Source organism: Paenibacillus sp. GM2 (genome assembly GCF_900069005.2).
Taxonomy (GTDB): Bacteria; Bacillota; Bacilli; order Paenibacillales; family Paenibacillaceae; genus Fontibacillus.
The window spans coordinates 2,846,043-2,961,385 of the sequence record NZ_LN831279.1; the positions used below are offsets into that span (position 1 = coordinate 2,846,043).

Sequence of the window (115,343 nt, forward strand, 5' to 3'; positions counted from 1 at the left end):
TGGGGGTTGTCCGAATCTATCGAGCATGCCAGCATCGACGAGGAATTCATCATTGATGAGCGCTGCTACCATACGATTAAAGAGGTCAAGAACGGCCAAGGCCCTGCCCCGATCAAGACAGACAAAGGCTGGTTGCATATCGCGCACGGCGTCCGCGGCACCGCAGCCGGCCTAAGATATGTTCTCTATGCGTTCCTTACAGATCTGCAAGCGCCTTACAAAGTTACGCATCGCCCGGGTGGGCACTTTATCGCCCCGCAAGGCGAGGAGCGGGTTGGCGACGTCTCCAACGTCGTATTCTGCAACGGCGTCATCGCCCGGGAGAGTGGAGAAGTGTTCATTTACTACGCCTCCTCCGATACACGAATTCATGTAGCAACAACGACAATAGACCAACTGCTTGATTACTGCATGAACACTCCTGAGGATCCGTTTCGCTCTTACGCTTGTGTACAGCAAAGAGTGAATTTAGTCGACCGGAATCTGGAATATACGAGAGTACACTCTTAGAGGCTGTTAAAGGGTCCGCTTTTATAGGAAAACCGTTCGAAGTCATCCAATAGATGAGCGACCGTGCCCAAAAGCAGGCTTTCTTGCAACATAGAATTTCATCGGAACTACTCTGACAACGAATAAATTCGAAGGGAATCAGGGAGCAAATTCGCAACGAGCTTGGATGCTGAAAGCCAGCCTTTTTGAGCGCCCACTTGTAATAAAAACAAGAAGAAGTGCCTGGGCTAGAGTCTCCCGGGTACTTCTTCTGTATATGAGGAGCTAACGAGCGGCAGGAGCTTTAAACTCCAACTCCGCTTCAAATAATATTCGATCATCCGTCGTCCTGCTGCTGATCCAGCAACGCTGTTCGTTATCCTCTCCGGTCAATATCGTGATCGTCTCGCCCAGCATCGCTTCCTGATGATAAGTAATCCGGAAGTGAGTCATGTCTCTAGCAAATTGTTCTGCCGACAATGCATCCATACCCAGGCTCGCAAATTGTGCATTATTGACATGTCCGTTCATATCAATGCTGCTCTGCCGGACTGTATAGTCATATGCCGGACGCAAGTCTATGCCTTCCGGGATCTGTACCTTCTGAGGCGCATCCCCTACCGAATCCTCATGGTCAGCCGGTATTTCCCGAGGCAAAGCGGAAGGCCGCAAAATCCGCCGCTTCTCAAGATCAACCAATACCCATATCGACCTCGCTTGGCCCATCCTCTCGCCCTGCTCACCATAAATCCGGAAATCACGCAGCCATTGGACCCCTTTGTGTCCCTTATGCCAAGATTCCAGCGTTATTTTGTCGCCGTAACAAGGCATATTCGCAGGCAGCTCGACATCAATTGTTGTGAGCATCCATGCCATTCCCTGCTGCATCATTTCCTCGATCGGCAGCCCAAGTCGGGCTACTTCCTCATCGGCAATCCGTTGTAACCAGCTCAGCAAAGTTGAGACCCTGCAACGCTTCATACTGTCGCAATGATCCGATAAAATATCGTGAGACTCTCTCTTATGTTGTGCCAATGCCACTCGCTCCTTCACTCCTTCGGTCATACAATTGTTATGTAGAAAGTGATCGGTTCTAATGATTAATCGTGCCAATTGCAGTATCATAGAAGCTAACTGAACAAATCTATGCGAATTCTCAATGGAATAATACCACCATTGGTCACTCTATTGAGCAATCGTCAACAGGAGTGATAACCGTGGAAACTTGGAAGAAAAACTTATGGGTATTATGGGTCGGTTCTTTTATTGTATCATCCAGCTTCTCAATGGTCATTCCGTTCTTGCCGCTCTTTCTGATTGATCTTGGAGTGAGCAAACATATCGAGCTATGGTCAGGTGTGCTGTTCAGCAGCGCTTTTCTGGCCGGGGCCATCTCCTCCCCATTCTGGGGAGCCGTTGGCGACAAATATGGCCGCAAGCCAATGATTATCCGGGCCGGCTTCGTCCTGTGCGTCATCTATCTACTTACCGCCTTCGTTACGAACGAGTACCAATTGCTTGGCCTGCGGATCCTGCAAGGCCTTTTATCGGGATTTATCCCCGGGTCTATTGCCCTCGTAGGAACGAATACGCCTGAGAAAAAAGTAGGCTACGCCCTTTCGATGATGTCTACCGCGACCGCAACCGGCAATATTATGGGACCGATGCTTGGCGGCATTCTCTCCAAAATCTTCGATAACCGCATCGCCTTTGGCAGTGCCGGTGTCCTCTGCTTCCTCGCTACGATTCTGATTATTTTCATGGTCAGGGAAGATTCATTCGTTCCAAGCAAAGACTCCGGATCGATTGTACATACTTTTAAGCTGGCGGCCGATAATCGTCCCCTGATCCTCGTTCTGATCCTGACAATGCTTACGCAATTCTCAGTGATGACAATTGAGCCTGTATTGTCCTTGTATATCGTCGATCTGGGGCATAACGCCAAGGATGCCTCACTCGTCTCAGGGATTGTCTTCTCGCTGGTCGGTATAGCCAGTATTCTCTTCGCACCACGCTGGGGGAAATATGCCGACAAAGTCGGATTTCACAAAATATTGCTGATCGGCCTGTTTGCTGGCGGAATCGGCACGCTCCTGCAGCTTCCGTTCCATAATATCTACTGGTTCTCTTCGATTCGCTTCCTGTACGGATGCTTCTTCTGCGCTGTATTCCCTGCGCTGAACGGTCTGGTCGTCCGCACGACTAAACCGGACTTCCGCGGACGCGCCTTCAGTCTGAATCAGACGGCCAACCAGATAGGCGGAATGCTCGGGCCGCTTGTTGGCGGAGCAATCAGCGGCGTCTGGAGCATTCATTCCGTATTTTGGATCACAGGCGTTCTACTGATCGGCACGATGGGACTTGGTTATTGGTCACAGCGGTTCGGCAAACATGGGCAGCCTTCATCTCCCAATTAATTGCCGACTTAATTGCTTACAGCTCCCGTCGATTCACGGAGAACCAGCTCCGTCGACATCAATATTTTCTCGATAGCCAAATCCGGCTGTTCGATCCGTTCCATCAGCTTCTTTACCGCGCGGCGCCCGATGGCCTCTTTGGGAACATTTACAGTGGTCATCGGAACTTCGCTTCGGGCGGCATCATCAATATTGTCAAAGCCGGCTACCGAGACTTGTTCGGGAACAGATACACCCAGGTCCTGCAGAATGTAGACCACTCTCAGCGCAATCGAATCATTGGCACAGACAAGCGCCGTCGGCAGAGTATTCTCTTGTTGCTTGGTCTGCAATAGAGCAGTTAATTCATCAGCGTATGCTTCTGTCTCCACCCCTTGGAGCCACAGCAGCGGATCATCCCCCTGCTGAACCTCCAGACCACTCCGTTCCAGCGCGTCACGAAAGCCTAACCAGCGGTCACGGAAGCTGCGCGAGAAGGATAGATTGCCGAGAAAGCAGAGCTTCTTATGACCCAATCCAATCAGATGATTGCAGAGCCTGGAGAGGCTGTCCATATTGTTGGCAAACACCGTATCGGTGGGAATCAGCGCATCCTCATGATCCACTAATACGGTAGGGATGCCAAGACGGTGTACCTCCAGCAGAAGCGATGAATCAATCTGCCCCACGCCAACCATCCCGAGAATTCCTCCCGGGTTCAGAACATGAATGATGTTGTCTACACGGGACTCGGATATAATGACCATTCCCAGCCCGCGACGTTCCAGCTCCGCAGATATCCCCTCCATAATTCTGCCCCAATAGAGCGACTCCCTCGTCTGAAAACGAATGTTAGGCATCAGCACGATGACAGACTGCTTACCGCTTGCCTCAGAGTAAAAATGCAAGTCTACCTGATTTTTGATATAAGCATTCTTCTGTGCAAAATAACCAAGCTGCGAGGCCGCTTCAATGACCCGGCTTTTCGTGGTTTCGTTTACCCCGCCTTTGCCGGACAATGCCTTGGAGACAACAAATTTGGACACGCCCAAATGATCGGCAATCTGCTGCATCGTAATCTTCTTCAACTTTATAATACCCCCGCAATAAAATAACAGTTTTGTGTTCAATAAAAATAATGCAAGTTCTACCTATAAAAATTAGTATAACAAAGCTGTGTGCGGGGATAAACAGCCGTTATTATCCTTCCGGGTTGAACCAAGAGGCGACCCAGTGAATTCCCTTCTTGGAGATTTGCTGCAGCAGGTTAGCCGTTTTGTCGGCGATCTGGTCTACCCCTGGAGCTTCTGCAGGTGGCATTAGCAGCTCCGACGGAGTTTTCGACACCTCTGCCCCCGGAGCTGTCTGGTATCCGGGCTGGCCCGGCTGAGGAGTTACAACATAATAACCGTCAGGTACAACACCAGTACCTGTATTCCCGGCATAACCCCCGTTCCCGTTAGTTGTGCTTCCGTTCACCCACACGGGTTGGGCTCCCGTTCTACTATAATAGTAACCGTTCTGCCAAAATCCGTTGGAGGCAGCGTTAGCCTCGGCGTATTGCGGATTATAAGTGCCCGCTGTACCTCCATCTCCCATTTGCATGCCCAGAGTTACTCCGGCTGCCAGCAATATTAGATAAAACACCGTTCTCCTCATCTTTTTGGCCATTTCGACTAACGCTCCTTCCCGGACTCGGTCTGTCATTATTTTAGAAAATCAACTTAAGTGTTGAAGCAAGATTATTTTTTCGTATCAGTATTGCTCTTATTCGTATTTTTATTGACGCTCGCTACAGTCTTATCCGTATTCTTCCCGGCCTTAGCCATCGTCCCTGCCTTCTCGGTATCCTGACTCTCCCAATAGATATCTGCGATAATTCCGGCCAGTACTTTGACGGTGTTATTAAGCTCTTCCTCGGAATTATCGATACCGCCGATCTCGATTAAAATATTGTTGGGCGATAAGGACTGGTTATATTCTCCGTTGCCTTGCGCTGAGGTCTTGCCCCAGATTCCACGCGATATTCCCGGGTAGGTTTTCTCCATCCGATCATGGATTGAGCTGGCGAATTCCTCATTCTGGCGCCAATTTTCGTTGGAATGACCGATGATGAAATAGACCTGCGCATAGTTCACCCCGTCAATCGTTGCCGTCGTCTTATCATGACGCTTCGAGTCACGATGGATATCGAAATAGTACTGCAGCTTGCCGTTCTCCGCCATCGCCTGTTTAACCGTCTCTCTTGAATATTTATATGAATAATTGTAATTGTAATTACTCACTGTTGCTTGATAGTTAACAAAAGAGTGCAGTGCGGCTACGCCCTTCTTCTCCAGCGCACTGGCCAGCATCTTGCCGACAAGCCCAACGTTCTTATCCTCCTTTGAAGAACTGGGATTGTCCACATTTGAACCCAACAGCGGATTGTATGATTCCTGTGGATGAGAGTGATAGATCATCACGATATTCTTGTTGCCCGGTTTGATAGGCGATTCATCATCCTTGGGATCCTGTCCCCCGGACTTATCCGGCGGTTGGACGTTGTCTCCCCCCTGCTGCGAATCTGGTGCGGGCTGATCCCCGTCTCCGTTCCCTTCCTGATGATCCGGCGCGCTGCCATCGGCACCGGAACCGGGCCGGTAATCCTCCGGAGCCGAGGCCGTATTATTGCCTGAGCCGCTGCGCAGAAGTATCGGGTTGTCTGCTCCAAGTCCGGGTACTTCCCGGGCGATCAGACTCTTCGGATCAGCCGGATTAACATCGGTCAATAATTGAAATACAAAATTCGTCATTTTCTTACCGTCAAAGACGAGCGACTGCTTCTCATTCACCGAATGCGGCAGCTCCATGCCTACCATATCGATAAAAAAACGGCTCGACAGCGAAGCGGCAAGCCCCTTCATCGAAGATACCGGTGAATTGTTCAGGCTCTTCTCGGCAATTCCCAGGGTGCCCAATAAGACAAAAAATACGGCCGCCATCACCGACATTAACAAGAAGGTTCGTCCCATCGCCAGCATATGCATCATGCTTCGTTTGATTTTGCCTATATTCCATGCTCTAAATTTCATGCTTCCTCCGTCCTCCCTAGCCAGTTGTTCTATCGGAATCATTCCTTGTACTCCAAATCTATGAATCTATTCGAATGAATAGAACCTAGAATTCTAACAACAAAGAAGAAGTCCGCTAGATTCGTTGAACTACGGGCTTAGGAGAAAGAAGGCCCAACATTCCAAAGGGGAACGGTGCCCCTTTGGAATATTGGACCCTGCCGGCGGCGAAGCTATTTGCAATTCTCCATCGCTTATCGCCGTCTAGTGCGTATAACTTGCCACATTGTCAGGCGTTACCGCCTCATGTAAAGACAGATTAAGTCCGCTTGCGATTACATTGGCAATGTCTTCAATGAATTCATCGATTTCCTTGGGTGTAACGATCAGGTCATGTCCCAGCGGCTCGAGCACCTCTTTGACAAGTCCCAGCCGTTCACCTTCACTCAGGTCATGGAGCAGACCCATAATCTGCTTTGTCTCCGACCCCTGGCCATCACTGCTCTCATCGTTGAAATGCGTCTTCATCAGATCAAGCACATTGTTCACGATTGTAGAGGCGTAGCACACCGTCGGAACGCCGATCGCTATACAAGGAATGCCGAGGATTTCTTGGGTTAACCCGCGGCGTTTGTTGCCGATGCCCGAGCCTGGGTGAATGCCGATATCCGCGATCTGAATCGTCGTATTGACTCTTTCCAGCGAGCGGGAGGCCAGCGCGTCAATAGCAATGATCAGATCCGGCTTCGTCCGCTCCACGATCCCCTGCACCACCTCGCTTGACTCGATACCGGTGATCCCGAGCACGCCAGGAGCAATAGCGCTAACCTCTCTGTAGCCGGGAGCAACCTGGTCCCGAGCCAGTTCAAAGAAATGACGGGTAACAAGCACATTCTCCACCACAAGTGGTCCAAGTGCATCCGGGGTCACATTCCAGTTGCCAAGTCCAACGATCAGCACCTTTGCCCCGTTATTAATGCCTATTTTATTAAGAAATCCACTAAACTCCTGAGCAAAAGCTGCCGACACCTTCTCCTGCAAATCAGTATCCTGACTACGCAGGCCCGGCACTTCTAAAGTAATATAATGACCCATCATTCGGCCAAGCTGCTGTGAAGCGTTCTCGTCAGTGACATCCAGCCGGGTAATCTTGATTCCGTCATGCTCGTCCACCTGCTCCTGTACGCCGGGCAGCGGACCGCCATGCACCGTCTCGGCCATTTCCTTCGATTCAACCGCTAAATCGGTTCTTACCGCATAATCACGCAAATCCAGATTCATCTGATTCAGACCTCCATTTCCTCTTTTGCCTATACCTGTTATTGTGCAGGAAAGGAATTCCGATTATGCAAGCAAAGTTCATCAAGTTCACTTTTGTTCATTCACTTTTGATGAATTCGTTGCAATTTGGCGGGACGCGTGATAAAATATTTTAAGTTGTGAATCATCTGGCTTGATATATGTTTTACAGGAGGTGAATGCAATGCCAAACATTAAATCCGCAATCAAACGTGTTAAAACTAACGACAAACGTCGCCAACTTAACGCTTCGCAAAAATCTGCACTGCGTACTGTAGTTAAAACTGCTGATACTGCATTGACAGCTAACGATGTGGAAGCAGCTAAAGCCGCTTTCGCCGCTGCTACCAAGAAATTGGACAAAGCCGTTACTAAAGGTCTGATCCATAAGAATGCAGCAGCTCGCAAGAAATCCCGCTTGGCTAAAAAATTGAACGCCCTTACGGCTCAAGCGTAATCGGCGACATTTTAATAAACTGAAGCCTGAAGAGACCTGAACGAATTCGTTCAGGTCTTTTTGGATTTATTACTAACGAAACCAGGTATCCTTATTGACACCAAATAGAGCAACTCAAAATTGTAACGAAACAGGGGATCGCTATATATCCGAATTAAGGTTACGACCTTAGTTTCAGCACAAATAACGATACGGTGTTTCGTTAAACCTGAATTGCCCTTGTTTTTGAGCCAATAACGTTCTGGGGTTTCGTTAAGATAAAATAAACAAATGAGCGACCCACAAACTTGATGAATCACATGAGGCCGCGCCTCTACGCCCCAAGTTTCAGCAGGAACATTTCCAATCCAAGCACTTTATCAACCCGCCCGCTCTTCATGCGGTAATCCAGCTCAGCCAGCTCTGACAATATGCCCCGCAACGCCGCAGCTTCGAATTTACGCGCCTGTTCACCGGCAATCTTCACCGCATAGGGATGCAGACTAAGCTGAGAAGCGATCTGCTGCTGGGAGTAGCTCTGCCTGGCCAAATCCTTAACCTGCAGCATAATGCGGAACTGGCGGGCGATTAGGGCAGCGATTTTAATAGGCTCTTCACGCTGCTTAAGAAGCTCATAGAATATATCGAGCGCCTTCTCCAATTTCAAATTCGCGATATTCTCGACCATAACGAATACATTTTGCTCCGTGCTCCTCGCTACCAGCTGCTCCACTGTGGACGGCTCGATTTTGCCTCCCGAGCCCGTATATAGACAGAGCTTGTCCACCTCGACCGACAGGGCTGACAACTGTACCCCTGCTGAAGCGATAAGCGCCTCCGCCGCATCCGTTCCAATCCGGCAGCCTCGGCCCTCCACCTCGCGAACTACCCACTGCACAAGCTCAGCTCCGCTAAGCGGCAGGAAGGACAGAACGACTCCCTCGCTTTTCATCGTCTTAACGATCTTCTTGCGCTCATCCAGCTTCTCGCTGTTAGCCATAAACACAATGACACTATATTCAGCAGGATTAGCGCAATAGGTCAATAACGTCTCCAGCTTATGCTCGATTTTGCTATTGTCCCTGCCTGCTGTAAATACAGCGGAATCTTTGGCAATGATCAACTTGCGCTCAGCCAGAAAGGGCGGCGTCTCTGCTTCTTCAATGACCACCTCCACCGGGGTCTCCGCCAGATCAAAATGAGCGAGCGCGAAATCGCGTTGGTCCGGGTCCACAATTTGCTCCTGCAATAAGGCGATAAATTGCTGCATCTGATATTTCTCTGTTCCATAACACAAATATAAAGGGGAGACCTTCCCTTGTTTGATCTCTTTGATCGCGGCCTTCACATCCACCATTTTTCCCTCCTTGTCTATTTAAGAGGTATTTGAAAAGTCCATCTTTTTAAACACTCATTGTATTATCATATCTCGAAAAACACGGTTCGTCCAAGCCGCATTTTTCAGATCAACATAGGGTGGTTCGCATTTAACGCAACAAAGGGACCCCGCTATATTAGCATAAGGTCCCTTTGTCCCAGAACATCTATATAAACGCGGGCTGAAAAGCTCTAGAAACTTTTCCGCCGGCGGTCATACGACGATCAGGGTCCGTCTTTTCTCTCTAATCTATATAACCTATTCCATATCTCATAAAAAGGTGACTCATTTATTTGTATTTTTTTGAGTTTGGTCCTTATTTCCAGGTGAGCCGGCATCGCTTCCAGCATCCGCCTGCAACGTATAAGTGGAAGTCACGCCATCCTTCTCGATCTCATACTGATACGATTTGCTGTCCTCGGACCAGGAGCCTCGCACCCATACACCATCAAAGGGCTGATCTGTAATCAATGTGCGGCCGTTCATACTATCTATGTTGTTCTGATACAAATAGAGATGGCTATCGTTAACCTCGACCGTAAAGCCTCCGTCCGGCGAAGTCCAAATATCCGCAGCCAGTATGCCCATGATATTTTTACCAATTGTAAAGGGATGGTTCTCAGTGGAATCCGCGGCATCTCCGGTTCCCTCCGTTGTTTGGTTATGAATGTCAAAACTGAGATTGTCCTTGGCAGCTTTATCGCTGGCAGCTCCCCAGTCTGTTGCATTTCCCGAAGCGGTTGAGCTAGGCGTAGCTTTCTCCTGCTTGCCGTGCTGTCCACTCGAAGCCTTATCGCTGGCAGACGCATCGGTCTTATTGGGGGCCGTCGTGTCCGCTGAATCCCGCTTGCTTATTGGAGCCTGAGCATCGTTCTTGTCCCCGACAGGAGCCCCCCCCATCCGTGCAGCATTAGGGTTCTCATCTCCTGCATGGCCATCTTGCTGATCTGTCGATCTCAAGACGCTGTCACCGGCGTTACCAGCCGGATCCCCGCTGTCCTCCGGTGCTAAGTAGCTCTGTACACCACCTTCATCAGCAGCAGAGCTATCTGTACGATCTGACTGGGCAGCCTGATCATTACTGGACATAGATTGCACCGACATTTCCGCATCGGACACCGTATGCGGCTGGTAATTGTAAATGAATATGCCAAGGACCAACGCGGCAGTTACGCCAAGTGCCCCGGCGCGAAAAGCGCGGCTCCGCCACGGACTCTGCCTGCGGCTGCGGCTTGCCGCCGCTTCTGCAGACCTGGCAACCAGCGGCTCCATCCCGGGAAGCACCTCTGAAGCGCTGCCCTCCTCTCGGCGGGCCCTGTCGATCTCATCCAGCTGAGGAAGGATCGAATCAACCAGACTGATCTTCGGCATAACCTTGGGAAGCTGTTCTAACCTGGAATTCAGCCTTTTCAATATATCAAATTCTTCGGCACAATCTCGACACATGCGGATATGCTCGAATAATCGGGCGCTTTCTTCATCGTTCAAATCATGGTCTAAATAACGATGCATCCATTCCACCGCCTCCGAACATTTCATCCTGACACACCACCTTTCTGATAATCTTGGAGTAAATGCTGAAGCTGTTGTCTCGCCCTGAATAAATAGGATTTCACCGTATTCAGCGGTAAATTCAAACAGTCAGCAATTTCATTGTACGAGAAGTCCTGCAAATATCTCAGAACAACAACAGAACGGTGATGTTCCGGAAGCTGATCGATTGCTTCGCGAATGTCCTCTGCTATGTAGCCGGACATCACTTCCCTCTCGACACTCTCTTTCCCTTGAAAAACAAGCTCATGCTCTTCAATAGAAACCGTAGGTTTGTTCCTTCGGAACTTATCAATACATATATTGGTTACTATGCGCTGAACCCATGTCTTGAATTGCGCCTTCTCCTCATAGGAATCTATCTTCGTATAGATCCTGATTAGCGCCTCCTGGGCTGCATCCAGCGCGTCCTGTTCATTATTCAAAATATAATAGGCCGTCCGGTACACATGTGTTTCTATCTCACGCAATAGGGTGATTAGAGCGTCGCGATCGCCCTGCTGAGCGGCTCTGATGAGTCCCTGCTCTACCACTAAGGCTCCCCCTTCCTTGCAACATTACAGACGATATCGGCCAGCGATATGTTGCAACATTGTTATTCTATTTTTTAGACAAATCTTGTTAGGCTCTAAAAATTTGAAACATGCACTTTTAAGTAGTTTATTTTTACATATATGTTCTCAATCTCACCTAAGAATACCAAAAAAAAGAGAACGCGTCATCCAGCGGACACAGTGTAAAAATAAAAAAAAGAGGTCGCTAGTGACCTCAACAAAATCCAGTCGTACTATGAGACGTGGGAAGGAGTGAATAGTTTCTATGAACACTGCCTATTCTGATGAATTATTTTTGTACCTGGACTGGATCAATCCTTGATGCACGGCAACCTGGATCTCCCCCTGCAAATCCGTCCGAAAAATCATGCTGCCGGACTGAACAAGCCGCTCCACCACATCGGCATTCGGATGTCCGTAGGTATTGCCCAACCCCGCCGAAATTACCGATGCTGCCGGCTGATAACGCCTGATCCATAAACCTGAAGTTGACGTCTTGCTGCCGTGATGCGCTACCTTCAGTATATCTACCGGGCGCAGTTCATCGGCTTCTCCTTCTGAGGATTCTTGATGCTCCAGAGCCAGCATCTTGCGCTCCGTCCCTTCATCCGTATCCCCTGTGAACAGAAAGCTTGCTCCGTCCATCTCCAGTCGAAATACGACAGACTCGGCATTTTGTTCCTTAATATAGGGTATTGCTAGAGCCCCCTGATTTTCTTCGTCATGTTCATGCAGGAGTGGGGCCATAAATTCAAGTCTCGTTGCAAAGTCCGGATTGAGGATCATGCCCCGGGAGACCGCATATATAGAAATTCTTTTATCCACTGCTGTCTGCATTAGCTTAGCCAAAGTCGCCGATTCGGAGAAACTGCCGTTGAACAGCAGAGCGCCGATCGGGAATTGCTCAACAACGGCCTGTAAGCCGCCGATATGATCCTGATCGCCATGCGTAGCGATGACGATGTCGAGGCGATGGATGCCGCGCTTCTTAAGCAAGGGAACAACCGTCTTCGCTCCAACTTCAAACGGTTCCCGCCGATCGCGCCAGCTCTCCCCCGGCTTGCGAAAAGATACGGTGCCGCCCCCATCGACCAGGATATTAATGCCGGATGGCGTCGTGATCAGCGTGCAGTCTCCCTGTCCAACATCAATAAATTGGACATGCCCCATGCCAGGGGAATTAAGCGGGCGATAACCGTAGACCAGCATGACCATGAGACTGATCGCCAGCGAAAGCACTGCCGCGCATCGCTTGAAACCATCTCCCGCAAAGCTGTAGAAGCTTTTGGCTTGAGGGCGGGCCGGACGATCCGGCAGCGGGACAGTATCATCTGTAACAGACTGAATGGAGCGCAATGTCACCGCCCGCTTGCCCAACAGCAGCAAACCGTAAATGACCAGATAGTAGCCGGCGATCCATGGGAGGCTTGGCGATTTCCAATAAGTCATAAAGCCGTTATGACTGGTAAGCCATTCCGTAGCCTGAAAGGTTGCTTTGTTCACGAGAATAACCGGATAGGCGATCCAGGTACCTAATCTGAGCCAAATCCAGCTGGCCAGCAATGCCGCCGTCCCCAGAGGCAAAGCAACCAGCCCGATCACCGGAACGATTAGTAGATTCGCAGCTAGAGAGAGTAACGAGAGTTGATTGAAATAATAGATTGTCAGAGGAAAAGAGACGAGCTCCGCAGCAACAGTAATCGCGACGGTGCCGCGAATTTTAGGCGGCAGCCAGCCCAGCAGCGGAAGGAGCTGCGGCACGAATATAATCAGCCCGGCAGTAACGGCAAACGACAGCTGAAAGCTGACATTTAGCAAATAGTTTGGCTCCCATAACAGCATGAGCAGCGCGGCTGCCGACAGTACATTCAGCCCATCCTTCAGCCTGCGCTGCCGCAATAAATAGAGGCCAAGTATCGTCATAATACCGGAACGAATGACTGAAGGTGAGAAGCCTGTCAGCAAGACATAAATCGGCACGAAGCAGAGCACGATCAAGATCGAGGTCTCTCGGGTAACTCTGCAAAGACGAAGCAAGCCAAAGAGCAGACCCACGTTAATCGCAACGTGACTGCCTGAAATCGCCAGAATATGCGTCAGACCCAGCTGGGTGAACTGAGCATATTTATCCGGCTCCAGCTCGTCGGCAAGCCCGATGAGAAGTCCCTTCATATACCCCGCCTGCCACTCCGGGAATAATTGCTCAACCCGGTTCCCGATCCGCTGTCGCAGCTGGTCCACCTTGCCCAGCAGAGCCGTCCCGCTGAAGCCGCCGGATGTTGCCTCCACCGCGGAAGCGCCGGCGGCTTTGAAGATCCAATGGATACGCTGTGTTCGTAAATACTTGCCGTAGTCGAATCCACCGAAGTTGCGCGCCTTGCTTGGCTGCTCCAGACTGCCCAACAGCGTGATCTTCTGTCCCCGGGTCCAAGCTGCGGCCACAGCCTGCTCTTCCTGCTTAGACAGCTTGATCTGTACGGCCACCCGTTCACTAGCGGTGTCGATCCCATGTACACCTGGAGCTGTGCTTTCAGCTGGAGCTTGCGCAGGCTCTATAAGCTGCAAAGCTGCTGTAAATGCGGCCCGATCACCGTCAACTTCCACCGTGGAGACGATCATTCCGCTTGCCCTAACCATAGCGGCACCCGGAGTTATATTACCTGCAGCAAGCGCAGTGCTAATCCTGCTTACATTTCTTCCATCGTTGATTTGCCAATATATAGCTCCCAGTGAAAAAGCAAGCCATAACAAAAACATCTGTCTTGGCCGATATCTGAGCACGATCCCCGGCAAAGGGAGCAGCAGGGTCAGCCCGCCCCAAATTAGCCATAATGAGGTTCCATGCCATAAGACAGCACACCCGCTTCCGGCAATCCAGCAGCAGATAACCATTGCCAACGGTCTGCTTTTCACGATTTTCTAACCTCCCCTTGTTCAAATTGTCGTAAGAACCCGGAACAACATTATAAGACGACAAAGAACCCCACCTGCCTAAGCAGATGAGGTTCTTCCTTCATCATGTCATCTATTTAACTTTGATCTTTAATACCAAGGTACCAAGTATCAGTTCTCTACCGCAGTTATCGTCTCCTGTGGCGGCTGGTAGGTGTCCAGTCTACGGAACCGGATGCCCACCTGCTCCAGCATGGCCCTGACTTTGTCGGTATCCTTGGGATACGGGCGGTGGAAGACGATCTCTATAATCCCGCTGTTTGCGAGCATATTCGCACAGGTCCAGCACGGTTCATCTGTTACGTACACACTTGAGCCTTCGCGATCAATTCGGTCGGTGAACAGCAGAAGATTCTGTTCCGCATGGATCGTGCGAATGCAGCGCTGTTTTTTGACCATGGTCTCTTTACCGTCCTGAACAACTAATTCGTATTCCTCGGAGATCATGCAGCCTGCTTCCGAACAATCCGGAACACCGGAGGGTGCTCCGTTATACGCTGTTCCGAGCAGCTTCTTGCCTTGCACGAGCACAGCCCCAACATGGCGCCGATCACAGCGGGAACGGGTCGACACCATATAGGCGATATCCATGAAATACGTATCCCAATCTTTACGTTGATCATGATTCATTGTTCGCTAATCTCCTATCTCAGCCCTACAAAGGGCCTCATTTTTTCAAGCATTTTTGCGCCGATTCCTTTGACCTTTGTTAAATCCTCTATCGATTGGAAGTGGCCATTCTCATTGCGAAATTGAATGATCGCCTGCGCCTTCTTCTCACCGATGTCCGGAATCTCTTGAAGCTCTGTCACTCCGGCTGTATTGATATTAATCAAGCCGCTCTGGCCTTGGGCTCCAGCAGGTGGTGTGCCTTCGCTCTTAACCTGTGCATCCGCTGTGCCCGTACCTACAGCATTTGGCTCAGCGTTCCCCTTGTTATGATCCGGCCCAGCTGTATTCATATCAAGCGAAACCTGATCCGCCTGGCCTTGAGCCTGTGCCTTTGCGGTTTGCGGTGCCGATGCATCCAGAGCCGACCTATCTGAGGAGATATCATTCATATCAGCCGCTTGATCCTCCAGAGTCATCGCTACCTCCCGGTTCACTGGGACCCACCCTTCGATCCCTGAGGCCTGACTGCCTCCCAGGACAAGAAGCATCAATACCGCCCCCGCAAGCGCGGAGCAAATCGAGGTGATGACATACCCTTTATTCATCATATAACACTCCAATCTCAAAAGAATCTGTGCCGTATAGGTCATGAAGATCCAATCAAGATGCATACATATATAAAAACACTGCATATTTGCACGAAAGGAGGAAACGGGATGAAAGTGGCTTTCATCGGAACAGGATCTATGGGCAGCCTGCTAATCGACGCATTTCTACGCTCCGGTGCATTGCATCAAAGCTTCATCTGCATCAGCAATCGTTCCCCGCATAAGGCGGAACGGATTGCAGGACGCCATCCCGGAATACGCATCGTAGACAGCAATGTCGAAGCCGCGCGTGAGAGCCAAATTATATTCCTATGTGTGAAGCCGCTGGATTTCCCGGGCGTCCTATCGGAGATTAAGGATGTGCTGACGGATAAACAAATTATCGTATCCATTACGAGCCCTGTTCAGCTTGAAATGCTGGAGCAGGCCGTTCCATCGCGTATAGCAAAAATCATTCCCAGCATTACACATTCGGTGCAAAGCGGAGCCTCGCTCTGCATATATGGTTCGCGCATCCAGCCGGAGGATCGTCTCTTGCTGGAGCAACTCATGTCATCGATCAGCACTCCATTAATCATCAAGGAGGAACAAACCCGGATCGCCTCTGATATTTCAAGCTGCGGCCCTGCCTTTATCGCGTTCATCCTGCAGCGTTGGGCCGAAACTGCGGCCGAGATGACGGGAATTGACAGAGGCGATGCCTTGTATCTGGGGTCGCAAATGCTGCTCGGCACCGGCAAGCTGCTTACGGAAGGCGGACTGTCGCCGGAAGAGCTCCAGCGGCGCGTCTCCGTACCGGGCGGAATCACCGCCAAAGGCATTGATATTTTAGATTCAGGGCTGCAGGACGTGTTCTCCAGGCTCATCGACGCCACGCATCAGAAGTATAATGAAGATCTCGACAAATTAGACAAATTGTTCAGTGAAATCCAAAACGAACGGTGATTCTATGAACTACTACATATTACTCCAAAAATGAGGTTTAAAAAGTTCGACTTCCTTATCAAAGGCAGATTCTTGACCGAACTCTAAAATCGTATAAAAAGAGGGAAGACCGCCGGGTTCGGCCGGCCTTCCCAGTCCTTGTCTGTCTGCAATATGGATTATCCGACTACGATATTGACAAGCTTGCCCGGAACCGCAATGACTTTACGGACCGTCTTGCCTTCAACAGCCTGCTTCACGTTAGGCAGGTTCATGCTGTGTTCTTGCATGGCCGCTTGGTCAAGATCCTTGGAAATCTTCGTGCGTTCTACGATCTTCCCGTTCACCTGTACCACAATCTCTACCTCTGCATCCACAGTCCAAGCTTCATCATAAGTTGGCCAGGATACATAGCTGATGCCTCCCGTATTTCCAAGACGCTCCCACAATTCTTCTGCAATATGCGGTGCAAGCGGAGACAGCATTTGTACAAAGTGCTCGGCTGCTTCCTTCGGCACACTGTCCACTTTGTAGGCTTCGTTGACGAAGATCATCAACTGGCTGATCGCCGTATTGAACCGCAGAGCCTCAAGATCCTCCGTTACCTTCTTCACTGTCTTATGCCAGGTACGTTTGAATTCGTCGCTGCCTTCGCCGCCGATCTTCGCGTTCAGGCTACCATCCTCAGCAACGAACAAACGCCAAATCCGGGACAAGAAGCGGTGAGCCCCTTCAACCCCATTCTCGCTCCAAGGCTTGGTCGCCTCAAGCGGCCCCATGAACATTTCATACATACGGAGTGTATCCGCGCCATAATTGTTCACGATATCGTCCGGGTTAATCACGTTGCCGCGGGATTTACTCATCTTCTCATTATTTGTGCCGAGAATCATCCCTTGGTTAACCAGCTTGTGGAACGGTTCCTTCGTCGATACTACGCCAAGATCATACAGCACTTTATGCCAGAAGCGCGCATAGAGCAGATGCAATACCGCATGTTCCGCACCGCCGATATACAGATCGACTGGAAGCCACTCCTGTTGCTTCTCCGGGGAGCATAGCTCTTTGTCATTATGCGGATCAATATAACGCAGGTAGTACCAGCAGCTTCCTGCCCATTGCGGCATCGTATTTGTCTCGCGGCGAGCTTTAAGTCCTGTCTCGGGATCTACCGTATTCACCCATTCTGTAACGTTCGCCAGCGGGGATTCCCCTGTACCGGATGGTTTAATATGCTCAACTTCCGGAAGGACAAGCGGCAGCTGATCCTCAGGAACCGGCTTCATCGTTCCGTCTTCGAGGTGAAGGATCGGAATCGGCTCGCCCCAATAACGCTGACGGCTGAACAACCAGTCGCGCAGGCGGTAAGTGACTTTCCCCTGGCCTTTGCCGTTCTCTTCAAGCCAGGCAATCATCTTCTTAATTGCTGCTTCTTTATCCATACCATCCAGGAACCCGGAATTGACATGCGGGCCGTCCCCGGTATAAGCTTCCTTGGACAGGTCGCCACCGGACAGCACTTCGATGATAGGAAGATCGAATTGCTTCGCAAATTCATAGTCGCGTTCATCATGACCCGGAACAGCCATAATAGCCCCGGTACCGTAACCGGCAAGTACATAATCGGCAATCCAGATCGGCAGCTTCGCGCCGTTAGCCGGGTTGATCGCATATGCGCCGGTAAATACGCCGGTCTTCTCTTTAGCCAAATCAGTACGCTCCAGATCGCTCTTATGAGCGGCTTTTTCCTGATAGCTCTCTACGGCGCCACGCTGCGCATCCGTCGTGATCCTGGCTACCAGTTCATGTTCAGGAGCAAGCACGGCGTAGGTAGAACCGAACAATGTATCCGGGCGAGTCGTAAATACGACCAGTTCCCCCTCGTGACCCTCGATATCAAATACGACTTCCGCACCTTCGGATTTGCCGATCCAATTGCGCTGCATATCCTTAATACTCTCGGACCAATCAAGTTCCTCGAGATCTTCCAATAACCGTTCCGCGTACTCGGTGATTTTCAGCACCCATTGACGCATCGGCTTACGGATTACCGGATGGCCGCCGCGCTCGCTCTTGCCGTCGATAACTTCTTCATTGGCGAGCACAGTACCGAGTGCCGGACACCAGTTCACTGGAATTTCCGCCACATAAGCGAGTCCTTTCTTGTAGAGCTGAATGAAAATCCATTGTGTCCATTTATAGTAGTCCGGATCCGTTGTGCTGATCTCACGGTCCCAATCATAGGAGAAACCGAGCGATTTGATCTGGCGCCGGAAATTGTTCACATTCTTGATCGTAATGTCGCGAGGATGCTCACCTGTATCCAGCGCATGCTGCTCCGCCGGCAGTCCGAAAGCGTCCCAGCCCATTGGATGAAGCACATTATAGCCGCGCATCCGCTTGTAGCGTGATACGATATCCGTCGCCGTGTAGCCTTCAGGATGGCCTACATGAAGCCCCGCCCCCGAAGGATAAGGGAACATATCCAATGCATAAAATTTTGGTTTGCCCGCGTCTTCGCGAGTCTTGAAAGTTTGATTCTCTTCCCAGAATACTTGCCATTTCGGCTCAATGGTCTGGGCTTGATACACGTCATGAGGTACGTTCTTGTCCGCCATGATTCTCGAGTCCTCCTCTAAAACATCTCCTGAAATGTAAAAAAACCTCTTCATCCATAGCGTTATCGCTAGGGACGAGAGGAAATTTCCCGTGGTACCACCCTAGTTAGCGTTGGACATGCTTTGTCCTTCGCTCCCTTATGTACCCAATAACGCGGGTAGGACGATGATGTTACAGGGACTATGCCCTTTTGCATCATGACTCCGAGGCGAGTTCATTTGTTGCTCCAACCGGCTTTCACCAGCCACCGGCTCTCTGAATGGCGCAGTAACCAAACTAATAATCCTCATCTAAGTCGCAAATATCCAATGAATCACCCTATATTATATAGAAAGATTCTTTTTAACGCAACATGCCTGACAATATTTCAAGATGAAGGGGCTCAGGGAATGATGTAACATTCATATAATATTCAAGAGCATGTCACTTTACACGTTTTTTGAACAGGCGTATAATTTCAATTGTTCCCACTAGTTCATTGAAGTGAACAACCGGAACGGTTCATCTTACCGAGACGTGGCTCAGCTTGGTAGAGCGCTTGCTTCGGGAGCAAGAGGTCGCAGGTTCAAATCCTGTCGTCTCGATTTTATTTATATGGATATTACTTACCGCTTTTAATGACAGCAACCTGACGAATGGTTAATTCTGAAGGGAGTTGTCTTTTTTATTATATTTATCGTCATTACCGAGGATCTAATATGCACCAAATGCCGCACTTCTAAATTGACCACCATTTAAATAATGGATACTATTGAAATATTAGAGATGGATGGTAGGGGTGTCTAATATGAGCCGTACAACCACGATTAGTGCAATACTGAATGATTTTATGATTCAAGAAGGATTGAATTTACGGAAATTTGCTGAGCAGGTTGGTATAAATATCGGCTCTCTTAGCTACATTCTCAATGAAAATAGAACTTTGAAAATGGAACAGCTAGACCGCATCACAGCGGTTATGGGACTACCTGAAGGTTACTTCTATAATCAGTACTACGATGAAGTTATAGCTGGGTCTCCTCCTAACTGGCGCAAAATCAAGCCCTTCTTATACGGTTGTGTAGAGGTTGGCAACTTGGACCTTCTTCTTAAAACAGTTCAGCAATTGCTAGACAACCTGATCTATTCCCCACACCTGTTTGAAGTAGCAGAAGATCTCAACAAGAATAACAAGAAAGAAGCAGCCATTATTTTGTATGAAAATGTAGCACAAAGTGAGAGACATCAGCATTCCGAACGGCTGGCCCTTTGTCAGTATCGTTTATTTATGTGTGAACTCGAAAACAACCAGGAAAAGAATTACCAAGCGGCCCTTCAGTTTGAATTATTTGTAGACCGTCTGGGCGAGTATGATCAGCTTGAAGCGTTGAAGGATTTAGCAAATACATACCGGGCATTAAGCCGTTGGAATAAGCTGGAGGAAATTGCAGAGAGACTTAAGCAAATAGCTCAATTTCTGTATCAAAAAGGGCCCAAATATGATAGCGATTATAAATGGCATCGTCCACTCTTTACTTACATAGCTTATGCCAACTTACTGCTGGGCGATGTGTATGAACACAAAAGAGACTATGAAAAAACGCTGCAATATATACAATTGTATAACGACTTGGATTGGGTAAAGGAACAGGATGAGGAAACTGTAAAATGGAAAGAAAAATTTCAGGACTGGGCCAAAATGAATACCATGGTAACGAAGTTAGCCGCGGGTGATGCAAGCGTGCTTGCAGATTACTTAGCTTACATGGAATCCAATCATGATGAAGTATTGTTGTCCCTTTTAAACATTATCGAATTCGCTAATCGCTACCACTTTAACATCGATGATATTCTCCAGCGCTTTGATATTCCTTCCTTGATTATTAAGCATAAGTCTCTCAACAAAGTGTATACCCGACAGATTATTGGGGGGCATATAGCTCGCTTTAACAATGAATTATGCTCTTATTATTTAAATAAGGGCGGATACAGAGATGGATTAAACTACTTATTAAACACCCTGAACAAGTCCGTATTTATTAGTGAGAAGCATTGTATATTTAGACTGCTCGGTCAATATCATTTCTCTTACAACGACCAGCACTCCGGCATGAAAATAATCTCAACCAACGTGCAGGAGACCAGTTCATAGAACTGGTCTTTTGATTGTCAGCAAACCGTCTTCCAGCTACGCTATCATCGCTAATTAATCAGCTAGCTGCAGAAGGATCCCCGACACCACGTTATCTGCAAAAGAGCGCTCCGGACGAGACTTCAACATTACTGTCAATCCAATTAAAGAGACTACCAATGTCTGTGCCAGAGCCTTGGCATTAGGCCGGGGGTTAAGTTCCCCTGATTGAATTCCCCGTTCTATAGCCTCCTGAAAAATGACCGTCAGGTACATCTGATGCTCCCTCGTAAGAATTTCAAACTTTTCATCATGGGGCGCAAGCTCCACCATCGTATTGAGACAAAAGCATCCCCGGTTGATTTTCTCCGCATAGGCCTGTCCAACCACTCCTTCAAGAAAGATGCGGAATGCTTCTCGGATAGATGGGTGATTATGAAACTGCGCTCTAATCATAGAGGCATGCATTTGTGTATATTTGCGCAGCGCAGCTTCAAACAGTCCCTTCTTATCGCCAAATGCCGCATATAGGCTAGGTCGCTGAATCCCCATTCTGGATGTCAAATCGCTTAAAGAGGTAGCTTCAAACCCCTTCTCCCAAAAAATCTGCATCGCTGCATCCAACGCTTGTTCCTCATCAAACTCACGAAGCCTGGCCAATTCTATTCCCCCAAACATTTTATATCGATCAGTATATATTAATGTTATACAACAGGCTTCTTAATGTCAAATACATCTTGACACACCCTTATGCTTAAATATATATTTACAAAGAAACATTTTGTACTCATTGGTATAAAATATTACTACGAGGTGTAAACATGCAAAATTTTAACCCGGATTCACCTGTTATTCATAATAAGCCCGATAACCTAGCCGTAACACAAAATACAGCCGCTAAAGCTGCTGCTCCCTTGATGACGCGTCGTATAGCCATCCTATTCGCCATCGCCTGCGGACTGGCCGTATCAAATGTTTATTATGCTCAGCCGCTGCTCGACTCCCTGGCGTATGAGTTTGGAATCTCTCATTCTTCCCTCGGCATCGTAATCACGGTGACTCAAATTTGTTATGCACTTGGGCTGTTTCTGCTGGTTCCGCTCGGCGACTTATTGAATCAGCGCCGACTGATCGTCGTCATGATGCTCCTCTCTGTTGCCGCTCTGGCCATTATTGGAACCGCTCCTGCCGTGCCGGTTCTGTTCCTTGGCCTAGCAATTATGGGTCTGCTCGCAGTTGTAACCCAGGTGCTTGTGTCATTCGCTTCAACCCTTGCAGCCCCGTCCGAACGAGGGAGTGTCGTCGGCTTTGTAACCAGCGGAGTAGTTATTGGAATTCTATTGGCAAGAACCGTTGCAGGTGTCCTGACTGATCTTGCTGGCTGGCGTTCGGTCTATCTTACCTCTGCAGCCTTAATGCTCATGATAGTTAGTGTTATCTATTGGGTAATGCCACAACCTGGCAGATTGGAAAAGAATTCGCTCTCCTATTTGCAACTGCTCCATTCGGTGCTGCAATTATTTGTAGAAGAGCATATCCTGCGGATTCGAGCCATTTTAGCAATGCTGATCTTTACAGCATTTAGCACATTATGGACTTCGCTGGTATTGCCGCTTAGTTCACCCCCGCATTCTCTGTCACATACCGCTATAGGCGCTTTCGGCCTGGCTGGCGTAACAGGAGCATTGGCAGCTGCTCGAGCAGGGAGGCTTGCCGATCACGGGTGGGGACAGAGAACAACCGGCGTTGCTCTGTTCCTGCTAACGGTATCGTGGCTGCCTATCAATGAGTTGAAGCATTCGCTTGTGTTCTTGGTTCTTGGCGTTATTCTGCTTGATGCAGCCGTACAGGCTGTACATGTCACGAACCAGAGCTTGATCTTCAACGTCCGCCCCGAAGCAAGAAGCCGTCTGACCGCAGCCTACATGATTTTCTATTCCATCGGAAGCGCCACCGGGTCGATTGCTTCAACCAAGCTTTATGCCTATGGGGGCTGGAATGCGGTTTGCTTGTTTGGCGCTGCCGTAAGTGGAATAGCTCTTATCTTCTGGGCAATAACTCGCCGTTTGTCATAAAAAGAACATAGAAGCTGGGCCTTGGGGCCTTGCTTCTATGTTCACGGACCGGACGGCTGTGAAGTTAAAAACCTCAAGCCAATAAACTTTTAGTTTTACTCTTTTCAACAACCATCCCCTCTTTTAATATCGGAAACTAGTTCAATCGCTCATTACTCGACTTCACGCTCATTATTCTACTCGCACTCAGTTAGCCGTTGACGATCTCTCCGCCTGTTAATGAGGCCGCGACTGCTATCCAGCATCCAGCCTACTTCGGCCCAAATTAGCTCTAGCGTAGCTCAGCCTCGGACATATGTATTTCTAACGAAACTACATCACGTTATTACCTCAAAAATCGTGATGATTCTAGTCTAACGAAACACCATATCGTTATTTAGACCGGATTGAGGGTTTATTCTATATATTTGGCTCAATAACGATACTCTGTTTCGTTAGAATTTTATATCGCCTATTTTTACCCAAATAGCGATGCTCTGTTTCGTTAGAAATTGGTTCCGAGCAACATTAAGCCCTCTTGATAGTGCTTCTTCTGACAGAAGCCATCAAGAGGGCTTTTGAATTCCTAGCGCTTACTTTGCTCCACGCTCATTACTCCGCTCACACTCATCCTGCTCCGAGGACTGTACTTCCTTTGCAAGGGTAAACTCATACTTTCTACAAGCAGAAGAATGGACAACATAGAGAGAAGCAGCCTCCTCATCAATCAGCAATGATTTTTATCTGATTTTCATAACATCTGAATGTCTACATGCTGAAAACATAAGATACACCTCAGCCTATTAGACAAAAATTGCCTAACTCGGTATGATGAACTAAAGCCAGGAAATACAAAATTTTACGCATGGATCATGGAGATATATATGAAATCGGTCTATCAAAATTGGAATATGGATGCCGAGCTTCCGCTTGAAATCTATAGGATTAACAATCTATCCTTTTATCCGCACTTCCATAATGAGCTGGAATTCGTCTACGTGGAGCGAGGCGATATTATCGTCGGGGTAAATGAAGAGAAACGACGGCTGCAGGCGGGGGATATGGTCATTTGCTGCAGTAATGATATTCACTATTATGAGAGCAAGGATCTGGAGTCTGAAGCGTTCATGCTGATCTTTAAGCCGGAGCTGATTGGTGCGGCCAAAACCTGGCCTGTTGATTTTCGCTTCGAATCGCCGTATATCGATTCCACTCAGCCGGAATTTTCACGAATTGGCGATTTACTGCGTCAAATGCTGCAAGAGAAGGAGAACGCCCGGACTGGCTACCCGATGTACATCAAAAGCTGTCTGCTGGAATTGTTCGGAACCTTGTGCAGGTATCTGCCCACCGTTCCCTTTGACCGAAGCTCCAGCCAGCGGTTTGAGAATAAACGGGCCAAAATCCATAAGATTATTTCTTTTATCGAGGCGAATTATGCGATGGACTTATCCGTTGAGATGATGTCGGAGCGGTTTGAGATGAATCCATCCCACTTCTGCCGTTCCTTTAAAAAAGCGATCGGTATGAATTTCAAAACTTATCTCAATACGATCCGGGTGCTTATGGCGGAGCATCAGCTTGTGAACACGGATTCCAGCATCACGGATATTGCTCTGGAGTGCGGATTTGGCAGCATTCGTACTTTTAATCGAGTGTACAAAGAACTCAAGGGATGCGCTCCGTCGGATACACGCAGCTCTCAATAGAAAAGTGTTGATAAGGAGGCAATCTTCATGGCTGCCATGGATAAGCTCAGCGCCACAAGGCGGTCTCGTCTTAAAAAGTCCATTCGCAAATGGATCATTTCCATTCTCGTATTTTGGGGAATATTTAAAATGTTGCTCTACCTGTTAACCGATGTTATTTTTCAATTTATATCCCTCCCGAGGCCTCATGACTTTTATATCCAATTGGCTGCCTCTGGGATCATTATTCTGTTGTCCCTCATCTTCACCAGTCTGCTCGTCAATGAGCGCAATAGTTACGAAGAGCTATAAATATGTGTAAATGCAAACAGGGCTGCTCCCGATCATCTTCCGATGATGACTGAAGGACAGCCCTAATTTTGTTGTTGAAGCCTATAATGATGAGCTTTGCTTCAACGCCTGCAACAGCGAAGCTAAACTCAATTTTACAGTGCTATTGTATACGATATCCGCACCTGAAGCTCCCAGCAGCTCCGGATCGCCGATACCAACTGCATACATCCCCGCCGCTTTAATCGCCTCGATTCCGGCTTGGGCATCCTCGATTCCGATACAGCATCGCGGATCGGCACCTGCCAATTCTGCTCCCTTCAGAAAGATGTCGGGGGCGGGCTTGCCCGAAATCCCGTCAGGGTCCGCAATCGCATAGAAGCGGTCCGCCAGCCCAAGCGACTCCAATATTTGCGGTGCATTCTTGCTTGCCGACGTCAATACGGAGGGAACATGATGCTCTGTCAACTGATCGAGCAATTCACCAATCCCTGGGTAGACATGGTCCGGAGCAAGCCCGGCAAGCAGTGACACATAATGCTTGTTTTTGTCTGCGGCCAGCTGCTCACGATGCTTCAGCGAATACTGGTGATCCTTACGCCCATGAACCAATATCCGCTCCAGGGATTCCATTCGGCTAATTCCCTTGAGCTGTTCGTTAAAATCACGGTCGATTTCGATTCCGATTTGCTCCGCCATCTGCTTCCAGGCCAAATAGTGATACTCTGCGGTATCGGTAATGACGCCATCCAGATCAAATAATACGGCTTGCAGTTTCATGTTAGTCATCTCCTCTCGCTTCGGTCAGGCTAACCACCAGCACATCGTCGAAACGGTATTCCTTCCCGTAAACATTCAGCTTGACTGGAACCTGATCCGTTGCCTTGACGATAAGCCGATCCGCCGTGACCTCCAATTCCAGGCGCTGTCCTTGCCAATTGATCATAAACTCCAGCTGGCTCCAATGCTCCGGCAGCTGCGGATTTATCCTTAATTCGCCATGCAGCATTCGCATGCCCGCGAAGCCCATCACAATCACCTGCCAAATACCACCGATGGAGGCTGTATGCATTCCCAAATCAGATGACTTCATCTCGGGTCCCAGATCAATTTCACAGGCCTGCCTGAACAATCGGTAAGCGAGGGAACGATCGGCGAGATCATTGGCTAGTATCGCGTGCGTTGACAGGCTCAAGGAAGAGTCATGGATCGTTTTCGGCTCATAGTAATTGTAATTGGCAATCTTCACATCATTGCTGAACCTGTCCTCTAACCAGTAGAAGAGGATCATCAAATCTGCCTGCTTGGACACCTGAATATCACTCAATTGCTCCAGACTGTAATCCTCAAAGATCGTATTCACATGCGTCTGATTTTTGTATTTCGTCAAGTCGATGATCCGCTTCGTCAAGTAAGTATCATCCTGTGGAATAACAAGACCCTCTCCTGGCTGGGGAAGATAGATTTTATTGATGCATTTCATCCAGGCTTCCATCGCATGCTCCAAATTCAGCAGCTCACTCAAACGATGGAATACGTCAGAATCGCTCTCCTTCAGATTACTGTAGTACTCCATAGCAAGCTGTATATTGAAATGGGCAAAATAGTTTGTGAACGCGTTGTTATCCACATGCTCTTTATACTCATCAGGGCCGATTACATCATGAATGCAGTACTGCCCCTTTGCTTCATCCCATTCCAGACGGCTGACCCAGAATCGGGCCGTGTCAAAAATAATCTCATAGCCATAATTCTCCATGAAGGCCCGATCGCCTGTAACCATGTAGTATTGCCATACCGCAAAGGCTACATCGGCAGTAATATGCTGCTCGATAAAGCCGGTCCAGATCTTTGTCTGCTTGCCAGTAACGATATCCACGCGGCCCCATTCCTGGGCCATCTCGCCATCGCTGGGCCATGCGGCTTCCCACGGGTACATGGCCCCTTCGTAGCCGTTGCTTCTCGCTTTTTTCCTTGCACCTTCAAGTCCTAAATAACGATAGATCAGCAGCGATCTCGCCACCTCGGGATTGGAATAAATAAAGAACGGAAGGATGAACATTTCCGTATCCCAGAAGGAATGGCCTTGATAGCCCTCGCCGCTCAGTCCCTTAGCCGCAATTCCCATCCGTTCGTCATGAGCCGGAGTCATCACCGTTAAATGATAAAGGGCGAAGCGGGCGGCCAATATATCGAACTCATCCTCCGATTGGATATTCAGCTGATACTGCCTCCACACCTTCTGCTCCCATGCGCAAGCATGCCGGGCGAACAATTCCTCATACCCTTCAGCCGCGCACTGCTTCAAGGTATTTAGAGCGCAGCCGCGCATCTCCTGCGGCCCCATTCCGTCAAACTGTTTATCCCGGGAGGTATGCACCGTTGTCAGCTTCTCAAGCGAGAATTTTTGCCCCTTCATCAGGGTTCCTTGATAACTGAGCATAATCAATCGGCGGTCCATCCGCATAAACGGCTGATCCAGCTCGGCATCGGCAAGAGTAACATGATGTACGGTGTGGAACATAAAATTAATATTGGATTCTACCGTTCTCGTCACCATCTCCACATACTTTTTATCGTAAATCCGCTTCTCGCCTTCAAAGAAATGCTGTGCCCCGCTATTGGATACCTGAGCGTTCACACCGCTCTCAACACTCACATTCACATCATCGTTCAGCGCCTCCAGTTCCATCTTCATAGCGATGACATGCAGGTTATCCAACGATACAAACCTTCTGAATTTCAATGCCACCTGCTTGCCGGAAGAAGTTGTCCAAATAAACGACCTTCTTAATTCGGCGGTCTTCAGATTCAGGGCCCTCACATAATCCTCCGTCCGTACAGACGCATCCAGCCTTTCCCCATCTATAAAAATATTCAATCTAGTCACGTCAGCAGCATTCGGGAGCTCCGACACTTCCTGCGCATCCGATTTATTAAAGGTTCCGGCTACGAACAGATTTCTGACTTCACCTACATACGGCTCCTCCGCAGCGCTGCGCAGACCTATATAACCGTTGCCCAGAGACATGACTGCCTCGGCCTTCCCAAGCAAGCTGCTGGAGAAGGATGACTCGGCAACGATCCAGTTCTTCTCCTTCCCCGTCCCCAGATCATATTTCATTCCCATGATCATTTCCTTTCTGTCCGATGCTTTTCCCGCACCTCAAGTCATTCATTTCGTTTCCATTCCAACCATATAAAATGCCCGTTCCCCACCGAGAAGAGGGAGGACGGGCATCAAACTTTTCTAACTTGCTGTAAGCCGCTGCTTAGCCTTTGACCGCACCCGCCGTAATTCCATCGATAATGTTGCGCTGCATCATGATGAAGAATATAATGACCGGGATCGACGCCATGGTTAAAGCAGCCATCGCCAAATGCCATTCATTCATGTATTGCCCGAAATAAACCGATGAAGCAAGCGGAATCGTCTGATTCTTCTTGGAGCTAAGCGTAATCAACGGAAGCAAGAAATCATTCCAGATCCATAGAGAATGCAGGATCGCAATCGTTGTGGTGATCGGCTTCAGCAAGGGAAGGACGATGCGGAAGAACGCTCCGGCAACTCCATTGCCGTCAATCAGAGCGGCTTCCTCAAGCTCACGGGGAATCGCTTTGATAAATCCGTTATACAGGAACACCGCCAAGGGGATTCCGAAACCCCAATACATGATAATGACCCCGCCAATCGAATCCATCATATACATCTCACTAGCAACTTTCACCAGAGGGATCATCAATGTCTGGAACGGAATGACCAGCGATGATAGGATGAGCATGAATAGTACCGTACTCACCCAACCGGGGCGGCGTACAAATTGATAGGCCGCAGGTGCGCTGATCAACAGGATGCCGACTACGGAAATGACCGTAATAATTAGCGAGTTCATGAATACCCCGCCAAAATTCAATTGCGTCCATACCGTCTTGAAATTATCAAAATGAAGTGTGCTGGGAAGCGATGCAACCGATGAAACAACCTCATTATAGGATTTGAATGAATTCACAAACGTTACATACAACGGAAAAAATACAAAGATAGCAATCACAAATAATATGGCGAATATAACCCAATTCCATCTATTTTCGCGCTTTTTCATTACATCTCAACCTCCCTGCGCTTCAGCACAAGTGACTGGACAATAGTGACCGTAGCGAGAATGAGGAAGAATATAACGGACTTGGAGGAGGCATATGTGAACATATTTCTTCCAAAGCCCTCCGTGTAAATATGGTAGGCTAAGGATTGGGTTGTGCCAAAGGGACCTCCGCCCGTTAAGGAGTAATTCAGGTCAAAGCCTTTAAACCCGTTGGCAATAGCCAGGAAAAGATTGATCGTAATCGCCGGTCTGATCAGGGGAAATACGACATTTCGCATTCTGCTCCAGTACCCGGCCCCGTCGATCTCCGAAGCCTCTACCAAATCCTTAGGAACGCCCTGCAGCGCGGATAGATAGATGATCATAAAATAACCGACAGACTGCCACACAGCGACCATAACGATAGACCAGAAGGCGTAATCGGGCAAGCTCAACCAGTTTTTTTGAAAAATAGCCCAGCCGGTTGCCGCCCCGATTTGACTAAATTGATTCGTAATAATAAATTTCCAGATGAAGCCTACAATGACAGAGCCCATAACATAAGGCAGAAAATAAACCGTCCGCAACAGGTTCCTGAATTTGATCGCCCGGTTCAGTCCAAGGGCCAGCAATAATCCGAATACATTCAGCAAAATTGTGGTTGCGACCACATATTTGGCCGTGAATGTAAAGGACCTCCAGAACGAAGCATCGTGGAACAAATTCTGATAGTTCCTCCATCCGATCCAACTGATGTTGCTGCTAATTCCATCCCACTCCTGAAAGCTGAAGATAATAGCTCTCAAGAAGGGAATTAGAATTATTAATGTGAAGAACAGGATAGCCGGTGCGACAAAAGCCGCATAAATCCACCATCCGCGAGATTTAATCGTCATATTAATCATTCCTATTTATTTTGCTTTTTGATCCCAAATGTTCTGCAATTCTTGGATAGTCTGATCTTTATCATATTGGGCTCCGACATAGGCTTGCAGAGGTACCGCAAAGTCTTCCGCAATTCCGGACGGCCACAATTGGAACGACCAAATCAGCGTCTTTTCATCCTTCAAGTACTTGTCCAGATCTTCTGCCAGTGGACCAAGGTCAGGCGTCGTTTCCAAATCCGTAAAAGCAGGAATCATCTTATAAGAGTCAACGATATACTTCTGACCATTTTCATGCAGCCAGGTCAAGAACTTCTTACTCTCTTCAATCACCTTGGAATCCTTGTTAATCGAATAATAAGTCGACACACCTACCGGCATTTTCGTATCTTCAGGATTATCGTTCAGAGGAATCGCGAACATCCCGATATTCATATTAGGATTGATTTTCGTGATCGAGTCGATGGCCCATACGCCTTGCTGCATCATAGCCGTCTTTCCGGAGGCGAAATCGGAAACCTGATTATCATAGTTAAGGCCGATTGTATCCGTGCCTTTACCGTAGTCAATCGTCATGTCCAAGACATCAAAGAACCCGTTCAAGTTTTGCAAATCAGCGATCTTTGCTTCGCCTTTGTACATCTTTGCGATCATGCCTTCCGAGTCCGGCTCATAAGCAAACGGAAGATTGAATAAATGCTGCCCAAGCACCCAGAACGAGTTGTAGCCTTCAGAATAGGAAGAAATGCCCGCGGCCTTCAATTTCTCATTGGCTTCCTTCAGCTCCGTTAATGTTGCAGGCAGCTTATCGATACCCGCTTGAGCAAACATATCCTTATTGTAAATAAATCCGTAGCCCTCAACAGCAAGCGGGAAACCATACTTCTTGCCGTCAACAGTCATCCCTGGCGCTGAGGATGGGATCACTTTATCCATCCATGGCTCTTCGGACAAGTCAACGAGTCTTTCCGACCAATCCTGAATGTCTGTGTAAGCTCTCGTCATGAAAATATCCGGTCCATCGCCAGCCGCAAAACGGGTTTTCAACAGGGTATCATAATTGCCGGTAACCTGAGCTTCAATCGTGACATTTGGATTTTCAGCCATGTAATCGGCAGCCATCGCCTTGATTTTATCGGTGATCTCTGTCTTGAAATCCATAATCTTAATCGTTACTTTGCCATTCGAACTTCCCGAATCCGCACTGGAGCCCTCGCTGTTCTTCGGGCTGCTTCCACCAGCGCAGCCGCTGATTATGGACAAAGCCACGACGCTGGTGAGAAGCATTAGCATAACCTTGCGCATTTTCTTAACCCCCTAAGTTGTTGTTTGCTACACTTCTATTCTAAGAATTCCGTTGATGTCGAAACATAGACTATCTTTACTCAAAATAGTACTTTATGAACCTTGTATCCTCTTGCGATATTTTAATGGGGGCAAGCCGTGTTGCTTACGGAACACCTTGCTAAAATAGCTCTCATCCTGGTAGCCGATCATCTCGGAGATTTTGACCACCGGCAGATCGGTATATTCCAGTAGAGACTTTGCCTTCTCCATGCGCAGCTCCATCTGATAACTAATGATGGTCATGTTGTATTTCTCCTTAAATCTTCTGGCAATGTATTGGGGACTAAAATGGAACCTCTCCGCCAGTTCATTCAGGGAGAAATTCTCATGAAAATGCTGTTCGATATAGTCATGGATCAACTGTATGCTCCTGCCCTCGTAACCACTGTTCCCACATTCCTCGATCAGCCGCCACCATTGTTGAATCCATCTGCTCTCCCACTCCTTAATGCAGCTAATCCATGGAGATAAGGACACGCCTTCCAGATCCTTGTTCATCTGCAGAATGGCCCGTTCAAGTATATAATTAGCTTCTTTGGTATAACGCTGAAGCTCTGCCAGACTAAGATGCCCATACTGCCCAAGCTCTGCTGTAAATCCGCGGATTATCTCTTCAACCCGCAGCTTGTCACCATTCTCCAACGCAATATTAAGCTGCAGCTCCCTGTCGGATAACGATGGTTTGTCAAGGTCTGACTGCTGCCCGGCTATGACAGAAGATTGGATCAACTCCGCGCGTGCACTCGAATATTGCTGCTGTATCTCTAGTAAATTCGAAACATATTGACTCACTCCGGTAAATGTCTCCAATCCAATCGTCGAACGCCATGCTGCTGTCATTTTGTTAATATAGAAATTTAAGGAATTCCTCATCCCGCTGCCTGAAGCCTCCGCTGTAACCAAAACCCACAATTCTTCCTCAAAACAAAAAAGAAGATGGCTCCCAAAACCTGCTAGCATCTCTTGCGCCATATTTTTTATAGCGAAAGAGAACAGGCTGTTATCCCCGTCATAACGCTGCTTCATCAGACGAGAGCCGTTCTTCATCAGAATGAACGAAATTCTTACGTTATCCGGTGATAGTCCCAGGTTCCGGCAATAGTTCTCCACTTCAGCTATAGATGTATCATCGCCCTTTAGCAATTGAGACATTTTCTGTTCCATAACGACATTGTCAGCCTGTTGAACCAGGAAACCCGTATCCCGGCTAGTCCGTTGGCTGCTCACACGCTGCTCGCATAAATCAACGGCCTGTGACAGCGCTTGCTCAAGATCCCGTTTTTTAAAAGGCTTCAATATATAATCCACACCCTTGGCGCGAATCGTAGCCTGAGTATAAATAAAATCATCATATCCGCTAACGACAATAACCTGAATGTCCGGAAAACCGCGACGAATGAGATCCAGCAATTGAATTCCGTTCAGCTCCGGCATGCTCATATCGCAAAAGACGATCTCCGGCTTATATTCACGGATGAGTTCCAAGGCCTGACTGCCATTCTCAGCTTGGAGCCTCTCGTCAATGCCATACTCATCCCAATCCACCGCCAGCTCAATTCCTTCTCTAACATGTTCTTCATCATCAACAATTAATACTCTCATTTCGGGTCCTTCCTCTCTTCGCCCTGGTCCAATCCAATGTTCAAGGCTATCATCGTTGCTTCATACGGTACGCTCGTCACTTCCCACGAAAAATCAGATCCGTAGCGCAGGCGCAAACGCTGCAGTACGTTAATTAATCCGATTCCGTTTTGACCGTATTGCAATTTATTCTCTAAATAATCGCTGTGAATCTCAGCGATTTTCTCAGTTGGTATTCCCTTCCCATTGTCGATTACGCGAATCAGCAAGGCTTTATTTTCCGCTTCTCCCTGTGGACTCAATTCAATTTCAAGCCGGATGCTTCCGTATCCGCGACCCTGCTCAATCCCGTGAACAATGCTATTCTCAATCAGCGGCTGAAGCAGCATCTTCGGTACTTCGATAGTAGCCGCTTCCGGGGGACAAACCATGTCGAAGCTCAATTTATTCTTGAACCGCCCCAATTGAATGGACATATAATCTTCGATATGACGAATTTCCATGCTTAACATGACAACGTCGCTGCGAAAATCCATACTGTAGCGCAAAATTGACCCTAATTCAGCGATCTTGTCGCTGACTTCATAAGCTTTCATTTTTAATGCAACCGTACCTATATACTGCATTGTATTGTACAGAAAGTGGGGGTTAATCTGCGCTTGCAGCATCTTCAATTGGGCTGTAGATAATTCCAGCCTGTAACGGTATTCCCGGTTCATAAATTCATCGAGATTCTGAACCATGGTATAAAAGCGGTTCTCCAAAATACCAAGTTCATCCGTCCTCTGGCTTTTTCTCTTAATGTCAAAGTAGCCCTGCTCAACCCGAACCATGCTGCGGAGCAGTCTTTTGATCGGAAATATGATGAAATAAGATAGAATAACAGCAAGAACAACGACAAGGACAATCGCGATCAGCAGGATGACAACGGACTGGCTCATCGTCTTGTAAGCGGACTCATTTATGACTGAGTCGGATACATATTTCACTAAAGTGAAAGGCAGGTTATCATTCGCATTTTTCGAATAAATGAAAACCCCCTTCTTCCCATTCATTTCCCCTTCGAAGGAACCCTTGCCGTTCATCATCTTGCTTTGAAGATGCTGCACTCCGCTTGTTTGCTCCAGCGAGCTGTATAGAAACTGATCTTGTTGATTAATCAACAGGAAATAGGCACTGTCCTGCAGAAGCTGAGTATGAATCAATTTGTCAATTTCACTCAGGCCTACATAAATGTTAATCGTCCCCAGAACCTCAGAGCCCGGGTAATCCACCAGTTTTTTCTGGATCAGCAGTACTTTTTTGCCGCCCAGATCCTTTACACTATAAACCGTAGCTTCACCTTTGATCTCATCGTAGTTGCCAAGCATTTGTTTTATATCGTTGTTGTTTACATCCGAGGAGGTAAAGGTAAGATTTTTAGTTTTGCTGATATATTGAACTCCATGAAACTCAGAACGACTAATATACATCGTGTTCACTTTGTTGTATATGTAGAGCTTCTGGAGCGGAGAGGTTTCCTTAGAGCGAAAATAGCTCATTAACTGCGGATCTACATAAAAAGAGCTTGTCAGCATATTCAAATCGTCAAAGTAAATTTTCAAATTATTGGATATAATCTCCATTGCATTTTGATTCAAGTCGATTACTTGCTGCTTCATAGAGCTTGAAATTGTACGGAAAGCGAATAAACTCGCCAGTAAAAACGGCAGGATCGCAACGCATAGCATAATAATCAGTATTTTTCTAAATAAACTCCCTTTGAGCCAGTTCATCATACTCCCCCTATATCTCAGACTGTTATTACAAAAGAATCCCCCTTGCCCAGGCTTTGATTCCGCTTTCAAAGAAACGGACGGGTCAGATGAGGGATTATAGGCTATCAATGAAAGCGGTTGATAATATTTTATCTACTTGAAGGAAATTTATCAATGGATTATTAGTATTACTCCCCTGGGTTAGTCTTACGCAAACAGGGCCACCCCGATCATCTTCCGATGAATTAAGGGCGACCCTGATTTTTTGTTTCATCCTTATTCCAGTCCGTAATATCCGCACACGACTTCCCCCACTGCTTTATAAGGCCTGACTTTGCAATACAGCGTGATCAAAGATGCACAACAGGCAAAGCAATCCTACTAAGCACGGTTCCAAACAGATTATCCGATCTGCGAAAACTATTTTATGAAAACGCATTTTTTGACTATATTTCTGCATAAACTGGCGAGTGTGAATTGGGCCTTTTTTCTATAATGTTCATAAGCAGCACCAATTTATTGATTCATGGAGGGATGATATGAACCAGCTTCGTGTCGGGATGATCGGCTACAAATTTATGGGCAAGGCCCATAGCAATGCTTATCGTGCTCTTCCTATGTTCTTTCCACAGGCGCTCAAACCGGAGATGGCTGTACTATGCGGCAGAAATGAACAAGCGGTCGCAGAAGCAGCTTCCAGATTAGGATGGTCGGAGATTGTAACCGACTGGAGGCAGCTTGTCGCCCGGGATGACATCGACTTAATTGATATTAACGCGCCAAGCAATGCTCATAAAGAGATTGCCTTAGCCGCTGCGAAGGCTGGCAAGCATATTTTTTGCGAGAAACCGTTAGCGCTTACATTAGCTGACTCCCGGGACATGCTTCAAGCCGCAGAAGAGGCTGGCGTCGCCCATATGATCGGCTTCAATTACCGCTTTTCCCCTACGGTGCAGCTCGCCAAGAAGCTGGTGGAGAGCGGCAGGCTGGGCAAAATTTATCATTTCCGCGCCTGGTTCCTGCAGGATTGGGCTATGGACCCTGAATTCCCGCTGGTATGGAGGCTGCAGAAGGATATCGCCGGTTCCGGTTCACTCGGGGATCTGGGTGCGCATCTGATCGACTTGTCTCATTATCTTATCGGGGATATCGATGAGGTCATCGGCATGAGCGAGACATTTATTAAAGAACGTCCGCTGGCCGAAGAGATGACCGGACTTAGTGCTACAGGCAGTACCAATCCAAATGCGCCTAGAGGTCAGGTTACTGTTGATGATGCCACCCTCTTTATGGCCAAATTTGCGGATGGTGCTATAGGCAGCTTTGAGGCGACGCGGTTCGCCGCAGGCCATCGCTCTACGAATTCTTTTGAGATCAACGGCAGTCTCGGCAGCGTCAAATTCGATTTTGAGCGAATGAACGAGCTGGAGGTATATTTCAACTCGGATGATGAGGATGTGCAGGGATTCCGGCGTGTTCTCGCCACCGATCCGGCCCATGCTTACGCTGAAGCCTGGTGGCCTCCCGGCCATACGATCGGCTTCGAGCATACATTCATCCATGAAGTATTGGAGCTTACAGATGCAATACGCGAAGGCAGACAACCTGTGCCCAATTTCCTGGACGGGGTAAAATGCCAGGCCGTACTCGAAGCCGTCGAACGTTCGATCGAACAGCGTCGTTGGGTTGAGATCGCTGAAATGTAAGAAAAACAGCAAAGAGCGACTTTTAAATAACCTCTATTAAGGAGATCGATCATATGAAAAAGGCATTAATAGTTTGGGGCGGTTGGGACGGACATGAACCAGAGCAGGTAGCGACCATTTTCAAAAACGCTTTGCTGGAGCATCAATTCGAGGTGGAGGTTGCCGACACGTTGGATGCATATGCAGATGCCGAGAAATTGCTTGGTCTGGATCTGATCGTTCCCGTGTGGACGATGGGAGAGATTTCTCAGGAACTCGTTAACAATGTATCGGCAGCGGTCCAGGCCGGAACCGGATTGGCCGGATGCCATGGCGGCATGTGCGACTCTTTCCGCAACAATGTGGATTGGCAATTTATGACCGGCGGCCAATGGGTAGCCCATCCCGGCAATGATGGCGTGGAGTATAAGGTAGAGATCAAATCCTCCTCCAGCCCGCTTGTCGAAGGCATCTCTGATTTTATGGTAAGTACGGAGCAATATTATTTGCATGTGGATCCTGCCGTTGAAGTATTGGCTACGACTCGTTTCCCTATCATTGACGGTCCGCATCGCCTGAACAAAGCAGTGGATATGCCTGTTGTGTGGACGAAGCGCTGGGGTCTGGGAAGAGTATATTACAACTCTCTTGGCCACCATGCCGACATCGTCGATCTCCCTCCAGTGAAGGAGTTGATGATCCGGGGACTGCTCTGGGCGGCCGAGGGCAAGGAGCTGGCGCTAAGCGATGGAGCAGCTTTGGGCGGCAAAGCATACACAGGCATGGGTGACAATCAGTACAACAACGCATAAGAGGGGAAATGAACATGAATAGCGTGAAGGTTGGCATTATTGGATGCGGTAAAATTAGCGACATATATATGGAGAATTGCGCCAAGTTCGGAGTTCTTGAACTGAGCGCCTGCGCTGACCTTGATGTGGAACGGGCCAAGGCGCAAGCTGCTAAATATAATATTCCCCGCGCATGCTCTACCGAGGAACTTCTTAGCGATCCGGACATTGCGATTATTATTAATCTGACTATTCCGGCGGCTCATGCGGAGATCTGCTTAAAGGCGCTGGAAGCCGGCAAACATGTGTATGTAGAGAAGCCACTTGCGGTTACACGCCAGGAAGGGCAGCGTATTCTACAAGCTGCGGCACAGAGAGGGCTGCTCGTAGGCAGCGCACCGGAGACCTTCCTGGGAGCGGGTATCCAGACAGCGCTGAAGCTGATCGAAGACGGGGCGATTGGCCGTCCGGTGTCAGCGACAGCCTTTATGATGAGCCGGGGGCATGAACACTGGCATCCCGATCCCGAATTCTACTACGCCCATGGCGGAGGGCCGATGTTTGACATGGGGCCTTATTATTTGACAGCGCTGATTCAATTGCTGGGCCCTATCTCAAGGATCGCGGGAATTACCGGAATGGCGCTGCAGGAGCGGACAATCTCAAGCGAGAAGAAGCACGGCAAGAAGATTCCTGTGGAAATACCCACTCATGTTGCCGGAACGCTTGAATTTGATAGCGGAGCGATTGCCTCGCTGATCATGAGCTTCGATATTTTCGGCGGAAGCAGCTTGCCTCCGCTTGAGATTCATGGAACGGACGGAACGATGCTCGTTCCCGACCCGAATACCTTCGGCGGTCCGGTCAAGTATCGCAAGCTTGGAGAGAACGAATGGACCGAGGTCCCGCTGCTGGCCGGGTATAACGAGAATACTCGCGGGATCGGCGTCGCCGATATGGCCTATGCCCTGCAATCCGGACGCCCGCACCGGGCCAATGGAGAGATGGCTTATCATGTGCTTGAAGCGATGTGGGGCTTCCACGATTCCTCGGACTCCGGGCAATATTATCTAATGCAGAGTACCTGCAGCCGCCCGGCTCCGTTACCGCTGGAGCTTCAGCCTTATACGCTGGATTAGCGCGATATACATGATCCGAAAAAGAGCGAGACTTCCGATCCTGAACGGATCGGAGCTCGCTCTTTCTTATGGGCTAATGACTTCAATTTAGATGCCTTTCGCCTGGCGATAAGCATCCACGTAAGCTGCCGCCTTCTTGCGGATCAACGAGAAATCCTTGTTCTTCACCGCTTCGTTCGTCAGATCGGAGCCGATGCCTACGGCAACGGCACCCGCTTTAATCCACTCGCTCAGATTATCCAGCGATACTCCGCCGGTTGGCATAATGTTTGCTTGTGGCAATGGCCCCTTGATGGCTTTGATCACCGATGGCTCGTACAGGTTGCCTGGGAACAGCTTTACGATATCGGCTCCTAGCTCAAGCGCCTCGTTAATTTCCTTAATCGTCATTGTTCCCGGCATGACTGGAACGCGATATCTGTTGCACAAGGTAACCGTCTCAGGGCTGAGGAACGGAGACACCACGAATTCTGCACCGCTAAGAATTGCAGCACGAGCGGTCTCAGCATCCAGGACCGTCCCTACCCCAATAATCGCATAAGCGGCCTCATCCGTTGAATCAGATTTATATTTGCGGGACAATTCCTCAATCGCTTTCAAAGCAAATGGAACTGTCATCGTAATCTCAATGACTTTAATTCCGCCGGCAATCGCTTCCTCGGCCATGGCGACAACTTCCTCGGCCGTCTCAGCGCGAAGCACTGCAACGACACCTTCTTGCGCAATCTTTTGGATCAGCTGGATTTTCTTCATAATCGTTTCTCCTCACCCTCATGTATCTTCTGGATTTTGATAGTTGCCTAAAGGATAAAACATCTCTCTCAAAAAACAGACCTTCCGATAATGAATTTTCCTTCTCGGCCGTTTCTTTTGGACCTAAATGGTTCATTTCCGTTCATAAATCCACAATACTCCATTTTGCGCTGTATATCCACAGTTTATTTCTGGCTTTCGAGACTGCTAAGCATGATTAACTCAATCAGAGCAGCCTATACGCTTTAACAAAACACGTCTCGTTCATGGAAAAATCCCGGCTTCATAACCCTATTTTTGATAGAAATAACGCTGCCTAAACTCATCCCACATTGAAAAACGGGAAAATACCAAATATAATCATTAATAATTAACATATTTATTAATTATATTAGGAGGCTCGCCATGAAACTGGATCTTACCGAACGATCATTGCCTGTCTATGAAGCGCTGTCCAGCTCTGTTCGTCTGAGGATCATGACGCTGCTGGTCGAGAAGCCGATGAATATCAAGGAGCTGGCAGAAGCTCTGAATTTAAGCAGCGCGATAATGACGATGCATGTTCGCAAGCTGGAGAATGCTAACCTCATCAGCAGTCATATGGCCCCCGGGCGGAGCGGTCTGCAGAAGATATGCACCTTATCCGCTGACGGCATCGAGATTATTTTCCCCAATAAAATGCAGAATGAACGTAAAAGCTACCGCACGGAAATTCCGGTGGGCCATTATTCCGATTTCCAGATCGAGCCGACCTGCGGCCTGGCTACGACCGAGCATATGATCGGCGGCTTCGATGACCCCCGATTCTTCTGGGATCACGAACGGATGAATGCCGGCATCCTCTGGTTCGGGAAAGGCTATGTAGAGTATAAAATTCCTAACTTCCTGCTGGCAAGCCAAAATCCGGAGGAACTAGTTATTTCGATGGAAATCGCTTCCGAAGCTCCGGAGACGAACAATGACTGGCCATCGGATATTACCTTCACCTTGAACGGGGTCAAGCTCGGCTTCTGGACAAGCCCCGGCGATTTCGGCGATCAGCGCGGAAAATACACACCAAAATGGTGGGCGAACCATATCAACCAGTATGGCCTGCTCAAGCAGCTGCGCATTACGGGAGAAGGCACTTATGTAGATCGTCTGAAGATTTCGGAGATTACGCTAAATGACGTCAACATCCGCGGAAAGCAATGGACCTTCAGGCTTTCTGTAGAAGAAGATGCCCGTCATATTGGCGGCCTCACGCTGTTTGGCAAAGGCTTCGGCAACTATAACGAGCATCTTATATCAGAACTTTATTATACTTGAATCCCTGCCACCTGGCCTAAACAAAGACATAGCGCTACTTGGGTTATATACCGTTCACCACAACGCGCCGCCCGGCAGCGGACAACTCTTTCGCTTCAGCTTGGCGGCAACAGGAATGATGCAACCGCAAACGGTACAGTTTACCCCATCCAGCAGCTTGGCACAGCCATTGCAAATTCGCAGCCGCTCAGCATATACCTCATCATCTACACAATGATCAGAAGTGAACATGGGAGAGGCCAACAGGCGCCGGATGCTCTCCTCCGTCACCTTGTACTCCTCCTGACAGCCTTTGCATCCGTTATTTTGCGTGCTCATCCTGTACCTTTTATGCCTTTGCCGCTTGCTGCTTGATCTCCAGCACCGCGACTGACATAGGCGGCAATTGAACGCTCAGCTTGCTGCCCTCCAGAACAAAGGCATTAAAAGGCTGTGGAACAACCTGATCCGGCTGTTCAAACGTATTGTGAGCATCGATCTCAGTAGCGGCTAATATTGTACCGGATACAACGAGCTCCCCGATCCTCTCATCCAGACCGCGCAAATCGATAGTCAGGTCATGGTTATCCGCATGATTCAGATTACAAAGGCTAATATGAATAATCCCTTCCTGGTCTACGGAAGCCGAAGCCGATACGGCAGGAATATCGCGGCCATTATGACGATAAGCTTCACTCTCGCAAGTGAATTCGACTCTCTCAGCATCCTGATGCACTTTGAACATATCAAATACATGATAGGTTGGCGTCAAGAGCATTCGCTCGCCTTCCGTTAAAATCAACGCTTGCAGCACATTGACCATTTGCGCGATATTCGCCATTCTTACCCGATTATTATGCCGATGAAAAATGTTGAGGGTAACACCGGCAACCAGTGCATCGCGGATGGAATTCTGCTGATACAGATACCCCGGCATCGATCCCGGCTCCCTATTGTACCAGGTTCCCCATTCATCAACGATCAGTCCGATACGCTGATCTGGATCATATTGATCCATAATCGCACTATGCCGGGTAATCAGCTCATCCATATGCAGAGCTTGCCCCAGCGTTGTGAACCACTCGTCTGTATTGAAGCCGGTGGCGTCCCCTTTATTTTCCCAGTCCGGACCGAGAATCGTGTAATAATGCAGTGTGATTGAATCCATAAATGAAGATGCCTCGCGCATGAGAACTTCCATCCAGCGATAATCGTTCCCATTGGGACCACAGGCAATCCGCTGAAGCTTATTATCGCCGTAATTGCGGACATAGGTCTGATACTGGCGATATAGATCCGCATAATATTCCGGGCGCATATTACCGCCACAGCCCCAGTTCTCGTTGCCAACACCCCAATATTTTACGGTCCACGGCTCCGTCCGTCCGTTCGCTGCACGCATGGACGACATTGGAGACTCTCCGCCAAACGTAAGGTACTCTACCCATTCGGACATTTCCCGCACGGTCCCGCTGCCTACATTTCCATTTATGTAAGCGTCACAGCCAAGCAGCTCACACAACATCATAAACTCGTGAGTCCCGAAATGGTTGTTTTCAACAGCGCCTCCCCATAGCTTGTTAATCATTCGTTTGCGTGTCTCTCGCGGGCCAATCCCATCCTCCCAATGATAATCATCTGCAAAACAACCACCTGGCCACCGCAACACCGGGATATTGATGCGCTGCAGCGCTTTCAATACATCGTTTCTAATCCCCTTGGTATTCGGAATTGGTGAATCCTCGCCCACCCAGATGCCTTCATAGATCCCTCTGCCCAAATGCTCGGAGAAATGTCCGTAAATCTCTTTGTGGATAAGTCCTTTTCGCATATCTGCATTTAACACAGCACTAGAAGCCATTGTCTCCCGCCTTTCACTTTAATTAATAAAAAAATTAATTAATAAATATATTTATTAACATTATAATAAAGCTCTTACAAGTCCGTCAATGCGCTCCATGCTTCTTACGACTCAAATCCCAACATTTTTTACGGATAACGATATTAAACTTATAAATAAACCAAAATGAACTTGATAAATGAACATAAATGGAGTAAATTGAACATTAAAGAACTTACTATTTTGTAAAGGGGACTATTCACATGGAAAGACGTTATGCTTCTCATCCAAATGAGGTTAAGCAATTCGATACGGAGCGCCTGCGCGAGGAATTTCATATTCCAACTTTATTTACAGCTGACAAACTGGAACTCGTATTGACCCATGAAGACCGTATGATCATTGGCGGAGCACATCCGGTTAAGGAAGCGGTTAAATTGGAGACCGATCTGAAGGAACTTGGTGTATCCTTCTTCCTGGAGCGCCGCGAGCTTGGTATTATCAATATTGGCGGAGCAGGAAGCGTCACTGTAGACGGAACCGTATACGAATTGGATAATAAAGAATGCTTGTTCGTAGGCATGGGCAGCAAAGAAGTTATTTTCAACAGCAAGGATGCTGCAAAACCGGCTAAGTTCTATTTGAACTCCGCTCCGGCCCATAAAGAATTCCCTACAGCCAAAGCTACGCTTAAAGATGCGGAATCCGCTGAACTGGGTTCGATCACCAATTCTAACGAGCGCAGAATCTATCGTTTCATTCATGAGAACGGAATTCAAAGCTCGCAGCTGGTTATGGGTTTGACCCTGCTCAAACCGGGCAATATGTGGAATACGATGCCAGCTCACGTCCATCCTCGCCGGATGGAAGCTTATGTGTACTTCGACCTGCCTGAAGATGCTGTAGTCGTTCACATGATGGGTGAGCCTACCGAAACAAGACATATCATTATGAGAAATGAAGAAGCCGTTATCTCCCCTAGCTGGTCCGTGCATAGTGGTGTGGGCACAAGCAACTACGGCTTCATCTGGAGCATGGCTGGAGATAACAAAATCTACTCCGATATGGACCCAGTAGATATGAAAGAGTTAAAATAAAGGTTCAAATGTACGAAAAGAAATGAGGCCCGCTATGAACCCGATCCGACGCTACGAGAAGATCATGGAAGTATTGTTGATGAATAAAGAGGTTACGGTAGCAGAGCTGAGCGAGCGGCTGCAGGTAACAGGGAAGACGATTCGTGAGGATCTGTCTAAATTGGAGGAACAGGGACTGATTCGCCGCATCCATGGGGGAGCGATTCTCGCCCAGGACGATCAATTCGGTATTTTGCCCTCCAAAGAGCCGATTGCCAAAAATGCAGACGCCAAGGTTGAGATCGCCTATGAAGCGCTTCGCCATATCGCCAGAAATGATATTATCGCCCTTGACGGTGGCAGCACAACGCTCGAAATTGCCCGCCGGCTGGATAATCAGCCGCTTACGGTAGTGACCAACGACGTCTATATCATCAGCGAGCTTGCAACCAAGGATCAGATCCTTCTTGTTGTTCCCGGGGGATATCGGGTACGCAATATGCTTGCCGGTTCGGAAGCAAATGCCTACGTGCGGCAGCTCAATATTCAGAAAGCATTCATATCGACGACAGGCGTTCATCCAGAACATGGTCTATCCATATATACCGGTGATTTGATTGATTTCAAGCGCGCATTAATCGATACAGCCCGTGAGACGTTTGCCGTTATCGATCATCATAAATTCGGACAATCCGCTCTGCGGACCTTTGCATCTCTCGACGAGATCAGCGCCATCATAACCGACCGCGGACTTACAGCCGAGATTGCTAAACCCTACAAGGATATGGGCATCCGAATTTTGACCAGCGGCTACGAGCACGGCCATTCCAATCCATAAAGGAGCGTTATACTCATGAACTTATTTGATCTATCTGGCAAGACAGCTCTCGTAACCGGCGCAGCTGGTGGGCTGGGCCAAGGCATCGCCCTAGGACTCGCAGAAGCAGGAGCAGACATTGTCTGCGCTTCCTACAGCTCCAGTGAAGAGACTGTTAAGGCCGCTCAGGCATTGGGCCGGAAAGCCTCCGATATTACGGTTGATTTAAGCGATCATTCTATTTTACAACAAACTTTCGACAAGGCTCTTGAACTGACCGGACATGTAGATATTCTTGTGAACAATGCCGGGATTATTCGTCGTACTCCAGCCAAGGATCACAGTCAAAAAGACTGGTTTGACGTTATTGATATTAACCTCAACACGGTGTTCCTTCTGTCACAAATCGTTGGCAGACACATGATTGAGAGAGGCAGCGGAAAAATGATCAATATTTGCTCGATGCTCTCCTACCAGGGTGGAATTAATGTACCAGGCTATACTGCGTCCAAGCATGGCGTTGCCGGTCTGACGAAGGCATTTGCCAATGAGTGGGCAGCAAGCGGTCTGCAAATCAACGGTATTGCTCCCGGCTATATGGCTACCAACAATACTGCGCCAATTCTTGCAGACGAAGAGAGAACGGCCTCGATCACCGAGAGAATTCCTGCAGGACGTTGGGGTACTCCTGACGACGTGAAGGGTCCTGCCGTATTCCTGGCTTCCTCGGCTTCCGATTACCTGAACGGTCATGTTCTGTGTGTTGATGGCGGATGGATGGCAAGATAATCTCCTGCTAGATCAAAGAGCTGCCTGCAGTTCCTTTATTTAGGGACTGTGGCAGCTCTTTTTTATTTTATAAGAAAAGCCGGCTTAACCATTGGATGCACAGATCCATCCAGGTCGCCACATGAGGATCGATCTGCCCTTCATCTGTGGCCGTCAGCTTGGTAGCCAGCGATAATCCGTGCGGTCCTTCCGGATAGATATGCAATTCGAACGGAATGCCATGTCTGCGCATCGCTTGGGCGAACAGCAGGCTGTTCTCCACCGGAACCGCCGTGTCCTCGAATGTATGCCAGATGAACGCTGGTGGCGTCTTCTCACTCACCTGCTCCTCCAAAGACATCTCAGTAAGCAGCGCTTCCTCCGGGTCCTCGCCTAACAAATTATCAAAAGAACCCCGATGCGCATGCTCCCCGCCTGAAATCACCGGATAGCTCAGAATTAATGCGTTTGGCCGATAAATGTCCGTGCCCTGCCCCTGTTCATCCTGAAGCAGCGGGTTATCCCAGTGGACTCCCAGGCTTGCTGCCAGGTGGCCGCCAGCAGAAAACCCGCAGACCGCAATCTTATCGGCAATAATATTCCATGCTTCCGCATTCTCCCGAAGGATACGGATTGCCTTGGACACGTCCAATAATGGCTGCGGATGCTTCCTTGGGGCTACGCTATAATACAAGACAAAGGCATGGAACCCGGCTGCATTGAACTCCAGTGCGATCGGTTCCGCTTCACGCTCGGATGTAAATCCATAACCACCGCCGGGACAGATCAGAACCGCCCCTCTTTTTTGCTCGCCTTTTAAAATGTAAGTTTCCAGCTTGGGGGTAAAACCGTCCTCCAGTTGGCCAGCATATGTACCCTGATCCCATATTTCAACGATTTTCTCGATCATCTTGTCCTCTCCTCTTATGCCGTATATCCCTCATTATACTGCAAATGGTTGCTTAAGGAGAATGAAAAAAGGCCCTAAAAAGGGCCTAGTTTTACGACATTGTATTTTCATGCTCTCCAAGATGAGAGGCGGAACGTTACCGCCCCCTCCTGCTCGATTTATTGAAGACTCCACAAAGCAGGCACATTCGCAGGCTCCCAACCAGCAAGCGACGTATGCGGCTGTAGGCATTTATACACTTTTCCGTTATAGGTCACCAAATCATCTTTGACGTATGCCTTATTGGCCACCCATGCATCCACGGTTGGTGTAGAGGCTTCGGTTGTAACTGTCACTGCATTGCTAGCAGCCGAGACGTTGCCCGCCGCGTCTTTGGCTATGACAGTAAAGGTATAACCCGTATTAGGAGATAGATTAGTAATATCCGCCGTAAGCGTCGTGCCGTCCACGGAAGCCGCCAGCGTGGAATCGTTATAAACATCGTAGCCGGTCACACCCACGTTATCTGTAGAAGCTCCCCAAGCCAGGGTTACACTAGTTTGGGTTTTGGCTGTTGAAGTCAGATTTGCAGGAGCGGTAGGAGGAACTGTATCCGTAGGAGAGGATGCATCGGTAGTGACGCTTACGATATTGCTAGCAGCCGAGACGTTGCCCGCCGCATCTTTGGCTTTAACAGTAAAGGTATAAGTCGTAGCCGGAGATAGACTAGTAATAACCGCCGAGAACGTTGTGCCGTTCACGGAAGCCGCCAGCGCAGAACCGTTATAAACATCGTAGCCGGTCACACCCACGTTATCTGTGGAAGCTTCCCAAGCCAGCGATACGCTTGATTGTGTTTTTGCCGTGGAGGTCAGATTTGCAGGGACTGTAGGTGCAACTGTATCCGGTGCCGTTGGTGTAGTAGTCACAACGTTGCTGGCCGCCGACACATTGCCTGCCGCGTCTTTCGCCTTCACGTAGAAGGATACGGCACTGCCTGCCGGAAGACCTGTCGCGGTAAACGTGGTTGTCGTAGAACTGCCGATCAAATTCGAACCTTGATAGATGTCATATCCTGTTACACCGATATTATCGGTAGACGCGGTCCAGGTTAAGGTAGCGGAGGTTGATGTTTGTGCAGTGATAGCGAGATTTGCAGGTGCGCTTGGAGGTTGTGTATCCGCAGGTGGAGCAGATTGAAGCTGCCATAATGTTGGAGCGGCTGACGGCTCCCAACCTGGGATAGAAGTGTGCGCATAAGTACATTTGTAGAGGTTCCCGTTATAAGTAACATAAGCCCCGACTGCATACGCAGTATTAGGCTGCCATGCAGGGAAAACCGGGTCGGTAGGCGTCGTCACAGCGATAGAATCACTAGGGGCGGATAGGTTGCCGGACAGATCTCTGGCAATAATATAGAAGTTGTAAGTGGTTCCTGGCGAGAGCCCGGTAATGGTCTCCGTTGTGCCTTCCGTTGATTTAACTAGCGTGCCATTCTGGTAAATATCGTAGCCGGCGATATCATCATTATCGGTTGAAGCCCCCCAATTTAGCTTGACCGTCGTTTTGGTCTTGGCAGTGGCGACCAGATGGGTCGGAGTGGTTGGCGGTTGATTATCGAGGATTGGTGGTAAAGTGGTGACCGAAAGGGCGTTGCTGGCCGCAGAGGAGTTGCCCGCCGCATCTCTCGCTTTAACCGTAAAGATATACGTTGTGCTGCCTGTTAGGCCTTTAATGAGGGCGGTTGTTGTTGCTCCGTCAACCGAGAGAGCAAGCGCACCATTTTTATAAATATCATAAGCCATAACGCCTACATTATCGGTCGAAGGGCTCCAGCTTAATGCAACCTTCTTGTCGCCGTGACCTGCATCAGTCAAATTTGCAGGCGCCGTTGGCGGAACGGTATCCACAGGCGGCGTGGCTTGACTCAGGTCAGCAGCAACCTTATCTAACAGCTTAGGCCCTGTGCAGTTGAATTTTGGACTTGTGCGGCAATCGGAGCTGAATTCCCAGAACATCGCGCCGGCAAGATTGTTATTCTTGATGTATTCCGTCTTATAACCGATGGATTCCGTATCATCATAAGAAATAAAGATCTTTGTCGTTGGATTGTAGAGATAAGGAACCTTGGCAATGCTGTTGAAATATCGTGTATACCCGTTTTTATTTACATAGTTCGCAGCGAGATCCCCGTAATCAAACACCCCTGTATTTCCGGAGTTGGTATCATCCCAAGTTCCGTTGGGAGCCCATTTGAACACTGAACCGTTATCTTCCGCGCAGGTCTGGTATTGACCGTCGTTATTCGGCCCAGGAGGGCAGTTCTTCCAGCTGCGGGCCATGAACTCTAACCCGACAACAAGCTTATTCATAGGCACCCCCGCATTTTTATAAGCCTGGATTGCCCCGTCCACGAAGAAACCGTTGCTGTAGTAGGGATCGCTAGGATCCCCATAAAGACCCGTATTATGACTGGTCGTAGCTTCAAAAGATCCGCCGTGGAAGTCATAAGTCATGATATTGATCCAATCGACGATTTGAGCGATTTTGCCCAGTTCGGTGTTGTCGACGAATTTCTGACTCGCACCGGAAGCGATGGTAAGGATATAATGTTGGCCATCCTCAGCTCCTGCTGCATCCAGCTGGTTGCGGATTTCTTGCAGCAGCAGGGTGTAGTTCTGTTTATCCTCCGGTCGGTAGCTATTGCCTTTGATCGCTTCTACATTCGGATATTCCCAGTCGAGGTCAACCCCATCAAACCCATACGCTCGAAGCGCATCGACAGCCGATTTAGCGAAGTTCTTTCGAGTTTGATCAGATGCCGCGGTATCGGAGAAGCGGTTGGACCATGTCCATCCCCCGACCGACAGGATCGTCTTCAACTGCGGATTTTGGGCCTTCAGGTTCCGCAAGGCTCCAAAGTTGCCGCAGGCCGCATCGGCCCAGCAACCGGTGGTTGGCCCGCCAGGTGTAGGGCGCAAGGCATCGGCATCAGGATCACCAAGCACGATACTGCCATTAGGGACGTTACCGGATTGAAGTGGAATACCGGAGACGGTACAAGACCATGTATTTTTGTTCGGGTTGTCTATAGCGGTAGAGCCATTGCCGTGCTTTCCATCCCAACAAATATCAGCAAACGCATAGTTAATGTGTGTGATTTTGGAGACATCGATATCCGTAACATTATAGCTGCGGCCATAAACGCCCCAAGATGGGAAATATCCGACGATTTTATAGTTTCCGTTTGAAGTGGCTGCGCTTGCATTTTGTGCACCAACGCCGGATACGACTGACGTAATGATCAGCAACAGGCAGACGAATGCCATTCCGACCCTTTTTAATACCTTGCTGTAAATCATGAATTCTCCTCCTTTTTTTGAACAACAGGTACCCCTATCTGCGCTAAATTACTTGGATATTAAGCAGGCTTGCTCTTGTTAGCGATACTGCGATGCGAATCACAAATCAAGGCCTCACCCCCTTTCAAGTGGGAAGCAATAAATCAGTAGGGTTGGTATATGGAGAACACAATATCGTGGGGAAAACATAGCAAAAAACACTTAGGTGGAAACACAGCAAAACTAAAGTGTACACCTTCAGGCATGGGACATGGGTATCGGTATGGGTTTAATTTGAGTGAACATCAAATGGGTGTTAATGAGGTGATATAGCATTCACTTCGCAGAATGAAGCCAGGGGAGAATACGAAACACACGCTGAGGTAGCGGTAAGGTTACGATTTGGTACGAAAGTATTTATATGGCAAGGAAAATAAAATATGACTTAAATTGGAGGGATGTAGAAGGATATCATGGTACGGTCATGAAAGGAGCCTATGACTATTAAATTTATAAACGGCAGTTCTTCGCTTCCAAGCGTCTGTGGTGTTCGTTACTCGTCACAAAAAAAGTGGAGGGCCATGCATGGCCCTCCACTTATATTATGATTTCCACCATTCGTCATAAGGGGCCACAGGCAACTGACGTTTATGCTCGCTGCGCAAATAGCGTTCCTCGATACTGGCCTTGGTCTTGGTGTCTACTGCTGCGCCAGTTAAATAATCATCCAGCGCTTGATAGGTAATGCCGAGCTCTGCTTCATCGGATTGCTGCGGCTTATCATCAAGCAGGTCGGCCGTAGGAACCTTCAAATACAGACGCTCTGTTGCATTTAATTCCTTAAGCAGCTCACGCCCCTGCGCCTTCGTTAGACCGGCCAATGGCACGAGATCTGCACCACCGTCGCCAAACTTCGTAAAGAAGCCGGTCACAGCCTCGGCGGCATGATCCGTACCGATGACAAGACAGCCCGTCTCCCCGCCGATTGCGTATTGGACCATCATCCGCATGCGCGCCTTGGCATTGCCTTTGTTAAAATCAGACATCGGATGTCCGATCGATTGCTTGACCTGCTCGGAAAAAGCGAGTACCGGTTCCTCGATGTTGACGGCCAGGGATTGATCCGGTCGGATAAAAGTCAGCGCCTCGGCGGCATCCTCCTCATCCTGCTGTGTACCGTAAGGCAAACGGACCGCATAGAATGTCGCTTCATAACCTTCTGCCCGCAGCTCCTCGACCGCAAGCTGGGCCAAGCGGCCAGCAAGTGTCGAATCCTGCCCCCCGCTGATTCCAAGGACGAAGCCTTTGGCTCTCGTCTTGCGGCAGTACGCCTTCAGGAAATCCACCCGCTGTCTGATCTCCTCCTTGGCTTGAATGACCGGCTTCACATGCAGCGCTTTAATGACTTGTTGTTGAATGCTCATATTGCTGATGGCTCCTCTCTACTTATATAATTTGTGATCTTTAATATAGGAATAACATCTGTCGGGCATTAGATAGCGCGGTTCTCCGCCTAATCTGAACTCATCGCGGATATAGCTGGAGCTAATCTCCATCGCCAGCCCTTTATCGATAAGGTGGAACGTTTGTCCGTCATCGCTATTGCGCAGAATAGGCGACCTGCTGATTGCCGAGAGCATATTAATCCCATCCCTGGCCATTACGATGAACTTGTTCTCACGGATAAGCTCCTCGGATTTTTTCCATTTCCCCTCACCGATATCCAGCAGCAGATCGGCTCCCATTATAAAATAAATCTCATCCTCCGGGTATTGCGCCTTAAAATGCTTAAGCGTTAAATACGTCGCAATCTCCCAGCCTGGCTGCTTCATTTCATAATTATCGGCAACAAATCTATCATTCCCCTGGATCGCCATCACAATCATGTTCCAGCGATGCTCATCGCTGACATGCATCGTCTTGTCTGGACGCTTGCTTGAACAGGGCAGAAAAATAACCCGATCCAGCTTGCAACGGTGCATCACCGTACTTGCCGTCCACAAATGCACGTTCGTGATCGGATCAAAGGATGATCCGTAGATTCCTATTTTGGCCAACGCCGATTCCTCCCCTTGTCTCTCCCTTACTGGAGGTTATATAAAAGTCCTCCTTTGATCTCGAAGCAGCACGGCACGGGTAGCTTATTTAATATTGAATCTTGAAATCCTACCGGAACCAGACAGGGGGTTTATGAAGTCATGGTTTCTACGGATACCTCTTAAGGGCTCAAGTACAAACTACGTATGATCCCACTTCTTTTGTTCCCGGCTTCATTCAACTATAGAGTTTTGTAAAATCGCTTATCAAAAGTATAAACCTCAGCGCCAAAAATCCGACTTTTTTAACATAATATTCACTTAAGCTTGGACTCTTTGGTTTACCTGCTCTTGAATCTTGGCGATCAAGCGCATTTTGTTATCCCAGCATGCCTGGCTTAGATCTACGGGATACTCGGCCGGATTAAGCATCCGTTTGTATTCATCCCATAGCAGCTCCAGGTTCTGAGCCGCAAACTGCTGAATCTCGGCCAGCGCCGGCAGCTGATAGACCAATTTGCCCGCCTCGAAGATCGTATGATGCAGCTCGCGTGCTTCGAAATTAGTAACGAACTTGGCAACATGGGTATGCACCGGATGAAACATTTTCAGCGGATCCTCCTGCTGCGGATTCTCATGCATTAGCGCGATATAATCGCCTTCCGATTTCTGATTGGCTTTATTGATGATACGGAACACTTTCTTGCGCCCGGGCGTCGTTACTTTCTCCGGATTCGCACTGATCTTGATCGTATCCTGCATTTGGCCATGCTCGTCCTCGATCGCGATCAATTTATATACCGCACCCAAGGCCGGTTGATCATAAGCTGTAATCAGCTTGGTTCCCACTCCCCACACATCGATCTTCGCCCCCTGCGCCTTCAGGTTCATGATCGTATGCTCATCGAGATCATTGGTCGCATAGATATTGGCCTGCTTGAAACCTGCTGCGTCAAGCATCTTGCGCGCTTCCTTCGACAGATAAGCCAGGTCCCCGCTATCGAGACGAATACCAAGAAAGTTAATCTTCGGGCCAAGTTCCTTGGCCACCTGGATCGCCGTAGGTACCCCTGATCTTAGCGTATCATAGGTATCCACCAGGAACACGCAATCCTTATGGGCTTCCGCATATTTGCGAAAAGCGGTATATTCATCGCGATAGGCTTGAACCATCGCATGGGCGTGGGTGCCTACCGTTGGAATGCCAAACAGCTTGCCGGCTCTGACATTCGAGGTTGCTTCAAAGCCGGCGATATAGGCGGCCCTTGCTCCCCAGATTGCAGCATCCAGCTCCTGTGCGCGACGGGTGCCAAACTCCATGCTGGTCTCATGGCCGATCACCTGCTTGATCCGCGAGGCCTTCGTTGCAATCAAGGTCTGGAAATTAACCATATTGAGCAGAGCAGTCTCAATGAGTTGAGCCTCGGCCAGCGGCGCCTCGATCTGCATCATCGGCTCATTGGCAAAGACGAGTTCACCTTCCTGCATCGAGCGCACGGTTCCCGTAAATCGAAGCTGTTCCAAGTAAGCGAGAAATTCCTCGCTATAGCCGTCCTCCCGTAAAAAATCGAGATCGCTCTTCGTGAAGCGGAATTGCTCCAGATACCGGATCACCCGCTCCAGCCCGGCAAAGACAGCATAACCGTTCTTGAAGGGGATTTTGCGGAAATAGACCTCAAATACAGCCTTGCGGTTATGAATTTGATCCTGCCAATAAGCCTGAGTCATATTGATCTGATATTTATCGGTATGCAGGGCATAGCTGTCATCCGCATAAGCATAAGCGTCCAGCCGCCCCTCTTTATCCAGACTGTTCTTCATGACTGATTCCTCCTCTTTACTGAATCTCCGCTCCAAGCGAGGCTTTAAAATGACGCAGCGCCCAGACATGGCCTTCCTGATCAAAGCTGGCTACAGCCGCTTCATGGATCACAATATGAAATCCTCTATTATAAGCATCAACTGCGGTATGCAATACGCAAATATCCGTGCATACCCCGACCAGATGAAGCTCAGTGATTCCCCTGGCGCGAAGCTGCAGTTCTAGATCCGTTCCTGCAAACGCGCTGTATCTCGTCTTATCCATCCAATATACATTTTCGGACGCCTTGGTCAGCTGATAGACCTTCTCCAAGGCGCCATACAACTCGCGTCCCTTCGTTCCTTCCAGATTGTGCGGAGGGAAGAGCCTGGTCTCGGGATGCAGCTGATCCCCTTGTCTGTGAAGATCAATGGCGAACACAACATAATCATTATTGCCAATAAACTGTTTGGTAATGTCGACCATCGCCTGCTCAATCGCCTGTCCGGGCTTGCCGCACGTCAGCGCTCCATCATCGGCCACAAAGTCATTCGTGTAATCAATATTGATTAATGCTCTCTTCTTCACTTCTGTCATCCTGAATCCCTCCCTGATTTTAGCGTCCCCATTTACTTTCTAACATGGTAAAGCGAATGATTCACATCGGTCGTGGTCTCTGTGAATCGATACAATTGCGTTGGCTTCTTAGAGGTCCGGGTTGTCTTCCTGCCGGGAACCTCTTCAATGAATGGCAGTGATTTTATTTTACGAGCAAAAGAAGCGTCCAGCGCAATCGCTGAATCATCAGTGACGGTAAGCAGCACCGCCTGAAGCTCGGAATAAGTGAATTCCTCGGGCAGAAACTCCTTAGCGGCAGTCGTCTCCAGCAGCTTGCGGCGAATCACATCAATTGCATCACGGATGATCCGTTCGTGATCAAAAGCCAGCTCCAGCTTCAGGACATCCTCAACCGGAAATAGCTCAACTTCACTGGCGTCATCTCCACTCTGGCGATGCTTCAGAAGATGCTCCGGCACGATGGCATAATGCGCATTGGAGATAATCCATCCCCGTGGATCACGTCCCGGAGTATCGTACACGCCATAATGCTCCAGATGGATGCTGTCAACTCCGGTCTCCTCCTTCAATTCTCTGGCAGCAGACTGGAACGCCGTCTCGTCCGGGTTCACGAAGCCGCCGGGCAGCGCCCATTTGCCGGCTTCTATATTCGGACGCCCTTCACTATCCGTCATGCTCCGCTTGATAAGCATAATATACAGCTTCATAACCGGGGGTTTAAAAGGCTCAGGCTGGCCTGAGAGAATGGTAAACACCGCGATATCAGACGTATATCCATCCGGTGTCCTATATTTCTTGACGTCATAGTGCTGCAGCGCCTGTTCATTGGATATCACACTGTGAACCTCCTTTATTTTAACACTTAACAAATTGTTAATTGTAATTATACTGACCTCTTGCAGCATTGTCAACCATATTTATGCAATTTAGGCCCTTACGCACATGAAGCGGGAAAAACCGCCAGGGAAGTTGCCCTGACGGTTTTTAAGTTCGAAGAAAATAAATGCTACTTTGCGGCCATTCGGGTGATTTGCCTTTAATCAGAGCTCACCTTGAACAGGGCTTACTTTGAACCAGGCTACGTTGATCCGAGCTTGCTGGGGACATCGCTTCTCTCCTCTGTTTCCTTTCACATCGCGATATCCACATATTCATCGGGCTTGATGCCTTCATACCGGACAAAGGCCCGTTTGAAGGAATAGACATTTTCATAGCCCACGCGACGGGCAATAACATCGATGCCGCATTTTCTCTCCCGCAGCAGCTCTTTGGCCATTTCCATGCGGAGCCGGCATAAATAATCATAAAAATTAATTCCGGTAACCTCCTTGAAGATTTTCGATACTTTGGAGACCGACATCTGAAAGATTTCAGCAAGCTGCTTCAACGAAACGTCGGAACTGGTGTAATTCTCGTTGACATACTGCAGCAGCTGGCTGCCAACCTCGATCGTAGGCATCGAGTTCGAATAGCGATTGCGTTCGCAGATCAGGGTGACGACTTCATATACATAGCTCCACAGCTCCGCGACATCCGATCCTTCCGCTTTATTGGCAAACTGCTTCACGTAGATGCCGGTATCCAGATTCAATTCATGCAGCACCCGCAGCATCGTCTCCATCAGTAAAGAGACCAACCGCATTGTACTCGCTTCGGACAGGCAGCGCTTCCCATTCTCCGCACTGATCTCATGCAGGATTTGCATGGTTGTATCCAGATTCCCGATCTTCAGATTATTGATCAGCTGTACTTCCCAATCTGTCGGGTAATAGTATTCCACGATCGTCTGAGCCGTTTCTTCCTGAATATCGGGAAGATGGTCGCGTGAGAACATAATAAACTGCAGGCTTTCGTTAGCCGTGTAATACGATTTGCTAATGCCAACCAGTCCCTTCTCTACCGTCCCGGGCAAGACATACGGATGAAAACCGCAAGCCTGTTCGATCTCTTCAGTGATGCTGGCGGCGATTCGCTCCATCCTTCCCTCCTGACCAAAAAGGGCCTCCGAGGACAAAATCAGCGCCTTATCGGCATGGGTCACTTCAAACAGCTCATAATCCAGCCCATGACGCTCCATTACTTTCTCGACAATTACGAGCGTCATCAATTCGATTTTGCGGATCTGGCCGAAATCTGAGACGTCGCGGATCGCATGGAAGCTAATTAGTACCGTACAGTAATACATCTCATCGGTATAACCGATACCGATTTTTTTCAGCCCATTCATTTGCTGATCATCCGTAAAATATCCTTTGAGCAGACGCTGGAACAAATTCGACTTGGCAGCTTTTTCATAGTCCTGCATCGATCGCTGAAGCTTCTCATTTTCATGCAGCAGCCGATCAAAGGATTTTTCAATGTAATTATATTCGGAACCGGAGATGGGACTGCTCCTGACATCGTCATAACGAATCGCAGCCGAAAGCTTGCTCAGCAAGGCCCCTAACGGATGGTAACTGATTTTGGCCAACAGGAACGCGGTTAAAGCGCCAAGCGCGATGGATATCATAATAGCCAGCAGCGAACTGAACAGATTGTTGATACCGATCACACTGCTATCCAGATAAGACATTTTGTACTTCAGATCGCTCTCAAGCGAGGATACCACAAGCTGATAGCTGCCCTGGCTCCCCTGCTCCTCCCCGGCAAGCCCGGCCTGGGTCTGCCTGTAAATCGACTGCCCCTGCGTCGTTATCAAAATATCGGTGGACTCAATACTGCCAAACCGATGCATATAATCCGAGAAGTAAGCGCTGTCAATAAATAAAACAAGAACGCCACGCGGTTGGTTCACCACCTCCAAGCTTTGAAAGACCGGAATGACGCGTTTGCTGTTCCCCCACAGCTTCATCGTTTCCGGCGGCAGCATTTTGAAATACTGTTGTTCGAGTGCGGTGCTCTCGATTCGCTGCTGCACCTCATTATCGAATACAGCCACGCTGGAGAAAAAATCGTCCTCGGCATAGGTCCCCCAAGCAGAAAAAATCTGTTTCTTTTCCGGAAAAACAATCATTCCGAAGGAGAGAATATTCAGGGAGTTGATGGAGTTCTCGAAGTTCCTACGAATTTCCAGCATCTTTAGAAAATCAAATTCATTTTCATATACGTCTGTATTCTGCATCATTTTCCGGACCCAAGATTCTTCACCCATCAGCTTGCCTAAATTTTTGAGCTCCTGCAGTTTATCATCAACGACGACCGCAATCCGATTAGCATCGGAAACATGCTTGTCATGCAGCCGCTGCCTCTCCTCCCTGATGTTCCGCTGCACATTCAAGCTGCTGAATACAATGATCGGAATAATCAGGATCACGGTATAGGATAAAAAGATTTTTCGAAACGTAACGCTTCCGAAGTTTCCTAGTCGCAAAGGCCATCCCCTCCTCCGGTTATGAATCCATCATGAAGCAGAAGGAGGAAAACGACGATCTCCCCTGCTAACGGAGAGAACGTCTGTTTTCCCGATTGTACAATCGTTATTCGATGCTGTTGTATCTATCAAGCAACTGCTGGTCGATCTCGATCAACTGATCCAACCCTAGCTTTTTCAACTCGGAAATATACTCATCCCAGTTATCGAGAGATTTCTGGCCCAAAGCCAGCTTGGTAGCAAGCTCTTCCGAATAGGTTCTAAGATTCGTTAAAATTTTTGTCTTCGTCTCAAGCTGCTGATCATCGGGAATCGCCAGGTAGTTGGCATTCATGTTGACGAAATATGGCTTGTAATTAAGCATATTCAACTCATGGTCGGCTTTATCCTTCGATACGCCGGACAGCTCGAACTCCAGATTGGCGAATTGAACGCGAGGGAATACGGTATCCCCGAATAGCGGGCGCCCGGTGACCTGTCCTGATTTGGCCAGCTCTTCATCCGAACCGTTGTTGATATATACTTTTGCTCCATTGTCATCCCTTTTGTAGGTCTGGCCTTCGATACCCCAGTACAGCAGGTCCGCATAAGGATCAGAGTAGATCATATCGAAAAATCGGATCGCCGCCTCCACATCTTTGCAGTCTTTGGTAATCGCATATTTTTGCCATACCAGAAACGGAGGCTCCAATTGCGCAGCCGGGGCTATATGCTCAACGGCTTGAAGCGGCATCAACGGAAGGAAATCACCGCCGCCATTGATCGTGGGCTCCAGATAAGTTTCCAGATTGTAATCGCTGATGGAAGCCACCTGATTTTCGGTCATCTTCTGCTGCTTCTGCTCTCCCGTAGCCCCGATCAGGCTTGTATCGAGCACCCCTTCCTTAACAAGCTGCTGCAGATAGAGGAAATAGTCCTTGATACCTTCCTGATACCACGGGGAGACTACCTTTTTATTCTCTACGTCCACCGCCGTAATGTCGGTGCCAAGTCCGAACCATTGGGCGATTGCGCCCTCAAATTTGCTCGTATCGTAGACCAGAACCTCGTCCGGCTTGCCGTTGCCATTGGCGTCCTTGTCTCTGATCGCCTTTAACGTGTCCAAATACTCCTTGGCATTGGCTGGGGCCGGAAGATTCAGCTTATCCAGCCAGTCTTTGCGGATCAGCATGCTCAAGGCCACGGGCGCCGGCTCCTTCTCCTGATACGTTTTTTTGTGCAAATCACTGAACCAGTACATTTTGCCGTCAGGCGATGTCGTCGTTTTTTTGGCATAAGGGAATTCCTGATCGTACATCTTCTTAATATTTCCATTGCTATATTTCTCGATTAGCGGATTCAAATCAAGCAGCACACCCTGCTTGGCCAGGTTCAGAACCGTCGTATTATCCAGCTGCGAAATATTCACAATGTCGGGGAGAGAGGAACCTGAGGCCATTCTAGTCTGAATAACTACTTTATATTGCTCATTGGGAACCAGCTCATATTCCAGCTCCAGTCCAGCTTCCTGTATCATTTTATCGACTTCCGTCCACACCGGGTATTTATCTCTATCCTCGAACTTAATGTACTTATTGGAGCCGGTGGGCCCAAGCAATTTCAGTTTGCTGACATTTTTCTCCGCCGTCGAAGAGCTGCCTCCCTCCTCCTTCTTCACCTCTCCGCCGCCGCAGGCTGTGATGGTCCCGAACACAACAACCGCTGCCATCAATGCCATCAATGATCTTCTCCAACGCTTCATCTTTTACATTCCCCCTAGAAATGTTTGATAACACAAGTATTCTATTGCGATCGGATCTGCATGGAGGTTCAATTTTACCAATAAAGAAATCGCTTACATCTTAATGTAGCAACCCTGTTCATGTCTACAGATCCGAGAACAAACCTTTTTGTTGTTCCCGAAAAGCGGTTTAGGGCTATTCTTTCAAGGAACCGAGAAGCGCTCCCTTGATGAAATATTTTTGAAAAAACGGATAGGTAAAAATCACGGGCAACGTTGTGAATACGATGATCGCATACTTTAATTGGATATTGGACAGCATCGTAGCCACTGCATTCTTGGCATCATCCAGCGATAGCATCTTCAGATCGACGGATTGCTGAACAACAACCCGGTACAGATACATTTGCAGCGGATGAAGCTTCTCATTCGGCAAATACACCAGTGCATCAAACCAGCTGTTCCAGATGCCGACAATGGAATAGATAGCAATTACCGCCAGAATCGGCTTGGAAATCGGCAAAATAATCTTGAACAGCAGCTGCAAATGGGAAGCGCCGTCGATAAAGGCGGATTCCTTCAGCCCATCCGGAATTGTCGTAAAGAAGGTCCGAACCAGAATAATGTTCCAGATGCTGACCATCCCCGGAATAATGACTGCAAACATCGTATTGTATAATCCGAGCTTATTTATGAGCAGGTAAGAGGGGATAAGCCCGCCCCCGAAATACATGGGAATCAGCAGATACGCAACTACCCATTTTCTCCCCTTCAGATTTCGCACCGTTAACGGGTAAGCTCCCAGCACGGCCATTAGACAGTTCAATAAGGTCCCGGCGCTGACATAAATCAGTGTGTTGGAGTAAGCCCACCACATTTTCATATCTTTTACGATCAGCTCATACGAGCCGAGGTTGAAGCCTTTCGGATACCAAAAAACATTCATGGCAGCTACTTCTTGCGGCGCGCTGATGGACATGATGATAACAAAGTAAAATGGATACAGGGTGATCAAACAGATAATGAATGCGATCGCATATAAAATAATGTCAACGACGATGGAGCCTTCTCTGATTTTATTTGGATTTCGATGAGCCGAGACCATCTTACTCCTCCTTACCACAAGGCATAGTCTGAATATTTGTGGCTTAATGAGTTAGCAATATATAACAGCGTAAAATTAATTAATGATATGAATAACCCAACTGCCGTCCCCATGCTGAAATTGCCGCCAAGCAGGCCGTCTCGGTACAAATAGGTGCCTATAACATCCGCCGTTTCATACACCATCGGATTGTAGATCAACAAAATAAATTCGCTGTTCGCCGAAAGCAGACTGCCAATCGCGAAAATAAGCAAAATAAAGATGGTCGGACGAATCGAGGGCAGCGAAATATGAAGCATCTGCTTGAATCGGTTAGCTCCATCCATTTTTGCTGCTTCATACAAATTCGGGTCTACGGAGGACATGGCCGCCAAATACAAAATACTGCTCCAGCCAAACGACTTCCAGATGCTCGTAATCGTATAAATCGCCGGGAAATAGGCAGGTTCGGTGTTTAAAGCGATTGGCGTCCCGCCAAACATCTGGATAATGACATTGATTATCCCGTCCACGTTGATAAAGGATAATACCATCCCCGCCACGACTACATTGGAAATAAAATGCGGCAGATAACTAGCCGTCTGCACAAACTTTTTAAAGACGCCATGCTTCAGTTCATTTAGCAATAAGGAGAATACAATAGGTACCCAAAAACCAAACACAAGATAATAAAAGCTGAGCAAGAAGGTATTGCGCATTAATCTTCCGAAGTAAGGTCCGTTAAAAAAATTGATGAAATGCTTGAGTCCTACCCAGTTCACATCTGTAAACGATAAGAAAGGTTTTCCCGGGTAATAATCCTGAAATGCGATCACTATGCCATACATCGGAATATAGCTGAAAATAAAAAGATGGACTAGAACGGGAAGCATTATCAGGTAAAGCTGAGCATTGTCACGAAGGTGAAATGATCGGCGTTTTCCTTGTTGACTGATTGCTTTCATGGTCTTCCCCTTTCCCTTGCGATTGCGGTCATTTTTGGGCCCGTTCCGCATTTTCAATATAGCCGCGCCCTGATTTGAAAGGCAAGCAACATATTTTTCTCGGATTCGCAATTTTTTCGCAGCAAAACCTCTAAGGCTGAAAAGTTCGTAAATTAACCCTGTTTTATACATCCAAAATTAAATTTGTGACACTTATTCCCCAAAACCCGAACAATAACTTGCAAATTCATCTCTTTTTATGTATTATAATTCTTGCATGAACTCCTTATCACCAGTTCATTAAAAGTATGAGGTGACCAATGGTTCATAACGATTCCAATGAATTCAAACAGAAGTTGAGCCAGGTATATAATGAGGTGTCCAAGGAATTGTTTGGCTTCGGTACTTCATTATTGAAGACAAGCGTACATCCCGAAGGAATCGTATTATATGCCAGACATCGTCGTTCCCCCCGCTCTGCGGCTCTGGAGGGCGAGATTCCGGCTTTGAAATATGAAGTCGACTTCTATATGTCGATGATTTACAAGAAGAAGCTGAAATCCCGGCTTGAAGAGGAGCTTGGGCTTCAGATTGAAGTGCTGCTTCGGGATTATGATCCTGCCACGCAGTGGGCTGTCACGAACATTCTCTTACAAGAGGTTGTTCCCAAAAAATAATTAACCTAGCGGCGCTTTCCTTTTGATTGCATCTTAAGGACTGTCCGCACCAGTACCACAAGCAGATGCGGTTATTCTTTGTTTACAATGAATAAGTGCTCTAGTTAGAGATTTTCTTCTACCTAGAGCGCTTTTCTTTTTTTCAAAATGAAATAGAAATTGATGTACAAAAACTTTTAATAGGAGTGAATGAGTGTGAAAAAAACATGGGTTAAAGGTCTTTTGGCTTGCAGCCTTGCTGCAATTGTATTGGCCGGATGCGGAAGCAGCAGCGGTGATGGAAACAGCGCCAACGGCAATACGACAGGTGGCAAACCGCAGAAGCTGGTCATCTCGACCTGGGGCTTCGCTGAGGACTTCTACAATAAAGAGGTCTACGAACCGTTCGAAAAGGCCCATAATGTCAAAATCGTGCTTGAAACAGGCAACAATGCGGACCGCCTAAGCAAAATCATGCAAGGCAGCTCCGATGTCGATGTGATCTATCTGTCCGATTATTACGCGCAGCAGGGCATCGAGGCCGGCGCCTTCGAGACAATCGACCGCAGCCATTTCAAAAACCTGGAGCATATTTATGAGATCGCTCAAGCCCCTAACGGCGAGGAATATGGTCCTGCCTATACCATTGGCCAACTGGGAATTGCTTATGACCCTCAAGCAGCCGGAACAACGATCGAATCCTGGGGCGACCTGTGGAAGCCGGAGCTGAAAGGCAAGCTGACGATGCCAAGCATCACCTCGACCAGCGGTCCGATGATGGTAGATGCCGCATCGAAAATCTCGGGAAGCGCAGAGTTTAACGAAGATCAAGCTTTTGAACAATTGGCCGCGCTGAACCCAAGCGTCGTGAAATATTACAGTAAAACCTCTGAATTCGTAAACATGTTCACCCAAGGGGAAGCCGCAGCCGGGCCGATCATGCAAATGTATCTGAGCGATCTGCAAAAGGCGGTTCCCGGGATCGAGTTCGTAACGCCAAAAGAAGGCGCCTATGCCATCATCAATACGCTTAACGTAGTTAAGGGAAGCAAAAACAAAGAGCTGGCTGAACAATTTATCGATTGGCAGCTTAGCCAAGAAGTCCAAGAAAAAGCCGCAAAAGCCAAAGTAGATTCCCCTGCAAACAAGGACGTGAAACTGACGGAGGAAGAAGCCGCTGGCGTCACTTATGGAGCGGATGTCGTCGAAAAGCTGCAAAAGCTGGACATGGCATTTGTTAACAGCCATCTAAAAGCTTGGACAGATCGCTTCAACCGCGAAGTCACCCGTTAATCCCTTACACCAATCTGTTAATTGCTGCTGCAATATTCCGGCATCTTAGGCAGCCTTGTATGCATTCCACGAAGCAGGGGCTGCCCTAGTCCCTGCTTTTATTCATTAAACGGGACTTAGAATGGATCGGATCAGGGGCATCATCGATTCCCTTGAAAGGTGGACAACTGCCTTCTGCATGAGCCTAACGCAAATGTTGGCCAGAGGGTCGATTGGGAGAAGAGAAATTTGTTCACCGATTTATCTTTGTTCTGCACAGCACGAATTAGTGAGGCAACGGATTCTTTGATGTTTGCCATTTATTAAAGGGATATGTTCAAAAAGCACGGTTTTCAACACCCAAGCTTATGCTTACCAAACCAGCTTTTCTTCGGAACGCTTCAGTGGGATGAACCGGGGTCTCCGGAAGCGGAACGTTATCGCAAGAAAACGTACCTTTGCATCGCACCTCTCTCATTTGAGAATTGCTGCGATCAGGTTTTCTTATCATAAGCGGACTTTTTGAACTACCTCTAAAAACAGGAGATTGCCATTCATGAAAAAGCGATACTTGTACCTGCTTCTTGCACCGGGTTTTCTGTTCCTGACATTGTTCATGATTATTCCGCTGATCCTTACGGTCGGCTCGACTGTATTCAAGGATGGCGGTTTCTCAATCGGGATTTACACACAATTTTTCAAAGACGCGTATTTCCTGGATATTCTGGGTACGACCCTGCTTGTCAGCGTCGTGACAACCTTGCTGTGCATTTTGATCGGTTTTCCGGTCGCCTATTATTTATCCAAGCAGCCGGCGCGCAGAAAAGGCATTATGCTCGCGCTGGCCATCTTTCCATTACTTACGAGCTCGGTCGTGCGCTCTTTCAGCTGGATGATCATACTTGGCAAAAATGGACTAATTAACAATCTGCTGACGTCCATAGGACTCGTTAAAGAGCCGATCAGCATTTTATACACGCCTACAGCGATGATTATCGGACTTGTCCATCTGTTCCTGCCTTTGATTCTGATTACGCTGGTTGGCGTGATGGAGTCGATCGATCATGATTTGGTCCAAGCCGCTCAAAGCTTGGGAGCTTCCAAGCTGACCGCTTTCCGCAAGATCATCTTCCCGCTCAGCATTCCGGGATTGATCGTCGGCAGTATCCTGGTTTTTGTCGGCAGTCTGACGGCCTATACAACACCAGCCCTCCTGGGCGGCAAGAAACGCGTTGTAGCTACATTCCTGTACCAGAATGCCATTACACTGAACGATTGGCAGGCAGCCTCGGCTATCGCCACCATCATGATGATAATTACCTTTATCGTCATTGGGCTGATGAATAAAGCAGCGGCCAAATTCAAACCGAAGGAGTAGAGCTATGAAGAACAAAAATCCTGGGCTTGCCCTGTTCACTTTTATCGTATATATATTTCTGCTCGGGCCGCTTGTGATTATCGCGGTGACCTCCTTTGAGCCTGGAACCGTATTGAAATTCCCGCCAACCGGTTTTTCGCTGCGCTGGTACAAAAATATTTTTGAAGTCGATATGTTTATGAGCACCTTCAAAACTTCTATTTTTGTCTCGCTGCTCGGCAATCTGATCGCTATTTTGTTGGGAATCCCTGCGGCTTACGCACTGAATCGCGCATCCTTCAAGGGCAAGGAGACGCTGAATGCGTTGTTTCTGTCTCCCCTATTGATCCCAGGGATCGTGCTAGGTTTTACTTTGCTGAAGTACGTCGTGATCACCTTCCATATTCCGGTTTATGCAGCGCTATTGATCGGACACACCGTCATTATGCTGCCGTTTATTATCCGCGTTATCGGTTCAAGCCTGGCCGGATTCGATTTCGCGGTTGAAGAAGCGGCGCTCAGCCTTGGCTCCAGCCGCCTGTCCACCTTCTTCAAAGTCGTGCTGCCCAACATCAAATCGGGCATTATCGCCTCGGTGCTGCTGGCCTTCCTGGAGTCGTTCAACAACGTGGACATTTCATTATTTATGACCGGTCCTGGCGTTAGTACGCTGCCGATTCAAATGCTGACTTACGTGGAGAATTATTTTGATCCGACCATCGCGGCGATCTCGGTGCTGCTGATGCTGATCACTGCAGGATTTATGTTTTTGATCGAAAGACTGCTCGGACTCACCTACTTCACTAAACAATGAATGGAGGCATACATTGATGGATTTATTGCAACTGGATAACGTATCGGTCGCCTATGATCAGCAATATATTTTGAAGGACTTCAACCTTTCCATCGAGAAAGGCCACCTTATCTCCCTGCTGGGTCCCAGCGGTTGTGGAAAGACAACTACACTTCGCCTAATTGCCGGTTTCCTTGAAGCTACGGACGGCAAGTTCTCCTTTGGCGGTCAAGACTATACCCGCGTTCCGATTAATAAACGCAACTTCGGCTTTGTGTTCCAGAGCTACGCCTTGTTCCCGCATATGTCCGTCTTCGATAACATCGCCTTTGGCTTGCGGCAGCGCAAGGTCAAAGAGGATGAGATCAAGCGGCGGGTTATGAGCATGCTGGATGTCGTCAGTCTGGGCGGATTTGAGAAACGCTTTCCTCAGGCGCTCTCCGGCGGGCAAAGACAGCGCGTTGCGATTGCACGCGCACTTGTTATCGAACCCGATCTGCTGCTGTTCGATGAGCCGCTGTCCAATCTGGACGCCAACCTTAGGGTCAATATGCGCGTAGAGATCCGCCGAATTCAGCAGGAGCTGGGGATTACGACCGTCTATGTATCGCATGATCAGGAAGAATGCTTCTCGATCTCTGACCGGGTCGCGGTCATGAACAAAGGCATCATCGAACAGCTCGACAAGCCTTCGGTCATCTTCCAATATCCGAAATCGGAGTTCGTTGCCCGTTTTATCGGCTTCAACAACTTCATCGATTTCCAGGAGCGCGAGGATGAAGGCTCTTTCTTCAGCCTGCGCAGCGGGGATGATCATTTTCATGCCGCCAAGGTACCGGGAATGCCTGTGTCTATGAAGGGAGCGATCCGTCCGGACGATATTATCGCCGGAACGCTTGAAGAAATCCAGGCCGGCGATAATGTGTTGACAGGCAAGGTCAAGGTAAGCACTTATCTGGGCCGCAGTTATCAATATGTCGTGGTTACACCACTCGGCGAATTTACCGTGAACAAGGAGATGCAGCAGCCCTATTTGAGCGGGCAAGAAATCCGTCTGTTGTTTCCATCGGAGAAACTCGTACTTGTCGAATAACAATAGGGGGAACAGACATGCAAGCAGATTTGCTATTATTACAACCTCATGTGTATAACAGTTATTTTAAGCAATGGATTCAGCAAAATGTCGCGATTAAGGATGGAAGATTTCTATATGTTGGCCCGCGCGGCGAAGATACGTTTCAGGCGAAGAAAGTGGTGGATGCCCGCGGTTTGTACATGCTTCCCGGCTTTGTGGATATCCACCTGCATATTGAGAGCACGATGGTGACCCCGGAGTCATTCTCACAGGGCTTGCTGCGCAACGGCGTAACGACCATCGTGCCGGAGCCGCATGAAATGGCTAATGTGTTTGGCCTTGAAGGGGTGCTGGAGATGATTAATGCGAGCCGGAGCTGTACCGCAGATATGTTCTACGCCATTCCAAGCTCCGTGCCAGCTACTCCTCTGGAGACAGCCGGCGGTTCGATCGAGATCGAAGATATGGATGCCTTGCTGGCCACCGGTGATGTGATCTGCCTGGGCGAAATCATGAACTACGTAGATGTCATCCGTGATCCGGAATGCAAGACCAATCAGATTCTTAAGCATATGCGGGAGCGTTATCCGGATCTGGTCATCGAAGGCCATGTACCAAAGCTGCTGGATCTGGATTTGGCCCAGGTCATCTATGCCGGGGTTGATTCCGATCATACGCATCAAACGGTCGAAGGACTGGAAGCCCGGATCGGCGCGGGCATGTTCATTGAGATTCAGGAGAAATCGATGACCCCCGAGGTTGTGGACTACCTCATTCAGCATGATGTATCCGAACATTTCTGCTTCGTTACCGATGATGTGATGGCCGATTCGTTCCGGGAGCGCGGTCATTTGAATCAGATCGTACGCAAGGCGATCCGGATGGGTATGGCACCGGAGAAAGCGATCTATGCGGCCACCCTCTCCCCTTCCCGCCGGATGAAGCTGCATGATCGGGGAGCGATCGCACCGGGCAAAATCGCGGACTTCCAGCTTGTATCCGATCTGGGTGAGCTAACGCTCCAGTCCGTTTACAAGAAAGGCTCGGAAGCTTATTCCGCCTCGGGGCCGGTTACCTCCATACAGGCACAGACAGCCTCAGCAGCGTACCGTTTCCCGGATCACTTCTACCAAAGTGTCAAGCTCCCTGAGCTTCACGAGGCCGACTTCGCGGCTGCAGTTGATGTGGAGGACGGCACCTATCGCTGCCGGGTGATGACCGTTGCCGACGGCTCAACATTTACCAAGGAGACTTTGGTCGATTTGGTAGCTGAAGGAGGTCTGCTCCAATGGGAAAATAGCGATTGCGGCATGATCGCTACCTTCGAGCGCCACGGCAAGCATGGCGGCAAAGCATTTGGACTTATAACGGGCGATACGATTAAAAAGGGAGCCATCGCGACGACCTACTCGCATGACAATCACAATCTGCTTGTGGTCGGCCATAACGTACGGGATATGCTGCTGGCTGCAAATACCGCGATCAAGCAACAAGGTGGCTTCTGCGTCGCGCTGGACGGAGAGATTAAGGCCAATATGCATTTGCCTGTCGGCGGCATTCTAACGGAAGATCCGCTGGATACCGCCGCTGAGGCGGTGAAGCAGCTGCGCGAAGCGATGCAAGCGCTTGGCTATGATCATTACAACCCGATCATGTCCATCGCCACCCACTCTCTGCCCGTCAGCCCATACCTGAAAATCACAGACCATGGTCTGATTGACGTAAACAGCGGCAAAGTTGTGCCTTTGATGGTGGAGAAGATCTGAGGCCAGATGCCTCTGGCTAACTTCTACCACTAGCTTCCGGTCACTAACGTCTGGCTATTTAGCATCTGGCCCTGCTCATCTACCCTCTGGCCATCTAACGAAACGTGGTATCGCTATTTCGACTAAAAAGGGCCTCCCTAAATTCTAACGAAACTGGGGAGCGTTATTTCAGTAAAAGTGCTGCTCAAAACCCCATTTTTACCCGAATAGCGATATGGTGTTTCGTTAGAATTTTTCCGCCGCGATTTTGGAGCTAATAACGATATGGTGTTTCGTTAGAGTTTGCCAAACTTGTGCGCAAGAGCTTGTTCGACAAAAAAGGAGCTATTCCCAAGTAGTATTTACTATTGGGAAGCTCCTTTCGGCTTTTTGCCACATGTGACGGGCGCTGCAACCACTTGCAAGTGAAAAACAGCCATTTTCATATTTTAACGGTTATCAGCAACTCAAAAGACGCGATTTCGATTTTACCAAATAATTTGCTGCCAGTTCTGTTACAATGTTCCCCAATGTTCCTTCTAAGCAGCTACCATTCCGTTATAGATCATAATGGCTAAATTCCCCTTAGCAATTACACCATTCCCACTATAAATCAAGTTAGTCCAAATTCCTCTTCTATGCGACTGGTATGTTCGTTACAGTCCGGTTTTATCTGCTCTTACCTGTGACGATCGTGGTAGATGTGGCGATCTATGATAAGCTTATGAACTCCACTCTATAACGATTAACGCTCAACATGCGCCTTTCCGGCAAGCAGCCGATCAATTTCCGCCGCACTCGGCAAGCCTTCCCAATCCCCGATCGCTTGTATCACCCGGGATCCGATCAGATTTCCGAGACGAACCGCCTCCTCGAGACTGTAATCCTTCAAGAGACCGGCCAAAAATCCGGCGCAAAAGCCGTCGCCCGCTCCCACCGTATCGATCACATGCTCCACCTTATAATACGGAACCGCAGACAGCTTGTCATTCTCGAGAATGTAAGTCTCATCATCGCCGCCTTTAATAATGCTTACCGCAGACAATTCACCAAGCCTGGCAATGATCTCATCCATCGAATCTGTCTCATAGAGCAGCTTCAATTCATCTAGCCCTGGCAGGAAGTAATCCGCTTTCATCGCTAGCGGTAAAAGCACCTTTCTAGCCTCTTCCACACTCCACAGCTTCAAGCGTAGATTCGGATCGAAGCTTACCTTAACTCCGTGACGTCTTGCCATATCCATCGCTGCTGCAGCCGTTTCGGCACAGGACGAACTTAACGCAGGAGTGATCCCGGTAATATGCAAAATTTTTGCCCCGGCGATATATTCCTCATCCAAATGCTCAGGGGTCATCATACTGGCCGCTGACAGCTTGCGGTAATAGTACACAGAGCTTCTTCCGGCTACATTTTCGCGAACCATAAGCCCTGTCGGAGCTTCCTGCGTGAACGAGGCATGCGATACGTCAACGCCTTCTCCGCGAACCATTTTATAAATGCGATGTCCAAATGGGTCATCACCAAGACGCCCGCACCAGCCCACAGAATGTCCAAGCCGGGACAATCCGATCGCTACATTCGTCTCGGCTCCGCCAAATGACGGCGTCAGATCAGAAGTATATTCAAGACCTTTGCCTCCTTCAGCGATCAATAGCGCCATGCTCTCTCCGAAGGTGATCACTTCCGGATGTGAATTGGGGTAATGCATTTCGTCTTCACCATCTCTTTCAATCTGTCTTCATATTGCGCTGCTATTCATAGACTTATTACTTATGTTCTATTATCTCATTCTTGGACAGATTAGACTATGCATATATTAACTTTTTCGAGAAAAAATGAACCCAAACACACCTAAAGCGCCAAAAGGGAACTAAAATGCACTCTCCCCTGGCGCTTTATTCGCTTAAAAAGGTGATTCAAAAAGACGTTTTTGATAAGAAAACCAATCAAGGTAATTCAAAGATGAGCGACCGCGCTCCATCAAGTAGATTTTCCTGCGATATAGAATCTCATCAATTCGAACACTCGCTTAAACCTCCAGAATCGAAGGCATAATATGCGGGGTCCGGCCAACCTCTCTGATAAAGAATCTGCGCAACACCCGATTGGTTGTCTTGACCCAAGCATTGCTGTCATATGGACCTTGTTCGCCCAGCTTCTTCAAGCTTCGCCGCAGTGCCATCTCCGCCCGTCTGAGTAAAGGTCTGGCGTCCTGCATGTATACAAAGCCTCTCGTTACAATATCTGGCCCGGCGAGAATCTGGCGTGTGGCCACATCCACCGTCATAACGACGATGACAATCCCCTCCTGGGCAAGCTCTTCTCTTTCTTCTACCAATTCTTCTTCAAAAGTTCGAATCTCGCCATTGCTGACGATGACCTCTCCCGCGGGTATGCTGCGACCGCGCTTGGCGCGATTGCGGTATACCGATAACGTGTCTCCGAGATTCATCAGGAACACTTGCTCCTCGTTCATCCCCGTTTGCATTGCTAATTTTTTATGTGCTAACAGCATCCGGTATTCCCCATGAATCGGAATAAAATATTTCGGCTGAATAAATCTCAGCATCAGCTTCAAATCTTCTCGACATCCGTGACCGGAAGCATGGATACCGAATATCGAGCCGTAAATGACATTGGCACCAGCCCGCATCAGCAAATCGATACAGCGATTGATATTCGGGCCATTGCCCGGAATTGGCGATGATGAGAACACAACCGAATCTCCCGGATAAATGGAAACGGAACGATGCGCACCCGAAGCGATCCGGCTCAGTGCCGCGTTCGGCTCACCTTGGCTGCCCGTACAAATAATCAGGATTCGATTGTCTTCATATTTATCAATTTGTTTAATATCGATTAACATTCCGTCGGGGATACGGATATATCCCAAATCCTGACCGATCGCAAATACGCGCTCCATGCTTCGTCCAAGAACGGCGATTTTGCGGTTGCTCATGATGGCAGCATCGACAACCTGCTGTAGACGGTTCACATTAGAGGCAAACATAGCAAACAGAATTCGGCCATGGCAATTATGGAAGGTTTCAAGAATAGCGTTGCCTACACGATGCTCTGAAGGGGTGAAGCCATCCTTCTCACTGTTCGTGCTATCCGCTAGCAGGGCGAGCACACCCTCACTGCCAACACTAGCCATCTTGGCGATATTAGCCGGATGGTCCTCCGGCGTAAAATCGAATTTGAAGTCGCCCGTATGGACGACTGCTCCATATGGAGTATCAACGACAATCCCGAATGCATCCGGGATACTGTGTGTAGTGCGGAAGAAATGAACGGCGAGATGCTTGTAGGCAAATCTGTCATTCTCCTGAAAAACATGCAATTCCGTCTGTTCGAGCATCCGATATTCTTCAAGCTTCGCCCGAACCAGCCCGATTGTTAGCGGTCCACCGTACACAGGAACCTTCAACTGACGGAGCACAAAAGGCAGGGCCCCAATATGGTCTTCATGTCCGTGCGTCAAAAATAAACCTTTGATTTTATGCTGATTCTTAACTAGATAACTGACATCTGGAATAATATAATCGATTCCCGACAGCTTGGAATCGGGAAATTTCAGCCCAGCGTCGATAATAATGATCTCATTTCTAAATTCAATACCGTACATGTTCTTTCCAATTTCCCCGAGTCCGCCAAGCGAATAAATGCGTACAGGCGGTTGGGAAGGCTTGGAACGCCGGTAATTTTTCACCGGTTTTGGGACAACTTCATTCATTATGTGATTAATCCTCTCTAGAAAAATGCAGACGGGGCTAATCTAATTATACTGAAATATAGACGCAATAAAAAGGCATTTCTACAATAGTGTATAGGAAACGAGTTAAACCCACATGAGATAAGAGATTAGGCCATTTTTGAATTAGTTTGCTCTACAACATAAAATAGCACTCTACAAGTCATTTTCCGGTAAAATACGGTTACTACATAGACCTCATAGGGACATTCCCATTCCCTAAGCGGTCTGTTCACTCTGCAAATAGAAAATGAGCTTTGTTTTTGTCTTCTCTCATTTAACTATACAAGTTAATGGATGTCCTGGTAATTATTATTTGCCCTATTATCAGTTTCAAGTGAAAACGTAAGTTAAACAATGTAATCCTTAGGAGCTTTAGTGTAAGTATTGGGCATACGAGGATAAATCTACTTCAGTAGTGTAACCTTTATCTATTCTATTTCGTTTAAATGGGGGAGGCGAAAACAGTATGAAATTAAGTCAGAGGATTAGCTTCACAGTAACAATAGGGGTCTTAGCAATAGGTGTATTGTCATCTACAGTTGGCGCAACTGCGGCCCAAACAATGGATAAGCAAATACCTGCTCAAACGGTGGAGAAAGTGGTTGTTACCGATCCGACAGTCATTACTAAGCTGAACAGCACTAGTGTTGCACCATTAGTTAATGAAGCTAAGGAACGGTATTACCATGTAATGTGTGGTGGGGATGAAACCGACAAAGGTTTCGAATTAAACGGTCAGCAATATCGTTATTTATTTGATGATATCGGAACTCGTGCGAAGTTGATGGACTACTTAAAGAACGTATATACCGAAACAGCTGCCGCTTACTTGGTAGACAAATATCTCATTACTCACAATGGACGTTTAGCTATAGCTCAGCTTCATGTAGCTAAAGGCAATATTCTCGAATTTGATAAGGCTACCGCCAAAATGCTGAGCATGACAGAAACGAAACGTGTATACAAATTGTGTGTTCCTCATCCGGATCATACACTGCAGTCAGAATATATCACTGTGAAATTTAAGAAGATCGGTGACTACTGGAGAGTAGATACTGCTCCGCATGTTATTTTTTAATATACATCATTGTCCAGAAAATAATTTAAAATGACCACCCTGCCGGCATAAAGCTGGCAGGGTATCGGTGCTTCCAGATTTGCTTGCAGCATATTACTTTCGCTTTAAAATTTCAATCCGTTTCCTCGCTAGGTCATATGCAACTTACGCTGTTTTCCTTCTATCATTTCCCCCCATATTTGCGAAAGCACAGGTTAAGCATCCTGATGCTCTTTTCCTCTGTCACAAAATTGACTTATTTCGAGAAGATTCCATCGCATGTGGCCTCAGATTGCAAAATAACAACTGAACAGACACTAAACAGATATCAAAGATCGTGTAAATGGGATATTATTAAATCATAGATATATAATTTATATATTTGGGGAGGAACAGAAGGAATGAGCACAAGTAAGATTGGTATTCCTCTAGAAGGATTTGCCGAATATAGCAGAATGGCTGCCGTAGAAGGGGGAGTACTGCTTAAGAATGAGGACAGGATGCTTCCGATTAAGGAAACAGAAGTGGTGTCCGTATTCGGCAGATGCCAGATTAATTATTACCGGAGCGGCACGGGATCAGGCGGCGCCGTGAATGTGGAATATGTCATTCATGTATTGGATGGGCTGCGCAGCAATCCAAAAGTAACGATTAATGAGCATCTGGCAGAAGAGTATCAGAACTGGATCGCTGAGAACCCGTTCGACAACGGCGGGGGCGGCTGGGCTGCCGAACCATGGTGCCAGAAGGAAATGCCGTTATCCGATGAGCTGGTGGCAGAAGCGAAACGCGCTTCCGACAAAGCGATCTTCATTATCGGGCGCACCGCAGGCGAGGATAAGGACAATGCCGATGCAGCAGGCAGCTATCGCCTGACAGCTGAAGAGCAGGATGCGCTGAAGATGGTCTGCAAATATTTTGACCAAGTAGCTGTTGTATTAAATGTATCCAACATTATCGATTTAAGCTGGATTGAGGACAAGGAATACGAGGACCATATCAAATCCGTCATCTACGTATGGCAGGGCGGAATGATCGGGGGACATGCCGTTGCTGATCTGCTCTCCGGAGACGTATCTCCAAGTGGCAAATTGACCGATACCATCGCTTATAGCATCGATGATTATCCCTCCACTCAAAATTTTGGCAACGAGATCAAGAACCTGTACCAGGAAGATATCTATGTCGGTTACCGGTATTTCGAGACTTTCTGTCCTGAAAAAGTACAGTTTGAATTTGGCTATGGCCTCTCCTATACCGAGTTTGACCTGCAAGTAACAGGAGCCAGACAGGTTGGTTCAGGTCTGGATACAGAGCTGCAATTGGACGTTGCTGTAAAGAACATCGGCGATACATATGCCGGCAAAGAAGTTGTTCAGGTATACTACGAGGCACCACAAGGCGTGCTTGGCAAGCCTGTCAAAGCCTTGGGCGCTTTTGCCAAGACCAGCACTCTGCAGCCTGGTGAGACAGAAACGCTTACCATCGCTGTTCCCGTACGTTCCATGGCCTCTTATGATGATGGTGGTGCAACCGGACACAAATCTTGCTATGTGCTTGAAGCAGGCGCTTATGAGGTGTATGTCGGCAACAGCGTAAGGAATGTGGAAAAAGTACGTATCCATGACCAAGCTGCATTCATTGCTGAAGAGCTTATCGTCGTTGAGCAACTTGAGGAAGCAATGGCTCCTGTAGAGAGCTACACTCGTATTAAGCCTGGAAATCCAAAAAATAACGGCGTTTATGAAATCGATTTCGAAAAGGTTCCAAGACGCTCAGTATCGATGAAAGACAGAATTGAAGCGCGCTTGCCGCAAACCTATCCACAGACCGGAAATCAAGGCATCCTCCTAAAGGACGTACAAGCCGGCAGAGCCAGCCTTGAACAATTTGTAGCCCAGTTGACGAATGAGGAGCTGGCTACAATCGTCAGAGGCGAAGGAATGAGCAGCCCGAAAGTCACTTCCGGAACAGCTGCCGCGTTCGGCGGGGTCGGTGATAGTCTTCTTGATTATGGTATTCCTGTAGCCTGCGCGGCTGACGGTCCTTCCGGCATCCGCATGGATAGCGGCTTGAAGGCAACCCAGCTGCCGATCGGAACATTGCTCGCTTCCAGCTGGAATACTTCGTTGGTTGAATCCCTGTATGTGATGGAAGGGCAAGAACTGCTGCAAAATGAGATCGATACCTTGCTGGGACCTGGCATCAATATTCACCGCAATCCGATGAACGGCCGGAATTTCGAATATTTCTCGGAAGATCCATACTTAACCGGATGCTTTGGGGCCGCTGTAACTCGCGGTATCAAGAAAGGCGGTTCCAGTGCGACCGTGAAGCACTTCGCATGCAACAATCAAGAGAAGGCTCGTTCCAAGGTCGATTCCATCGTCTCTGAAAGAGCGTTGAGAGAGATCTATCTGAAAGGCTTCGAAATGACCGTAAAATTAGGAGAAGCCACTTCCATCATGACTTCGTACAATCCGATCAATGGACACTGGGCGGCTTCCAACTATGATCTGAACACAACCATTCTCAGAAATGAATGGGGTTATGAGGGCATTGTCATGACAGACTGGTGGGCGATCATGAATGATGTGGCAGACGGCGGAGAACCAAGCTGGAAATATACTTCGTTTATGGTGCGAGCTCAGAATGATTTGTATATGGTCGTGAATAACAATGGGGCAGAGATCAACTCCAGAGAAGATAACACGCTTGAAGCGCTGAAGAATGGAACCTTGACGGTTGGGGAGCTGCAACGATGCGCTATCAATATTTGCAAATTTATTATCAATGCCCCTGTATCTGCAAGGGAGCCTAAGCCGGCTGAAGAAATCATTCTATTCCAAGCCTTCACGAACGCTCCTGAGACCCAATCTGGCCAAACCGTCCAAGAACTGTCAAAAGAGACGAATGTCCACATTGATGCCAAGGATCAACCGGTTTATTTCAAGGTCGCTGAACCGGGAGTATACGGAGTCGTCGTTAATATGTGCTATAAAGCTACCAATTTGTCGCAATCCGCATGTAATCTCGTCCTTAACGGTGAGATTCTGACGACCGTTCAGACGAACGGTACCGATGGCAACTGGATTACCCAGAAGCTGTCCAGATTTGAGCTGGAAAAAGGCTTCTATGAACTAAAAATAGATTTTGTGAAGCCTGGCATGGAAATTGGCTGGATTGAGCTTATTCATTAATCCCCCGGCTCTTGTCCAGTCTGGCAAAACGCTAGCTGAATCATTACAAAAGGACGCTGCCCGCTGTTGATTGATAACAGCATAAGGCAGCGTCTTTTGTTGACGCATTCCATCAGGTATTACTTCACGGCCACATAGAACAGTCTAGCTGCCCCCTCGGCCGATTCTCCCCAATTGAAGTCGCCATAGCAGTGAATCTCACGAAAGCCGCATTGCAGCAGCTCACGCTCCACCCAGGCCGGATCATAGGCCCGTTGGATATGGTACTCTTCAAAGCGGCGGTATAGATTCCCACCCTGCTCCGCTTCGCGTGCAAAAATCGTCAAGTGATGCTCAATCTCGCATCTCTCATCATCGAACTCACAAGTCCAAATATAAGAAACCGAAGGCTCATCTAATATGAAGGGCTGCTCTTCATCATACTGCCGCAGTGTATTCGGATGATGAACATCGAACAGGAACGTCCCGCCCGGCTTCAATCCTTCATAGGTTCTGCGGAAAGTCTCGACGACCTCTTCTTCTTCCAGCAAATAATTTATGCAGTCGCAGAAGGAGATCACAGAATCAACCGGCTCCGGCAGTTCCCATTCCGTCATATTCTGCTGCACCCAATTCACTCTGCCATCTTGAAAGAGCCGAGCGCCTTGCGAGGTGATCTCCAAGCGCTGTCTAGCGACAGACAGCATGTCCGAAGACAGATCAATACCCGTCACCGTCAGGCCCGAATTCACCAGCGGAATCGTCATGCTCCCCGTCCCGCAGCCCAGATCGACGACGGTCTCAGGCTTGCCGTAATGCTCCCAGGCCGTATGCGCAAATGAGAGCCAATCAGAGTAGGGCATATCTGCCATCAATTCATCGTATACGTAAGCAAATTTTTGGTATGAAGCCAAATTCCCCATCTTTCTCACCTGACTCTCCTAGAGGTTGTTCAGAAAGTTCGCTTTTGAACACGTACTCTTATTCTTGATCGGCTTGTTCCTGCTCCGCAGACTTCAGATAGGTCCAGCTCTCTTTCTGGATTACCTTGCCTTCCTTCATCAGCTTCCCAATCGCCCGCTTGAATGCCGCTTTGCTGATGCCGAATTTCTGCTTAATCAAATCGGGCGGCGTCGAATCGGAATAAGGCATGCCCCCGGTCGATCGACTCTCCAAATAGGCTAGTATTTTATCAGCATCTTCATTGCGGCCGATCTCTTTGGGTGCTGACATGGACAGATTGACCCTTCCATCCTCGCGTACATGCGTTACGCGGACCTGAACTCGTTCTCCAAGGCGGAGCAACCGCGCTCTCTCCGAGGAATGAATCATTCCGATCACTCCAAACCCGAGCACTCCGCCGTCCACGATGACGAAGGTACCCATTTGCAGCGGTTTATAGACGATGGCCTCCAGCCATTGATTGTTCCAGCTTGTCGGAGCATGGAATGCATGCGGCGCAAGTTCCTGTTCTCCAGCAAGCTTCGCCTTCAGTCTGCCCTGCTTGTCATGCTCCATAATGACGTAGACCTTATCCCCAACTTGCGGATGAAGCTCACGCAGTTCCGGCAGCTCACGGATTGGCAACAACAGCTGGCGCCCCAGCCCCATCTCAAGGAAGCAGCCCAGCCGCGGGTGAACATCGGCCACTTCCAGAAGGGCCAGCTCGCCAAGCGTCAGCATGGGGCGCTTCATTGTCGCCGCTAGCCGATCCTCTGTATCGTAGAACAGAAATACGTCGACAGTATCTCCTTGCTTCACCGAATGCGTGAGCTCCGAATAATGGAGCAGCACATCCCGGTCTCCACTCTTAAGAAAATAACCAAAAGGAGAAACTTCCCGATCAACTGGAAGCGATACGACCGTACCTGCAATCAAACTCATACGTTCTCCACTACCTTGGCATCAGACCAAAGACGTTCGATATTGTAATATTCCCGCTCATCACGATGGAAGACATGAACAACCACATCGCCGAGATCCATGAGTACCCAGCGCGCCGAATCGATTCCTTCAATCCCCCGAATATTGGCTCCGAGATCCTGGGCGCGTTTGCGCACCTCGGTCGCGATTGCCTGTACCTGGGTATCCGAGTTACCGTGGCAAATAATAAAATAGTCGGCGATCAGGGATACCTCTTTTAAATCCAATACAACGATATTCATTGCTTTCTTATCTTCCACTGCCTTATAGGCTGCGTTCATCAATTCCATAGGTGATACTGCCATTCAATCTACCTCCTGCAATTATTTATTCCCATCTTCTACTTATCATCATAACCAAGCCTTCTAACTAAATCATTACGAGCCAGTACCGTCAGCGGAAAAATAATCTTCTGCTTCTCGATCAAGAACGTAATTGTCGAATCAAATCCGGCCACTAACGCCTTGTCCAGATTGTGCTCAGCCAGCTCGCGCATGTCGTCAACCCCCGGAAAATTGCGTCCGGGCTCAATATAATCCGCAAGACAGACAATCTTGTCCAGCAACGTCATGCCAACTCTTCCCGATGTATGGTAACGGATCGCATCCAGTACCTCCGGATCTTCTATCCCGTACTCATGCTCTGCCACAAAAGCCGCTACCTCGGCATGCAATAGCTGCTTATCATATTCCAGCAGTTCCGGATTCAGTCCATGCTCACGCATCACCGCTTCCTGCCGCTCTACCGGCCAGTACTTGGCCAAGTCGTGCAGTAATGCAGCTAAATCAGCTTTGACCGGATCAGCTCCATAGCGCTCCGCCAAGCTTACGGAGGACGCCATTACACCTTCCACATGCGTCCAGCGTCTTGCTGGCATTTGTGCGGATACAATGTCCAACAACTCATTTCGAGTGTATCGCATACAAACCGCTCCTTATGATATATTCATATACCTCTTCCGTCACCATGTAACGAATCGAGTGCCCCGCGGCGCTCCGTTTGCGGATCAAGCTTGACGATATATCCACTAGCGGCATATCCGCGAGCAATACCGTATCCTGAATGAAAGAGGGCATAAGGTCAAGCTCCAGGAAGCTGCCCGGCCTTTGCAGTCCGATAAAATGCAGCATCGAAGCCAGTTCCTCAATCCCCTCCCATTTTGGTAAATAGTTCACCATATCTGCACCGATAATGAAGTAAAAATCCAGTTCAGGATGCAGCTGCTTTAGCTCTCTGATCGTATCTATCGTGTAGGATACGCCACCGCGCTTAAGCTCGATATCCAGCGTCTTGAAATCGGCATGATTGCGGATCGCCGCCGCCACCATTTCAAGACGTTCCTCACCGCTAACCCCGGATTTGCTCTTATGCGGGGGAATATGGGAAGGCATGAACCAGACCTCGTCCAGGGCATACTGCTCTCGGGCGGCTTCAGCCGCTAATAAATGTCCGAGGTGAATCGGGTCAAATGCTCCTCCCATGATACCAACTTTTCTCATCTGGTCTTCCTCCTGCAGCTCTAAGGCAGCTCGATCTGCTTATACTCGGTCGATTCCTTATACAAAATAATCGTTCGTCCAATCAATTGTACAAGTTCTGCCCCTGCGCCGGCTGCCAACTCCTCTGCAATCTCTCGCGGATCGTCCAGATTGTTGTTCAGAACGGATACTTTGATCAGCTCGCGGCGCTCCAGCGCCTCCGAGATATGGCGGATCAGCTGATCATTCGTTCCTCCTTTGCCGACTTGAAAAATAGGTTGAAGGCTATGAGCCAATCCCCGTAAATAACGTTTTTGCTTTCCACTTAACATCTAGAATCAAAACCCCTTATAGTTATTAAATAGTATTGAAAATCTAATCATTACTCTATCTATTAGCCCAGACTTGCCAGTACAGCCGACTTCATCGCCTCGATGGGAGCGGGCCTTCCTGTCCAATATTCAAAGGCATATGCGCCTTGATATACAAACATACCAAATCCATTGTGAATGGTACAGCCCCTCTGCTCTGCCTGCCGCAGCAGCTCTGTCTGCAGCGGATTATAGATCAGATCGCTTACAACGATTCCCTCCGGAATCCTCTCTGGATCAAGCGGGATATCATTGATCTTCGGGTACATCCCAACGGAGGTTGTATTAATTAAAATGTCGACGCCCGAGATATAAGCACCGATCTGCTCCAGCCCGCAGCCCGTGATATTGCCGAGGTGGGCCCATTCCACTGCAAGCTGCAAAGCCGACTCCTTTGTCCGATTAGCGACAATCACCTGCGCTGGCCGCTCCAGCAACAAGGCATAAATAATCCCCCGAGCTGCTCCGCCTGCACCGATGACCAGCACCTTCCGTCCGGACAGATCGGGGACAGCTTCTTCCTTCAGTGAACGAATATAGCCGATCCCGTCCGTATTATAGCCCTTCAGCCGGCCTTCGTCGTTGACAATCGTATTAACCGCGCCGATATAACGCGCCCCTTTATCAATCTCATCGAGATCATCCATAACCTCTACTTTGTGCGGGACAGTCACATTCACGCCTCGAAAGCCGAGCGCGCGAATCCCCTGAATGGCATGGCGCAGATCCCCCCGCTTCACATGAAACGGCAAATAGGAGCCGTGCAGGCCAGTTGCCTGCAAAGCCGCCATATGCATCGCTGGAGATTTGGAATGGAGTATCGGGTCGCCCATTACGCCCAGTAACAGCGGCAACCCGTTATTTTCCCGCATCAGATTCGTCTCCTCCATGATGCCCCTCCCCAATCAATTTAACCAAACCTGCGAAATCGAACTTTGGATGCGTACCTTATCAACAACCTAGATCAGCGATGGACGCAGCATGACCTTGATCCCTTTTGGCACATGCACTGCGATGACTGCACCCATGTCGTTATTCACCTTGACCCAGCCCAGACCGGAGATGAAGACATCCACCTTCTGACCCTTGGCAATTTTGAACTCATGCCTCGTCCATTCCGGCAGATCCTCCAGATTGTCGCGGCTTGGTGGGGCCAGCAATTCGCCGGCATGATCTGCGAACAACTCATCCGCCCGCTCCAGCTTCGTCCGGTGCAGCTTGATCCGCGAGCTGCTGAAGCAGGTGAACGACTGTCGTTCCCCCTGAATGAAATCGAAGCGGCCGAAGCCGCTGAAGAAGATCGTCTGGCCTTCATTCAATTGATATACAGCCGGTTTAAGCGGCTTGTCCGGCATAATAGTACCAAGATCCTGAGCACTTACCAGCTCGCTGTATCTTGAAGGGTACACAATCCCCGGTGTATCAATAATCGCTCCACCATCATCAAGCGGAATATGCACCATGTCGAGCGTTGTTCCAGGATAGCGGGAAACTGTCAATTCCTGATCCAAGTCGCTGTATTCACGGATCAGGCGATTGATTAGCGTAGATTTGCCTACATTGGTCGCCCCGACCACATAAACGTCCCGATTGCCTCGATGCCGCACTACAGCATCAAGCAGACGGTCAAAGCCGCTGTTCTGCTTGGCGCTGCAAAGGATAACATCCTCTATTTTCAGCCCCATATCCTTGGCTTCCTTCTGCACCCAGTTGCGAATCTTGTTCCAATTCGAGACCTTCGGCAGCAGGTCGGTCTTGTTCACGGCTAGCAATACTGGATTGTTGCCAATGAACCGCTGCAGACCGGAAATAACGCTCCCTTGGAAATCAAATAAATCAACGATATGAACCACAAGCGCCTTCTTCTCGGCAATTTGACCGAGCAGTCTTAAGAATTCGCTCTGCTCTACCGTAACGGATGATGCTTCATTATAGTTCTTAATCCGAAAACAGCGCTGGCATATGATTGGTTCTCTCTCCAGCGCTTGCGTCGGAATATATCCCGGTTTGGACGGATCTTCACCTTGCAGCTGCACTCCGCAGCCACTGCAATGAAGAGCGTCTTCTCTTACCTGGACTTCTGTCATTTTCTATTGTCCTCCTCAAGCCATAATCCCGTCTTGCCTAGACGTCGTCTGACGATACGCTCCAGCCTACGGTTAATCCGAGTACCGAGACCTTCATCGGCTATAGAAATCGGCAGCACCAGCACAGTATATAAACCCTGTCGGTTCCCTCCGAATACATCCGTCATGAGTTGGTCTCCGACCACGATCGTCTGTTCCGGAGCCAGTCCCATGATTTGCATCGCTCTGTGGAACGGCGTTCCGAACGGTTTTCTCGCCTTATGCACGAATTCAATATTTAAAGGGGATGCGAATACGGATACCCTGTCAAAATTGTTGTTTGACACAATCACCAGCTTCAACCCGGCCTGCTTCACCTTCTCAAACCATTGGGTCAACTCTGGGGTTGCCGAAGGCACCTTGGCTCCTACGAGGGTATTATCCAAATCGGTAATAATCCCGCGGTACCCATCGGCATATAGCTTATCCAAATCAATGTCAAACACACTGTCTACCCGTAAAGCAGGCAAAAACTTCTCAAACAATTCGTTCACCTCGGTTTCATACGACACACTATACCATAATCTTTCCCCGACTTCCTTATATTTTAAAAAAGAAAATGTCCCCGGCGCAAGCGTCCAGGGACAAGTCTGATGCAAACATGTGACGGTTGTTTATTTTTTGCCATGATTGATGCGGGACAGCTTGTGACACAGCCGTTGGACACTGAGCCAATCCGCATTTGTCGCTGTCATCGGACTGTACATAGCACTTTCATATTTCTGTAACAAATGATCAAGAGTCCCCGAGAGCTCGGGCTGCTGCTCCCTGATCCGTTCGAACATTTCGCGAACCGTCTCATGCTCATGACGTTCGAACCCTTGCCGCTGCAGCTTCTTTACGGTACGCAAAGTTCCGTATGCAATCTTATCCGCATAGGTCAACGATCTGCCGAGGCGCAGGCGAACGAAGCCATAATAGATACGCTCCCGTAACTGATACAGAAGCCAGATGACCGCAAGCAATATAATACTCCCTGAAACATAACGTATCGCCGTGGTGTTGGCTGATAACCAGGAGGTCTCGTTCTCAACAGCGCTGTCCTGAACAATCTCCTCTGAATCCGGTTCATCCGCTGCAACTTCCTCCGGCGACTCATCCGCATATAACAACGGAGCCGTAAAGCCCGGCGTAGCTTCAAACGGAATCCAGCCGTATTCACCGAAGTACAATTCAGCCCAGGAATGGGAATCAGAATTGTTCACCTGGTACGCTGTTGATGTCGCTAGAGCCGGTCTCCCCCTCATATCCTCGGGATCCGGCTGGCTCCCCGGGCCATACCCTTTCACCCAGCGAGCCGGAATTCCTTGCGAACGCGCCATCATGACCATCGCGGTCGAAAAATAGTCGCAGTAGCCTTCTTTTACTTCAAATAAGAAGCTGTCCACGAAATCCTTGCTCCGACGCAGTGAAATATCAGGTTTGTTCGTGTACTCATAGTTAGCCCGCAAATATTCCTGGAGAAGCTCCATTTGCTTGTACGGAGTATCCCCATCCGCTGTAATCTCTTCCGCCAAATCCTTAACCCGCTCAGGCAATGAAGAGGGAACCTGCAAGTACGCTTCGTCGATGGGAACCTTATATAGATGCTTATAGCTGGCTCCACGCAGTTCAGTCAATGGAATGACAGGAATTTCTGATGTCACCTTATATTTAACCGGATAATCCGGCTGTGAGCCCCGGAAGCCTCCGCCCCAGCGCAGCTCCCCCTCCTGTGCGGCCCAGCTTAGCTTGGGATTTCCGCCACGATCCTCGTCCAGTAAAGATACCTTAGTAATGAAGTAACCCCCAAACAGAACCGGATAAGCTTCGTCCGACTCCATCGTAATGGTCTGCTCCACTTCCCTCATTTCAATATTTCCAGCCTGCTCATGAGTCAGGCCCGCAGGGGTAGTCATTCCGCGAAAGACCTCATAGTCCCGCTTTTCCTTATCAAAGTCAGCCCAGCCTTTTCCGGTATAGATATGTCTCGTCTCACCGCGCCAATAAGTACGCAGCGGCGAGTCTACCGACATCACCGGACTGTAATTGAATTCGAAGCCTCCGCCAAGCTCGGTATCATCTCGACTGTAACCGGAGAGAACTTCCTGTGCGTCGGAGTCTTTGTTCGTGATCGCATTTGATATAGCAGACTGTACTTCGCCGCCGCTCCCCTGTCCTCCGCTTCTCCCCTTCCAAGCTGTATAAGGATCGGTAAGTATAGGAGACACGGGAGGCACACTCGTGCCGATCAATAATACCCCTGCGAAAATAAGCAGAATATTGGAGACAATCTTGAACGGATACTTCCGCAGTCTAAGCCAGCCATAAGGATAAGCTATTTGATAATCGCGCAGATGAAGACAGACGAGCCAGCCGAGGCCGGCAAATACCGTCCAGGCTACATTTTGCCATAATTGATAAGGAGTAAAAGAATCCAGAATGGCAAAAGCGACCAGATCCGCTGCCAGAAACAGCAAAATATATTTTCGCGTAAGAAGTAGTCTTGATATAAGCTCCATGGCTAACCAGGTGATTAAGGCGAACCAAATATATGGGATAAATTCCATAAGCATTTGCAAAATCTGATCGGGAAACAATCGTCCGTACGGCATGTAAATCCCATACCTGATCAATATTATCCGACAAATAATCACAATAGAGAGCAGCTTGCCGATATTTCGCACCAGGGAAGCTACAGGCAGAATAGCAATCGCCGCCACAATGATCAGTGTCCAAGTTACAATATCGGTCGTCTCTTGGAGCCAGATTGGCTCTGTAAAGCTAACCCACTGCATCCCTAGCAGGATAATCCATAACATTTTAAAGAGACGATACCAATAAACCGGTTCATCGGAGCGCTTCAACCGCGGCCACCCCCTAACAATACAGGCAGCTCGGTTAGAGACGATAACTGAATGCCAGCGATTTCCTGACGGTTATATAGAGATCCGGGACGCATACGTGAATCCACATTCCCGGTGCTGTTGATATGAATATGAAATGGAGCCATTTGGCTTCTTTTGGCCCAGCGCAGCATATCGAACAGAAGCTGATCTGCCAGTGGAGTAATTATAATAAAGAACGCCCCTGCATTAAACAGTTCCTTGCGCTGTTCAAGCTGAGCCTGATAATTACCGCTGCCTTCCGGACTAATATCTACTAATTGATGCAGCATTTGCTGGCGCTCAAGCGGACTCTCCGTCGGGGCACTGCCCCAAACCTCTCGGCCAAGAATACACAATCCCATGTTGATTCTCTCTCGGCCTCCAAATTCCAGTAAAGAAGCAACCGTTGATACGGCCAGTTCAAACGCCTCCCGAGCAACATAACTGCCAGCATGAGCATCCAGTATAATCATCGTCTTCGGAATTGATTCACGCTCGAATTCCTTCGATTTCCAGGAGCCTGTCTTCGCCGTGGCATTCCAGTGGATTCTCGAAATTCGATCCCCGTAAATATAGTCCCTTACCCCGTTTATTTGTGTCGTCTCACGGCGCGATTGCAGGATCGTAGTCTCAGGTCCGGAATAGCGGGAGTTGCGGCTGAATAATTGCCAGCGCGGGATGAAGATCGTCCGCGGGAGTACATAGAACTCTCCTTCTGCCCGGAACGCTCCTTCATGCTCCAACAAACCGAAAATATCCTTAGAACGGAACTCCGTCGCCCGAAAGCTGTATTTTCCCCGTTCCAGCGGTGGGGTCTGATAGATAAGCTCCAAATGGCTTCCTAGGCGCGGGACCATGCTATCCTCATACTTCCAGGAATCTCCGTTATGCCGCTGCAACTGCTCATTTACTATTAAATAAGGAAGCATAATAAGAGTAGGCAACTGCAGCCTTAGCTTCACCTCAACCTGGCTTCCGGCTTGGATGGCCTGCTTCCCCGTTAATTCGCCGTTCAGCGATAAGCTACGCTGTCCTCTGACCCGCTTTACGCCCGCCAGACTGCAGATGACCCAATACAACGCCAGCACATTGATCATTGTAAACAGCATGAACGATGTCTTTCCACCCTGAAACAATACGTATAACAAACAAATGAACCATAATGAAGCCGCTTTCCAAAAATTCCCGGAAGTCAGACCTGATTTTACTGCACTCATTATGCCCCGCATCGTTATCTCCCCACAGCTACAGGCACTTGGATCTGCCGCAGGATCTGGAACAGCACCTGATTGCCGTTCATGTTGCCGAGTCTGGATTCCGGGCGCAATAAAATTCGATGTCCCAGGACATAGGGAGCTAAAATTTTGATGTCATCCGGCAGGACAAAATCACGGCCTTGCAGGAATGCAAATGCCTTCACCGCTGTGAGGAAAGCAATCGAGGCCCGAGGCGAGGCACCGAGCAGAACGTCTGCATGCTCTCTTGAGCGCCGTACGATCTCTAGCAGATAGTCGGTCACGATCTCACTTGCATGTACGTCACGGATTTGCTGCTGCATTTGCCCGATCTCTTCCATCGTCGTCACCGGTCTCAATTGATCTACAGGCTGGCCTTGCTGATGGGAATACAGCATATTCTTCTCTGTCTCTGCATCAGGATAACCGATCTGAATCTTCATCATGAAGCGATCGAGCTGGGCCTCGGGAAGATGATAAGTCCCTTCGAAATCGATCGGATTCTGGGTAGCGCAAAGCATAAATGGATGCGGGAGATCATAGGTTACGCCGTCTGCGGTCACGCTGCGCTCCTCCATCACTTCCAGCAATGCCGATTGTGTCTTCGTGGTTGCCCGGTTGATCTCATCAACCAGCAGTATGTTGGTCATAACCGGCCCTGGCCGGAACACAAAGCGCTCCTCATGAGGATGGAACACGGAGACGCCCGTTATGTCACTAGGCAAAATATCAGGATTACACTGTATTCTGCGATATTCTCCATTGATTGATTTACTCAGAGCCTTAATCAGCTGGGTCTTGCCAGTTCCGGGAACATCCTCTATCAAAACATGCCCGCCGGCTAGTAGCGTTGTTAATAGAAGCTCAATCTCGAATGACTTGCCTAATATACAATTCTGCAGATTATCACGAATGGCAGAAAGTGCCGTAGTAATTGGTTCATTTACAGGCATAAGCTTGTCCCCTTCCAATCATCGTTTACTATATCTCCCTATTTTACATGATATCGCTAGACTAAGTATACTCAAGTTCATAGAGGTCATCCAAAAAATCCGCTTTCGCTCAAAAAAACCAATTGGGGCCAATTCAAGAATAAGCGACCGCAATTCAAAGGCAGGTTTTCTTGCGATTTAAAATTCCGTCAACTCCGTTGATAACTTATTTATTTTAAGCCCAACATAAAGCAGCACTGTAAATTTATTAAACAGCGGTTCTGAATTTCACTTGGGCCTAAGTAAATGCTTGCTGATGCAAGTTTCCAGCGTACTCACTACAAGCAATGCTTGCTGATGCCAGGTTCCTGCGGAAACATCTCAGATGCCCGCGTACTGATCACAAGCTAATATGCTTGCGAGGTCTGTTCTACGAAAACGTGTAGTTCCACTCCTCCTCAGTCTTTGGCTTTATCCCATCTTCACAGTGCTAATAACCGTACTTTTTGAACGCGCATAAAAAAAGAGCGTACCTCTCGCCGAATGGCTTAGAGTCGCTCTTTTATGTTCCCGCTTATCTTATCCTTTTGGTCGGACGACAAGTGCAGCCAGGAAGGAGAAAATGATCGCTGCCGAGATACCGGCGCTGGTGACCTCGAAAATCCCGGTAATGACGCCAATCCAGCCATCCCGCTGCAGCTCGGAGAGTGCGCCGTGAACCAGCGAGTTGCCAAAGCTTGTGATTGGCACCGATGCTCCCGCCCCGGCGAATTTTACAAGCGGATCATATAGTCCGAATGCATCCATCACCGCCCCGATAACAACAAGGGTACTCATCGTATGTGCGGGAGTAAGCTTGAACACGTCGAACATGATTTGCCCGAGTACACAGAACAGTCCCCCAACGATAAAAGCCCATAGAAAAATCATGCTGAACCTGCCTCTCTTTCCAGAGCCACCGCATGAGCGATACACGGGATGCTCTCTCCCTGCTGATAGGATAGCGGGGATAACAGCGCACCCGTCGCAACGACCAACACACGATTCAGCTCTCTTTGTTTCATTTTTTTCATAATATGTCCATAAGTAACGACCGCAGAGCACCCGCAGCCACTGCCTCCAGCCATGACAAAATTCTGTCTCTCCCGATCGAAGATCATCAGCCCGCAATCATTGAATTCGGTCTTATCCATGGATAGTCCGTCCTTGCTTAGAACATCCTTAACAATAGCATGTCCTACCGAGGCCAGATCGCCGGTTACGATTAAGTCGTAGTCCTCCGGCCCCCGTCCTGTATCGCGGAAATGCGTGACGATCGTATCGGCTGCTGCCGGGGCCATGGCGGCTCCCATATTAAAAGGGTCCTTGATCCCCATATCCTGAATGCGTCCAATCGTCGCATGTGTGATGCGAGGCCCGGTCCCTGATGAGGAGACTACGGCGCAGCCGGAGCCTGTAATCGTATATTGAGCTGTTGCCGGTTTTTGTGATCCGTATTCCGTTGGATAGCGGAACTGCTTCTCCACGGTGCAGTTATGGCTGGCCGTCCCGGCCATCGCATATTTGGCACCCCCGGCATCTACAATCATGGCCGCGATGGCAAGGCTCTCCATCGAGGTTGAGCAGGCCCCAAATACGCCGAGGTAAGGGGCGGCAATATCTCGGGCAGCGAAGGTTGCGCTAATAATCTGATTCATCAGATCGCCGCCAATAAAGAACTGGAGCTGCTCTTTGGTGATGCCTGCATTCATAAGCGCCAGCGAAGAGGCGTGTTGGAGCAGCTTGCGCTCCGCTTTCTCCCAGGTCTTCTCATCAATCTCCAGGTTGTCGTAGATAAAGTCAAAACTTGAAGAGAGCGGCCCGTCTCCCTCTTCTGGGCCAACCACGGTCGCCGCCCCAATAATCGTCGGTTTGCTGCGGAACTCCCAGGTTTGTGCACCGGTCAGCATTTTAATGCGCCCCCCCTAGGCCAAAAATCACATGTACAACTCCCACGATAAAAGCGGCTACCACACCAAATACAATGACGGAGCCAGCCAATTTGAACATATTGGCCCCTACGCCAAGCACTAGACCCTCCGCCTTTGATTCAATCGCCGAGGAACACATCGAGTTGGCAAATCCGGTAACCGGAACGGCTGAACCGGCGCCTGCCCACTGTGCTATCTTATCGTATACACCAAGCGATGTCAGAATAACGGATATAATGATCAATACAGCAACGGTCGGGCTGCTCGCTTCCTTCGAGGACATTCCGGCAAAGGTCATGAAGAGCTGCTGGATGCACTGGCCGATGAAGCAGATGAAACCGCCCACCAGGAAGGCCTTTAAGCAATTTTTGAAGATATTCGACTTCGGCTTATGGGAATCAGCAATCTGCTTATAGTCCTCTTCAGTCAACGAGATGGAGTTCAACCTGAACCGGGCGCCTGATTTTGTCTTTGTTGGCACTATTGTCCCTCCTTCTTGTGATTTGATTCCTCTCCTAACACTGCATATTCATTATTTGCCACTTGGCGGCTTGTTATGTTTGGTAAATCATCCATATCCGGCTGAACAGCAAAAAACAGTGTCCCCCAGTTTCCTGAGAAACACTGTTTGTCTGATAAATGTGCAAAAATTAAAGACCGACCTTCCGCCCCTACAAATACTGCAAAATAATGATGAGCAGAATAAACAGCAGGAATATTACGATCCAGTCCTTGGAGTAACGCTCCATCTTCGTTAGCCTCCCAATCATTTCCTTAACTTATCCGCAGTATATGCTACAGGCGCATGCAATGTGCGATATTCGCCCACTCTTGGGCTTATCCCTTTACAAATAGACAATAATAGCAAGATGGTACATACTTAAAGAGGTTGTTTAACAAGTCCGCGCGATGGATCATGAAGCAAATTAGAAAGCGGACCGTATTTAAATCATCTGCAAGGAGAGATGCGAAATGAATACTAAAACGTTGGAATTATTCAAGCAGCTAACCGAATTCCCTGCGGCGCCGGGCTTCGAACGTGAACTGCGTGCCTTTGTCAAAGAGAAAATGTCGGCCTATACCTCAGAATTTCTGCAGGATCGACTGGGTAGTATATTTGGGGTGCTTCGCGGAGACGATAACGGCCCTAAAGTAATGGTAGCCGGGCATTTGGATGAGGTTGGCTTCATGACCACAGGAATTAGCGATCACGGGATGGTCTCCTTTCAACCGCTTGGCGGCTGGTGGAGCCAGGCTGTACTGGCACAGCGCCTGCAGATTATTACTCCGCAAGGCCGGATTATCGGTGTTGTCGGTTCAACGCCAACCCATCTGCTAAGTGAAGCGGATCGCAGCAAGCCGGTGGACCTGAAGACGATGTATCTGGATATCGGTGCAGACAGCCGGGAGCAGGCAGAAGCGGCAGGGGTGCGCCCAGGTCAGCAAATCGTACCGATCTGCGAATTTACACCAATGGTAAATCCTAAGAAAATTATGGCCAAAGCCTGGGATAACCGTTACGGTGTAGGTTTGGCGCTCGAGTTAATGGAGGCTCTACATAAGGAGAAATTGCCAAACACCTTGTACTGCGGTACTACAGTTCAGGAGGAACTGGGTCTGCGCGGAGCACGGACTTCCGCCAATATGATCCAGCCGGACATTTTCTTCGGCCTAGATGCCAGTGCGGCCAACGATACGACGGGAGACAAGAAAGCGTTCGGTCAGCTTGGCGGAGGTGCCCTGCTGCGAATTTACGATCCAACGATGCTTACCCATCGGGGTATGGTCGAATATATTCAGGACACGGCAGATACGAATAAGATCAAATATCAATATTTCGTCTCTCCAGGCGGAACGGATGCCGGCCAAGTCCACCTGAGCGGCAGCGGCGTACCTTCAACGGTTATCGGTATTTGCTCCCGCTATATCCATACCTCGTCATCCATCATCCACACGGATGATTACGATGCCGCCAAAGAATTGTTGACCAAACTCGTCAAAGGGCTGGACCGTACGACGCTGAACACGATTTTGGAGAACAGCTAATCGAACGATTTTATTAACCCTTAATGGCAAGAGAGAATTCCCTTATTCAGTGAAAATCTGGATGAGGGATTTTTTAGTTAGGGATCATTAGAAGCATTTGGCGTTGTTCGATACTTTTTATCGCGCAGGCTCCCTAGTCTTTGGTGGAGGTCATGTCGTCCTTCCTATCCTGCAAGCGGAATTGGTTCCATCAGGCTGGCTAACAGACGCCCAGTTTCTTGCAGGTTACGGAGCAGCTCAAGCTGTACCTGGCCCCTTATTTACCTTTTCGGCTTATTTGGGTAGCGTGATGAACGGATGGGCTGGTGCCGTGGCCGCTTTAATCGCGATGTTCCTGCCTTCATTTCTATTGGTGATTGGTACTTTGCCTTACTGGGATACAATCCGCCGCCGCTCTAATGTCCAATTCGTCTTTCAAGGAATGAACGCTGCCGTGGTCGGCATCCTGCTTGCCGCCCTGTATGATCCGGTATGGATCAAAGCAATTCATACTCCTTACGACTTCTGTCTAGCACTTGCTGCCTTCGGCATGCTTATGCTTTGGAAGCTCCCACCGTGGATGGTTGTGTTGTTCTCAGCGGTTGGTGGAGCGTTGTTAGTGTCTTTAGTATCGTAGAGGAGGGTTCTGTGGAGGTAAGATAGAGAGAGAAATACCCGCTTAGATTTATGCCTAGGTGGGTATTTCTATTAGATTCTATCGGTATCACAAAAAAGCAGCCCAGGATTATCGTCTGGATTGCTTTTTTCATAACCTTTTTATTAAGCTGCTGACAGAAACAGAAGTTTCAATAAGAATCTTTTGAGATAGAGAATAAAAGGAAGCCAAATGAGAATGAACCTTTTTTTAAAAGCATTTGTTCCTGATCAGATATTAAATTCTTAATCAGAACTGACGCGATGTAATAGGACAGCGAGAATAAGCTTCTTATAACGAACCGTATCAATTCCCTCTATTTTTTCGATTCCAATGTCTCTAGATACTCGGAAATCTGGCTTGGCGTTTTGGCGTATTTGCTATGAAGATGAGCTATCTTCTCCCCATTTTTATACACCAGAAGACTTGGGATTCCGCGTACTTCATTTTTGCTCGTAATCTCTTCAAGCTGTTCCACATCCAAAGCATAAAAATCTTTGTCCTGATGTTTAGCCATAATATCTGGCATGAACTTATCCAGCGTCTTGCAGTCTGGACACCAGATAGCATCGTATTTAATAATAGTCAATTGATTGCGATTAATCAGTTCCTCATACCGTTTCTCTGTTTGAATGCGTTCCATAATAAGACTCCCCCCTGCCTTGTTTTCCGTAATCACGTTGCACTTAATATGTTATTTTAACCATTTACACAATAGTATGCAAAAGGAATCGATCCTTCCACCCCCATAGCACGTGTTCACACCTCACAAGGGTTGGAATTTGATTATGTTGGTGTCATCATCGGTAATGATTTAAAATATGATCCTCAATCGATACGTATTTATGCTGACTTTGAAGAGTATAAGGACAAACAAGGGAAAAAGGGACTGAAAAATGATAATGAACAACTAACAAAGCTAATTAAAAATATATACAAAGTGTTAATCTCTAGAGGAATGAAAGGGTGTTTCCTCTATTGCCGAAACCCGGAGCTGCGGAACTATATAATTGGGCAGAAGCCTCCTGATCCGTTTTCGCTGATATGTATTCCAGATGCTCTTCCTGCAGTTTTCTTCGCAGTTCTATAATATATGTCTCTATGTCCAACGTCTTGATGGTATACTGCTTCCCCTGTGCTCCGATAATGTCCGGGATTAGATCCCGGACAAGCTTGTTATAAACTGGCATGGTGTCGTTATACCCCTCTCTGATCATAGAAGTATTGCTAGGTTTCCTCATATGTCTAGATTCTACGGCGACTAACCTAATAGTTCCTGAGCAACATCGCTTGAAAATGGGGATTTCCTTCACCCATATCTCGTGTATGAAAGTCTTCAATTTGCAAATGACACTTGATGATTTGTTGAATCTCCTCGTCTGGATACATGGCAAAATATCTCTTAGGCTCATAAGCATCCTGCATCCAAATACCGTCAGTGGAAATCCCTCCATAGAGCCCTAAGTAGAATAAGGCGTTTGGCTTCAAAATGCGCTTAATTTCCGTAAGAACGACAGGAAGCTGAGCTTTTGGAACATGTAGCAAACAGTTCATGGCATAAATCGCATCAAAGGATCGATCTGCAAAATCCAGATGGTAGAAATCCATTACCTTAGCATATAATCCCTTTTGTGTGCACAAACGGACCATTTCTTCTGACAAATCCACAGCTGTAATATCAAATCCATGCTCTTTAAAATATAAGCTATCCCGTCCGGGACCCGCTCCAATTTCTAGAATACTTTGTACCTCATTCGATCGGAATGCATTTAACACTTTAACTCTTTCCTCAGCCTTCCAATCTTCCAATTGTGCTGAATCCCGGAGATTGGCATGATTGTCATATGCCTCCCGAAGAGACAATTTGATGCTTAAATTATCTTCACTCATTAATATGGAACCTCCCCACATATAAGCCGCGATTTCCGGATCATCTTCTTTACTTTAGATCTATCCTAGCACATTTCTTTAACGGCTACCCTTATTTATGTCATCGCTAGAGGACTTACGACGAGTCTCTAGTTTTCCGTAACGAACTCATGCGTGTTAAGATACGAATAGATTGGATTTCTGTTTTATGCTTTATAAGGGGGATGTAGAATTGGCGGAATGTAAGACTTCATTTCATTCGGATGGACTAGACGATATCCTAGTGCTAGATCGCACGCAACACCTAGAGGAGCCTGACATTCTGTATCCTTTTGCATTAGACGAGCTGTTGTGCAGACATACAGGCAAGGGAGGTCCCGCTGTATGTCATCTATGGCGCCATCCGAGAGGCTTCGTGATGGGATTGCGTGACAGCAGACTGCCTCATGCAACAAAGGCGCAGAAATGGCTGGAATCGCTTGGCTACTCGACGGCTGTCCGCAGCACGGGCGGAGCTGCCGTACCACTCGATTTGGGTGTTGTGAATATTTCCTTAATCCTTCCGAAGGAAGGTCTTGGTGACAAATTCTTCCGCTCGGATTATGAGCGTATGTATCAGCTAATCAAACTTGCCCTGCAGAATACGAGCTACACAATCGACAAGGGTGAAATCGATGGCGCATACTGCCCTGGCGATTATGATCTCAGCATAGGCGGCATCAAATTTTGTGGCATTGCGCAGCGTCGTCAAGCCCACGCCTTTGTCGTACAGGCATTCGTCATATGCGAAGGTTCGGGCAAGGAGAGCGCAGGTCTCGTCCGCTCGTTCTATGAGCGTGCAGCGTTAGGCGTGCTGAAAGGGGATCATCCTGTCGTTACCGAAGATAAGATGGGCAGTCTGGAAGAACTAGCTTCGCTTGGAAGCGACGCGGCGCAGGTATTCATAGAATCTACTAAACAAGTGATCCGGGGATGCCAATCTGAACTTTGTCTCGAGCAGGCTGCCTCAGGATTATGGGTTCCAGAACCGGAACAAGTGCATGCCTTCATCCATACACTGCGTGAACGTTACGGGATCAAAGCGTGAAAGTGAATAGGTGAGAATGGTCCCCTCTCCTATTCCTTTATACTGTATAAGATCAAACCGATGTCCATAATAAATTTTGAAAAACAAATTCAACTCCCCAATAAACATCACTCGGTTTCTGCTGCTGCAGTGCGACATTCTAGTAAAGGATTAACAACGACGCGAAGTTAACCAATACAGTTCCCTACTTTAACTTCCATATGTTATCGGTATAAATGGAAATCCTGACAGACCTATGCCAGGAAACAGTTGTTCTCCAGAAAAAAAAGATCAATCATGGTGGTATCTAACCATAATCGACCTGTTTGGTGTAACGAAAAATCGTTTCTATTCTAATCGCTTCTTGAGTGCATCTTCTGACATGGTATTAAAATCAGTAAATGAATCAAGACTTCACTGACAACACAGAATCCAACTGCCCCCACCAGCTATAGTCTTCCAAATGGCTTACATCGAACAACATGACACCATGCGTGCGTTGTTGGCACATCTGAACCGCTTTTTCAAATTGATCAATGTTTCCTTCGTAATCCTTCAAATATAAGCTCGCGATGACTGGAATCTGTCCGTTAATTGCCTCTAGGCTCATTTGGATCGCGCCTTCTACGCTGTACCATTCCGCAGGCCTGCCATTCTGGACGGCTTCTTCAATTCGTACTTCGGGATAATAACAACCGGTCATAATGAAATCCAATTCATCGGCATACGCGGAAATATGATATTCTTCAGATGCCCATGGCAAGTTCGAACGATAGGTTTCACTGGCCCAATTGACACCCTCGTTGTAATATAGCGGATACCATGACCCAACATAAATGCTGAAGGACAGACTTGGATTTGTGGATTTAACAACTTGCTTAGCCGATTGCACGAAATGTTTAATGTTCAGCGCACGCCATTCCGTCCATTTCGCGAACCAGCGCCCATGCTCGATTTGTTTCGTACCTTCTTGTAAGGTAAAAATGTCTTGTGGCCATTGTGCTACCGGCTGACCAATATATTGCTCGAATGCTCTCCTGCTTAATTCGCTAAAATCACCATAGACATTCGGATAGCGACAGCGGTCAAGCACTATACCACTAATTTTATAGTTTGATGCGATCTCCTTCAGAATCCCAAGCTCGTGCTGTTGAACTTCTTCATGAATCGGGTTCACAAAGATCGTATCATCATCCGCATTTTCAGCGGCTACCGGTTCCGAAGAAAGACTCGGCTGATACAGCATGACCTGCCAATCCTTCTTGTCATAAGCAATACCATCTCTTGAACGGGTCGTCCCTTCTGCGAATACATCTACGTTAGCAATGACTTGAAGCCCGACAACACTCGCTTCCTCGATCATTTCCGCAAGAAAATCTCTTCCTTCCCATACTTGATAACTTCCGTCTGACCAACGGCTTACATGATATGCATAAGAACTTGGGAATGTCGTATGTCCATAGGGGATTTTGGCATCCACCACCAAGTGGGTTACTCCAGCTTGCTTCGCACTGTTCACAAGGCGCTGCCTCTCCGCACGATCCGCTAGTCGAACCCCATTCGCGATAAAATCAACCCACAACACATTTGCTCGCTTTTCCATGGATATATTCATATTGGGTCACCTCAACTATATAAATTTTTATAATTCGGGGTGCCAAATTGATATCTGGCACCCCGTGATTTCATTAGGAATTGATAAAGCCTAAATATTGCAGCATACGCTTCACAGCCACAGCTGCTTGTGCACGTGATGTATGAATATTCGGTTCAAACGCCGTACTTGTTACCCCTTTCAAAATACCTGCATCAAGTGTCTCCGCGACTGCTGCTTGTGCCCAAACACTGATCGTTTCCTCATCATGATAGACGGTCAAATCAAGTGGAGTGGGAGCCTGCACGGATTTGCCGGCAAAAGATAGCGCTCTGCTAATCATGACTGCCATCTGCTCTCTCGTAATGGAATCATGAGGCTTGAAGGAACCATCCTCATTGCCTTTTGCGATACCCGCATTTACCGCAGCACCTACGGCGCCAGCGAACCAATCGGAGTTAGACACATCATGAAACTGCGTGATGCTGGTGTCCGAATTCAAACCTAACGAACGAACCAGTAGGCTTACGAATTCAGCACGTGTAACCTTTTGATCTGGAGCAAATTGATCCACGCTCAATCCTTCGATGATACGCTTGGATGCAAGTAACTCAATATCAGATTTTGCCCAATGATTCTTCAAATCCTTGAATGTTCTGGAAGATTGAATCACAGCGTATTTACTGTTACCATTCCGTTTCATCATCACGACCGTCTGACCGCCTTGTGCTGTAAATATGGAAGGTACGAAGGAGAACCTGCCTGTATTCGGATCGATATAAATCGCTGTTGCCGTATCCGACGATATAGATTGAGCTAGAATGATACTACGCCTCAAATACTCATTTCCAAAATTCGAGAAGATCTTCATTTTCCCATTCATCTCGACTCGAACAGAGAAATCAATCACCCGATCATCTACGAGTGTGGCGTTTTCCCGTTCAGCTTGACTTCGTATTTGTTCCAAATCTTTACCTTTCACTTGTTCGATCGTGACATAAAGAACCGCATCCTTGGCATCCGCCCCAAGCTCTTTGATGTACGCGGACGAATTAGTTAATGATACCGGCAATTCATAGACGGCGTGATTTCCCTGGATTACGATGGTTGCGTTAGGTACGTTCGTCAACGCATCGATAAGCGATTGTACCGGAATACCGACTTGTTGAATATCATCCTCACCCAGCAATTCAATCGTGACAGTACCGGGCGACTCTTTACTCTCCTTCAACCTTTGGAAGGCTTTATTCAATTCATCCGCACTCACTATAGCAGTCAGCATCGTTTGTCCGTTTGGTTTCTTTTCCGACTTAAGCGATAGCGCACTGCTGTCGAGCCTCACATTTGTCGAAGGTTCCACTTTATCTTGAGGAGGTGTTGTGGTTGTGATATTACCACCGCCACTGTTACCGCCTCCATTGCCACTGCTATTCCCTGGGTCTCCCATAGAGGCACGGTTTATCGACAGATTATAATTTATCGTCAAACCGTCTTCAGACATTACCTGCAGGGTCACCGAATTCAATCCAACTTTGAGCTGCACAGGAATCGCCGAGTCACTCGCATAGTTCTTACCGTCAACAAAAATCTTTGCTGTCGGGTTGCTCGCACTCGCCGTAATGTTCAATGTAGTAACCGTATTATCTACATCAACCTGATAGGCATAAATTGACGGATTGAAGGCAGGGTTCAGCTTCCCCTTACTTACTGTCAGTGTGCTCAATTGCGCTTTCGATGCGGCTTTGGAGAAATAAATGTTGACCATTTTGAGTCCATAATCCAGGTCAAGTATCATTCGATTTTTCACTTCGGGATTAATCGAGCTATTGGCATCAAGATCGCTTCTTAGGGATTCGATCTGTTGCTTAGCGATGGTTGCTGTATCAGCTCTCATATCTTCATTCGTATTCAACGCTTGAACTGTCGGTTGAATTTTGTGAATAAGGGTATCGCCTTCCTGTCTGCTCATCCCTTGGAAAGGAACGTAAATCTCATTGATTTTACGGATCATTTCTTCCATTACGGTTGCTAGGGGCTTGGTCGTATCATATTCGGGCAAAATAGCTTGATTACGATACACCCCAATCTTCAGCACCTTGTCATACTTATAATTAAATAGTCCTTCGAATTCAAATAATGCGGCTCCAGCTCCATCATTTTTTGTTGCTTCGATAATCTGATCCACAACAGCTGATGTAGGATTACCTTGAAACGCGTCTAGTCCCGATGAGACGAATGCATTGTGTCCTGCTAATGCCATGGAGTTTCTCAAGTCCGTTACCGTTAATTCCGAACCCGGCGCATAAGACATATGGAACAAGTGATCGATTAAATTGTGATCTAACCAGTATTTTACTTCTTGTGCATGCGATTTCGGTGCTTCCTCATAATTCGGCCATACCGCAGTTGTAATTTGTAGCTTTGGTTTGATTTGATGCGCTTCGTCCACTACCCGAACGACCCAGGTATTGATCATGTCCGCACGGAATTGCAGCCATTCATCCCAATAGTGATCTCCTGGATGAAGGTCAAGCGGATCAACGCCATATTTCTCGCTGAATAAATTGCGGGTATACGTGTCGTAACCAAAGTCATTCGTGTAATCCTTGGAATCTGGATACCTCGCATAATCCAAATGCAGTGATGCAATGTCATATTTTGTGATGAGCTCATTGTATACAGAGGCAACGAAATCTCTAGCCTGCGGAAGCGCTGGATTAAGCCAATACCACTTGGCATTGTTCAAGCCCACTTCATAATCAATACCTTGTCTGCTGATCATACGCCAATCGGGATGATTCACCACAACCGGTCCGCCAACAAAGAAGTTCTCTACCCAGGCATGAATTTCAATCCCCTGTTTCTTGCCCTCCTCAATAAATGCTCCAAGCACATCAAAGCCTTCATACAAAGGATTTAATTCGGTGTCCGGCAAAGACGTTGGCCAAGTGGTATATCCATTCCACCACGTTTCCAGATAAATGGCATTGATCCCGGTCTCTTTGATTTTCTTTACATGATCTCGAACCTGCTCCAGGTTCTTTTCCTTCGGCCTCATCCAGAGTCCCCTGGTTTGTACTTTTGGAGACTCAAAATTCATATAACTTGCATCCGTAACTTTCTGATCCAGGTCATTCAGTAAATCCATCAACCCGTTGGTACCGCTTTCATTTAATCGTTGTTTGGCCAACTCATAAACGGCCTTCGCTTCTACAATCTTCTGTTCAATATCGGCATAAGGCACATCCATAAAATGATCCTTGGATAATTGGAGCGCTCTCTCTGCACTATCGATACTGATCGATGCTTTATCTAAGTAAGATTCCGGCGTAAAAATCACCAACACTTCTTTTTTTGCAAAATCCAGACTCAATTTAGCTCCGACCAGGGCGTTGTTCTTTAACCATGTATTTTTAACCCCATGACCGGATAATACATAGCCGCCTTCAGGAATTTTACTGTTGTTCCCGCCATTGTTCGTCACATATCCATTCGCATTAACAATGACTTCATTGCCCCATGGGTTCGTGCCAGTCTCCTCGCCATAATTACGATCATAGACGATCAACTGATCCGATCCACGGAATCCTGGATAAGGCACATTGGCGACATTGTCCCAGCCTCCGGGATTATCTTCTTTTACTTTCGGATTAAATGCATCATACGAGGTTCTAGCGGCTTGGTAAATTAAACTATCCGTTACGAGCTCAACCTCTGTGCCGATACTCACTTTATCCGCTAGTTGGTTATAGTATGGACTTGACGCTTGAATCGACAGCACATATCCATCCGCTGGAATGGATGAGTTATTATCAAGATACCCCCCTGTATTGGGATCGTTTGCAATCGCCACAATGTTGATCACCTTATTGCCAACAACTGTAAGCTCCATTCCCCAAGCATTCTGATTAGTGGTTGCGCCATACGTAGGCTGGTACAACACCACTTCTCCCGTTCCACGCGGTCCATTTATTTTATCAATGCCTACCGCAATACCATTCACTTTCAAATATTTGCTGGGCAAAATCGGAATATCTATGTTAATTGCTTGCACGGACTGCCCCACCACTAAACTCAAGGATGACGCAGCGCTGCCAGAAACCGAAATGACATAACCATTTGCAGGAATATAGGTTCCATTCTGACCATGAGCATCATAGGTGCTTTTCACCACCGACACATCATTGGTAATGATATATTGAACGGTATCTTCAGAAAATGATCTTGTCATCTCGCCAAAATGTCGTGTATAAACCGCGATGGTGTTGGCCGGCTGATCCTGATCCACGACGTCGATCGGTAGGATGCCCTGTTCTGTGATGAGCTGTGGACCTCCGACAACAGGTACAGGTAGCGTGTAGCCAATAATCTCAACCGGGTCTCCCGGACTCATATTGTCTTTAATCCACTGTTCACTCGATCCGTGACCAAACAATACAAAGCCATTCGTTGGTATTTCTACAGCACCTGCACGATAAGTGACTTCCGTTACGCTGTAAGTACCTTCATGGTAGTCTACAACTGCGGCGGCCGCGTAAGGATTGGGATCCGTGAGCTTACTGCTGTTTTCCCTAGTAAACAAAATCATTTCATCCGAGGCTGCAATGGCTCGATTTACTGCTGTAATGCTAATGGTGCTGCCATTTGCAGCTTTCGCTGTGATAGCTTCCGCTTCATCGGCCAACACATTCAACGTCATTCCAGAAAAAAAGAGAGCAAAACATAAGATGAAAGACAGCGTATTCTTTAATCTCATTACCGTACCTCCCCATAGGATTCATGAAAAAGCAGCTTCCCCAGCACTCCCTCTTCATACAGCTCATCTCGTCTAAATTTCTATTTTCGTTCGCGAATTTTTTACGAGCATCACCTCCCATATTCATTTTGGAATACTCCTCCTTATATTCTTCTTTGGGAGAAAAATTCCTCCTTTATAAGATAAAAAAAATAACTTTTCTTTCTTTAAGCTGCAAATTATCGCCGGAAATTTTATTGATCCTCTGCCTATGCTTACATTTTTTGAATCCTCCAAGGTTCTATTCCGTATACAATAAGGAGAATAATACCATACAGGAGCTCATAACCTGCTTGCGTATTTACCGAATTACATAATTTTCATTTAACCTATAGGAGGAGACAGCGTGAAAAAACTTGCAGCCGTATTACTATCTTCATCTATTTTATTAAGTACACTTCCAAGCGGGCTTGCCCAAGCAGCAGAAGCAAATGTGACCCGGGGAGAAGTTGTGAATTATCTATTGAAAGTCGTAGATGATTACAATCCTGGTGTCAAAAAGGAAGATATTCTGAAAGGCTATGGCCAAGGAGATGCAAAGGAAAACCAAGATGTATCCCGAATTGAAGCTTTAATAATGCTGAGTCGAGCGTTCTCCGAGCTGCCTGAGCCAAAAGGCAATGATCTGCGTATTGCCAACATCACTGCTGAATTCATTGACATCCCGAAATGGGCTGAGGATGAAATTGCCAAGCTAACAGCGACGGGTATCATTAACGGTTATCCAAACGGAAAGCTTGGAGCTTCCGACCACATTACCATGGAGCAGTTAAATACCTTAACGAAACGCTTGATGGCCCTCAAAGGATCGAATCCACGCGATGATTATTATGAATTCGTGAATAAGACCTGGCTGAATCAATCCACTATCCCAGCTGGAGAAATGACTAATGGTGTATTTAATGAACTGGCGACCTTGAACGAGGATCGCGTCAAAACCATCATTGATGAAATCGTGCAGAAACCACAGCAGGCAGGCTCCATAGAGCAAAAAATTGCCGACTTTTACAAAACCGCTCTTGATGTGGAGCATCGTAACCAACGGGGAATCAAGCCGATCGCTCCTTATTTGACCGCGATTGATAATGCTTCTTCCATTCAGCAATTGCTTGATACAACTCTAGAAATGGAGAGTGCGATGTCGAACGGTTCCTTGCTTTCTTTTGCCGTTATGGGAGATGCCAAAGACAGTAATGTCAACACTTTGTATTTCTCGGGCCTAGGCACCGTACTTGATAAGAACAGCTATGTTTCCGGAGATGAGCGGACCAAAAACGTATATATTGGTTATTTAACAAAATTGTTCAAACTGTCTGGAGCAGATGAGAAATCTGCAAAAACACAGGCTGAAGTTATGTATTCCTTCGAAAAAGAATTGGCTGCAGCGACCATGGACATTCAGGATCAAGGAAACGTAAATAACTTCTATAATGCCTACAGCAAAGACAAATTTGTCGCACTCTTTAAGTCATTTGATATGGCGAAGGTGATGAAAGAGCTTCACTTCGACAACACGGATAAAGTGATTGTAACCGATATCGGTTTGGTTAATAAAACAGCTGAAATATTAACTGATCCAAATCTCGACACGCTCAAAACCTATGCCAAAGTCCTATTATTAATGAATACAGGCAGTATGCTGTCAGAAGACTTCGTTAAAATCAGCCAAGAGTTCCAGTCTGAAATGTTCGGTGTAGAAGGTGAAAAAACAAATGAGGAAATCGCCCTGATGATCACTCAAGGAGTGATGAGCGATTATCTTAGCCAAGAGTTCGCAGAACGCTACTTCAGCCAAGAAGCCAAGCAAGATGTCGAGCAAATGGTCAAACAGTTTATTGAGGTTTATAAAGAACGAATTCAAGACCTCGATTGGATGTCCGAGACAACCAAAGCCAAGGCAATTAAAAAGCTTGATAAAATGACGATCAAAATCGGTTATCCGGATAAATGGGACGATTCACTTAATAACGTAACTATTAAATCCTACGAGGATGGCGGATCGTTGTTCGAAAATATTGTGGCCATCTCCAAGGCTAGTAAAGCACGCGCAGTTGCTTCGCTCGGCCAGCCTGTTGACAAGAATAGCTGGATGATGAGCGTCTACGACGTAAATGCTTATTACAACCCGTTGAACAACGAAATCGTGTTCCCGGCAGGAATCTTGCAGGCTCCGTTCTATGATCTGAAGGCCAAGCATGAGACAAATCTGGGTGCAATCGGCATGGTTATTGCGCATGAGATCAGCCACGCTTTTGATAATCTGGGCTCCGCCTATGATGAGAACGGAAATGCAGTCGACTGGTGGACAACAGAAGATTATAAGAAGTTCCAGGAAAAATGTGAGCAAGTGATTGCTTATTACGACGGCGTTGAAGTCGTTCCTGGCGTGTATAACAACGGCAAACTGACCGTAAGCGAAAATATCGCCGATCTCGGCGGTATGGCTGCTTCACTTCAGGTGTTGTCCAAAACGGAAAATCCGGATTACAAAGCTTATTTCGAAGGTTATGCCACAATCTGGCGTACTACAATGAACAAAGAAATCGCTAAGTATATGTCAACCGTCGACACCCATTCTGCGAACAAGGTACGTGTAAACCGCACGGTCTCAAACTTCCCAGAGTTCTACAAAGCCTATGAAGTAACCGAAAAAGATGCCATGTACGTGGCTCCCGAGAATCGCGTAAGCATTTGGTAATTCTATAAAAAAGCCGAATGAAATCCAGAAAAAAAGCTGATGCCGAAAAAAAGGGCATCAGCTTTTTGGTTGAAGCGAATCGTTTAGCTTGACATTTGTTGTTTGAATGACGCATCCAATGGGATACACAAGATTTAAGGGCGCTATTTTCAATCGCTGCGGCCTTACGGCTTTCAATGCACGCATTCGGGCAGGATGCGACAGATGAAGAAGGAAACACTACTACATCTACAACTCTTTCAATCCACGCATCCGTGTAGGATGCGACCAATCAAGTGCTGTTTTACAGACTCGGGGTTCTCTTTCAATCCACGCATCCGTGTAGGATGCGACCCACCCCTTTAATTAGGCTAATCACTCCAGCTATCTTTCAATCCACGCATCCGTGTAGGATGCGACGCTGATACCATTGATTATGGGACAATGTTTGGTGCTTTCAATCCACGCATCCGTGTAGGATGCGACCAACCCACCAGGCATGGCATAAACCGAAGTTATCGCTTTCAATCCACGCATCCGTGTAGGATGCGACATTATTCGCAAACTGGAAGGACGGAGCGTATCCACTTTCAATCCACGCATCCGTGTAGGATGCGACGGGTACGGTGATTTTCTAACAGCTAACCCAAGGTATCTTTCAATCCACGCATCCGTGTAGGATGCGACACGCAAGCCATCCTTCGTATTTCCGTTCGAGGTTCGCTTTCAATCCACGCATCCGTGTAGGATGCGACAATGATGCTGGTACGGTTGCTATTCAGTATACGGGACTTTCAATCCACGCATCCGTGTAGGATGCGACGCTCAATCCCTTTAATGCTCGGAGATATGACACGATCTTTCAATCCACGCATCCGTGTAGGATGCGACCTGTAATTTAATTGATATCGCATTGAAAGGGGAACTTTCAATCCACGCATCCGTGTAGGATGCGACTGTCTATATCAGCGACGGACAATGGTAGCAATACAGCTTTCAATCCACGCATCCGTGTAGGATGCGACACCTTTCAGAACGTTTGTTCTTATTTTAAGATGATCTTTCAATCCACGCATCCGTGTAGGATGCGACGGAGTTAAATTCCGCAGCACCAGAGTGATAATCCACTTTCAATCCACGCATCCGTGTAGGATGCGACACTGCCCTTACCAATGACTAAACCCAAATGAATTGGCTTTCAATCCACGCATCCGTGTAGGATGCGACTCCGATTTTGGGGAGAAAATGTCCACGTATCGGTACTTTCTTATTGAATTAATTAATTTGTAGGGTTAACAAATTACATTTTAATCCAATCATGGATAAAAACAATGATATTCATGGTGCGAATCCCCTAGGGATTTCATGTTCGCTTGAGGTTCGCACCAAATTGTTGACAAATATTATAAAAATAATATTCAACTCATCTGCTCAAATTTCCTCTATTTCATCATAAAAATGAGGCAACTTATTCTTAATGAGTTACCATTGATTGAAAATCATCTCGGCTGGATTGATCAGCGTGGTAAAAGACTATATCTCCATCCATCATAGTGAAGGTACGCCCATACGGATCAGTAATCTTGCGCCGGAAACCTTCCATCTGCTGCCACTGATTCATCAGCGGAGCATAAACATACTGTAAATATGGCTTGTCTATCTGCCCATCGCGTATCGTCTCAATGTTAAAATTCACGACAATATAGCCCTCTTTCAGAAAAATCGGAGACTTATCCGTTAAACCTTGATGTGTACGTCCATATTCTGCTACATTTGTCCCTGCCTCTACCGCGAACAATTCTGCAGGCAGACTATACTCCCCATACCATCGTTGAATCGATGCATTGGCCCGTGCTGAATCCACGCCAACAGGCAGACCATTTTTCGGTCCCAGCAAGGTGCGAACGTTCGCAGGAAGCTGTAACAGACTAAGACGACCGATTATTGTTTTTTGCTTAGTCATCTTTTCCTTATAGTACTGAACGTACTGAGCGCGTCCAATATTGGCAACCTGTCCAAACGTATACTCGTGATCATATTTATAGAGCGCCGTATCTGTTAATTCCTCGTCTGGAACATTCCGTAGCCGTTCATTCAGAACAACATAACGTTCCACCTCATCCATCGGTGAACCGATCCTAACATAACTGCTGCGCCCAGTATGATAATACAGATCCACCGGGGTTCGCTTACCATCCTGAGCACTAACAAAATAAAAAGTCGGAGTAATGCGAATCTGATCCTGAGCACCGAACATATTGCCCTTCGTCTTCAAATCAAACTTAAAATGATAGCCTGATTTGATCACCGCATTTTTATAAATAGGATGACTCCCAGGGCGAATCGGTAACGTATACCTCTCCATATTGCCACGCGTAACCCCATCTATACCATTAAGACCTACCCAATAGGAAACCCCAGTTGATAACGCTTGTCCTATCTCCGTCCGAAAGACGCTTTCCCAGTTGTAATCGGCAATATCGGTAACATGAAAATCGTACACGCGCCCGATTACATCTACAGGTACTATAGCATAGGCGATATGATGCGATAAATTCAGGTTTGCATTCGTCTCATGCGTGGCCCCAGCTGGAGCATTATGAGCAACCGTTTGAAACTCCACATCGTAAAAACCTTCATCCACCCATACCGGCAAATAAAAGGTAAAGAACTCCTCAGACTTTTCAACTTCAATCCAGGTGTTCTTCGGATAAAACTTAGTCTTCGCCTCGTTATACACATCAAATGGGAAACGAATCTGTTTACTTCCTATGTAATTTAAATAATCACGATTCCCATACCCCAGATATTTGGCATGCTGCCCGCTATTCGGCATCTGTACCGTAAAGAGACGCTCCAGAATAACTGCCGAACGATTTAATGCCGGATTCGTCTTCTGGTTATGAGCCTTATCATCCGATACTCCCGGATAAATAACAACCGGAGTATGTACGGTAACCGGATTAATACCATAGATGGCAAAGTTCATCGTATCGGACCCATTAACTTGTTCATAATAAATGGTCCCTGAACTGGGTTCATTTGCTTTATTTGTCTTGCTCATTGGAATGACGTTGTTAGGACTATAAATAACATTGTCTCCTGTCATGGTAGCTATGGGAATCGGCCTAGGTGTTGGTCCATGATTACTTGTGGTTGATCCGCTCATTAACGTCTGATTATAAAAAATAAAAGTATCATTATTGACGTTTACATACACGGCTGACTCTGCAGCTGCCTGTGGATCTGCATCAAAGTTGACCGTAATATCTTCTGGAACAGAAGACGGTTCATAACCTGCAGTCTGCGCTGTTGAATAATACGGAGCGTTATACCCACTTGGCTGAATCCGAATACCTCCATTATTAAAGGCATAGTTCCACAACGCGGATTCCTTAATCTGATAAATCTTGATTCTCTCTATCGTCCAGTACGAATATTCTTTCTCTACGATGACTTGAACTGTGGTTCCCGACTCTCCTGCATCTTCCCCATGATCTGGATTCGGGTCAGGAGTAGGTTCACTCGGAGCTGAGGGCGAGGGCATAACCGTCACATTCACTTCAAAAGTACACTTGCCTACCATTTGTTGATATTCATATTTACTAAGGTAATCCTTCGACCATACATTTCCGTACAAGCTTTCTGTCGTAGGAACGCCATCGAGTACATTGAAGCGTTCATTTTCGCGGCTATCCGCTTTAATGACAGCACTGACGTTAGGGTATAAATCTTCCCCAGCGATCGATTGACCAGGAAGGGGATCTGTACAATCTACACTCCCAGGAGGAGGTGGTGGCGGTCCACACCCAGATTCATTCGGATCAAGCACACAGGAGTCAGGTTCATCTGCATAGTATAAATAGAGGTAATAGATTGAGTATGTCCCACTATAAACGATGGTCGGTGGTTTTCCTGGTTTGATTTCCCCTCCGCTTGGAGCTTTCTGATTACTTGCTTTATACCCCTGATATTCCCATGTAACTGTTGAAGGCGTTGCTTCGAAAACATATTGTTGATCTTTTTCAAGCTTTACTTCATAGTCTTTAAACCCATCTATCCCATTAAGAGGATCACCTTTAGTTGTGAAGTGCTTGATGACCGCTTTTCCTTCTGCCGGTTCAAGGGTAATGATAAATAAGGTTGGAAAGTAGTAGCGCCAACCTTCCACACCTTTGGAAAACTGTTGGCCCTTGGCTTCTTCTTCTGCTCTTCGGTCGATGGGTCTGTCAGCTCCTAAATATCCTTTTGTAACATATACCGAAAAAAAACCGACATTAGTTCCCTTCCCTGTCCATTTATCAGTATTTGAATAGGTATAATTCTCTTTTGATGTTGCTCTTAGATATTCTTGAAGTGGCCTTTCTTCCAATTCACCTGTCCGCGATTTATTAAAAATTTCTTCCCATTTATACTCTAAATATGTGAACTGTGAAACCTGTATATCCTTAATCTTCCTATTAGAGTTGAATTGGAAAGTATAATCGAACCCATCAATTAGAACTCGATCTCCAGGTCCTACACCATTCGTCCACGTATTGCTAGCATTTTTCCATACCTCGTAATATACCATCCCGACAAAATAATATATATTCTCATCTTTTTCATCTTGAAGCATACGAGACGGACCAATTGCAGCTTCTACTTTACTAGGAATAATTATAACTGCTGAAGTTACAGCTACAATCAACGCAAATAACGAAATAAACCACTTTTTCGAGAACATTCTGTTTCACTCCTTTTATTTAAAAGGATTATTGAAAGCTACGATATAATTATCAGGATGAATAGTTTCAATGCCGATATAATCTGCTGTTTTAAGATCATAATTCTCCCAATCAACATTTGTATATACTCCACTAACAAGCTTATCACTGGTGCTAATAACAGGATAATAATTGGTGACGGTCCCGTCGCCATGGTTATTCCCAGCAGTAGCATCACGCCGATATTTCACATAAGTATTTTCAACCATATGATATATAGGAGACCCATTTGCGGTACTACGAACGGCAATATAATCCTTCCTATTTATTTTCACAAGATACATATCATAAATAATGAAGTCCAACCCCATTTGAAGTGGAAGCTGTGAAAAATCAAATATTTTAATCCCTTCATAAGGAATACCTGAAATATTCTTTAATAGGTACTGATCTTTCTTATAGTACTTACTAAAATCCCCCAATTCCCGCATCCTAAACTGCTCATCGTCCGTGCTCAGGATGGTCTTTTCCCCGATCCAGACCCAGTTACCAGCTTTGTCCCAGCTTACCTTTTCGCCAAGGTTCTCGCTGACAAAACGCAGAGGAACATAGGTCCGACCTTTTACCGCTTTGGCTGTAGTATCCATAGTGACTGATTTTCCATCTACTTTCGCAACTTTACTTCCAAGGGTCAATGAAATAGTCTTATCTCCCTTGGTATAGGAGACGGATTTCCCCTGGAAACCCACTTCTGCTCCTAACGCTTCGCTAACACCTCGCAAAGGAACTTGAACACGCCCATTTTCCATCACCGGATCACCGCCATCGAACATAACCTTTTTACCGTTAACGATGACGGCAAGCTTAGGAGCTCCAAAGACTACAGGGCTTTGTTTGCCAGCTGCACCAACAGGTGATGTTACAGAAGAACCTCCCAAATAGATCACACTAATTCCAAGACTTATCCCCAACAATACTTTTACTAGTTTCTTCATCACCAACCACTCTCCTTATCTTCTTTTTTAAATGTAATTCAAAAGTCCACTTTTGATCACGAAGTAAGCCAAGAAGAAATCTCGGCGTTGAATCTTAAATTCACCCCAGCCTTTCGGTGTTCTTATACAAACTACGTACGCTCCGTTCCTCAGTCCAAGCTTTATCCAACCTTCTCAATGCTGAAAACTGGTTTTCGAACAAACTTCTATGAATAGCCAAACCCAATAAGCCCGTCCAAAGCTAGTTATATAACAACAAAAAAGCACACCTCTATTATCAAAAATAAGTAGAAGTGTGCTTCACTGGTTCCATTATATAGAAATTATGGGTATTAGTAAATAGGAAACTTGACCGAATCTACTTGTCTTCGCTTCTGGTAAATCCTTCCCAGGTCGTCTTCAGAAGCTTTGTGGCCCACTCGATATGCCTCTGATCCTCATATTTTCGGTAAGCACATTCAATATGTAAAATAAGAACCAAATACAAATCATAGATTTGGCTCCGAGTCTTCTCGGACGGGGTTAATTGCTCAATACCGTAGCCCCGTAAAAAAGCTGCGGATTGGCCCGACACTGTGCGAAAGTTAAATTCCAGCAAATAATCGCCCCAGAGTGCCCGCTCGCAATCGATCAAACCTGTAATGCGGCCGTCCCGGATAAATACATTGCCATCCCATAAATCCCAATGGACCAGACAAGGGGTCTTCACCTCTTCCAAGCTGGCCTGCGCTTGATCAAGCACTGACCATATCTCATCCTCTGTCATAGGCAAGCTTACCCCGGCATCCCGGGCATCGGCGAGAATTCCACCAAACATGGATCTCAACACATCCGGCCACTCCGTCCCCTGCTGCTCTTGCAGAGCATAATAGCCAAATCGTTCCCCCTCAATATCGTTAATTAAGCGATTAAGACGGCCTAGTTCAGCCTCAATGATTTCTCTCTCTTCCTGAGGCAGCGATTTCTTCACCTTAACAAAGGTTACACCGGACATATATTCCATAATAAAATACTCCAGATCCGTCTGATCGCCACTATAGTAATACACCTCGGGAACCGGAATATCTCCCCGAGCCCGCAAAAGGCGAAGAACCTCCACCTCACAGCGCATCATTCCTTTTTCATAACGCATCGACTGTATGGAAGAATCGGGAGCAACCTTAAGTACGACCTTCTTTCCATCGTTCAAGGTTAAGGTGTACGCCGTGTTATACATTCCATCTGTTAACTCTTCCGCATAAGCTATGCTTTTAGTGCCTGCAAAGGCTGTCCTGATAGCCTGATTAAGTTCACTGCGCGCCATCTTTCTCCGAATTGCATTCTGCAATTTCATTCCTCCCCATATAGATGAAGCCACTCGCAGGATGACGAGTGGCTTATCGGTGTATACGGATAATACTTCTTTATTGTAAATTTTTCAATAGATTTTAAAGCTGCTCCAATATTTTGACCCCTCGGCCCGGAATAGCCATCCGGCCGCTCACACTCTCAGAAGTTAGTAGATCCACAGCTTTCTTACTCCCCAGATCCACCTCGACATCCGCTGCGTTATGGTTCAACACGAACAGATAGGAGACGCCATCGTTCACACGCTGAGTCGTCTCAACCCCTGCCGGAGCATTTAATAGCGGCTCAATGCCCTTCTCCGCACACAAATTGGCCAGGAATCCTTTAAGAAACGCAGCTTCCGGACTGCTTGCCACATAGTAAGCTTTGCCCTTGCCATATTTATTTACGGTCAGCACCGGCATGCCTTGATAGAAATCCGAACCGTACTCGGCCAGAACCTTAGCCCCCTCTGCATGAATCAAGTCACAGAGCAAGCCACATTCATATTCCCCCCGCAGTTCTCCCCAAGTCTGCTTCATCACGATCTGATTATGCTGATCCGGAAACAAGGCATCGATCTCTTCTGCCCAGATACCAAGCAATGGACGCAGTTCTCCAGGATAACCACCAAGCGTAACCAAATCATTCTCGTTCACGATCCCACTGAAGAATGTAGTAACAAACGTGCCGCCGGCAGCTACATAATCCTCCATTTTCTTTGCAAAATCTTCCTTCACCATATACATCACTGGGGCGATTACGATATCGTACTTGCTCAGATCTTCATGAACACCCGCCATATCTGCTTCAATATTCATCTCAAAAAGAGCGTCATAATACTTATGGACTTCCTTCACATAATCGAGAGCTACGGATGGCCCGCTCGACAATCCGACCGCCCAACGGTTCTCCCAATCAAATAAAATCGCCACCTTGGCATGAGCCCGAGCATCCAGCAGCTTATCAGACAACACATGCAATTCCTGCCCAAGCTCTGCGCACTCTCTGAAGACGCGGGTGTGCTCATGACCGACATGCTCAATGACCGCTCCATGGTATTTCTCGCAGGCCCCTATCGAACGGCGCAGCTGGAAGAACATCACTGTATCCGCGCCGTGCGCGACAGCCTGATAGCTCCAGAGGCGCATTACGCCTGGCCGCTTCAGAGAGTTGTACGCCTGCCAGTTCTGTTGGCTTGGTGTCTGCTCCATCAGCATAAACGGTTGACCGCTCTTTAATCCGCGCATCAAATCATGCGTCATCGCCGTATAGCTGACCGGGGTATCCAAAGCGGGGTAGTTATCCCAAGAGATTACATCCAGATACTCCGCCCATTTAAAATAATCAAGCTCGGGATACAATCCCATCATATTCGTCGTTACCGGAATATCCGGTGTATATTTCTTGATTTCTTCATACTCCAGCCTATAGGCATCCAGCAGGCTATCCGATTGGAAACGCCGATAATCAAGTGAAATCCCTTGGAAATTTGTCCGGTTCCCGTCCCATTCCTCACTTAGTTCGTTCGGTGGAACAACTTCGTCCCAATCATAAAAGGTGTGTCCCCAGAACCGGGTATTCCAGGCATGATTCAATCGATCTATCGTTCCATAACGCTCTTTGAGCCAGACGCGAAAGGCCTTTGCACAGTTATCACAATAGCAATAGCCGCCATATTCATTTGAGACATGCCACACGAGCAGTCCTGGGTGATCCTTATAACGCTCAGCCAGTTTCCCAGCCATAAGGGCTGCATATTTGCGATAAGTTGGCGAGTTAGGACAGGAGTTATGGCGTCCGCCAAAGCTGCGTTTTCTTCCCTGCCCATCTACTCTTGTTACATCTGGATACTTCTTGGCCATCCATGCCGGATGAGCAGCGGTGCTTGTTGCCAAACATACATACACCTCGCTTTTGTACAAGCGATCCATGGTCGCATCCAGGGCTGAAAAATCATAGGTAACTTCATCCGGTTGAAGCATCGCCCACGAGAATACATTGATGGTTGCCACATCGATCCCCGCCAGCTTGAACATGCGCTCGTCCTCTTTCCAGGTTTCCGGGTCCCATTGCTCAGGATTATAATCTCCGCCGTACCAAATCTTTGGAAGCTTGTTATTGATCATTGCAAGCACATCCTTTATCCAGAAATATAATTATATTTCAATTGTAACTTTATTACTTTCCGCTTTATATATAATAAAACCGAAACCTAATATGATAATATGGAACTACAAGAGATTGTTTTAAAAGTCTATTTATAAAGCTATTCGACATCGAATCTTGAACTCAGCCGGGCCTTCCGGTGCTCACGTACAAACTACGTACGCTCCGCTCCTCAGTTCCTAGCTTCATCCAAACTTCTCGGTGCTGAAAACTGGTCTTTTTAAACATGCATATAGAAAAAGCGAGGTAACTTTATGAATAGATCTTCATGGCTTGCTGATGAACCTGCCTGGCAAAGATTCGTCTTCGCCCCATCTGGCAATTTGCAGCTTCCGCTTCAGGTTGAGAGCATCGGATGCAATCCGAATCAAGAGAAAATCAATCGTCCGGAAGGCTACCCTTGCTATCACTGGCTGCAAACCGAGGCGGGGGAAGGCGTACTCTCATATGGCCAAGGCAGCTTTACGCTGGCTCGCGGCAGCGGCGTGTTGCTTCCACCCGGCATTCCGCATGCTTATGAATCAATGGGCGAGGCTAAATGGGCCACCGTCTATTTAACTTTTGGCGGAGAAGCCGCCGGAGCGATACTGTCCGCCTTCGGTATCCGTGAATCAAACTTTTTCCGTTGGGAGCAGGATTCCCCGCTGGCCTATTTTCTGGGCGAAATGATCGAAAATATCGGGAAAGGCCCTGACATATTCGGCCTGGAGGCATCCGTAAATGCCTATCGCTTCCTCGGCCTGCTTAGTAAATTCGGGCAGGTCAGCAATTCGTCCGTAACCCGTAATATGGAGAAGCTAGCCCCTTTGCTCCGGTGGATGGAGAACAATTACAGCAACGCCGATATCGGGCTGAATGATCTGGCCCATGTGCTGAATGTGTCAGGGCGGTATTTAAGCCAGCTGTTCCAAAATACTTTCGATCTTTCGCCTTACGCCTATTTAGTGCAAATGAGGATTCATAAAGCCAAAGAAAAGCTGGCTGCGGATTCCCTGTTAACCGTCGCAGAAGTTGCTCATCATACCGGTTTCCGTGATGTCAGCCATTTTATCGCTACCTTTCGCAAGCACACCGGCATGACACCACAGCATTTTCGCAAGCTCCACTAACTCCGGCGAAGCAAAAAGGCAGGGTAATCCTATGATTCCTATCCTGTATAGCTGTAGGATTTACAATTAACCCCCACACTTCACCAAATAACGCGTGCCCGCTTCAAGCCAAACCCGATCGCCATCTCGCTTGGCCTCTTCATCCTGGCTTGAAATATCCAACAACTCGGCATAGCTTACTTTACACCAGCCCGCTTCAGCAGCAAGAATGGAGGCAGTGCTTAGTTTGCCATTCTCCCAAGCTATGTCGACCGTGAAATTTCCCCTGGCCTTTAAGCCTGTCACATGCCCTGAAGACCAAGCTGAGGGCAGCGCCGGCAGCAAATCTATTCTTCCCCGATGGCTCTGCAGCAGCATCTCGGCCATGCCAGCCGTTCCCCCAAAGTTGCCATCGATTTGAAAAGGGGGATGGGCATCGAATAAATTAGGATAGGTAGAGCGTGAAAGCAATGTCCTGACATAATGATAGGCTTCGTTCCCATCCCTTAACCTGGCGTATAGGTTGATCAACCAGGCGCAGCTCCATCCGGTATGTCCGCCTCCATGTGAAATTCGGTAATCCAGCGAACGCCGTGCTGCTTCAGCCCATTCCGGGGTACCATCCGGAGTTATTGCTGAACCAGGATACAGGCCATACAGATGAGAGACATGTCGATGTCCCAGTTCACTCTCAGCATATGAATCGATCCACTCCATCAGTCTCCCATCGGCCCCGATCCGTGGACTGGCCATTCTTTCCAGCGTATCTTCAAGAAGCTCCACCCATGCTTCATCCGCTTTAAGGAGCTGCGCAGCCTCGATGCAATGCCCAAACAGCTCGCGAATCAAGAACAGATCCATCGTTGACGCATAGGAAACACTGCAGGGTTCCCCGCGCTCCGTCAGAAACATATTCTCGGGAGAAGTCGAAGGAGCTGTGACCAGTAAACTGTCCGGGCCCGGAACGAGCCAATCGATACAAAATTCGGCAGCTCCTTTTAGGACAGGGTAAGCCGTGTCCTCCAGATAGACTTTGTCCAAGGTGTAAGCATAGTGCTCCCACAAATGACGGCTAAGCCACACTCCCCCCATCGGCCAGCAAGCCCAGCTTGCACTTCCATCCGAGGGCGTCGTTACTCGCCATAGATCTACATTATGGTGAGCCGTCCAACCATTGCAGTCATAATGGATCCTTGCAGTCCGGGCTCCGGCTTCGCTGATCTCTTGCACCATATTGATCAACGGTTCATGACACTCGCTCAAATTGCATACTTCCGCAGGCCAATAGTTCATCTCCGTATTAATATTTGTCGTATAATTGCTGTTCCAGGGCGGCTGCATATGTGGATTCCAGATCCCTTGCAAATTAGCCGGCTGCGTGCCCGGCCTGGAGCAAGCTATCAATAAATATCGCCCATAATGAAAATATAACGCCTCCAGCTCCGGGTCACATGCTCCCGCCTGGTACGCAATCAGCCGTTCATCTGTTGGTTTTGCTGCGGCTAATGCCATCATCCCCTTATCCATTACGGGAACAGACTGCTTATCTGAAGCCTCCTCGGCCCGTAATTTTGACTCCTGACCCTTGTCTAATTCCAGCTCCACCCGGCGGAACAATCCACGATGCTCCTTGATATGCCTACTGCGCAGTTCAGCATCCCGGCGCATGAATGCCGATTGCATCACTGATTTACAACACTCCTCCGGTATTGAATCTGCGCCTTGCCCCTGCCCGGGCACTACATCATAACCTTGAAAATCAGTAGCCGCTGCCAATAAAAGCGTGATGCTCCGTGCATCCTCTATTCGCAGTTTATGATCATCTGTAGCCATAAGCCTGCCTGCTTCATGCCTGACACTGACCTGTGCTGCGAAGTTTAATCCACGACCTTCCTCATATAGAACAGACTGCGGATGATCTCCCCTATGATTGTCTGCAATATGGCTTGGGCATGAGCCACGCATCATTAGATATCCAGCTTTCTCCACAGCTTCTGCAA

Annotated in this window: 89 protein-coding genes, 1 tRNA gene, 1 pseudogene, 1 CRISPR repeat array and 1 other annotated feature (2 of these 93 cut by a window edge); of the genes and pseudogenes, 30 read left to right on the forward strand and 61 right to left on the reverse strand. The window is 47.8% G+C overall.

Annotation, left to right across the window (positions count from 1 at the left end; genetic code table 11):
• Nucleotides 1–510, forward strand: the 3' end of a protein-coding gene (locus BN1360_RS22730; protein ID WP_068782125.1) for a glycoside hydrolase family 130 protein. It extends 675 nt beyond the left edge of the window; the window shows 510 of its 1,185 coding nt (coding positions 676–1,185); the start codon falls outside the window, past its left edge; the stop codon is at nucleotides 508–510.
• A gap of 264 nt (nucleotides 511–774) precedes the next feature.
• Here the strand turns inward: BN1360_RS22730 and BN1360_RS22735 are convergent, their stop codons facing one another.
• Nucleotides 775–1,524 (reverse strand): acyl-[acyl-carrier-protein] thioesterase, encoded by a 750-nt coding sequence (locus BN1360_RS22735; RefSeq protein WP_195714296.1) that lies wholly within the window; start codon nucleotides 1,522–1,524, stop codon nucleotides 775–777.
• A gap of 182 nt (nucleotides 1,525–1,706) precedes the next feature.
• Between BN1360_RS22735 and BN1360_RS22740 the strand changes: the two genes are divergently transcribed.
• Nucleotides 1,707–2,906, forward strand: coding sequence for an MFS transporter (locus BN1360_RS22740; protein ID WP_068782127.1), 1,200 nt, complete (start codon nucleotides 1,707–1,709; stop codon nucleotides 2,904–2,906).
• An 8-nt stretch (nucleotides 2,907–2,914) separates the two neighbouring features.
• On the opposite strand, the gene BN1360_RS22745 is transcribed toward BN1360_RS22740, so the two are convergent.
• From BN1360_RS22745 to gpr, 4 genes are all read right to left on the reverse strand, one after another.
• Nucleotides 2,915–3,973, reverse strand: coding sequence for a LacI family DNA-binding transcriptional regulator (locus BN1360_RS22745; RefSeq protein ID WP_229521079.1), 1,059 nt, complete (start codon nucleotides 3,971–3,973; stop codon nucleotides 2,915–2,917).
• A 112-nt stretch (nucleotides 3,974–4,085) separates the two neighbouring features.
• Nucleotides 4,086–4,556, reverse strand: coding sequence for a hypothetical protein (locus BN1360_RS22750; RefSeq protein WP_068782128.1), 471 nt, complete (start codon nucleotides 4,554–4,556; stop codon nucleotides 4,086–4,088).
• 71 nt (nucleotides 4,557–4,627) lie between these two features.
• Nucleotides 4,628–5,959, reverse strand: coding sequence for a stage II sporulation protein P (locus tag BN1360_RS22755; protein WP_068782532.1), 1,332 nt, complete (start codon nucleotides 5,957–5,959; stop codon nucleotides 4,628–4,630).
• Nucleotides 5,960–6,202: 243 nt separating this feature from the next.
• Nucleotides 6,203–7,219 (reverse strand): GPR endopeptidase, encoded by a 1,017-nt coding sequence (gene gpr / locus BN1360_RS22760; RefSeq protein WP_068782129.1) that lies wholly within the window; start codon nucleotides 7,217–7,219, stop codon nucleotides 6,203–6,205.
• A 202-nt stretch (nucleotides 7,220–7,421) separates the two neighbouring features.
• Here gpr and rpsT point away from each other — a divergent pair, with 202 nt between their 5' ends.
• Nucleotides 7,422–7,694: a 30S ribosomal protein S20 gene (gene rpsT, locus BN1360_RS22765; RefSeq protein WP_068782130.1), complete on the forward strand. Its 273-nt coding sequence runs from the start codon at nucleotides 7,422–7,424 to the stop codon at nucleotides 7,692–7,694.
• A 313-nt stretch (nucleotides 7,695–8,007) separates the two neighbouring features.
• On the opposite strand, the gene holA is transcribed toward rpsT, so the two are convergent.
• The 6 genes from holA to BN1360_RS22795 all read right to left on the reverse strand — a co-directional run bounded on the left by holA (nucleotide 8,008) and on the right by BN1360_RS22795 (nucleotide 15,325).
• On the reverse strand, nucleotides 8,008–9,027 hold the full coding sequence (gene holA / locus BN1360_RS22770; protein WP_068782533.1) for a DNA polymerase III subunit delta: 1,020 nt from the start codon (nucleotides 9,025–9,027) through the stop codon (nucleotides 8,008–8,010).
• A 309-nt stretch (nucleotides 9,028–9,336) separates the two neighbouring features.
• A complete protein-coding gene (locus tag BN1360_RS22775; protein WP_068782131.1) occupies nucleotides 9,337–10,590 on the reverse strand; it encodes a zf-HC2 domain-containing protein in 1,254 nt (417 codons plus the stop codon).
• Nucleotides 10,587–11,135, reverse strand: a complete 549-nt coding sequence (locus tag BN1360_RS22780; protein WP_068782132.1) for an RNA polymerase sigma factor — start codon at nucleotides 11,133–11,135, stop codon at nucleotides 10,587–10,589. Before BN1360_RS22780 ends, BN1360_RS22775 begins: the two co-directional genes overlap by 4 nt.
• Nucleotides 11,136–11,432: 297 nt before the next feature.
• Nucleotides 11,433–14,069 (reverse strand): DNA internalization-related competence protein ComEC/Rec2, encoded by a 2,637-nt coding sequence (locus BN1360_RS22785; RefSeq protein ID WP_148466636.1) that lies wholly within the window; start codon nucleotides 14,067–14,069, stop codon nucleotides 11,433–11,435.
• 150 nt (nucleotides 14,070–14,219) lie between these two features.
• Nucleotides 14,220–14,738 carry a deoxycytidylate deaminase gene (locus BN1360_RS22790; RefSeq protein WP_068782133.1) on the reverse strand — a complete coding sequence of 173 codons (519 nt, stop codon included), beginning with the start codon at nucleotides 14,736–14,738 and terminating at the stop codon, nucleotides 14,220–14,222.
• A gap of 14 nt (nucleotides 14,739–14,752) precedes the next feature.
• A complete protein-coding gene (locus tag BN1360_RS22795; protein WP_068782134.1) occupies nucleotides 14,753–15,325 on the reverse strand; it encodes a ComEA family DNA-binding protein in 573 nt (190 codons plus the stop codon).
• 111 nt (nucleotides 15,326–15,436) lie between these two features.
• On the opposite strand from BN1360_RS22795, the gene comER reads away from it, so the two are divergent.
• Nucleotides 15,437–16,273 (forward strand): late competence protein ComER, encoded by an 837-nt coding sequence (gene comER, locus BN1360_RS22800; RefSeq protein ID WP_068782135.1) that lies wholly within the window; start codon nucleotides 15,437–15,439, stop codon nucleotides 16,271–16,273.
• Nucleotides 16,274–16,431: 158 nt separating this feature from the next.
• Here comER and leuS read toward each other — a convergent pair whose 3' ends face one another.
• Nucleotides 16,432–18,870 carry a leucine--tRNA ligase gene (gene leuS, locus BN1360_RS22805; protein WP_068782136.1) on the reverse strand — a complete coding sequence of 813 codons (2,439 nt, stop codon included), beginning with the start codon at nucleotides 18,868–18,870 and terminating at the stop codon, nucleotides 16,432–16,434.
• A gap of 67 nt (nucleotides 18,871–18,937) precedes the next feature.
• Nucleotides 18,938–19,173 (reverse strand) — a binding site (T-box leader).
• Between the two features lie 208 nt (nucleotides 19,174–19,381).
• On the opposite strand from leuS, the gene BN1360_RS22810 reads away from it, so the two are divergent.
• Nucleotides 19,382–19,455 (forward strand) — tRNA-Pro (locus BN1360_RS22810).
• Nucleotides 19,456–19,658: 203 nt separating this feature from the next.
• Nucleotides 19,659–21,002 carry a transcriptional regulator gene (locus BN1360_RS22815; RefSeq protein WP_069188404.1) on the forward strand — a complete coding sequence of 448 codons (1,344 nt, stop codon included), beginning with the start codon at nucleotides 19,659–19,661 and terminating at the stop codon, nucleotides 21,000–21,002.
• 54 nt (nucleotides 21,003–21,056) lie between these two features.
• Here BN1360_RS22815 and BN1360_RS22820 read toward each other — a convergent pair whose 3' ends face one another.
• Nucleotides 21,057–21,641 carry a TetR/AcrR family transcriptional regulator gene (locus tag BN1360_RS22820; protein WP_068782137.1) on the reverse strand — a complete coding sequence of 195 codons (585 nt, stop codon included), beginning with the start codon at nucleotides 21,639–21,641 and terminating at the stop codon, nucleotides 21,057–21,059.
• Between the two features lie 257 nt (nucleotides 21,642–21,898).
• On the opposite strand from BN1360_RS22820, the gene BN1360_RS22825 reads away from it, so the two are divergent.
• The 3 genes from BN1360_RS22825 (at nucleotide 21,899) to BN1360_RS22835 (ending at nucleotide 25,035) form a co-directional block, all read left to right on the forward strand.
• Nucleotides 21,899–23,056, forward strand: a complete 1,158-nt coding sequence (locus tag BN1360_RS22825) for an MFS transporter (protein ID WP_229521146.1) — start codon at nucleotides 21,899–21,901, stop codon at nucleotides 23,054–23,056.
• 851 nt (nucleotides 23,057–23,907) lie between these two features.
• A complete protein-coding gene (locus BN1360_RS22830; protein ID WP_229521080.1) occupies nucleotides 23,908–24,744 on the forward strand; it encodes an AraC family transcriptional regulator in 837 nt (278 codons plus the stop codon).
• Between the two features lie 27 nt (nucleotides 24,745–24,771).
• A complete protein-coding gene (locus BN1360_RS22835) occupies nucleotides 24,772–25,035 on the forward strand; it encodes a hypothetical protein (protein ID WP_068782139.1) in 264 nt (87 codons plus the stop codon).
• Between the two features lie 81 nt (nucleotides 25,036–25,116).
• Here the strand turns inward: BN1360_RS22835 and pgmB are convergent, their stop codons facing one another.
• From pgmB to BN1360_RS22870, 7 genes are all read right to left on the reverse strand, one after another.
• A complete protein-coding gene (gene pgmB, locus BN1360_RS22840; RefSeq protein WP_068782140.1) occupies nucleotides 25,117–25,794 on the reverse strand; it encodes a beta-phosphoglucomutase in 678 nt (225 codons plus the stop codon).
• Between the two features lies 1 nt (nucleotide 25,795).
• Nucleotides 25,796–28,144, reverse strand: a complete 2,349-nt coding sequence (locus tag BN1360_RS22845; protein WP_069188405.1) for a glycoside hydrolase family 65 protein — start codon at nucleotides 28,142–28,144, stop codon at nucleotides 25,796–25,798.
• Between the two features lie 142 nt (nucleotides 28,145–28,286).
• Nucleotides 28,287–29,117 (reverse strand): carbohydrate ABC transporter permease, encoded by an 831-nt coding sequence (locus tag BN1360_RS22850; protein ID WP_068782141.1) that lies wholly within the window; start codon nucleotides 29,115–29,117, stop codon nucleotides 28,287–28,289.
• Nucleotides 29,117–29,992: a carbohydrate ABC transporter permease gene (locus BN1360_RS22855; protein ID WP_068782142.1), complete on the reverse strand. Its 876-nt coding sequence runs from the start codon at nucleotides 29,990–29,992 to the stop codon at nucleotides 29,117–29,119. Before BN1360_RS22855 ends, BN1360_RS22850 begins: the two co-directional genes overlap by 1 nt.
• 15 nt (nucleotides 29,993–30,007) lie before the next feature.
• Complete coding sequence (locus BN1360_RS22860) at nucleotides 30,008–31,285, reverse strand: ABC transporter substrate-binding protein (protein ID WP_068782143.1); 1,278 nt, start codon at nucleotides 31,283–31,285, stop codon at nucleotides 30,008–30,010.
• 93 nt (nucleotides 31,286–31,378) lie between these two features.
• A complete protein-coding gene (locus BN1360_RS22865; RefSeq protein WP_068782144.1) occupies nucleotides 31,379–32,929 on the reverse strand; it encodes a response regulator in 1,551 nt (516 codons plus the stop codon).
• The gene (locus tag BN1360_RS22870) at nucleotides 32,926–34,569 is read right to left on the reverse strand and encodes a sensor histidine kinase (RefSeq protein ID WP_195714297.1); all 1,644 of its coding nucleotides are present in this window, start codon (nucleotides 34,567–34,569) and stop codon (nucleotides 32,926–32,928) included. The genes BN1360_RS22865 and BN1360_RS22870 overlap by 4 nt, the downstream gene beginning before the upstream one ends.
• 635 nt (nucleotides 34,570–35,204) lie before the next feature.
• Between BN1360_RS22870 and BN1360_RS22875 the strand changes: the two genes are divergently transcribed.
• The 3 genes from BN1360_RS22875 to BN1360_RS22885 are packed head-to-tail and all read left to right on the forward strand — an operon-like array spanning nucleotide 35,205 to nucleotide 38,280.
• Nucleotides 35,205–36,371 (forward strand): Gfo/Idh/MocA family protein, encoded by a 1,167-nt coding sequence (locus BN1360_RS22875; protein ID WP_068782146.1) that lies wholly within the window; start codon nucleotides 35,205–35,207, stop codon nucleotides 36,369–36,371.
• 53 nt (nucleotides 36,372–36,424) lie between these two features.
• On the forward strand, nucleotides 36,425–37,162 hold the full coding sequence (locus tag BN1360_RS22880; RefSeq protein WP_068782147.1) for a ThuA domain-containing protein: 738 nt from the start codon (nucleotides 36,425–36,427) through the stop codon (nucleotides 37,160–37,162).
• 14 nt (nucleotides 37,163–37,176) lie between these two features.
• Entirely contained in the window at nucleotides 37,177–38,280 is a 1,104-nt protein-coding gene (locus tag BN1360_RS22885) for a Gfo/Idh/MocA family protein (RefSeq protein ID WP_068782148.1), read from the forward strand.
• Nucleotides 38,281–38,367: 87 nt separating this feature from the next.
• Here the strand turns inward: BN1360_RS22885 and BN1360_RS22890 are convergent, their stop codons facing one another.
• On the reverse strand, nucleotides 38,368–39,033 hold the full coding sequence (locus tag BN1360_RS22890) for a bifunctional 2-keto-4-hydroxyglutarate aldolase/2-keto-3-deoxy-6-phosphogluconate aldolase (protein WP_068782149.1): 666 nt from the start codon (nucleotides 39,031–39,033) through the stop codon (nucleotides 38,368–38,370).
• A gap of 405 nt (nucleotides 39,034–39,438) precedes the next feature.
• Between BN1360_RS22890 and BN1360_RS22895 the strand changes: the two genes are divergently transcribed.
• Nucleotides 39,439–40,341, forward strand: a complete 903-nt coding sequence (locus BN1360_RS22895; protein ID WP_068782150.1) for an ArsR/SmtB family transcription factor — start codon at nucleotides 39,439–39,441, stop codon at nucleotides 40,339–40,341.
• A 54-nt stretch (nucleotides 40,342–40,395) separates the two neighbouring features.
• Here the strand turns inward: BN1360_RS22895 and BN1360_RS22900 are convergent, their stop codons facing one another.
• Both BN1360_RS22900 and BN1360_RS22905 read right to left on the reverse strand, forming a co-directional pair.
• Complete coding sequence (locus tag BN1360_RS22900) at nucleotides 40,396–40,659, reverse strand: DUF6171 family protein (RefSeq protein ID WP_068782151.1); 264 nt, start codon at nucleotides 40,657–40,659, stop codon at nucleotides 40,396–40,398.
• A gap of 10 nt (nucleotides 40,660–40,669) precedes the next feature.
• Nucleotides 40,670–42,181: an alpha-N-arabinofuranosidase gene (locus BN1360_RS22905; RefSeq protein WP_068782152.1), complete on the reverse strand. Its 1,512-nt coding sequence runs from the start codon at nucleotides 42,179–42,181 to the stop codon at nucleotides 40,670–40,672.
• A 242-nt stretch (nucleotides 42,182–42,423) separates the two neighbouring features.
• Here BN1360_RS22905 and kduI point away from each other — a divergent pair, with 242 nt between their 5' ends.
• Genes kduI through kduD form a run of 3 tightly spaced genes read left to right on the forward strand, consistent with a single transcriptional unit; the run spans nucleotide 42,424 to nucleotide 44,842 of the window.
• On the forward strand, nucleotides 42,424–43,257 hold the full coding sequence (gene kduI, locus BN1360_RS22910; protein ID WP_068782153.1) for a 5-dehydro-4-deoxy-D-glucuronate isomerase: 834 nt from the start codon (nucleotides 42,424–42,426) through the stop codon (nucleotides 43,255–43,257).
• 34 nt (nucleotides 43,258–43,291) lie between these two features.
• Nucleotides 43,292–44,074, forward strand: a complete 783-nt coding sequence (locus BN1360_RS22915) for a DeoR/GlpR family DNA-binding transcription regulator (protein WP_068782154.1) — start codon at nucleotides 43,292–43,294, stop codon at nucleotides 44,072–44,074.
• A 15-nt stretch (nucleotides 44,075–44,089) separates the two neighbouring features.
• Entirely contained in the window at nucleotides 44,090–44,842 is a 753-nt protein-coding gene (kduD, locus tag BN1360_RS22920; RefSeq protein ID WP_068782155.1) for a 2-dehydro-3-deoxy-D-gluconate 5-dehydrogenase KduD, read from the forward strand.
• A 67-nt stretch (nucleotides 44,843–44,909) separates the two neighbouring features.
• Here kduD and BN1360_RS22925 read toward each other — a convergent pair whose 3' ends face one another.
• From BN1360_RS22925 to BN1360_RS22975, 11 genes are all read right to left on the reverse strand, one after another.
• Nucleotides 44,910–45,731: an alpha/beta hydrolase gene (locus tag BN1360_RS22925; protein ID WP_068782156.1), complete on the reverse strand. Its 822-nt coding sequence runs from the start codon at nucleotides 45,729–45,731 to the stop codon at nucleotides 44,910–44,912.
• Nucleotides 45,732–45,889: 158 nt separating this feature from the next.
• Entirely contained in the window at nucleotides 45,890–49,072 is a 3,183-nt protein-coding gene (locus tag BN1360_RS22930; RefSeq protein ID WP_069188406.1) for a glycosyl hydrolase family 18 protein, read from the reverse strand.
• Nucleotides 49,073–49,653: 581 nt separating this feature from the next.
• Entirely contained in the window at nucleotides 49,654–50,475 is an 822-nt protein-coding gene (nadE, locus tag BN1360_RS22935; protein WP_068782157.1) for an ammonia-dependent NAD(+) synthetase, read from the reverse strand.
• Nucleotides 50,476–50,493: 18 nt separating this feature from the next.
• Complete coding sequence (nadD, locus tag BN1360_RS22940; RefSeq protein WP_068782158.1) at nucleotides 50,494–51,108, reverse strand: nicotinate (nicotinamide) nucleotide adenylyltransferase; 615 nt, start codon at nucleotides 51,106–51,108, stop codon at nucleotides 50,494–50,496.
• Between the two features lie 300 nt (nucleotides 51,109–51,408).
• Entirely contained in the window at nucleotides 51,409–52,908 is a 1,500-nt protein-coding gene (locus tag BN1360_RS22945; RefSeq protein ID WP_068782159.1) for a nicotinate phosphoribosyltransferase, read from the reverse strand.
• A gap of 16 nt (nucleotides 52,909–52,924) precedes the next feature.
• Nucleotides 52,925–53,485 (reverse strand): cysteine hydrolase family protein, encoded by a 561-nt coding sequence (locus BN1360_RS22950; protein WP_068782160.1) that lies wholly within the window; start codon nucleotides 53,483–53,485, stop codon nucleotides 52,925–52,927.
• Between the two features lie 32 nt (nucleotides 53,486–53,517).
• The gene (locus BN1360_RS22955; protein ID WP_068782538.1) at nucleotides 53,518–54,300 is read right to left on the reverse strand and encodes an NUDIX hydrolase; all 783 of its coding nucleotides are present in this window, start codon (nucleotides 54,298–54,300) and stop codon (nucleotides 53,518–53,520) included.
• A gap of 296 nt (nucleotides 54,301–54,596) precedes the next feature.
• Nucleotides 54,597–56,837, reverse strand: coding sequence for a helix-turn-helix transcriptional regulator (locus tag BN1360_RS22960; RefSeq protein ID WP_068782161.1), 2,241 nt, complete (start codon nucleotides 56,835–56,837; stop codon nucleotides 54,597–54,599).
• Nucleotides 56,838–56,943: 106 nt separating this feature from the next.
• The gene (locus tag BN1360_RS22965) at nucleotides 56,944–58,578 is read right to left on the reverse strand and encodes an extracellular solute-binding protein (RefSeq protein ID WP_068782162.1); all 1,635 of its coding nucleotides are present in this window, start codon (nucleotides 58,576–58,578) and stop codon (nucleotides 56,944–56,946) included.
• A gap of 175 nt (nucleotides 58,579–58,753) precedes the next feature.
• On the reverse strand, nucleotides 58,754–59,662 hold the full coding sequence (locus BN1360_RS22970; RefSeq protein WP_068782163.1) for a carbohydrate ABC transporter permease: 909 nt from the start codon (nucleotides 59,660–59,662) through the stop codon (nucleotides 58,754–58,756).
• Between the two features lie 11 nt (nucleotides 59,663–59,673).
• Entirely contained in the window at nucleotides 59,674–60,606 is a 933-nt protein-coding gene (locus BN1360_RS22975) for an ABC transporter permease (RefSeq protein ID WP_068782164.1), read from the reverse strand.
• Nucleotides 60,607–60,905: 299 nt separating this feature from the next.
• Between BN1360_RS22975 and BN1360_RS22980 the strand changes: the two genes are divergently transcribed.
• The 6 genes from BN1360_RS22980 to BN1360_RS23005 all read left to right on the forward strand — a co-directional run bounded on the left by BN1360_RS22980 (nucleotide 60,906) and on the right by BN1360_RS23005 (nucleotide 67,504).
• Nucleotides 60,906–61,262: a hypothetical protein gene (locus BN1360_RS22980; RefSeq protein WP_068782165.1), complete on the forward strand. Its 357-nt coding sequence runs from the start codon at nucleotides 60,906–60,908 to the stop codon at nucleotides 61,260–61,262.
• Between the two features lie 189 nt (nucleotides 61,263–61,451).
• Nucleotides 61,452–62,534 (forward strand): ABC transporter substrate-binding protein, encoded by a 1,083-nt coding sequence (locus tag BN1360_RS22985; RefSeq protein ID WP_068782166.1) that lies wholly within the window; start codon nucleotides 61,452–61,454, stop codon nucleotides 62,532–62,534.
• A gap of 535 nt (nucleotides 62,535–63,069) precedes the next feature.
• Nucleotides 63,070–63,891, forward strand: coding sequence for an ABC transporter permease (locus BN1360_RS22990; RefSeq protein ID WP_068782167.1), 822 nt, complete (start codon nucleotides 63,070–63,072; stop codon nucleotides 63,889–63,891).
• Between the two features lie 4 nt (nucleotides 63,892–63,895).
• On the forward strand, nucleotides 63,896–64,684 hold the full coding sequence (locus BN1360_RS22995; RefSeq protein ID WP_068782168.1) for an ABC transporter permease: 789 nt from the start codon (nucleotides 63,896–63,898) through the stop codon (nucleotides 64,682–64,684).
• A 16-nt stretch (nucleotides 64,685–64,700) separates the two neighbouring features.
• Entirely contained in the window at nucleotides 64,701–65,756 is a 1,056-nt protein-coding gene (locus BN1360_RS23000) for an ABC transporter ATP-binding protein (protein WP_068782169.1), read from the forward strand.
• 17 nt (nucleotides 65,757–65,773) lie between these two features.
• A complete protein-coding gene (locus BN1360_RS23005; protein WP_068782170.1) occupies nucleotides 65,774–67,504 on the forward strand; it encodes an adenine deaminase C-terminal domain-containing protein in 1,731 nt (576 codons plus the stop codon).
• 724 nt (nucleotides 67,505–68,228) lie between these two features.
• Here BN1360_RS23005 and BN1360_RS23010 read toward each other — a convergent pair.
• On the reverse strand, nucleotides 68,229–69,191 hold the full coding sequence (locus BN1360_RS23010) for a sugar kinase (protein WP_068782171.1): 963 nt from the start codon (nucleotides 69,189–69,191) through the stop codon (nucleotides 68,229–68,231).
• A 321-nt stretch (nucleotides 69,192–69,512) separates the two neighbouring features.
• Nucleotides 69,513–71,219, reverse strand: coding sequence for a ribonuclease J (locus BN1360_RS23015; RefSeq protein WP_068782172.1), 1,707 nt, complete (start codon nucleotides 71,217–71,219; stop codon nucleotides 69,513–69,515).
• 487 nt (nucleotides 71,220–71,706) lie between these two features.
• On the opposite strand from BN1360_RS23015, the gene BN1360_RS23020 reads away from it, so the two are divergent.
• Together BN1360_RS23020 and BN1360_RS23025 are read left to right on the forward strand one after the other, a co-directional pair.
• Nucleotides 71,707–72,318, forward strand: coding sequence for a DL-endopeptidase inhibitor IseA family protein (locus tag BN1360_RS23020; protein WP_068782173.1), 612 nt, complete (start codon nucleotides 71,707–71,709; stop codon nucleotides 72,316–72,318).
• Between the two features lie 380 nt (nucleotides 72,319–72,698).
• Nucleotides 72,699–75,497, forward strand: a complete 2,799-nt coding sequence (locus BN1360_RS23025; RefSeq protein WP_068782174.1) for a glycoside hydrolase family 3 C-terminal domain-containing protein — start codon at nucleotides 72,699–72,701, stop codon at nucleotides 75,495–75,497.
• Between the two features lie 119 nt (nucleotides 75,498–75,616).
• On the opposite strand, the gene BN1360_RS23030 is transcribed toward BN1360_RS23025, so the two are convergent.
• The 15 genes from BN1360_RS23030 to spoVAC all read right to left on the reverse strand — a co-directional run bounded on the left by BN1360_RS23030 (nucleotide 75,617) and on the right by spoVAC (nucleotide 88,859).
• The gene (locus BN1360_RS23030; protein WP_068782539.1) at nucleotides 75,617–76,390 is read right to left on the reverse strand and encodes a class I SAM-dependent DNA methyltransferase; all 774 of its coding nucleotides are present in this window, start codon (nucleotides 76,388–76,390) and stop codon (nucleotides 75,617–75,619) included.
• A gap of 67 nt (nucleotides 76,391–76,457) precedes the next feature.
• The gene (locus BN1360_RS23035; protein WP_068782175.1) at nucleotides 76,458–77,360 is read right to left on the reverse strand and encodes a CvfB family protein; all 903 of its coding nucleotides are present in this window, start codon (nucleotides 77,358–77,360) and stop codon (nucleotides 76,458–76,460) included.
• A complete protein-coding gene (rsfS, locus tag BN1360_RS23040) occupies nucleotides 77,357–77,704 on the reverse strand; it encodes a ribosome silencing factor (RefSeq protein ID WP_068782176.1) in 348 nt (115 codons plus the stop codon). Before rsfS ends, BN1360_RS23035 begins: the two co-directional genes overlap by 4 nt.
• A gap of 35 nt (nucleotides 77,705–77,739) precedes the next feature.
• Nucleotides 77,740–78,321, reverse strand: a complete 582-nt coding sequence (yqeK, locus tag BN1360_RS23045; RefSeq protein WP_068782177.1) for a bis(5'-nucleosyl)-tetraphosphatase (symmetrical) YqeK — start codon at nucleotides 78,319–78,321, stop codon at nucleotides 77,740–77,742.
• Nucleotides 78,302–78,898 carry a nicotinate-nucleotide adenylyltransferase gene (locus BN1360_RS23050; protein WP_068782178.1) on the reverse strand — a complete coding sequence of 199 codons (597 nt, stop codon included), beginning with the start codon at nucleotides 78,896–78,898 and terminating at the stop codon, nucleotides 78,302–78,304. Before BN1360_RS23050 ends, yqeK begins: the two co-directional genes overlap by 20 nt.
• Before the next feature lie 20 nt (nucleotides 78,899–78,918).
• A complete protein-coding gene (gene yhbY / locus BN1360_RS23055; protein WP_068782179.1) occupies nucleotides 78,919–79,209 on the reverse strand; it encodes a ribosome assembly RNA-binding protein YhbY in 291 nt (96 codons plus the stop codon).
• A gap of 62 nt (nucleotides 79,210–79,271) precedes the next feature.
• Complete coding sequence (gene aroE / locus BN1360_RS23060) at nucleotides 79,272–80,138, reverse strand: shikimate dehydrogenase (protein ID WP_068782180.1); 867 nt, start codon at nucleotides 80,136–80,138, stop codon at nucleotides 79,272–79,274.
• A 69-nt stretch (nucleotides 80,139–80,207) separates the two neighbouring features.
• On the reverse strand, nucleotides 80,208–81,335 hold the full coding sequence (gene yqeH / locus BN1360_RS23065) for a ribosome biogenesis GTPase YqeH (RefSeq protein ID WP_068782181.1): 1,128 nt from the start codon (nucleotides 81,333–81,335) through the stop codon (nucleotides 80,208–80,210).
• Nucleotides 81,332–81,859, reverse strand: a complete 528-nt coding sequence (locus BN1360_RS23070; RefSeq protein WP_068782540.1) for a YqeG family HAD IIIA-type phosphatase — start codon at nucleotides 81,857–81,859, stop codon at nucleotides 81,332–81,334. Before BN1360_RS23070 ends, yqeH begins: the two co-directional genes overlap by 4 nt.
• A 129-nt stretch (nucleotides 81,860–81,988) precedes the next feature.
• Nucleotides 81,989–84,220, reverse strand: a complete 2,232-nt coding sequence (locus BN1360_RS23075) for a DUF4129 domain-containing transglutaminase family protein (protein ID WP_229521081.1) — start codon at nucleotides 84,218–84,220, stop codon at nucleotides 81,989–81,991.
• On the reverse strand, nucleotides 84,217–85,458 hold the full coding sequence (locus tag BN1360_RS23080) for a DUF58 domain-containing protein (RefSeq protein ID WP_229521082.1): 1,242 nt from the start codon (nucleotides 85,456–85,458) through the stop codon (nucleotides 84,217–84,219). Before BN1360_RS23080 ends, BN1360_RS23075 begins: the two co-directional genes overlap by 4 nt.
• A gap of 14 nt (nucleotides 85,459–85,472) precedes the next feature.
• Nucleotides 85,473–86,429: an AAA family ATPase gene (locus BN1360_RS23085; protein ID WP_068782183.1), complete on the reverse strand. Its 957-nt coding sequence runs from the start codon at nucleotides 86,427–86,429 to the stop codon at nucleotides 85,473–85,475.
• A gap of 558 nt (nucleotides 86,430–86,987) precedes the next feature.
• Nucleotides 86,988–87,338 (reverse strand): stage V sporulation protein AE, encoded by a 351-nt coding sequence (spoVAE, locus tag BN1360_RS23090; protein ID WP_068782184.1) that lies wholly within the window; start codon nucleotides 87,336–87,338, stop codon nucleotides 86,988–86,990.
• Nucleotides 87,335–88,357: a stage V sporulation protein AD gene (gene spoVAD, locus BN1360_RS23095; RefSeq protein ID WP_068782185.1), complete on the reverse strand. Its 1,023-nt coding sequence runs from the start codon at nucleotides 88,355–88,357 to the stop codon at nucleotides 87,335–87,337. Before spoVAD ends, spoVAE begins: the two co-directional genes overlap by 4 nt.
• A 1-nt stretch (nucleotide 88,358) precedes the next feature.
• A complete protein-coding gene (gene spoVAC, locus BN1360_RS23100) occupies nucleotides 88,359–88,859 on the reverse strand; it encodes a stage V sporulation protein AC (protein ID WP_068782186.1) in 501 nt (166 codons plus the stop codon).
• Nucleotides 88,860–89,350: 491 nt separating this feature from the next.
• Here spoVAC and BN1360_RS23105 point away from each other — a divergent pair, with 491 nt between their 5' ends.
• Complete coding sequence (locus BN1360_RS23105) at nucleotides 89,351–90,424, forward strand: M42 family metallopeptidase (protein ID WP_068782187.1); 1,074 nt, start codon at nucleotides 89,351–89,353, stop codon at nucleotides 90,422–90,424.
• Nucleotides 90,425–90,527: 103 nt separating this feature from the next.
• Complete coding sequence (locus BN1360_RS23110) at nucleotides 90,528–91,040, forward strand: chromate transporter (protein WP_324254309.1); 513 nt, start codon at nucleotides 90,528–90,530, stop codon at nucleotides 91,038–91,040.
• A gap of 334 nt (nucleotides 91,041–91,374) precedes the next feature.
• Here BN1360_RS23110 and BN1360_RS23115 read toward each other — a convergent pair whose 3' ends face one another.
• The gene (locus BN1360_RS23115; protein WP_068782188.1) at nucleotides 91,375–91,701 is read right to left on the reverse strand and encodes a thioredoxin family protein; all 327 of its coding nucleotides are present in this window, start codon (nucleotides 91,699–91,701) and stop codon (nucleotides 91,375–91,377) included.
• A gap of 132 nt (nucleotides 91,702–91,833) precedes the next feature.
• Between BN1360_RS23115 and BN1360_RS26470 the strand changes: the two are divergent.
• Nucleotides 91,834–91,983 (forward strand): annotated as a pseudogene (locus BN1360_RS26470) (DNA/RNA helicase domain-containing protein); the annotation flags it as partial.
• Nucleotides 91,984–92,008: 25 nt separating this feature from the next.
• Here the strand turns inward: BN1360_RS26470 and BN1360_RS26090 are convergent.
• Nucleotides 92,009–92,248 (reverse strand): nucleoside triphosphate pyrophosphohydrolase, encoded by a 240-nt coding sequence (locus BN1360_RS26090; RefSeq protein ID WP_068782189.1) that lies wholly within the window; start codon nucleotides 92,246–92,248, stop codon nucleotides 92,009–92,011.
• A gap of 76 nt (nucleotides 92,249–92,324) precedes the next feature.
• Nucleotides 92,325–92,948 carry a class I SAM-dependent methyltransferase gene (locus tag BN1360_RS23125; RefSeq protein ID WP_068782190.1) on the reverse strand — a complete coding sequence of 208 codons (624 nt, stop codon included), beginning with the start codon at nucleotides 92,946–92,948 and terminating at the stop codon, nucleotides 92,325–92,327.
• Nucleotides 92,949–93,159: 211 nt separating this feature from the next.
• On the opposite strand from BN1360_RS23125, the gene BN1360_RS23130 reads away from it, so the two are divergent.
• On the forward strand, nucleotides 93,160–94,014 hold the full coding sequence (locus tag BN1360_RS23130) for a lipoate--protein ligase family protein (RefSeq protein ID WP_229521083.1): 855 nt from the start codon (nucleotides 93,160–93,162) through the stop codon (nucleotides 94,012–94,014).
• A 385-nt stretch (nucleotides 94,015–94,399) separates the two neighbouring features.
• On the opposite strand, the gene BN1360_RS23135 is transcribed toward BN1360_RS23130, so the two are convergent.
• Both BN1360_RS23135 and BN1360_RS23140 read right to left on the reverse strand, forming a co-directional pair.
• Entirely contained in the window at nucleotides 94,400–95,608 is a 1,209-nt protein-coding gene (locus BN1360_RS23135; RefSeq protein ID WP_068782192.1) for an alpha amylase family protein, read from the reverse strand.
• Nucleotides 95,609–95,681: 73 nt separating this feature from the next.
• On the reverse strand, nucleotides 95,682–100,343 hold the full coding sequence (locus tag BN1360_RS23140) for an S-layer homology domain-containing protein (RefSeq protein WP_068782193.1): 4,662 nt from the start codon (nucleotides 100,341–100,343) through the stop codon (nucleotides 95,682–95,684).
• A gap of 385 nt (nucleotides 100,344–100,728) precedes the next feature.
• Here BN1360_RS23140 and BN1360_RS23145 point away from each other — a divergent pair, with 385 nt between their 5' ends.
• Nucleotides 100,729–103,080 (forward strand): M13-type metalloendopeptidase, encoded by a 2,352-nt coding sequence (locus BN1360_RS23145; RefSeq protein WP_068782194.1) that lies wholly within the window; start codon nucleotides 100,729–100,731, stop codon nucleotides 103,078–103,080.
• Nucleotides 103,081–103,250: 170 nt separating this feature from the next.
• Nucleotides 103,251–104,286: direct repeats of the CRISPR family, unit length 32 nt; unit sequence CTTTCAATCCACGCATCCGTGTAGGATGCGAC.
• A 247-nt stretch (nucleotides 104,287–104,533) separates the two neighbouring features.
• Here BN1360_RS23145 and BN1360_RS23150 read toward each other — a convergent pair.
• The 4 genes from BN1360_RS23150 to BN1360_RS23165 form a co-directional block, all read right to left on the reverse strand.
• Entirely contained in the window at nucleotides 104,534–107,785 is a 3,252-nt protein-coding gene (locus BN1360_RS23150) for a DUF5704 domain-containing protein (protein ID WP_069188407.1), read from the reverse strand.
• A gap of 15 nt (nucleotides 107,786–107,800) precedes the next feature.
• A complete protein-coding gene (locus BN1360_RS23155; RefSeq protein ID WP_068782195.1) occupies nucleotides 107,801–108,760 on the reverse strand; it encodes a copper amine oxidase N-terminal domain-containing protein in 960 nt (319 codons plus the stop codon).
• 358 nt (nucleotides 108,761–109,118) lie between these two features.
• Nucleotides 109,119–110,087, reverse strand: coding sequence for a phosphotransferase family protein (locus BN1360_RS23160; RefSeq protein WP_068782196.1), 969 nt, complete (start codon nucleotides 110,085–110,087; stop codon nucleotides 109,119–109,121).
• 100 nt (nucleotides 110,088–110,187) lie between these two features.
• On the reverse strand, nucleotides 110,188–112,215 hold the full coding sequence (locus tag BN1360_RS23165; protein WP_068782197.1) for a beta-galactosidase: 2,028 nt from the start codon (nucleotides 112,213–112,215) through the stop codon (nucleotides 110,188–110,190).
• Nucleotides 112,216–112,509: 294 nt separating this feature from the next.
• Here BN1360_RS23165 and BN1360_RS23170 point away from each other — a divergent pair, with 294 nt between their 5' ends.
• A complete protein-coding gene (locus BN1360_RS23170; RefSeq protein ID WP_068782198.1) occupies nucleotides 112,510–113,364 on the forward strand; it encodes a helix-turn-helix domain-containing protein in 855 nt (284 codons plus the stop codon).
• 66 nt (nucleotides 113,365–113,430) lie between these two features.
• On the opposite strand, the gene BN1360_RS23175 is transcribed toward BN1360_RS23170, so the two are convergent.
• On the reverse strand, nucleotides 113,431–115,343 hold the 3' portion of the coding sequence (locus tag BN1360_RS23175) for a glycoside hydrolase family 95 protein (RefSeq protein WP_229521084.1). It continues 565 nt past the right edge of the window; the window shows 1,913 of its 2,478 coding nt (coding positions 566–2,478); its start codon lies off the right edge, out of view; the stop codon is at nucleotides 113,431–113,433.

Bases quoted from the DNA above. Each gene is read 5' to 3' on its own strand.
- BN1360_RS22750 (WP_068782128.1), bottom strand. From the start codon at position 4,556: ATGGCCAAAAAGATGAGGAGAACGGTGTTTTATCTAATATTGCTGGCA.
- BN1360_RS22755 (WP_068782532.1), bottom strand. From the start codon at position 5,959: ATGAAATTTAGAGCATGGAATATAGGCAAAATCAAACGAAGCATGATG.
- gpr (WP_068782129.1), bottom strand. From the start codon at position 7,219: ATGAATCTGGATTTGCGTGATTATGCGGTAAGAACCGATTTAGCGGTT.
- rpsT (WP_068782130.1), top strand. From the start codon at position 7,422: ATGCCAAACATTAAATCCGCAATCAAACGTGTTAAAACTAACGACAAA.
- BN1360_RS22775 (WP_068782131.1), bottom strand. From the start codon at position 10,590: ATGAAATGTTCGGAGGCGGTGGAATGGATGCATCGTTATTTAGACCAT.
- BN1360_RS22790 (WP_068782133.1), bottom strand. From the start codon at position 14,738: ATGAATCATGATCAACGTAAAGATTGGGATACGTATTTCATGGATATC.
- BN1360_RS22795 (WP_068782134.1), bottom strand. From the start codon at position 15,325: ATGAATAAAGGGTATGTCATCACCTCGATTTGCTCCGCGCTTGCGGGG.
- comER (WP_068782135.1), top strand. From the start codon at position 15,437: ATGAAAGTGGCTTTCATCGGAACAGGATCTATGGGCAGCCTGCTAATC.
- leuS (WP_068782136.1), bottom strand. From the start codon at position 18,870: ATGGCGGACAAGAACGTACCTCATGACGTGTATCAAGCCCAGACCATT.
- BN1360_RS22815 (WP_069188404.1), top strand. From the start codon at position 19,659: ATGAGCCGTACAACCACGATTAGTGCAATACTGAATGATTTTATGATT.
- BN1360_RS22825 (WP_229521146.1), top strand. From the start codon at position 21,899: ATGACGCGTCGTATAGCCATCCTATTCGCCATCGCCTGCGGACTGGCC.
- BN1360_RS22830 (WP_229521080.1), top strand. From the start codon at position 23,908: ATGGAGATATATATGAAATCGGTCTATCAAAATTGGAATATGGATGCC.
- BN1360_RS22835 (WP_068782139.1), top strand. From the start codon at position 24,772: ATGGCTGCCATGGATAAGCTCAGCGCCACAAGGCGGTCTCGTCTTAAA.
- pgmB (WP_068782140.1), bottom strand. From the start codon at position 25,794: ATGAAACTGCAAGCCGTATTATTTGATCTGGATGGCGTCATTACCGAT.
- BN1360_RS22845 (WP_069188405.1), bottom strand. From the start codon at position 28,144: ATGGGAATGAAATATGATCTGGGGACGGGGAAGGAGAAGAACTGGATC.
- BN1360_RS22850 (WP_068782141.1), bottom strand. From the start codon at position 29,117: ATGAAAAAGCGCGAAAATAGATGGAATTGGGTTATATTCGCCATATTA.
- BN1360_RS22855 (WP_068782142.1), bottom strand. From the start codon at position 29,992: ATGACGATTAAATCTCGCGGATGGTGGATTTATGCGGCTTTTGTCGCA.
- BN1360_RS22860 (WP_068782143.1), bottom strand. From the start codon at position 31,285: ATGCGCAAGGTTATGCTAATGCTTCTCACCAGCGTCGTGGCTTTGTCC.
- BN1360_RS22865 (WP_068782144.1), bottom strand. From the start codon at position 32,929: ATGAGAGTATTAATTGTTGATGATGAAGAACATGTTAGAGAAGGAATT.
- BN1360_RS22870 (WP_195714297.1), bottom strand. From the start codon at position 34,569: ATGAAGCAGCAAGTAATCGACTTGAATCAAAATGCAATGGAGATTATA.
- BN1360_RS22875 (WP_068782146.1), top strand. From the start codon at position 35,205: ATGAACCAGCTTCGTGTCGGGATGATCGGCTACAAATTTATGGGCAAG.
- BN1360_RS22880 (WP_068782147.1), top strand. From the start codon at position 36,425: ATGAAAAAGGCATTAATAGTTTGGGGCGGTTGGGACGGACATGAACCA.
- BN1360_RS22885 (WP_068782148.1), top strand. From the start codon at position 37,177: ATGAATAGCGTGAAGGTTGGCATTATTGGATGCGGTAAAATTAGCGAC.
- BN1360_RS22890 (WP_068782149.1), bottom strand. From the start codon at position 39,033: ATGAAGAAAATCCAGCTGATCCAAAAGATTGCGCAAGAAGGTGTCGTT.
- BN1360_RS22895 (WP_068782150.1), top strand. From the start codon at position 39,439: ATGAAACTGGATCTTACCGAACGATCATTGCCTGTCTATGAAGCGCTG.
- BN1360_RS22900 (WP_068782151.1), bottom strand. From the start codon at position 40,659: ATGAGCACGCAAAATAACGGATGCAAAGGCTGTCAGGAGGAGTACAAG.
- BN1360_RS22905 (WP_068782152.1), bottom strand. From the start codon at position 42,181: ATGGCTTCTAGTGCTGTGTTAAATGCAGATATGCGAAAAGGACTTATC.
- kduI (WP_068782153.1), top strand. From the start codon at position 42,424: ATGGAAAGACGTTATGCTTCTCATCCAAATGAGGTTAAGCAATTCGAT.
- BN1360_RS22915 (WP_068782154.1), top strand. From the start codon at position 43,292: ATGAACCCGATCCGACGCTACGAGAAGATCATGGAAGTATTGTTGATG.
- kduD (WP_068782155.1), top strand. From the start codon at position 44,090: ATGAACTTATTTGATCTATCTGGCAAGACAGCTCTCGTAACCGGCGCA.
- BN1360_RS22925 (WP_068782156.1), bottom strand. From the start codon at position 45,731: ATGATCGAGAAAATCGTTGAAATATGGGATCAGGGTACATATGCTGGC.
- BN1360_RS22930 (WP_069188406.1), bottom strand. From the start codon at position 49,072: ATGATTTACAGCAAGGTATTAAAAAGGGTCGGAATGGCATTCGTCTGC.
- nadE (WP_068782157.1), bottom strand. From the start codon at position 50,475: ATGAGCATTCAACAACAAGTCATTAAAGCGCTGCATGTGAAGCCGGTC.
- BN1360_RS22945 (WP_068782159.1), bottom strand. From the start codon at position 52,908: ATGAAGAACAGTCTGGATAAAGAGGGGCGGCTGGACGCTTATGCTTAT.
- BN1360_RS22950 (WP_068782160.1), bottom strand. From the start codon at position 53,485: ATGACAGAAGTGAAGAAGAGAGCATTAATCAATATTGATTACACGAAT.
- BN1360_RS22965 (WP_068782162.1), bottom strand. From the start codon at position 58,578: ATGAAGCGTTGGAGAAGATCATTGATGGCATTGATGGCAGCGGTTGTT.
- BN1360_RS22970 (WP_068782163.1), bottom strand. From the start codon at position 59,662: ATGGTCTCGGCTCATCGAAATCCAAATAAAATCAGAGAAGGCTCCATC.
- BN1360_RS22975 (WP_068782164.1), bottom strand. From the start codon at position 60,606: ATGAAAGCAATCAGTCAACAAGGAAAACGCCGATCATTTCACCTTCGT.
- BN1360_RS22980 (WP_068782165.1), top strand. From the start codon at position 60,906: ATGGTTCATAACGATTCCAATGAATTCAAACAGAAGTTGAGCCAGGTA.
- BN1360_RS22985 (WP_068782166.1), top strand. From the start codon at position 61,452: ATGAGTGTGAAAAAAACATGGGTTAAAGGTCTTTTGGCTTGCAGCCTT.
- BN1360_RS22990 (WP_068782167.1), top strand. From the start codon at position 63,070: ATGAAAAAGCGATACTTGTACCTGCTTCTTGCACCGGGTTTTCTGTTC.
- BN1360_RS22995 (WP_068782168.1), top strand. From the start codon at position 63,896: ATGAAGAACAAAAATCCTGGGCTTGCCCTGTTCACTTTTATCGTATAT.
- BN1360_RS23000 (WP_068782169.1), top strand. From the start codon at position 64,701: ATGGATTTATTGCAACTGGATAACGTATCGGTCGCCTATGATCAGCAA.
- BN1360_RS23005 (WP_068782170.1), top strand. From the start codon at position 65,774: ATGCAAGCAGATTTGCTATTATTACAACCTCATGTGTATAACAGTTAT.
- BN1360_RS23010 (WP_068782171.1), bottom strand. From the start codon at position 69,191: ATGCATTACCCCAATTCACATCCGGAAGTGATCACCTTCGGAGAGAGC.
- BN1360_RS23015 (WP_068782172.1), bottom strand. From the start codon at position 71,219: ATGAATGAAGTTGTCCCAAAACCGGTGAAAAATTACCGGCGTTCCAAG.
- BN1360_RS23020 (WP_068782173.1), top strand. From the start codon at position 71,707: ATGAAATTAAGTCAGAGGATTAGCTTCACAGTAACAATAGGGGTCTTA.
- BN1360_RS23025 (WP_068782174.1), top strand. From the start codon at position 72,699: ATGAGCACAAGTAAGATTGGTATTCCTCTAGAAGGATTTGCCGAATAT.
- BN1360_RS23035 (WP_068782175.1), bottom strand. From the start codon at position 77,360: ATGAGTTTGATTGCAGGTACGGTCGTATCGCTTCCAGTTGATCGGGAA.
- rsfS (WP_068782176.1), bottom strand. From the start codon at position 77,704: ATGGCAGTATCACCTATGGAATTGATGAACGCAGCCTATAAGGCAGTG.
- yqeK (WP_068782177.1), bottom strand. From the start codon at position 78,321: ATGCGATACACTCGAAATGAGTTGTTGGACATTGTATCCGCACAAATG.
- BN1360_RS23050 (WP_068782178.1), bottom strand. From the start codon at position 78,898: ATGAGAAAAGTTGGTATCATGGGAGGAGCATTTGACCCGATTCACCTC.
- yhbY (WP_068782179.1), bottom strand. From the start codon at position 79,209: ATGTTAAGTGGAAAGCAAAAACGTTATTTACGGGGATTGGCTCATAGC.
- aroE (WP_068782180.1), bottom strand. From the start codon at position 80,138: ATGGAGGAGACGAATCTGATGCGGGAAAATAACGGGTTGCCGCTGTTA.
- yqeH (WP_068782181.1), bottom strand. From the start codon at position 81,335: ATGACAGAAGTCCAGGTAAGAGAAGACGCTCTTCATTGCAGTGGCTGC.
- BN1360_RS23080 (WP_229521082.1), bottom strand. From the start codon at position 85,458: ATGAGTGCAGTAAAATCAGGTCTGACTTCCGGGAATTTTTGGAAAGCG.
- BN1360_RS23085 (WP_068782183.1), bottom strand. From the start codon at position 86,429: ATGCCTGTAAATGAACCAATTACTACGGCACTTTCTGCCATTCGTGAT.
- spoVAE (WP_068782184.1), bottom strand. From the start codon at position 87,338: ATGATTTTTCTATGGGCTTTTATCGTTGGGGGACTGTTCTGTGTACTC.
- spoVAD (WP_068782185.1), bottom strand. From the start codon at position 88,357: ATGCTGACCGGTGCACAAACCTGGGAGTTCCGCAGCAAACCGACGATT.
- BN1360_RS23105 (WP_068782187.1), top strand. From the start codon at position 89,351: ATGAATACTAAAACGTTGGAATTATTCAAGCAGCTAACCGAATTCCCT.
- BN1360_RS23115 (WP_068782188.1), bottom strand. From the start codon at position 91,701: ATGGAACGCATTCAAACAGAGAAACGGTATGAGGAACTGATTAATCGC.
- BN1360_RS26090 (WP_068782189.1), bottom strand. From the start codon at position 92,248: ATGCCAGTTTATAACAAGCTTGTCCGGGATCTAATCCCGGACATTATC.
- BN1360_RS23125 (WP_068782190.1), bottom strand. From the start codon at position 92,948: ATGAGTGAAGATAATTTAAGCATCAAATTGTCTCTTCGGGAGGCATAT.
- BN1360_RS23135 (WP_068782192.1), bottom strand. From the start codon at position 95,608: ATGAATATATCCATGGAAAAGCGAGCAAATGTGTTGTGGGTTGATTTT.
- BN1360_RS23140 (WP_068782193.1), bottom strand. From the start codon at position 100,343: ATGAGATTAAAGAATACGCTGTCTTTCATCTTATGTTTTGCTCTCTTT.
- BN1360_RS23150 (WP_069188407.1), bottom strand. From the start codon at position 107,785: ATGTTCTCGAAAAAGTGGTTTATTTCGTTATTTGCGTTGATTGTAGCT.
- BN1360_RS23155 (WP_068782195.1), bottom strand. From the start codon at position 108,760: ATGAAGAAACTAGTAAAAGTATTGTTGGGGATAAGTCTTGGAATTAGT.
- BN1360_RS23165 (WP_068782197.1), bottom strand. From the start codon at position 112,215: ATGATCAATAACAAGCTTCCAAAGATTTGGTACGGCGGAGATTATAAT.
- BN1360_RS23170 (WP_068782198.1), top strand. From the start codon at position 112,510: ATGAATAGATCTTCATGGCTTGCTGATGAACCTGCCTGGCAAAGATTC.